The organism is Stenotrophomonas sp. SAM-B (assembly GCF_013387485.1).
Classification (GTDB): Bacteria; Pseudomonadota; Gammaproteobacteria; order Xanthomonadales; family Xanthomonadaceae; genus Stenotrophomonas; species Stenotrophomonas maltophilia_AA.
This window is the reverse complement of record NZ_JABBXB010000007.1, coordinates 1-112,193: the sequence shown is the minus strand read 5'-3', so window position 1 is coordinate 112,193 and position 112,193 is coordinate 1. Positions and strand designations below refer to the sequence as shown.

Annotated in this window: 109 protein-coding genes, 1 other RNA gene and 1 riboswitch (1 of these 111 running past the window's edge); of the genes, 60 read left to right on the top strand and 50 right to left on the bottom strand. The window is 68.0% G+C overall.

The genetic code is table 11. The features are described 5' to 3' along the window. Nucleotides 1-83 carry the beginning of a penicillin-binding protein activator gene (locus HH110_RS15010; protein ID WP_176990407.1) on the bottom strand. It extends 1,639 nt beyond the left edge of the window, so the window shows 83 of its 1,722 coding nt (coding positions 1-83); the start codon lies at nt 81-83; its stop codon lies off the left edge, out of view. 79 nt (nt 84-162) lie between these two features. Between HH110_RS15010 and rsmI the strand changes: the two genes are divergently transcribed. After that, nucleotides 163-984 carry a 16S rRNA (cytidine(1402)-2'-O)-methyltransferase gene (rsmI, locus tag HH110_RS15005; protein WP_176990406.1) on the top strand — a complete coding sequence of 274 codons (822 nt, stop codon included), beginning with the start codon at nt 163-165 and terminating at the stop codon, nt 982-984. A 221-nt stretch (nt 985-1,205) separates the two neighbouring features. Here the strand turns inward: rsmI and rnpB are convergent. Both rnpB and HH110_RS14995 read right to left on the bottom strand, forming a co-directional pair. Next, an RNA gene (gene rnpB / locus HH110_RS15000) (RNase P RNA component class A) lies at nt 1,206-1,556 on the bottom strand. A 26-nt stretch (nt 1,557-1,582) separates the two neighbouring features. Further along, nucleotides 1,583-2,359: an NRDE family protein gene (locus HH110_RS14995; protein ID WP_176990405.1), complete on the bottom strand. Its 777-nt coding sequence runs from the start codon at nt 2,357-2,359 to the stop codon at nt 1,583-1,585. Between the two features lie 324 nt (nt 2,360-2,683). Between HH110_RS14995 and mraZ the strand changes: the two genes are divergently transcribed. The 15 genes from mraZ (at nt 2,684) to lpxC (ending at nt 19,641) form a co-directional block, all read left to right on the top strand. After that, nucleotides 2,684-3,130, top strand: a complete 447-nt coding sequence (gene mraZ, locus HH110_RS14990) for a division/cell wall cluster transcriptional repressor MraZ (protein ID WP_176990404.1) — start codon at nt 2,684-2,686, stop codon at nt 3,128-3,130. Nucleotides 3,131-3,144: 14 nt separating this feature from the next. Next, on the top strand, nt 3,145-4,113 hold the full coding sequence (rsmH, locus tag HH110_RS14985; RefSeq protein WP_176990403.1) for a 16S rRNA (cytosine(1402)-N(4))-methyltransferase RsmH: 969 nt from the start codon (nt 3,145-3,147) through the stop codon (nt 4,111-4,113). Then, on the top strand, nt 4,110-4,373 hold the full coding sequence (gene ftsL, locus HH110_RS14980; RefSeq protein ID WP_123728341.1) for a cell division protein FtsL: 264 nt from the start codon (nt 4,110-4,112) through the stop codon (nt 4,371-4,373). The genes rsmH and ftsL overlap by 4 nt, the downstream gene beginning before the upstream one ends. Beyond that, nucleotides 4,370-6,214 (top strand): penicillin-binding protein 2, encoded by a 1,845-nt coding sequence (locus tag HH110_RS14975; protein WP_176990402.1) that lies wholly within the window; start codon nt 4,370-4,372, stop codon nt 6,212-6,214. The genes ftsL and HH110_RS14975 overlap by 4 nt, the downstream gene beginning before the upstream one ends. Beyond that, nucleotides 6,211-7,692, top strand: a complete 1,482-nt coding sequence (locus HH110_RS14970; protein WP_176990401.1) for a UDP-N-acetylmuramoyl-L-alanyl-D-glutamate--2,6-diaminopimelate ligase — start codon at nt 6,211-6,213, stop codon at nt 7,690-7,692. Before HH110_RS14975 ends, HH110_RS14970 begins: the two co-directional genes overlap by 4 nt. Further along, nucleotides 7,689-9,083 carry a UDP-N-acetylmuramoyl-tripeptide--D-alanyl-D-alanine ligase gene (gene murF / locus HH110_RS14965; RefSeq protein ID WP_176990400.1) on the top strand — a complete coding sequence of 465 codons (1,395 nt, stop codon included), beginning with the start codon at nt 7,689-7,691 and terminating at the stop codon, nt 9,081-9,083. Before HH110_RS14970 ends, murF begins: the two co-directional genes overlap by 4 nt. Next, entirely contained in the window at nt 9,073-10,158 is a 1,086-nt protein-coding gene (gene mraY / locus HH110_RS14960) for a phospho-N-acetylmuramoyl-pentapeptide-transferase (RefSeq protein ID WP_088433957.1), read from the top strand. The genes murF and mraY overlap by 11 nt, the downstream gene beginning before the upstream one ends. After that, nucleotides 10,158-11,486, top strand: coding sequence for a putative lipid II flippase FtsW (gene ftsW, locus HH110_RS14955; protein ID WP_176990399.1), 1,329 nt, complete (start codon nt 10,158-10,160; stop codon nt 11,484-11,486). Before mraY ends, ftsW begins: the two co-directional genes overlap by 1 nt. Continuing rightward, entirely contained in the window at nt 11,483-12,577 is a 1,095-nt protein-coding gene (murG, locus tag HH110_RS14950) for an undecaprenyldiphospho-muramoylpentapeptide beta-N-acetylglucosaminyltransferase (RefSeq protein WP_176990398.1), read from the top strand. The genes ftsW and murG overlap by 4 nt, the downstream gene beginning before the upstream one ends. Before the next feature lie 37 nt (nt 12,578-12,614). Next, nucleotides 12,615-14,051: a UDP-N-acetylmuramate--L-alanine ligase gene (gene murC / locus HH110_RS14945; RefSeq protein WP_176990397.1), complete on the top strand. Its 1,437-nt coding sequence runs from the start codon at nt 12,615-12,617 to the stop codon at nt 14,049-14,051. After that, nucleotides 14,048-15,031: a D-alanine--D-alanine ligase gene (locus HH110_RS14940; protein WP_176990396.1), complete on the top strand. Its 984-nt coding sequence runs from the start codon at nt 14,048-14,050 to the stop codon at nt 15,029-15,031. The genes murC and HH110_RS14940 overlap by 4 nt, the downstream gene beginning before the upstream one ends. After that, nucleotides 15,028-15,780 (top strand): cell division protein FtsQ/DivIB, encoded by a 753-nt coding sequence (locus HH110_RS14935; protein WP_176990395.1) that lies wholly within the window; start codon nt 15,028-15,030, stop codon nt 15,778-15,780. The genes HH110_RS14940 and HH110_RS14935 overlap by 4 nt, the downstream gene beginning before the upstream one ends. Continuing rightward, on the top strand, nt 15,777-17,012 hold the full coding sequence (gene ftsA / locus HH110_RS14930; RefSeq protein ID WP_017355446.1) for a cell division protein FtsA: 1,236 nt from the start codon (nt 15,777-15,779) through the stop codon (nt 17,010-17,012). Before HH110_RS14935 ends, ftsA begins: the two co-directional genes overlap by 4 nt. 268 nt (nt 17,013-17,280) lie before the next feature. Further along, complete coding sequence (ftsZ, locus tag HH110_RS14925) at nt 17,281-18,513, top strand: cell division protein FtsZ (RefSeq protein WP_176990394.1); 1,233 nt, start codon at nt 17,281-17,283, stop codon at nt 18,511-18,513. Between the two features lie 216 nt (nt 18,514-18,729). Continuing rightward, nucleotides 18,730-19,641 carry a UDP-3-O-acyl-N-acetylglucosamine deacetylase gene (lpxC, locus tag HH110_RS14920; protein WP_176990393.1) on the top strand — a complete coding sequence of 304 codons (912 nt, stop codon included), beginning with the start codon at nt 18,730-18,732 and terminating at the stop codon, nt 19,639-19,641. A 297-nt stretch (nt 19,642-19,938) separates the two neighbouring features. On the opposite strand, the gene HH110_RS14915 is transcribed toward lpxC, so the two are convergent. After that, a complete protein-coding gene (locus HH110_RS14915) occupies nt 19,939-20,379 on the bottom strand; it encodes a DUF721 domain-containing protein (RefSeq protein WP_176990392.1) in 441 nt (146 codons plus the stop codon). A gap of 12 nt (nt 20,380-20,391) precedes the next feature. Here HH110_RS14915 and HH110_RS14910 point away from each other — a divergent pair, with 12 nt between their 5' ends. From HH110_RS14910 to HH110_RS14900, 3 genes are all read left to right on the top strand, one after another. Next, nucleotides 20,392-21,342 (top strand): M23 family metallopeptidase, encoded by a 951-nt coding sequence (locus HH110_RS14910; RefSeq protein ID WP_019182479.1) that lies wholly within the window; start codon nt 20,392-20,394, stop codon nt 21,340-21,342. Nucleotides 21,343-21,510: 168 nt separating this feature from the next. Then, nucleotides 21,511-24,243 carry a preprotein translocase subunit SecA gene (gene secA / locus HH110_RS14905; protein ID WP_176990391.1) on the top strand — a complete coding sequence of 911 codons (2,733 nt, stop codon included), beginning with the start codon at nt 21,511-21,513 and terminating at the stop codon, nt 24,241-24,243. A gap of 509 nt (nt 24,244-24,752) precedes the next feature. Further along, nucleotides 24,753-25,712, top strand: a complete 960-nt coding sequence (locus tag HH110_RS14900; protein WP_176990390.1) for a Nudix family hydrolase — start codon at nt 24,753-24,755, stop codon at nt 25,710-25,712. On the opposite strand, the gene HH110_RS14895 is transcribed toward HH110_RS14900, so the two are convergent. Both HH110_RS14895 and metF read right to left on the bottom strand, forming a co-directional pair. Then, nucleotides 25,702-26,268 (bottom strand): hypothetical protein, encoded by a 567-nt coding sequence (locus tag HH110_RS14895; RefSeq protein ID WP_176990389.1) that lies wholly within the window; start codon nt 26,266-26,268, stop codon nt 25,702-25,704. The genes HH110_RS14900 and HH110_RS14895 overlap by 11 nt on opposite strands. A 50-nt stretch (nt 26,269-26,318) precedes the next feature. Then, on the bottom strand, nt 26,319-27,146 hold the full coding sequence (gene metF / locus HH110_RS14890) for a methylenetetrahydrofolate reductase [NAD(P)H] (RefSeq protein WP_088433967.1): 828 nt from the start codon (nt 27,144-27,146) through the stop codon (nt 26,319-26,321). 125 nt (nt 27,147-27,271) lie between these two features. Between metF and HH110_RS14885 the strand changes: the two genes are divergently transcribed. The 5 genes from HH110_RS14885 (at nt 27,272) to HH110_RS14865 (ending at nt 31,644) form a co-directional block, all read left to right on the top strand. Beyond that, complete coding sequence (locus HH110_RS14885; RefSeq protein WP_176990388.1) at nt 27,272-28,162, top strand: TIGR01777 family oxidoreductase; 891 nt, start codon at nt 27,272-27,274, stop codon at nt 28,160-28,162. Nucleotides 28,163-28,283: 121 nt separating this feature from the next. Further along, a complete protein-coding gene (locus HH110_RS14880) occupies nt 28,284-29,204 on the top strand; it encodes an alpha/beta fold hydrolase (protein ID WP_176990387.1) in 921 nt (306 codons plus the stop codon). Between the two features lie 20 nt (nt 29,205-29,224). Further along, complete coding sequence (locus tag HH110_RS14875; RefSeq protein ID WP_176990386.1) at nt 29,225-30,295, top strand: sensor histidine kinase; 1,071 nt, start codon at nt 29,225-29,227, stop codon at nt 30,293-30,295. Beyond that, nucleotides 30,292-31,032: a LytTR family DNA-binding domain-containing protein gene (locus HH110_RS14870; RefSeq protein WP_176990385.1), complete on the top strand. Its 741-nt coding sequence runs from the start codon at nt 30,292-30,294 to the stop codon at nt 31,030-31,032. Before HH110_RS14875 ends, HH110_RS14870 begins: the two co-directional genes overlap by 4 nt. A 54-nt stretch (nt 31,033-31,086) precedes the next feature. After that, nucleotides 31,087-31,644 (top strand): DUF3228 family protein, encoded by a 558-nt coding sequence (locus tag HH110_RS14865; RefSeq protein ID WP_176990384.1) that lies wholly within the window; start codon nt 31,087-31,089, stop codon nt 31,642-31,644. A 187-nt stretch (nt 31,645-31,831) separates the two neighbouring features. Here HH110_RS14865 and HH110_RS14860 read toward each other — a convergent pair whose 3' ends face one another. Together HH110_RS14860 and ybaK are read right to left on the bottom strand one after the other, a co-directional pair. Continuing rightward, nucleotides 31,832-32,347 (bottom strand): hypothetical protein, encoded by a 516-nt coding sequence (locus tag HH110_RS14860; RefSeq protein WP_176990383.1) that lies wholly within the window; start codon nt 32,345-32,347, stop codon nt 31,832-31,834. Continuing rightward, a complete protein-coding gene (ybaK, locus tag HH110_RS14855; RefSeq protein ID WP_176990382.1) occupies nt 32,347-32,820 on the bottom strand; it encodes a Cys-tRNA(Pro) deacylase in 474 nt (157 codons plus the stop codon). The genes HH110_RS14860 and ybaK overlap by 1 nt, the downstream gene beginning before the upstream one ends. A 17-nt stretch (nt 32,821-32,837) precedes the next feature. On the opposite strand from ybaK, the gene HH110_RS14850 reads away from it, so the two are divergent. Next, on the top strand, nt 32,838-33,740 hold the full coding sequence (locus HH110_RS14850) for a hypothetical protein (RefSeq protein WP_176990381.1): 903 nt from the start codon (nt 32,838-32,840) through the stop codon (nt 33,738-33,740). Nucleotides 33,741-33,813: 73 nt separating this feature from the next. Here HH110_RS14850 and ahcY read toward each other — a convergent pair whose 3' ends face one another. Then, the gene (gene ahcY, locus HH110_RS14845) at nt 33,814-35,259 is read right to left on the bottom strand and encodes an adenosylhomocysteinase (RefSeq protein ID WP_176990380.1); all 1,446 of its coding nucleotides are present in this window, start codon (nt 35,257-35,259) and stop codon (nt 33,814-33,816) included. A 35-nt stretch (nt 35,260-35,294) separates the two neighbouring features. Continuing rightward, nucleotides 35,295-35,384: riboswitch (S-adenosyl-L-homocysteine riboswitch) on the bottom strand. A 126-nt stretch (nt 35,385-35,510) separates the two neighbouring features. On the opposite strand from ahcY, the gene HH110_RS14840 reads away from it, so the two are divergent. Further along, complete coding sequence (locus tag HH110_RS14840) at nt 35,511-38,042, top strand: prolyl oligopeptidase family serine peptidase (protein WP_176990379.1); 2,532 nt, start codon at nt 35,511-35,513, stop codon at nt 38,040-38,042. 249 nt (nt 38,043-38,291) lie between these two features. Then, complete coding sequence (ppc, locus tag HH110_RS14835; protein ID WP_176990378.1) at nt 38,292-41,003, top strand: phosphoenolpyruvate carboxylase; 2,712 nt, start codon at nt 38,292-38,294, stop codon at nt 41,001-41,003. A 66-nt stretch (nt 41,004-41,069) separates the two neighbouring features. Here ppc and HH110_RS14830 read toward each other — a convergent pair whose 3' ends face one another. Further along, the gene (locus HH110_RS14830) at nt 41,070-41,579 is read right to left on the bottom strand and encodes an acyl-CoA thioesterase (RefSeq protein WP_176990377.1); all 510 of its coding nucleotides are present in this window, start codon (nt 41,577-41,579) and stop codon (nt 41,070-41,072) included. 235 nt (nt 41,580-41,814) lie between these two features. After that, on the bottom strand, nt 41,815-43,026 hold the full coding sequence (gene metK, locus HH110_RS14825) for a methionine adenosyltransferase (RefSeq protein WP_019182462.1): 1,212 nt from the start codon (nt 43,024-43,026) through the stop codon (nt 41,815-41,817). Between the two features lie 345 nt (nt 43,027-43,371). Between metK and HH110_RS14820 the strand changes: the two genes are divergently transcribed. From HH110_RS14820 to HH110_RS14810, 3 genes are read left to right on the top strand one after another with little or no spacing between them, the layout of a single operon-like run. Beyond that, complete coding sequence (locus HH110_RS14820; protein ID WP_176990376.1) at nt 43,372-44,214, top strand: UDP-2,3-diacylglucosamine diphosphatase; 843 nt, start codon at nt 43,372-43,374, stop codon at nt 44,212-44,214. Between the two features lie 48 nt (nt 44,215-44,262). Then, the gene (locus HH110_RS14815; protein ID WP_176990375.1) at nt 44,263-45,339 is read left to right on the top strand and encodes a metal-dependent hydrolase; all 1,077 of its coding nucleotides are present in this window, start codon (nt 44,263-44,265) and stop codon (nt 45,337-45,339) included. Further along, nucleotides 45,336-45,776, top strand: a complete 441-nt coding sequence (locus HH110_RS14810; RefSeq protein ID WP_176990374.1) for a hypothetical protein — start codon at nt 45,336-45,338, stop codon at nt 45,774-45,776. The genes HH110_RS14815 and HH110_RS14810 overlap by 4 nt, the downstream gene beginning before the upstream one ends. Nucleotides 45,777-45,789: 13 nt before the next feature. On the opposite strand, the gene HH110_RS14805 is transcribed toward HH110_RS14810, so the two are convergent. The 7 genes from HH110_RS14805 to HH110_RS14775 form a co-directional block, all read right to left on the bottom strand. Continuing rightward, the gene (locus HH110_RS14805) at nt 45,790-46,617 is read right to left on the bottom strand and encodes a methyltransferase domain-containing protein (protein ID WP_176990373.1); all 828 of its coding nucleotides are present in this window, start codon (nt 46,615-46,617) and stop codon (nt 45,790-45,792) included. A gap of 10 nt (nt 46,618-46,627) precedes the next feature. After that, nucleotides 46,628-47,620 (bottom strand): tRNA dihydrouridine synthase DusB, encoded by a 993-nt coding sequence (dusB, locus tag HH110_RS14800; RefSeq protein WP_176990372.1) that lies wholly within the window; start codon nt 47,618-47,620, stop codon nt 46,628-46,630. Between the two features lie 206 nt (nt 47,621-47,826). After that, on the bottom strand, nt 47,827-48,246 hold the full coding sequence (locus HH110_RS14795; protein WP_176990371.1) for a hypothetical protein: 420 nt from the start codon (nt 48,244-48,246) through the stop codon (nt 47,827-47,829). Between the two features lie 97 nt (nt 48,247-48,343). Next, nucleotides 48,344-49,090: a SagB/ThcOx family dehydrogenase gene (locus HH110_RS14790; protein ID WP_176990370.1), complete on the bottom strand. Its 747-nt coding sequence runs from the start codon at nt 49,088-49,090 to the stop codon at nt 48,344-48,346. Between the two features lie 14 nt (nt 49,091-49,104). Continuing rightward, nucleotides 49,105-50,442 (bottom strand): YcaO-like family protein, encoded by a 1,338-nt coding sequence (locus tag HH110_RS14785; RefSeq protein ID WP_176990369.1) that lies wholly within the window; start codon nt 50,440-50,442, stop codon nt 49,105-49,107. Beyond that, on the bottom strand, nt 50,439-51,029 hold the full coding sequence (locus tag HH110_RS14780) for a hypothetical protein (protein WP_176990368.1): 591 nt from the start codon (nt 51,027-51,029) through the stop codon (nt 50,439-50,441). Before HH110_RS14780 ends, HH110_RS14785 begins: the two co-directional genes overlap by 4 nt. Before the next feature lie 51 nt (nt 51,030-51,080). Continuing rightward, nucleotides 51,081-51,938 (bottom strand): hypothetical protein, encoded by an 858-nt coding sequence (locus tag HH110_RS14775; RefSeq protein WP_176990367.1) that lies wholly within the window; start codon nt 51,936-51,938, stop codon nt 51,081-51,083. Between the two features lie 133 nt (nt 51,939-52,071). On the opposite strand from HH110_RS14775, the gene HH110_RS14770 reads away from it, so the two are divergent. Next, entirely contained in the window at nt 52,072-52,686 is a 615-nt protein-coding gene (locus HH110_RS14770; protein WP_176990366.1) for a phosphatase PAP2 family protein, read from the top strand. Between the two features lie 385 nt (nt 52,687-53,071). Here HH110_RS14770 and HH110_RS14765 read toward each other — a convergent pair whose 3' ends face one another. Next, complete coding sequence (locus tag HH110_RS14765) at nt 53,072-54,037, bottom strand: ribokinase (protein WP_176990365.1); 966 nt, start codon at nt 54,035-54,037, stop codon at nt 53,072-53,074. Nucleotides 54,038-54,063: 26 nt separating this feature from the next. Further along, entirely contained in the window at nt 54,064-55,362 is a 1,299-nt protein-coding gene (locus HH110_RS14760) for a NupC/NupG family nucleoside CNT transporter (protein ID WP_176990364.1), read from the bottom strand. A gap of 248 nt (nt 55,363-55,610) precedes the next feature. Between HH110_RS14760 and HH110_RS14755 the strand changes: the two genes are divergently transcribed. From HH110_RS14755 to HH110_RS14740, 4 genes are all read left to right on the top strand, one after another. Continuing rightward, entirely contained in the window at nt 55,611-56,579 is a 969-nt protein-coding gene (locus HH110_RS14755; protein ID WP_176990363.1) for an aldo/keto reductase, read from the top strand. A gap of 273 nt (nt 56,580-56,852) precedes the next feature. Next, nucleotides 56,853-57,050, top strand: coding sequence for a hemin uptake protein HemP (gene hemP, locus HH110_RS14750; RefSeq protein WP_019182448.1), 198 nt, complete (start codon nt 56,853-56,855; stop codon nt 57,048-57,050). 237 nt (nt 57,051-57,287) lie between these two features. Further along, on the top strand, nt 57,288-57,878 hold the full coding sequence (locus tag HH110_RS14745; RefSeq protein WP_176990362.1) for a Hemin transport protein: 591 nt from the start codon (nt 57,288-57,290) through the stop codon (nt 57,876-57,878). After that, nucleotides 57,878-58,819: a DUF6607 family protein gene (locus HH110_RS14740; protein ID WP_176990361.1), complete on the top strand. Its 942-nt coding sequence runs from the start codon at nt 57,878-57,880 to the stop codon at nt 58,817-58,819. Before HH110_RS14745 ends, HH110_RS14740 begins: the two co-directional genes overlap by 1 nt. A gap of 310 nt (nt 58,820-59,129) precedes the next feature. On the opposite strand, the gene HH110_RS14735 is transcribed toward HH110_RS14740, so the two are convergent. Together HH110_RS14735 and HH110_RS14730 are read right to left on the bottom strand one after the other, a co-directional pair. Beyond that, nucleotides 59,130-61,616 carry an ABC transporter permease gene (locus tag HH110_RS14735; protein ID WP_176990360.1) on the bottom strand — a complete coding sequence of 829 codons (2,487 nt, stop codon included), beginning with the start codon at nt 61,614-61,616 and terminating at the stop codon, nt 59,130-59,132. After that, the gene (locus tag HH110_RS14730) at nt 61,613-62,215 is read right to left on the bottom strand and encodes an ABC transporter ATP-binding protein (protein WP_176990359.1); all 603 of its coding nucleotides are present in this window, start codon (nt 62,213-62,215) and stop codon (nt 61,613-61,615) included. Before HH110_RS14730 ends, HH110_RS14735 begins: the two co-directional genes overlap by 4 nt. Nucleotides 62,216-62,335: 120 nt before the next feature. Here HH110_RS14730 and HH110_RS14725 point away from each other — a divergent pair, with 120 nt between their 5' ends. The 3 genes from HH110_RS14725 (at nt 62,336) to HH110_RS14715 (ending at nt 65,217) form a co-directional block, all read left to right on the top strand. Then, complete coding sequence (locus HH110_RS14725) at nt 62,336-62,986, top strand: arylesterase (RefSeq protein WP_176990358.1); 651 nt, start codon at nt 62,336-62,338, stop codon at nt 62,984-62,986. A gap of 77 nt (nt 62,987-63,063) precedes the next feature. Beyond that, nucleotides 63,064-63,777, top strand: a complete 714-nt coding sequence (locus HH110_RS14720) for a response regulator transcription factor (RefSeq protein WP_019182442.1) — start codon at nt 63,064-63,066, stop codon at nt 63,775-63,777. Nucleotides 63,778-63,945: 168 nt separating this feature from the next. Next, complete coding sequence (locus tag HH110_RS14715) at nt 63,946-65,217, top strand: HAMP domain-containing sensor histidine kinase (protein ID WP_176990357.1); 1,272 nt, start codon at nt 63,946-63,948, stop codon at nt 65,215-65,217. A gap of 7 nt (nt 65,218-65,224) precedes the next feature. Here the strand turns inward: HH110_RS14715 and HH110_RS14710 are convergent, their stop codons facing one another. Next, complete coding sequence (locus HH110_RS14710; RefSeq protein WP_176990356.1) at nt 65,225-65,932, bottom strand: SGNH/GDSL hydrolase family protein; 708 nt, start codon at nt 65,930-65,932, stop codon at nt 65,225-65,227. Nucleotides 65,933-66,163: 231 nt separating this feature from the next. Between HH110_RS14710 and HH110_RS14705 the strand changes: the two genes are divergently transcribed. The 8 genes from HH110_RS14705 (at nt 66,164) to HH110_RS14670 (ending at nt 71,778) form a co-directional block, all read left to right on the top strand. Then, complete coding sequence (locus tag HH110_RS14705) at nt 66,164-66,544, top strand: diacylglycerol kinase (RefSeq protein ID WP_176990355.1); 381 nt, start codon at nt 66,164-66,166, stop codon at nt 66,542-66,544. A gap of 54 nt (nt 66,545-66,598) precedes the next feature. Next, on the top strand, nt 66,599-67,348 hold the full coding sequence (locus HH110_RS14700) for a TerC family protein (RefSeq protein WP_123728386.1): 750 nt from the start codon (nt 66,599-66,601) through the stop codon (nt 67,346-67,348). Nucleotides 67,349-67,469: 121 nt separating this feature from the next. Then, entirely contained in the window at nt 67,470-68,120 is a 651-nt protein-coding gene (locus tag HH110_RS14695) for a LemA family protein (protein ID WP_176990354.1), read from the top strand. Between the two features lie 4 nt (nt 68,121-68,124). Then, a complete protein-coding gene (locus tag HH110_RS14690; protein ID WP_176990353.1) occupies nt 68,125-69,021 on the top strand; it encodes a TPM domain-containing protein in 897 nt (298 codons plus the stop codon). Further along, the gene (locus HH110_RS14685) at nt 69,021-69,509 is read left to right on the top strand and encodes a TPM domain-containing protein (RefSeq protein WP_176990352.1); all 489 of its coding nucleotides are present in this window, start codon (nt 69,021-69,023) and stop codon (nt 69,507-69,509) included. The genes HH110_RS14690 and HH110_RS14685 overlap by 1 nt, the downstream gene beginning before the upstream one ends. Nucleotides 69,510-69,593: 84 nt before the next feature. Then, a complete protein-coding gene (lgt, locus tag HH110_RS14680; protein ID WP_176990351.1) occupies nt 69,594-70,484 on the top strand; it encodes a prolipoprotein diacylglyceryl transferase in 891 nt (296 codons plus the stop codon). Further along, nucleotides 70,481-71,275: a thymidylate synthase gene (locus HH110_RS14675; RefSeq protein ID WP_176990350.1), complete on the top strand. Its 795-nt coding sequence runs from the start codon at nt 70,481-70,483 to the stop codon at nt 71,273-71,275. Before lgt ends, HH110_RS14675 begins: the two co-directional genes overlap by 4 nt. An 11-nt stretch (nt 71,276-71,286) precedes the next feature. Next, entirely contained in the window at nt 71,287-71,778 is a 492-nt protein-coding gene (locus HH110_RS14670; RefSeq protein WP_176990453.1) for a dihydrofolate reductase, read from the top strand. 43 nt (nt 71,779-71,821) lie between these two features. On the opposite strand, the gene HH110_RS14665 is transcribed toward HH110_RS14670, so the two are convergent. The 9 genes from HH110_RS14665 to HH110_RS14625 all read right to left on the bottom strand — a co-directional run bounded on the left by HH110_RS14665 (nt 71,822) and on the right by HH110_RS14625 (nt 81,215). Then, on the bottom strand, nt 71,822-72,865 hold the full coding sequence (locus HH110_RS14665; protein ID WP_176990349.1) for a symmetrical bis(5'-nucleosyl)-tetraphosphatase: 1,044 nt from the start codon (nt 72,863-72,865) through the stop codon (nt 71,822-71,824). Between the two features lie 13 nt (nt 72,866-72,878). Continuing rightward, a complete protein-coding gene (gene apaG / locus HH110_RS14660) occupies nt 72,879-73,262 on the bottom strand; it encodes a Co2+/Mg2+ efflux protein ApaG (RefSeq protein WP_176990348.1) in 384 nt (127 codons plus the stop codon). 122 nt (nt 73,263-73,384) lie between these two features. After that, nucleotides 73,385-74,221, bottom strand: a complete 837-nt coding sequence (gene rsmA / locus HH110_RS14655; RefSeq protein WP_176990347.1) for a 16S rRNA (adenine(1518)-N(6)/adenine(1519)-N(6))-dimethyltransferase RsmA — start codon at nt 74,219-74,221, stop codon at nt 73,385-73,387. Beyond that, nucleotides 74,218-75,198 (bottom strand): 4-hydroxythreonine-4-phosphate dehydrogenase PdxA, encoded by a 981-nt coding sequence (gene pdxA / locus HH110_RS14650; protein ID WP_176990346.1) that lies wholly within the window; start codon nt 75,196-75,198, stop codon nt 74,218-74,220. Before pdxA ends, rsmA begins: the two co-directional genes overlap by 4 nt. A gap of 3 nt (nt 75,199-75,201) precedes the next feature. Next, nucleotides 75,202-76,551, bottom strand: a complete 1,350-nt coding sequence (locus HH110_RS14645; RefSeq protein ID WP_176990345.1) for a peptidylprolyl isomerase — start codon at nt 76,549-76,551, stop codon at nt 75,202-75,204. Then, nucleotides 76,548-78,995 carry an LPS-assembly protein LptD gene (gene lptD / locus HH110_RS14640; protein ID WP_176990344.1) on the bottom strand — a complete coding sequence of 816 codons (2,448 nt, stop codon included), beginning with the start codon at nt 78,993-78,995 and terminating at the stop codon, nt 76,548-76,550. Before lptD ends, HH110_RS14645 begins: the two co-directional genes overlap by 4 nt. A 116-nt stretch (nt 78,996-79,111) precedes the next feature. Further along, nucleotides 79,112-80,023, bottom strand: a complete 912-nt coding sequence (locus HH110_RS14635) for a histone deacetylase family protein (protein WP_176990343.1) — start codon at nt 80,021-80,023, stop codon at nt 79,112-79,114. Between the two features lie 34 nt (nt 80,024-80,057). Beyond that, nucleotides 80,058-80,612, bottom strand: a complete 555-nt coding sequence (locus HH110_RS14630) for a cob(I)yrinic acid a,c-diamide adenosyltransferase (protein WP_176990342.1) — start codon at nt 80,610-80,612, stop codon at nt 80,058-80,060. An 18-nt stretch (nt 80,613-80,630) separates the two neighbouring features. Then, nucleotides 80,631-81,215 carry a hypothetical protein gene (locus HH110_RS14625; protein WP_176990341.1) on the bottom strand — a complete coding sequence of 195 codons (585 nt, stop codon included), beginning with the start codon at nt 81,213-81,215 and terminating at the stop codon, nt 80,631-80,633. 94 nt (nt 81,216-81,309) lie between these two features. Between HH110_RS14625 and ubiH the strand changes: the two genes are divergently transcribed. Together ubiH and HH110_RS14615 are read left to right on the top strand one after the other, a co-directional pair. Beyond that, nucleotides 81,310-82,515 carry a 2-octaprenyl-6-methoxyphenyl hydroxylase gene (gene ubiH / locus HH110_RS14620; RefSeq protein WP_176990340.1) on the top strand — a complete coding sequence of 402 codons (1,206 nt, stop codon included), beginning with the start codon at nt 81,310-81,312 and terminating at the stop codon, nt 82,513-82,515. Beyond that, nucleotides 82,512-83,687, top strand: coding sequence for a UbiH/UbiF family hydroxylase (locus HH110_RS14615; RefSeq protein ID WP_176990339.1), 1,176 nt, complete (start codon nt 82,512-82,514; stop codon nt 83,685-83,687). Before ubiH ends, HH110_RS14615 begins: the two co-directional genes overlap by 4 nt. 9 nt (nt 83,688-83,696) lie before the next feature. Here the strand turns inward: HH110_RS14615 and HH110_RS14610 are convergent, their stop codons facing one another. The 4 genes from HH110_RS14610 to HH110_RS14595 all read right to left on the bottom strand — a co-directional run bounded on the left by HH110_RS14610 (nt 83,697) and on the right by HH110_RS14595 (nt 87,789). Beyond that, a complete protein-coding gene (locus HH110_RS14610; protein ID WP_176990338.1) occupies nt 83,697-84,092 on the bottom strand; it encodes an EF-hand domain-containing protein in 396 nt (131 codons plus the stop codon). Nucleotides 84,093-84,206: 114 nt separating this feature from the next. After that, entirely contained in the window at nt 84,207-85,253 is a 1,047-nt protein-coding gene (gene rlmM, locus HH110_RS14605; protein ID WP_176990337.1) for a 23S rRNA (cytidine(2498)-2'-O)-methyltransferase RlmM, read from the bottom strand. A 24-nt stretch (nt 85,254-85,277) separates the two neighbouring features. Then, nucleotides 85,278-85,838, bottom strand: coding sequence for a nucleoside deaminase (locus tag HH110_RS14600; protein ID WP_176990336.1), 561 nt, complete (start codon nt 85,836-85,838; stop codon nt 85,278-85,280). A 202-nt stretch (nt 85,839-86,040) separates the two neighbouring features. Then, nucleotides 86,041-87,789, bottom strand: a complete 1,749-nt coding sequence (locus HH110_RS14595; protein ID WP_176990335.1) for a glutamine--tRNA ligase/YqeY domain fusion protein — start codon at nt 87,787-87,789, stop codon at nt 86,041-86,043. A gap of 212 nt (nt 87,790-88,001) precedes the next feature. Here HH110_RS14595 and HH110_RS14590 point away from each other — a divergent pair, with 212 nt between their 5' ends. Beyond that, the gene (locus HH110_RS14590; protein WP_176990334.1) at nt 88,002-88,268 is read left to right on the top strand and encodes a DUF2007 domain-containing protein; all 267 of its coding nucleotides are present in this window, start codon (nt 88,002-88,004) and stop codon (nt 88,266-88,268) included. Between the two features lie 30 nt (nt 88,269-88,298). Beyond that, nucleotides 88,299-88,952 carry a peptide-methionine (S)-S-oxide reductase MsrA gene (gene msrA / locus HH110_RS14585; RefSeq protein WP_176990452.1) on the top strand — a complete coding sequence of 218 codons (654 nt, stop codon included), beginning with the start codon at nt 88,299-88,301 and terminating at the stop codon, nt 88,950-88,952. Between the two features lie 182 nt (nt 88,953-89,134). On the opposite strand, the gene HH110_RS14580 is transcribed toward msrA, so the two are convergent. The 5 genes from HH110_RS14580 to ahpC all read right to left on the bottom strand — a co-directional run bounded on the left by HH110_RS14580 (nt 89,135) and on the right by ahpC (nt 94,050). Beyond that, nucleotides 89,135-90,097 (bottom strand): transaldolase, encoded by a 963-nt coding sequence (locus HH110_RS14580; protein ID WP_176990333.1) that lies wholly within the window; start codon nt 90,095-90,097, stop codon nt 89,135-89,137. Nucleotides 90,098-90,149: 52 nt separating this feature from the next. Further along, the gene (rnk, locus tag HH110_RS14575; RefSeq protein ID WP_019182413.1) at nt 90,150-90,557 is read right to left on the bottom strand and encodes a nucleoside diphosphate kinase regulator; all 408 of its coding nucleotides are present in this window, start codon (nt 90,555-90,557) and stop codon (nt 90,150-90,152) included. Nucleotides 90,558-90,695: 138 nt separating this feature from the next. After that, nucleotides 90,696-91,652: a DNA-binding transcriptional regulator OxyR gene (gene oxyR / locus HH110_RS14570; RefSeq protein WP_176990332.1), complete on the bottom strand. Its 957-nt coding sequence runs from the start codon at nt 91,650-91,652 to the stop codon at nt 90,696-90,698. Nucleotides 91,653-91,742: 90 nt separating this feature from the next. Then, nucleotides 91,743-93,335 (bottom strand): alkyl hydroperoxide reductase subunit F, encoded by a 1,593-nt coding sequence (gene ahpF, locus HH110_RS14565; protein ID WP_176990331.1) that lies wholly within the window; start codon nt 93,333-93,335, stop codon nt 91,743-91,745. A gap of 151 nt (nt 93,336-93,486) precedes the next feature. Beyond that, complete coding sequence (gene ahpC, locus HH110_RS14560; RefSeq protein WP_176990330.1) at nt 93,487-94,050, bottom strand: alkyl hydroperoxide reductase subunit C; 564 nt, start codon at nt 94,048-94,050, stop codon at nt 93,487-93,489. Nucleotides 94,051-94,477: 427 nt separating this feature from the next. On the opposite strand from ahpC, the gene prmC reads away from it, so the two are divergent. Then, nucleotides 94,478-95,323, top strand: coding sequence for a peptide chain release factor N(5)-glutamine methyltransferase (gene prmC / locus HH110_RS14555; protein WP_176990329.1), 846 nt, complete (start codon nt 94,478-94,480; stop codon nt 95,321-95,323). Between the two features lie 102 nt (nt 95,324-95,425). Continuing rightward, entirely contained in the window at nt 95,426-96,370 is a 945-nt protein-coding gene (gene pip, locus HH110_RS14550) for a prolyl aminopeptidase (protein ID WP_176990328.1), read from the top strand. Between the two features lie 89 nt (nt 96,371-96,459). Here the strand turns inward: pip and HH110_RS14545 are convergent, their stop codons facing one another. Further along, nucleotides 96,460-97,347, bottom strand: coding sequence for a LysR family transcriptional regulator (locus HH110_RS14545; RefSeq protein WP_176990327.1), 888 nt, complete (start codon nt 97,345-97,347; stop codon nt 96,460-96,462). Nucleotides 97,348-97,456: 109 nt separating this feature from the next. On the opposite strand from HH110_RS14545, the gene HH110_RS14540 reads away from it, so the two are divergent. Both HH110_RS14540 and HH110_RS14535 read left to right on the top strand, forming a co-directional pair. Continuing rightward, nucleotides 97,457-98,902: an MFS transporter gene (locus tag HH110_RS14540; protein WP_176990326.1), complete on the top strand. Its 1,446-nt coding sequence runs from the start codon at nt 97,457-97,459 to the stop codon at nt 98,900-98,902. 4 nt (nt 98,903-98,906) lie between these two features. Further along, on the top strand, nt 98,907-99,572 hold the full coding sequence (locus HH110_RS14535) for a hypothetical protein (protein WP_176990325.1): 666 nt from the start codon (nt 98,907-98,909) through the stop codon (nt 99,570-99,572). A gap of 53 nt (nt 99,573-99,625) precedes the next feature. On the opposite strand, the gene HH110_RS14530 is transcribed toward HH110_RS14535, so the two are convergent. The 4 genes from HH110_RS14530 to HH110_RS14515 are packed head-to-tail and all read right to left on the bottom strand — an operon-like array spanning nt 99,626 to nt 102,518. Then, the gene (locus HH110_RS14530) at nt 99,626-100,435 is read right to left on the bottom strand and encodes an N-formylglutamate amidohydrolase (protein WP_176990324.1); all 810 of its coding nucleotides are present in this window, start codon (nt 100,433-100,435) and stop codon (nt 99,626-99,628) included. Continuing rightward, nucleotides 100,428-100,979 (bottom strand): NUDIX hydrolase, encoded by a 552-nt coding sequence (locus HH110_RS14525; RefSeq protein WP_176990323.1) that lies wholly within the window; start codon nt 100,977-100,979, stop codon nt 100,428-100,430. The genes HH110_RS14530 and HH110_RS14525 overlap by 8 nt, the downstream gene beginning before the upstream one ends. Then, nucleotides 100,976-101,914 (bottom strand): 5'-3' exonuclease H3TH domain-containing protein, encoded by a 939-nt coding sequence (locus tag HH110_RS14520; protein WP_176990451.1) that lies wholly within the window; start codon nt 101,912-101,914, stop codon nt 100,976-100,978. The genes HH110_RS14525 and HH110_RS14520 overlap by 4 nt, the downstream gene beginning before the upstream one ends. Nucleotides 101,915-101,942: 28 nt before the next feature. Further along, a complete protein-coding gene (locus HH110_RS14515) occupies nt 101,943-102,518 on the bottom strand; it encodes a nitroreductase (protein WP_176990322.1) in 576 nt (191 codons plus the stop codon). Nucleotides 102,519-102,848: 330 nt separating this feature from the next. Here HH110_RS14515 and HH110_RS14510 point away from each other — a divergent pair, with 330 nt between their 5' ends. Beyond that, nucleotides 102,849-105,185: a DUF1631 domain-containing protein gene (locus tag HH110_RS14510; RefSeq protein ID WP_176990321.1), complete on the top strand. Its 2,337-nt coding sequence runs from the start codon at nt 102,849-102,851 to the stop codon at nt 105,183-105,185. Nucleotides 105,186-105,256: 71 nt separating this feature from the next. Then, the gene (locus HH110_RS14505) at nt 105,257-106,339 is read left to right on the top strand and encodes an NAD(P) transhydrogenase subunit alpha (protein ID WP_176990320.1); all 1,083 of its coding nucleotides are present in this window, start codon (nt 105,257-105,259) and stop codon (nt 106,337-106,339) included. Nucleotides 106,340-106,389: 50 nt separating this feature from the next. Here the strand turns inward: HH110_RS14505 and HH110_RS14500 are convergent, their stop codons facing one another. The 3 genes from HH110_RS14500 to HH110_RS14490 are packed head-to-tail and all read right to left on the bottom strand — an operon-like array spanning nt 106,390 to nt 107,719. Next, complete coding sequence (locus HH110_RS14500) at nt 106,390-106,812, bottom strand: DUF3106 domain-containing protein (protein WP_176990319.1); 423 nt, start codon at nt 106,810-106,812, stop codon at nt 106,390-106,392. Then, nucleotides 106,812-107,123, bottom strand: a complete 312-nt coding sequence (locus HH110_RS14495) for a hypothetical protein (protein ID WP_176990450.1) — start codon at nt 107,121-107,123, stop codon at nt 106,812-106,814. The genes HH110_RS14500 and HH110_RS14495 overlap by 1 nt, the downstream gene beginning before the upstream one ends. A 20-nt stretch (nt 107,124-107,143) precedes the next feature. Then, nucleotides 107,144-107,719 (bottom strand): RNA polymerase sigma factor, encoded by a 576-nt coding sequence (locus tag HH110_RS14490; protein ID WP_176990318.1) that lies wholly within the window; start codon nt 107,717-107,719, stop codon nt 107,144-107,146. Between the two features lie 130 nt (nt 107,720-107,849). Between HH110_RS14490 and HH110_RS14485 the strand changes: the two genes are divergently transcribed. Together HH110_RS14485 and HH110_RS14480 are read left to right on the top strand one after the other, a co-directional pair. Next, nucleotides 107,850-108,158, top strand: coding sequence for an NAD(P) transhydrogenase subunit alpha (locus HH110_RS14485; protein ID WP_121044596.1), 309 nt, complete (start codon nt 107,850-107,852; stop codon nt 108,156-108,158). After that, complete coding sequence (locus HH110_RS14480) at nt 108,155-109,609, top strand: NAD(P)(+) transhydrogenase (Re/Si-specific) subunit beta (protein ID WP_176990317.1); 1,455 nt, start codon at nt 108,155-108,157, stop codon at nt 109,607-109,609. Before HH110_RS14485 ends, HH110_RS14480 begins: the two co-directional genes overlap by 4 nt. A gap of 202 nt (nt 109,610-109,811) precedes the next feature. Here the strand turns inward: HH110_RS14480 and HH110_RS14475 are convergent, their stop codons facing one another. Next, nucleotides 109,812-110,231, bottom strand: a complete 420-nt coding sequence (locus HH110_RS14475; RefSeq protein ID WP_176990316.1) for a hypothetical protein — start codon at nt 110,229-110,231, stop codon at nt 109,812-109,814. Nucleotides 110,232-110,349: 118 nt separating this feature from the next. Here HH110_RS14475 and sufT point away from each other — a divergent pair, with 118 nt between their 5' ends. Beyond that, complete coding sequence (gene sufT / locus HH110_RS14470; RefSeq protein ID WP_019182393.1) at nt 110,350-110,901, top strand: putative Fe-S cluster assembly protein SufT; 552 nt, start codon at nt 110,350-110,352, stop codon at nt 110,899-110,901. A gap of 57 nt (nt 110,902-110,958) precedes the next feature. Then, nucleotides 110,959-112,056, top strand: coding sequence for a branched-chain amino acid aminotransferase (locus tag HH110_RS14465; RefSeq protein ID WP_176990315.1), 1,098 nt, complete (start codon nt 110,959-110,961; stop codon nt 112,054-112,056). Nucleotides 112,057-112,193: the final 137 nt, after the last annotated feature.

Genomic DNA, 112,193 nt, shown 5'->3' with positions numbered 1-112,193 from the left:
CTGGTGAAGCTGGTCGTGGCGCAGCCGGCAAGCAGCATCAGCGACAACGAAAGGGCGGAGATCCGTACGACGGGCTTGTTCATGATCAGGTCCATTCGATGGGGGCAGCGGCCGTGGCCGGGGAACGGTACGATTCTACCCTTGACCACGGAAGAGCCGCTGATGAGTGCTGTCCCCACGCTGTATGTCGTTGCCACCCCGATCGGCAACCTCGCCGATCTGACCCCGCGGGCACAGGACGTGCTGCGTTCGGTGGCCGCGATCTGCGCCGAGGACACCCGCCGCTCCGGCCAGCTGCTGGCCCACTTCGGCATCCAGCAGCCGCTGGTGGCGCTGCATGACCACAATGAAGAAGCGTTGTCGCAGCGGATCGTGGCGCGCCTGCTGGCCGGCGAGTCGCTGGCGCTGGTCAGTGATGCCGGCACGCCGCTGGTCAGCGATCCGGGCTATCGCCTGGTCCGCGCGGCGCGCGAAGCCGGGATCAAGGTCAGCCCGATTCCCGGCGCCTGCGCGGCGATCGCCGCGCTCAGCGTAGCCGGTCTGCCGAGCGACCGCTTCACCTTCGAAGGCTTCCTGCCGGCCAAGGCCTCCGGCCGTCGCGAGCGCCTGCATGCGCTGGCCGGTGAAACCCGCACCCTGGTGTTCTACGAATCCTCGCACCGGATCACCGAATCGCTGGCGGACATGGTCGCTGCGTTCGGGCCCGAGCGGCCGGCGGTGCTGGCGCGCGAGCTGACCAAGCTGTTCGAGACCGTGCTGGACGGTGACCTGGCCTCGCTGCTGCAGCAGGTCGAGGCGGACGACAACCAGCGCAAGGGCGAGTTCGTGGTGATGGTGCAGGGCGCGGCCGACGACGATGAGGCCCAGCTGGTCCAGGGACGGCGCCTGTACGCCAAGCTGAGCGAGCACCTGCCGCCCTCGACCGCGGCCAAGCTGGCGGCGGAAATCACCGGCGCCCCGCGCAAGGCGTTGTACGGCAGTTGAGCCGCCGGCCGGTGGGCAACAGCGCTTGGGGATGCCGTGCCGATGCCGGAACGTAGAGCAGCCGACCAACGGTCGGCTCTACCGGAGCGCTATCCGAAGCAACAGCCCCCTTTAGTAAAGGGGGCGCGGCGACAGCCGCGGGGAATTGGACGCTGGTGGCGCCCGGGGCCCACGGTTTGCATCGCAAACCGTGGGGCTTCTTCGCGGCATCGCGAAGAAAGCGGCGGAGCCGGCCGATAAGCCGGGTTTTGTCGTGGACAGTCATTCTTCTAGGCGCTGCGTCACCGCAGCGCTCAAGCAACCTACCCGGACCCGACGCGGGCCACGCCATTAGGTCCCTATTTGGTCTTGCTCCAGGTGGGGTTTGCCGTGCCGGTCTGTTACCAGACTCGCGGTGCGCTCTTACCGCACCATTTCACCCTTACCGGCTTCCCGAAGGAAACGTAGGCGGTATCTTTCTGTTGCACTTTCCGTCGGCTCGCGCCGCCCAGGCGTTACCTGGCACCTTGCCCTGTGGAGCCCGGACTTTCCTCGGCATCCGCAAGGGATGACGCGACTGTCTGGCCGACTCCGCCGCGCGCATTGTCCCACATTCACGTCACCTCGGCGCAGACAGCGGTGTGGTCGTCAGCCGGATCTCGCCGATGCAGTCACCCTGCGCATCGAACCGCCGCTCGGCGATGAAGCCCTGGCCGTCGGCGTCCAGCGCGATGATCGTGCTGGCGCGGGTGCCGTACTCGGGGCTGCGGATGAAGGCGGACGACAGCCAGCGCTCGCGCTCCAGGCCGATGCCGGTATCCGGCAGGGCGCTGTCGTCAGCGCGGGTTTCATCACGCAGGGCCTCCCACAGCGGGGCCAGATCGTCATTGCCGTGGTCCACCCATGCGCGCAGGGCGGCGTTCAATGTCACGGTTTTCGGCCACGGCGCGTCCAGCGGGCCGTTGGACATGCCGTGGATGCCCGGGGCCAGCGATTGCCGGTGCAGCGCGTGGTTGCCGAGGAACTGGCAGCTGCCGCGGTCGGCCAGCAGGAGATTGAAGGGAGCGAACTCGACCGCCCGCCGGGCAAGCTGGTCGGCGAACAGGGCGGCGGGCGCGTCGTCGCGCAGGTAATCAGCCACCAGCGCTCCCCGGGACGGGCCGGTCTGCCGGGCGAGCGGGTCACGCACGTTGGTCACCACCGCCATGCGGCCGCCGGGTCCGACCCCGGCCCAGGTGCCGCCCGAGCGCAGGTCGCGTCCGGCGGCGATGCCGTCGTCCGGCGAGGCCCAGTGGTGCAGGGCGGCGGTAGGCCGCGCGTGGAATTCATCGCGGTTGCCGGCCATCACCAGCTGCCAGCGGGGGTGCGTTTTCCAGGCAAGGGCGAGCAGACACATGCCTCACATTGTGCCGGTTCTGCGCAGCACCGAGGCGATGACGACCCGGCCAGGACTGAATACGGGCCGATGTTTCACGCGGTCTCCACAGGCCTGAACTTCGGCGAAATCTCAAAAAATGAGACGAAACAGCAACTTGTGGATAAGCCTTGAACAAGTCTCTAAACATTGCTGCAAGCCCTTGATGTTCAAAGTGATTTCCCCTTCGCAAAGTTGTTGACAACCCAATCGGCACTGCTAAGGTGGGCATCAGAGGGGAAACCGGGTTTTTTGTGGTTTTTCGTGGTTCAATGTTTCACCGGGCGAAGGAAAGGTGAAAACGTCGTGTTTCAAGGCGAGACGGCCATCACTGTTGACGACAAAGGGCGCATGGCGGTTCCGACCGCGCATCGCGACCTTGTCGCGCGTGTGAGCAACAACCGTCTGGTCCTGACCTACAACCCGTTCGAGTCCGGCTGTCTGTGGCTGTACGCCGAACAGGAATGGGAACGCGTCCGTGACGACGTCATGTCCAAGCCCAACACACAGCGCGTCGTGCGTCTGCTGCAACAGAAGCTGGTCGGTTCGGCCGCGCATCTGGAGCTGGACGCCAACGGCCGCATCAGTATTCCCGCCAGCCACCGTGGTGCCGTTGGCATTGAAAAGAAGGCGGTGCTGCTCGGTATGGGCGACAAATTCGAATTGTGGAGCGAGCAGGCTCATCGCGCGTTGATCCAGCAGACGTTGTCTGACGAGGATCTCGGCGATGGGTTGCTCGACCTGAAGTTGTGAGCCGGGGTGCCCGGATGCGCGGAGCAGCGCAGACCGGTCACCTTCCGGTGTCGCAGTCGCCGGCGGGCCACCTGCCGGTCCTGTACACGCAGGTCCTGGATGGCCTGAAGGTGATCGAAAACGGAGTGTATCTCGATGGCACGTTTGGTCGTGGCGGTCACGCCCGCGGCGTGCTCGAGCAACTCGGTCCTGGAGGCCGGCTGCTGGTCATGGACAAGGATCCCGAGGCGATTGCGGTAGCCGAGCGTGATTTCGCGCCGGACCCGCGCGTCTCGATCTTCCGTGGCAGCTTCGCCGATCTGCTGCACTGGGACGCCACCGCCGGGGGACTGGACGGCGTGCTGTTCGACCTGGGCGTGTCCTCGCCCCAGCTGGATGTCGCCGAGCGCGGTTTCAGCTTCGGCAAGGACGGCCCGCTGGACATGCGCATGGACCCGGACAGCGGCGAAAGCGCGGCGCAGTGGCTCAACCGCGTTGAAGAGCGCGAGTTGATGGACGTGCTGTGGACCTACGGCGAAGAGCGCCAGGGCCGCCGCATCGCCAAGGCCATTGTCGCCCGCCGCGACAAGCAACCCTTCACCCGCACCGCCGAGCTGGCGGAGTTGATCGCCTCGGTGATGCCGCGTGGCAAGGACAAGATCCACCCGGCCACGCGCAGCTTCCAGGCGATCCGCATCCATATCAACCGCGAACTGGCCGACCTTGAGGCGGGCCTGGACGCGGCGATGGCGCGGCTCAAGCCCGGTGGCCGGCTGGCGGTGATCAGCTTCCATTCGCTGGAAGACCGCATCGTCAAGCAGTTCATGAACCGCCACGCCAAAGCCCCGCCGAGCAATCGCCGGCTGCCCGAGTTGGCCGCGTTCGTGCCGACGCTGGACCTGCACGGTGGCGCCATCAAGGCCGAAGACGACGAGCTGGCGGTCAATCCGCGCTCACGCAGCGCCGTGCTGCGCGTCGCCGAAAAGCGCGGGGTGGCCGGATGAGCCGCCTGCTGTTGATCGTGCTGCTGGCCTGCACCATCGCTTCGGCGATCGGTGTGGTGTTCATGCGCCATCGCCACCGCCAGACCTTCGTGGAGTTGTCCCGGGTCGAGCGTGCGCGCGATGAGATCAACATCGAGTTCGGTCGCCTGCAGCTCGAGCAGGCCACGCTGGCCGAGGCGACCCGGGTCGACCGCGTTGCCCGCGAGCGCCTGGGCATGAAGTTCCCCGAAGCGGCCGATGTCGTGGTGATCCGGCCATGAACAAGTCGGGTCGCAATCGTGCGCGCAACAGCTTCAACCTCCGCCAGCGCCTGAAGTGGGTGGGGCTGGCGCTCGGCCTGTGTTCGGTCTCGCTGGTCGGCCGTGCCGCTTACGTGCAGATCATCAACAGCGAGTTCTACCAGCGCCAGGGCGAAGCCCGTTACCTGCGCGAACTGCCGATCAACACCTCGCGCGGCATGATCACCGATCGCAATGGCGAGCCGGTGGCGGTGTCCACTCCGGTCGCCTCGATCTGGGTCAACCCGCAGGAACTGCTGCGCTCGCCGGACCGCATCCCCGAGCTGGCGACCGCGCTGGGCATGCCGCTGGACGAGCTGACCTCCAAGCTCTCGCAGAAGGCCGATAAAGAATTCATGTACCTGCGCCGCCGGATCAATCCGGACGACGCGGAAAAAGTGGTCGCGCTGAAGATCCCGGGCGTGGCCTCGCAGCGCGAGTTCCGCCGCTTCTACCCGCAGGGTGAGGCGATGGCGCACGTGCTCGGCTTCACCAACATCGACGACCGCGGCCAGGAAGGGCTGGAGCTGGCCTTCGACGAATGGCTGCGCGGCAAGGCCGGCGCCAAGCGCGTGATCCGCAACCGCAAGGGCGATACGGTGGAGAGCGATCTGCTGCGCGCCGCCGAGCCGGGCAAGGACCTCACCCTCAGCATCGACCGCCGCATCCAGTTCCTGGCCTTCAAGGAGCTGCGCAACGCGCTGATCGCCAACAAGGCGGCCGGCGGTTCGATGGTGATCATGGACGTGGCCACCGGCGAAGTGCTGGCCATGGTCAATCTGCCGACCTACAACCCGAACGCCGTCGGCGGCGCCGCGCCGGATACCCGCCGCAACCGCGCGGTGACCGACCTGGTCGAGCCGGGTTCGACCATGAAGCCGCTGACCATCGCCTCGGCGCTGCAGTCCGGCGTGGTCACCAAGGACACCACGGTGGACACCAACCCCGGCTACATGGCGGTGGGGCGCTTCACCATCAAGGACGTGCCGCGCAACAACGGCGTGCTCAACGTCACCGGCGTGATCACCCGCAGTTCGAACATCGGCGCGGCCAAGATCGCGGCCAAGATGCCGGACCAGGTCTTCTACGACCACGTCCACAGCTTCGGCTACGGCGTCGCCCCGCACAGCGGCTTCCCCGGCGAATCGGCCGGCGTGCTGCCGCGCCCGGCGCGCTGGAGTGGTTCGTCCAAGACCACCATGTCCTACGGCTACGGCCTGAATGTCAGCCCGCTGCAGATCGCGACCGCCTATTCGGCGCTGGGCAACGGCGGCAAGCTGATCGCGCCGACCTTCGTCAAGGGCCAGCGCAACGAAGGCAAGCAGATCATCGACGAGAACATCGCCAAGGACGTGGTGGCGATGATGGAAACCGTGGTCACCCAGGGCGGCGCCAAGCAGGCGGCGGTGCTGGGTTACCACGTGGCCGGCAAGACCGGTACCGCCCGCAAGGCCGGGCCGGGCGGGTACGAGCGCGGGCATTACAACGCGCTGTTCGCCGGCGTGGTGCCGGCCACCAATCCGCGCTTCGCCACGGTGATCGTGATCAACGACCCGCAGGGCGGCAAGTACTACGGCGGCCTGGTGTCCGCGCCGGTGTTCCACAACGTCATGGAGGGCGCGCTGCGCCTGATGGACGTGCCGCCGGATGACATCGAGTCGTGGCTGGCCGCGCAGCAGTCCGGAAAGCTGGGGCATACCGCCTCGTCGTTGCCGACGCCGCCACCGGAAACGGTGATCGCGCCCGACGCCGCCGCAGAATTCGATGCCGCGCTGCCCAGCGCGCACGCCACAGTGCCGCCCGCGCAGGGAGGCACGCAATGAGCCAGATGATGTTGCTGTCGCAGTTGCTTCCCGATGTGGCGCTGAGCCACGACCCGACCATCACCGGCCTGGTGCTGGACAGCCGCGCGGTGCGCCCGGGCAATGCCTTCGTGGCGATCGCCGGTTTCGGCGCGCACGGGCTGGGCTTTGTCGACCAGGCCCGCGCCAATGGCGCCGGGGCGATCCTGTTCGACCCGCCGGCACCGGCCGAGCTGCCTGCGCCGGTCGATGCGATTGCCGTGCCGGGCCTGCGCCACCGCATGGGGGCGATGGCCGACCAGTTCCACGGCCATCCCTCGCGCGCGATGACGATGGTTGGCGTGACCGGCACCAACGGCAAGACCTCCACCGTACAGCTGCTGGCCCAGGCCTGGCACCTGCTCGGCACCCGCAGTGGCAGCATCGGCACGCTGGGCGTCGGTCTGTATGGCGATGTCGTGCCGACCGGTTTCACCACGCCGCTGGTGCTGCAGATGCATGACGTTCTGGCCCAGCTGCGCGATGGCGGGGCACAGGCCGTGGCGATGGAAGTCAGTTCGCACGCGCTCGACCAGGGCCGCGTGGATGCCGTCCATTACGACGTGGCGGTGTTCACCAATCTCACCCGCGACCATCTGGACTATCACGGCGACATGGCGCAGTACGGCGCGGCCAAGGCCAAGCTGTTCCACCGCGACGGACTCAAGGCCGCCGTGGTCAATCTGGATGACAGCTTCGGCAGCGAACTGCTGCGCACCGTCGGCGACAGCGTGCGCCCGATCGGCGTGAGCTCGCGCGGTGCCGCGCAGGCCACTCTGCGCGCTGATTCGCTCACCCTGGACGGCCGCGGCATCGCCTTCGACCTGATGGTCGACGGCCAGCGGCATCCGGTGCAGTCGCCGCTGCTGGGGCGTTTCAATGTCGACAACCTGCTGGCGGTCGCCGGTGCGCTGTATGCGCTGGACCACGCCCCGGCCGCGATCGCCGGGCTGCTCTCACAGCTGCAGCCGATCGCCGGCCGCATGAACCGCCTGGGCGGTGAGGGCGGCCTGCCCACCGTCGTGGTCGATTACGCCCACACCCCGGATGCACTGGAACAGGCCTTGACCAGCGTGCAGGGCCATCTGGCCGGGCGGCTGGTCTGCGTGTTCGGCTGCGGCGGCGAACGCGATACCGGCAAGCGTCCACAGATGGCCGCCATCGCGGAACGGCATGCCGACGTGGTCATCGTCACCGACGACAACCCGCGCGGCGAAGACGGCGACGTAATCGTGGCCGACATCCTCAAGGGATTTGATGCACCCGCTGCCGTCACCGTGCAGCGCGACCGCGCCGCCGCGATCGCCACCGCGATCGGCCAGGCCGGCGCGGGCGACATCGTGTTGATCGCTGGCAAGGGCCACGAGCCCTACCAGGAGATCCACGGGGTCAAGCACGCCTTCGATGACACCGAAGTCGCCGGCCGTGTGCTGGCCGCGCGCGCGGGGGTGAACGCATGAAGCGCACCCCGCTGTCGCTGATCGCCCACTGGGCCGGTGGCGAGATCCATGGCGAAGACACCGCCATCGATGCCATCAGCAATGACACCCGCACGCTCGCCCCGGGCAGCCTGTACGTGGCCCTGCGTGGCGAGCGCTTCGATGGCCATGACTTCGCGGCCGACGCGTTGGCGCGCGGTGCCTCGGCGATGCTGGTCGAGCGCCTGCTGGATGTGGCGCTGCCGCAGATCGTGGTCGTCGACAGCGAGCATGCCCTGGGGCGCATCGCCGCCGGCATGCAGCGCGACCGCGACACCGCGGTGTTCGCGATCACCGGCAGCAACGGCAAGACCAGCGTCAAAAGCCTGCTGCTGGCGATCCTGGAACAGGTCGCGCATGACGACCGCAAGGTGGTCTACGCCAACCCGGGCAACCGCAACAACGAGATCGGCCTGCCGCTGGCCGTGCTCGATGCGCCCGAAGACGCCGATTTCGCCGTCTACGAGATGGGCGCCGGCAAGCCGGGCGACATCGCCTACCTGACCGAGATCGTGCGCCCGCACTACGCGCTGGTGAACAACATCGCCCCGGCGCATCTGGAGCGCATGGGCAGCCTGCAGGGCGTGGCCACCACCAAGGGCGCGATCTATGCGGCGCTGCCCTCCGATGGCGTGGCCGTGATCAATGCCGATGACGCCTTCGGGATCTGGTTCGAACAGCACATCGTCGGCCAGCCACCGCGCTGCCGCGTGCTGCGCTACGGCCTGGACCACAGCGCCGATGTCAGCGCGCGTGCGATCCGTCCGGCCGCGCAGGGCAGCCAGTTCGTGCTGTCCACGCCGCAGGGCGATGCAGAGATCACGCTGGGCCTGCCGGGCCGGCACAACATCAGCAATGCGCTGGCCGCCGCCTCGCTGGCGCTGGCCGCAGGCATCACGCTGGCGCAGATCGCCGCCGGGCTGGCCCGCGCCGAGCCGGTCCCGGGCCGCCAGATCGCGCACCAGCTGCCGAGCGGTGCGGTGCTGGTCGATGACAGTTACAACGCCAACCCGGGCTCGCTGGCGGCCGCCATCGATGCCCTGGCCGGCGCGAAGGAAGAAGGCTGGCTGGTGCTGGGCGACATGCGCGAACTCGGCCCGGACGGCGAGGCGCTGCATGCCCAGGCCGGCCGCCGTGCCCGCGAGGCCGGCCTGAAGCGGCTGTACACGCTCGGCCCGCTGAGCGCCGCCGCTTCGACCGCCTTCGGTGAAGGCGGCCAGCATTTCCAGAGCCACCAGGCCCTGGCCGCCGCGCTCGCCAGCGAACTGCATGCCGGCGTGCGCTGCCTGGTCAAGGGCTCGCGTGGCAGCGCCATGGACACGATCGTCAAAGCGCTGCTCGCGCAAGGAGAGGAAACCCCCAATGTTGCTTGAACTGGCCCGATGGCTGCAGCAGTTGGAGAGCCTGTTCGGGCTGTTCGGCTACCTGACCCTGCGCGGCATCCTCGCGGCGCTGACCGCCCTGTTCCTGTCGCTGTGGCTTGGCCCGGCGATGATCCGCAAGCTCGCCCAGTTCAAGGGTGGCCAGCCGATCCGTACGGATGGTCCGCAGACCCATTTCGCCAAGGCCGGCACGCCGACCATGGGTGGCTCGCTGATCCTGCTGACGATCACGTTGTCGGTGCTGCTGTGGGCCGACCTGCGCAACCGTTATGTTTGGCTGGTGCTGGCCGTGATGCTGTGCTTCGGCGCGATCGGCTGGTACGACGACTGGATCAAGATCGTCCGCCGCGACCCGAACGGCCTGAAGTCGCGCTGGAAGTACCTGCTGCAGTCGATCTTCGGCCTGGCTGCGGGTCTGTTCCTGTTCTACACCGCCGATGTCCCGGCGGCGATGACGTTCTACATCCCGATGTTCAAGTCGATCGCGCTGCCGCTGGCCGGCATCAGCTTCGTGGCCATCGCGTATTTCTGGATCGTCGGCTTCTCCAACGCGGTCAACCTGACCGACGGCCTGGACGGGCTGGCGATCATGCCGACGGTGCTGGTCGCGTGCGCACTGGGCGTGTTCGCCTATGCCTCGGGCAACGTGGTGTTCTCCAGCTACCTGCAGATCCCGCAGATCCCGGGTGCCGGTGAGCTGGTCATCATCTGCGCGGCGATCGCCGGTGCGGGCCTGGGCTTCCTGTGGTTCAACACCTATCCGGCCATGGTCTTCATGGGCGACATCGGCGCGCTGGCGCTGGGTGCGGTGTTGGGCACGATCGCGGTGATCACCCGTCAGGAACTGGTGCTGGTGGTGATGGGCGGCGTGTTCGTGATCGAGACCCTGTCGGTGATGATCCAGGTCGCCTCGTTCAAGCTGACCGGCAAGCGCGTGTTCCGCATGGCGCCGATCCACCACCACTTCGAACTGAAGGGCTGGCCGGAGCCGCGCGTGATCGTGCGCTTCTGGATCATCTCGGTCGTGCTGGTCCTGATCGGCCTGGCCACGTTGAAGGTCCGCTGATGAACGACCTGTCGCGCCAAGCAACCCGCCTGGAAGCCATCGGAGGCCACTTCGACAAGTGGCTGCTGGGCGCGATCATCACGCTCACCGGGCTGGGTGTGGTGATGGTCGCGTCGAGCTCGATCGCGCTGATGAGCAGCCCGTTCTACTACCTCAACCGCCACCTGATCTTCCTGGCGGTGGGTATCGGCCTGGCGATCATCGCCATGCGCACCGAGCTCAAGAGCATCGAGCAGTACAACCAGATCCTGCTGCTGGGCTGCTTCGCGCTGCTGGTGGTGGTGTTCATCCCGGGCCTGGGCAGCAGCGTCAACGGTGCCCGCCGCTGGATCAACCTGGGCATCTCCAAGTTCCAGACCGTCGAAGCGGTCAAGGTGCTCTACATCGTGTGGCTGTCCAGCTATCTCGTCCGCTTCCGCGACGAGGTCAATGCCACCTGGCCGGCGATGCTCAAGCCGCTCGGCGTGGCCGGCGCGCTGGTCGTGCTGCTGCTGCTGCAGCCGGACTTCGGCTCCTCCACCCTGCTGCTGGCGATCACCGCCGGCATGCTGGTGCTGGGTGGGGTCAACATGCCGCGCATGTCCATGCCGGTGATCATCGGCATGGTCGGCATGAGCGCACTGGCGATCATCGAGCCGTACCGCATGCGCCGCATCACCTCCTTCCTGGACCCGTGGGCCGATCAGCAGGGTGACGGCTACCAGCTGTCCAATGCGTTGATGGCCGTAGGCCGTGGCGAGTGGACCGGCGTGGGCCTGGGCAACTCGGTGCAGAAGCTCTATTACCTGCCCGAAGCGCATACCGACTTCATCTTCTCGGTGACCGCCGAGGAGCTGGGCTTCCTCGGCACCTGCCTGATCATCTCGCTGTATGCGCTGCTGGTCGGCCGCACCTTCTGGCTGGGCATGCGCTGCGTGGAAATGAAGCGCCACTTCTCCGGCTACATCGCCTTCGGCATCGGCCTGTGGATCAGCATGCAGAGCTTCGTCTCGATCGGGGTCAACCTCGGCATCCTGCCGACCAAGGGCCTGACCCTGCCGCTGATCTCCTCCGGCGGCTCGAGCGTGCTGATGACCTGCGTGGCGATGGGCCTGCTGCTGCGCGTGTCCTATGAACTGGATCGCGCCGAGCGCCGCCAGGCCGTGCGCATGGGCGCCGACCAGGATGGCCCGCTGCCGGGCGACGTGCCCAAGGCCGACAGCGCCAGCGCGATCGCCGCGGCGATGCAGGACAGCGCCGCGCGCGATGCCGCACCGCGTGACAGCGCGCCCCGTGGCACCAGCCGCATGCAGCAGCGCATCGAACCGACCCTGGGGAGGATGGGATGAGCACGCCTCGCCTCGATCCCTCCCAGCGCCCGGTCATGATCATGGCCGGCGGCACCGGTGGGCACATCTTCCCCGGCCTGGCCGTGGCCAAGGTGCTGCGCGAACGCGGCGTGCCGGTCACCTGGCTCGGTGCCGATGGCGCGATGGAAACGCGCCTGGTGCCGCAGCAGGGCATCCACATCGATACGCTGGCCATCGGTGGCCTGCGCGGCAAGGGCAGGCTGTCCCTGCTCGGCGCGCCGTTCCGCCTGCTGCGCGCGGTCCGCGCGGCCGGCTTCCTCATCCGTGATCGTCAGCCGCGTGCCGTGATTGCGTTCGGTGGTTACGCCTCCGGCCCCGGCGGCATCGCCGCGCACCTGCACGGCCTGCCGCTGCTGGTGCACGAACAGAACCGCGCCCCGGGGTTGACCAACCGCGTGCTGTCGCGCGTCGCGCGTCGCGTGTTGGCCGGCTTCCCGGGCAGCTTCGCGAAGCGGGAGGAGGCGGTCGGCAATCCGGTCCGCGCCGAGATCGCCGCGATCACCCCGCCGGAGCTGCGCCTGGCCAACCGGCAGGGTCCGTTGCGCCTGCTGGTGCTGGGTGGCAGCCAGGGGGCACGCGTGCTCAACAACGCGGTACCCAAGGCACTGGCCGCGCTGGGCACCGGCATGCCGGTGCAGGTACGCCACCAGAGCGGCGAAAAGCTGCACGCCGAAGCGCTGCAGGCGTACGCCGATGCCGGCGTGCAGGCCAGCGTGGAACCGTTCATTGCCGATATGGCCGAGGCATTCGCCTGGGCCGATCTGGTCGTGTGCCGCTCCGGCGCCTCCACCCTGGCCGAGCTGTGCGCGGTCGGCGTGGGCAGCGTGCTGGTGCCGTTCGCGGCGGCCGTCGACGATCACCAGACCCGCAATGCGGAGTATCTGGTCGAGCGCGGCGCTGCCGTGTTGCTGAAGCAGGATGAAACGCTGGCGACACAGCTGGAAGGCGTGTTGCGCGAATTGTCCGAAAATTCCGCCAGACGCATGCAGATGGCCAACGCCGCGCGTGCCCTGGCCAAGGTCGATGCCGCTGAGCGCATCGCCGACATCATTCTCGAGGAATCCAAATGAACACCGCTACGCGCGCCAGCCTGGCGCGAGGCCGCGCATGATCCGCCGCCTCCACGACACCAACGACCTGGTACGCGCGTTCCCGCGCGTGCACTTCGTCGGCATCGGCGGCACCGGCATGAGCGGCATCGCCGAAGTGATGCTGACGCTGGGCTATGAAGTGTCCGGCTCGGACAACGCCGACAACGCCGCGACCCGCCGCCTGGCCGGCCTGGGCGCGCGCGTGATGCGCGGCCACTCCGCGGCCAACGTGCTCGGCACCGACTGCGTGGTCGTCTCCAGCGCGATCCGCGATGACAATCCGGAACTGATGGAAGCGCGCAGCCAGCGCATTCCGATCATGCCGCGCGCGGCGATGCTGGCCGAACTGATGCGCTTCCGCCGCGGCATCGCGGTGGCCGGTACGCATGGCAAGACCACCACCACCAGCCTCACCGCCGCGGTGTTGAGCGAAGGCGGGCTGGACCCGACCTTCGTGATCGGCGGCCAGCTGCTCGCCGCGGGTGCCAACGCCAAGCTCGGCGGTGGCCAGTGGCTGGTGGCTGAAGCCGACGAAAGCGATGGCAGCTTCCTGCGCCTGAACCCGCTGGTGTCGGTGATCACCAACATCGATTCGGACCACCTGGAAAACTACGGCAACGATTTCGCCCGGGTCCAGGCTGCGTTCGCCGAATTCCTGCAGCGCCTGCCGTTCTACGGGCTGGCGGTGCTGTGCATCGACGATCCGGAAGTGGCCGCATTGGCCGCGCAGACGCCGCGCCATGTCATGAGCTATGGCATGAGCAGCAACGCCGATGTGCGTGCCGAAGACGTGGTCCAGGACGGCCCACGCATGCATTTCACCCTGCGCCTGCCGGAAGGCAGCAGCCACCCGGTGACGCTGGCCCTGCCGGGCGCGCACAACGTGCTCAATGCCCTGGCCGCCGCAGCCGTGGGCTGGCAGCTCGGCGTGGCGCCGGAAGCGATCGCGCGTGCGCTGGAGAGCTTCGCCGGCATCGGCCGTCGCTTCAATGACCTGGGCATCGTCACCACGCACACCGGCGCCAAGGTCCGCGTGATCGACGACTACGGCCACCATCCGCGTGAGCTGGCCGCCGTGTTCGCCGCCGCCCGTGGAGGCTGGCCGAGCCAGCGCCTGGTCGTGGCGTTCCAGCCGCACCGTTACAGCCGTACCCGCGATCAGTTCGATGCCTTCGCCGCGGTGCTGTCCGAAGTGGACGCGCTGGTGCTGAGCGAGGTCTACCCGGCCGGCGAAGCGCCGATCCCGGGCGCCGATTCGCGTTCGCTGGCCCGCGCCATCCGCGCGCGCGGCCGCAGCGAGCCGGTCGTGGTCGGCAATGCCGCCGAACTGGCGCACGTGCTGCCCGACGTCCTGCAGGACGGTGACCTGCTGCTGATGATGGGGGCGGGTGACATCGGCTACATCGCCCAGCAGATCGCCGGCGAAGGCTTCCAGGAGACCCCGGCGGCATGAACGCGCTGACCTTCCCGCCGCTGCGCATCACCGACCCGGCCCTGTTCGGCCGCGTCGCCGTGCTGCTGGGCGGTACCTCCAGCGAGCGCAACGTCTCGCTGGATTCCGGCCGCAACGTGATCGAAGCGCTGCGCGCGCGCGGCGTCGATGCGATCGCCGTCGACGGCATCCCGGCCCTGGCGCTCGCGCTGGTCGAGAAGCGCTTCGACCGCGTGTTCAACATCCTCCACGGCCACAACGGCGGTGGCGAGGACGGCATCGTGCAGGGCTTGATGGAAGCCTTCGGCGTGCCGTACACCGGCTCGGACGTGCTCGGCTCGGCGCTGAGCATGGACAAGATCCGCACCAAGCAGGTGTGGTTGTCGCATGGGCTGCCGACCCCGCGCTTCATCGCGCTGGACGAGGCCGCCGATGTCCACGCCGCCGCCGCCGAACTCGGCCTGCCGGTCGTGATGAAGCCGGCCAACGAAGGGTCCAGCGTCGGCATCAGCCGGGTCACCGAAGACGCCGGGCTGGATGAGGCGGTCGCGTTGGCGGTGCGTTACGACGGCCAGCTGCTGATGGAGCAGATGGTGGTCGGCGACGAGCTGACCGTGGCGATCCTGGGCGACCAGGCGCTGCCGTCGATCCGCATCGTGCCCAAGGGCCAGTGGTACGACTACAACGCCAAGTACATCGCCGAGGACACCCAGTACCTGTGCCCGGGCCTGGATGGTGAAGACGAAATCGAGATCCGCCGCCTCGCACTGGCCGCGTTCCGCGCCGCCGGCTGCCGTGGCTGGGGCCGGGTGGACGTGATGCGCGACCGCGCCACGGGTCGCTTCTACCTGCTGGAAGTGAACACCGCACCGGGCATGACCAGCCATTCGCTGGTGCCCAAGTCGGCCAGCCAGGCCGGGATCGGCTTTGAAGAGCTGGTCTGGCGCGTGCTTGAGCAGACCCTGCCGGGTCACGCAGCGCAGGAGCACCGCCACGCATGAACGCGGCGCTGCGCATCTTCGTCTGGTTGCTGGCCCTGTCGGTCGTGGCACTGCCCGTGGTGGCGGTGCTCAACGGCTGGGTCGGTGCCGAGCGGTGGCCGTTGGCCAAGCTGCGCGTGCACGGTGAGTTCAAGCGGGTGCCGGCCGAGCAGCTGCAGCAGGTCGTGCTGCCGTATGCGAAGTCCGGTTTCTTCGCGGTCAAGCTGCAGGATGCGCAGGACGCGATCGAAACCCTGCCGTGGGTCGAGAGCGCACAGGTCCGCAAGCAGTGGCCCGACGTGCTGGAAATCACCCTGGTCGAGCACAAGCCGTTCGCGCGCTGGGGCAATGACCGCCTGCTCTCCGAGCAGGGCAAGCTGTTCGCCACGCCGAAGAAGCTGCAGGACCTGGAGCTGCCCGACCTCGATGGTCCGGACAGCCAGACCGAAGAAGTGGTGTCGCTCTACAACGATGCGCGCGCGCTGTTCGCGCCGGCCGGGGTGGACGTCAAGCGGGTCACCATGGACGCACGCGGCAGCTGGTCGCTGGTGCTGAGCAACGGCACCGAAGTGGTCGTCGGCCGCGACGATGCCCGTTCGCGCCTGCAGCGCTTCGTGCGCGTGCTGCCGCAGCTGGCCAACCAGGCGGCGCCGATCGAGCGCGCCGACCTCCGATACACCAATGGTTTCACGCTGAGCTGGGGTACCCCGGCTCCGGCCGCACCGGCCGCGCCGGCCAATGTGGCGCACAGGACGCAGGACAGGACATGAATCGCAAGGGTGACAAATCACTGATCGTCGGTCTGGATATCGGCACCTCCAAGGTGGTGGCGCTGGTCGGCGAGTATTCGCCGGGCAATCCGATCGAGGTCATCGGCATCGGCTCGCACGAATCGCGCGGTCTCAAGCGCGGCGTGGTGGTCGATATCGAATCGACCGTGCAGTCCATCCAGCGTGCGGTCGAAGAGGCCGAGCTGATGGCCGGCTGCGAGATCCGCTCGGTGTACGCATCGATCTCCGGCAACCACGTGCAATGCAAGAACTCGCCCGGCATCGTGCCGATCCGCGACGGCGAAGTGACCTGGGGCGACCTGGATCGCGTGCTGGACGCGGCCAAGGCCGTGGCGATCCCGGCCGACCAGAAGATCCTGCATGCGATCCCGCGCGAGTACGTGCTGGACGATTCGCAGGAAGGCATCCGCAACCCGGTCGGCATGACCGGCGTCCGCCTGGAAGTGCACGCCCACCTGGTGGTGTGCGCACAGTCGGCCGCGGCCAACATCTCCAAGTGCGTGCAGCGCTGCGGCCTGCAGGTCGATGACCTGGTGCTGTCCTCGCTGGCCTCCAGCGTGGCCGTGCTGACCGCCGACGAGCGCGAGCTCGGCGTGGTGCTGGTCGACATGGGCGCCGGCACCACCGACCTGGCCGTGTTCGTACAGGGCGCGATCTGCCACACCGCGTCGTTGCCGATCGCCGGCGACCACGTCACCAACGACATCGCGCACATGCTGCGCACGCCGACCCCGGAAGCCGAGCAGATCAAGGTGCGCTATGCCTGCGCCCTGGCCCAGCTGGCTACCGCCGAGGAGAGCATCCAGGTGCCCAGCGTCGGCGATCGTCCGCCGCGCCGGATGCCGCGCCACGCACTCGCCCAGGCGGTGCAGGGCCGTTACGAGGAAATCTTCGAGATGGTGCAGGCCGAACTGCGCCGCTCCGGCTTCGAGGAACTGGTGCGCGCCGGCATGGTGCTCACCGGTGGCGCCTCGAAGATGGAAGGCGTGGTCGAACTGGCCGAGGAAATGCTGCAGATGCCGGTGCGCGTGGGCATCCCGCAGCACGTCACCGGGCTGGGCGAAGTGGTCGGCAACCCGGTGCATGCCACCGGCGTCGGCCTGCTGCTGATGGGCAGCCAGATCGAACACCCGCGTCGCCCGTCGCTGCCCACGGGCCGCGCCGGCAGCATGTTCAAGAAACTCAAAACCTGGTTCCGCGGCGAATTCTGATCGCGGTCGCAACACGCAGTACACATGCAATACGCGATAAGCAGTTCCCGAAAAATCCACACCGTCCACCCAAGACCGCAACACGACGTACACAGCAAGCGCGTTACCCGGCCACCTGGCCGACCATTGAAGCAGGCACCACCGTCGCGGTTGGCTCTATCCAGCCCGGCATACCAACTACAACTCGCCGGCACGATGGGTGGGGAGGACAGGAGAAGGATTCTCCGAAGCCCCCGTCCCGCGTAAACGGCAACACGAGGACACGGACATGGCGCATTTCGAACTGATTGAAAAGATGGCACCCAATGCGGTGATCAAGGTGATCGGCGTGGGCGGCGGCGGCGGCAACGCCGTGGCGCACATGGTCAGCACCAGTGTGGACGGCGTGGAATTCATCACTGCCAACACCGACTCGCAGGCCATCAAGAACTGTGGTGCCAAGCTGCAGCTGCAGCTGGGTACCAACGTCACCAAGGGCCTGGGCGCAGGCGCGAACCCGGAAGTCGGCCGCCAGGCCGCGCTGGAAGACCGTGAGCGCATCATGGACGCCCTGCAGGGTGCGGACATGGTGTTCATCACCGCCGGCATGGGCGGCGGCACCGGTACCGGCGCAGCCCCGGTCGTGGCGCAGCTGGCCAAGGAGATGGGCATCCTGACCGTCGCCGTGGTCACCAAGCCGTTCCCGTTCGAAGGCCGTCGCCGCATGCAGGTCGCGCTGAAGGGCATCGAAGAGCTGAGCCAGCATTGCGATTCGCTGATCACCATCCCGAACGAAAAGCTGATCACCGTGCTGGGCCGCAACGCCACCATGATCCAGGCCTTCCGTGCCGCCAACGACGTCCTCCAGGGCGCCGTGCAGGGCATCGCCGACCTGATCGTGCGTCCGGGCCTGATCAACGTCGACTTCGCCGACGTCCGCACCGTCATGTCCGAAATGGGCCTGGCGATGATGGGCACCGGCACCGCACGCGGCGATGACCGCGCCCAGGCCGCGGCCGAAGCCGCCATCCAGAACCCGCTGTTGGACGATGTGAACCTGGCCGGTGCCAACGGCATCCTGGTCAACATCACCGCCGGCGCCGACTTCACGATGGCCGAGTTCGACGAGATCGGCCGCACCATCGACGGCTTCGCCTCCGAAGATGCCACCGTGGTCGTGGGTACCGTGCTGGATCCGGACATGCAGGACGAAGTCCGCGTGACCGTGGTCGCCACCGGCCTGAACCGTGCCGTCACCGCCAAGACCCAGCGTCCGGGCGAGCGCGCACCGATCAAGCTGGTCCGCAACGCCACCACCGGCCAGCCGGAGTTCGGCGAGTTCGACAACGGCGGCGATGCGGTCTCCAAGGCCGTGGGCGGGATGGGCATGGGCATGGGCCTGCGTCGTCCCAGCGCCGACACCGTGGCGCCGACCGCCCCGAGTGCGTCGGGTCCGGCCGCTGCTGAACTGCCCAACGATTACCTGGACATCCCGGCGTTCCTGCGCCGCCAGGCGGACTGAGCCACGCATGCCGGGGCCTTGTCCTCCCCGGTAAGCGCCTCCATGTCCCATGCTGCCGGGCCAGGATCGGCCCGGCAGTCTGACCGCCGTCGTGCATCACGCACGTCCGGGCAGTGCTGTCGACGCACCACGGTTCACGGAAGGGACAGCGGTAGTGCGTGTTATTCTTGTTTGTCACAGCCGCGCTGACCGCGCGCTTTCTGGTCCTGCCCCCCGATGATTCCGCAACGCACCCTCAAGAACACGATCCGCGCCACCGGCGTTGGCCTTCACAGCGGTGACAAGGTCTACATGACCCTGCGCCCGGCCCCGGTCAACCATGGCATCGTGTTCCGTCGCGTCGATCTGGACCCGGTGGTGGAAGTGCCCGCACGCGCGGACCTGGTCACCGAAGTCACGCTGTGCACCGGCCTGACCTATCACGAGGCCAAGATCCAGACCGTCGAACACCTGATGTCGGCCCTGGCCGGCCTGGGTGTGGACAACATCATCGTGGAGCTGTCCTCGGCCGAGTTGCCGATCATGGACGGTTCCTCCGGCCCGTTCGTCTTCCTGCTGCAGTCGGCGGGCATCGCCGAACAGGACGCGCCGAAACGTTTCCTGCGCATTCTCAAGACGGTGGAAGTCACCGATGGCGACAAGGTCGCCCGCTTCGAGCCGTACGAAGGCTACAAGCTCGGTTTCACCATCCAGTTCAACCACCCGATGATCCCGGCCAAGCAGTCGCGGGCGGAAATCGAGTTCTCGACCTTGGCCTACACCAAGGAAATCTCGCGCGCCCGGACCTTCGGCTTCATGCGGGATCTGGAATACATGCGCGAGCGCAACCTGGGCCTGGGCGGTTCGATGGACAACGCCATCGTGCTCGACGAGTTCCGGGTGCTCAACGACGACGGCCTGCGCTACGCCGATGAGTTCGTGCGCCACAAGATCCTCGACGCGATCGGCGATCTGTACCTGGCCGGCGGCCAGGTGCTGGGTGCCTACGAAGGCTTCAAGTCGGGCCATGCGCTCAACAACAAGCTGGTGCGTGCCCTGCTGGCCGATGCCAGCGCCTGGGAGTGGGTCAGCTACGAGTCTCCGGCTGCTGCGGCGCCGGTGGTCTACGGCCTGCCGGCGTACGCCTGAGCGCGGTTTCGCTGCAACCCATTGATTTGAAACAAAAACAAGACGGCGCCCAGGGCGCCGTTTCTGTTTCCAGCGGTCACGGCGGGCTGAAACCGGCGTGATCTTGACGTCAATGAACCGTAGGGGTGCACAGCGCACAGATTTGTGAACCTCATCAAGGTTCTTGCCAGATTTAACGCTAATTTAATAAAACACTAACGACTGGCGGCGGTTCGGCCGCTACAGTGCAGACCGGCTCCCAGCCAAAGTTCACGTGATCGTGACGCGGCCGGGAAGGGGCGGGATGCCCCGATGGCTTCACGATTTGGAGGAATCCACATCGCGCAGACAAGCCAACGCGTCGCGTAGCCCTTTGTGCGTGGCGGCTGAAACAGCGTGGGGGCCATTCCTGTTGTCGATCGCTGGGGAGCGTGGGGGAGGGGCAGATGCTGTTTTGACGGTCACCTTGGTGACCTTCAGCCCGATGGACCGGGCCGCGTCGATCAACTGTGCTTCGGCAAGCCGGACCTTGGCGTGCCACACGGGAGATTCGACGAGAAGAACGAGGTGCTCGCCGTTTACATTCGCCAGCCGGCAACGGGTGGCCAGTGCAGGCGGCAAATGGGGGCGCAATTGACGGTCCAGCGCGTCGAGCCACAGGGCACGACGCAGCGGGTTACCGGCTTTGTCCGCCATGACCGCATCCAGCGCCGGCTTCGGCGTGGATGGGGAACGGGCACTGGATTTCGGCTCAGACATGAAAACTCACTGATGGCATTCAAAAAGATCGTAATCAAAACGCGTGAAGGACAGGCCAAGACGCCGCTGGCGCGTTTGCGTTTCTACTTCGAAGATTCCCCCCGTGCCCTGCTGGGCAGTGTGCTGGGGGTGGGCTGCCTGATCGGCTTCGGTGCCGGTATCGGTGGCAGCATGTTCAACGATTCCCGGCTCCACGCCAAGGTCGCACAGCAGGAACGCGAACTGGCGCAGGCCCAGAAGGACGCTCAGACCCAGGTCAACGCGCTGGCTGCGCGGATGGGCGAGCTGCAGGCGCAGGCCACCCGTCTCAATGCCCTGGGCGAACGACTCACCCAGATGGGCAAACTGGAGGACGGCGAATTCGACTTCAACGAGACCCCCGGCCTCGGTGAAGGCGAGCCCGGGCCGACCCAGGACATCCCGGTCAGCGCGGTCAACGCCGACTTACAGGTGCTGGAGCAGCGCTTCGCTGCTTCAGGCCGCCAGCTGTCGGTGATGGAATCGCTGATGTTCGACCACCAGCTCGAACAGAACGCCGTGCCCTCGCGCATGCCGATCCGCAATACCTACATCACCTCCAACTTCGGCACCCGCAGCGATCCGTTCGGTCGCGGTGCGGCCACCCACAAGGGCATGGATTTCCACGCCAAGGTCGGTGACCCGGTGATGTCGGTGGCCGACGGCGTGGTCAGCTTCGCCGGCGTGAAGGGCGGGTACGGCAACGTGGTCGATGTGGACCATGGCAACGGCTACGTGACCCGCTATGCGCACAATTCGCGCCTGGTGGTGAAGCCGGGCGACCTGGTCCGGGCCGGCCAGGAAGTGGCCAAGGCCGGTTCCACGGGCCGTTCCACCGGTGCCCACGTGCACTTCGAGGTCTGGGAACGCGGCCAGGTGGTCAATCCGCGCAAGTTCCTCGGTGATGGCGGCAACACCCCGGTCGGCCGCGTTTCGCGGGGCTGATCACGGTAACGAACTTGAACGGGGGTGCTTGAAACGCCGGACCCCCGTCCCAAGCTACAATGGGTGTTGCCATAGACAGGGCGCAGTGCGCCCTGTTTCGTTTGCGGCGTGCGCATCCCCCGGGGAAAGCGCCGCCGTTGGGGCGTCTCATTCCAACCGGTTCCTTCAATGATCAACAGCCTGCTTACCCGCGTCTTCGGCAGTCGTAATGAACGACAGCTGCGCCAGCTCAACCGCATCGTCGCCAAGATCAATGCGTTGGAGCCGGAAATCGAAAAGCTCTCCGACGAGCAGCTCAAGGCCAAGACCCCGGAGTTCAAGCAGCGCATCGCTGACGGTGAGGCCCTGGACAAGGTGCTGCCCGAAGCGTTCGCGGTCTGCCGTGAAGCCAGCCGCCGCGTGCTGGGCATGCGCCATTACGACGTGCAGCTGATCGGCGGCATGGTCCTGCACCTGGGCAAGATCGCCGAAATGCGGACCGGTGAAGGCAAGACCCTGGTCGCCACGCTGCCGGTGTACCTCAATGCGCTGGAAGGCAAGGGCGTCCACGTGGTCACCGTGAACGACTACCTGGCCCGCCGTGACTCGGCGCAGATGGGCAAGCTCTACAACTGGCTGGGCATGAGCGTGGGCGTGGTCTACCCGGGCATGCCGCACGGTGACAAGCGCGAGGCCTATGCCAGCGACATCACCTACGGCACCAACAACGAATTCGGCTTCGATTACCTGCGCGACAACATGGCGCTGTCCCGTGCGGACCGCTACCAGCGCGGCCTGCACTACGCGATCGTCGATGAGGTCGACTCGATCCTGATCGATGAAGCCCGTACCCCGCTGATCATTTCCGGCCCGGCCGATGATTCCCCGGAGCTGTACATCCGCGTCAACCGCGTCGTCCCGCACCTGATCAAGCAGGAGGCCGAGGAAGGCGAGGGCGATTTCTGGGTCGACGAGAAGGGCAAGCAGGTCCATCTGTCCGAAGCGGGCATGGAGCATGCCGAGGCGCTGCTGGTCGAAGCCGGCATCCTCAATGCCGAGACCGAAGGCCTGTACGCCGCGCAGAACCTGACCGTGGTGCATCACCTCAATGCCGCACTGCGCGCGCATGCCATCTACCAGCGCGACGTGGATTACATCGTGCGCGATGGCGAAGTGGTGATCGTCGATGAATTCACCGGCCGTACCCTGGCCGGCCGCCGCTGGTCCGATGGCCTGCACCAGGCGGTGGAAGCGAAGGAAGGCGTGCCGGTCCAGCGCGAGAACCAGACCCTGGCGAGCATCACCTTCCAGAACCTGTTCCGCATGTACAAGAAGCTGTCCGGCATGACCGGTACGGCCGATACGGAAGCCTACGAATTCCAGAGCATCTACAACCTGGAAGTGGTGGTGATCCCGACCAACCGCCCGACCATCCGCAAGGACGGTTCGGACCAGGTGTTCCTCAACCGCAACGGCAAGTTCAACGCGGTGCTGGCCGATATCCAGGCCTGCAACGAGCGTGGCCAGCCGGTGCTGGTGGGCACGACCTCGATCGAGACCTCGGAAATGCTGTCCGAGCATCTGCGCAAGGCCGGCGTGCACCACGAAGTGCTCAACGCCAAGCAGCATGACCGCGAAGCGACCATCATCGCCAACGCCGGCATGCCGGGCGCGGTGACCATCGCGACCAACATGGCCGGCCGTGGTACCGACATCGTGCTGGGTGGTTCGCTGGAAGCGCAGCTGCATGAGCTGGGCGAAGACGCGACGCCGGAACAGCGTGCCCAGGTCAAGGCCGAGTGGCAGGTCCGCCACGACGCGGTCAAGGCCGCCGGTGGCCTGCACATCGTCGGCACCGAGCGCCATGAATCGCGCCGTATCGACAACCAGCTGCGTGGCCGTTCGGGCCGCCAGGGCGATCCGGGTTCGTCCCGCTTCTACCTGTCGCTGGAAGACAACCTGATGCGCATCTTCGCCTCGGACTGGGTCCAGAAGGCGATGCGCATGATGGGCATGAAGGAAGACGACGTCATCGAGGATCGCCTGGTCAGCCGGCAGATCGAGAAGGCGCAGCGCAAGGTCGAAGCGCACAACTTCGACATCCGCAAGAACCTGCTGGACTTCGACGACGTCAACAACGATCAGCGCAAGGTGATCTACAGCCAGCGCGATGAGCTGCTGGATGCGGAGTCGGTGAAGGACAACGTGGATGGCATCCGCGGCGACGTGATCTTCGACGTGGTGGCGCGTTTCGTGCCGCCGAACTCGATCGACGAGCAGTGGGACTTGCAGGGCCTGGAAGCGACGCTGGCCTCGGACTTCGGCATCGACATGTCGCTGACCGAACTGGTCAAGGCACACGAGGAGCTGGACGCCGAGGGCATCGCCGAGAAGGTGCAGGCCAAGGTCGACGAGCATTTCGCGGCGAAGGAAGCCGGCGTGGGCGACGAGACCATGCGCGCGCTGGAGAAGCACGTGATGCTGACCGTGCTGGACCAGAGCTGGAAGGAGCACCTGGCGCGCATGGATTACCTGCGCCAGGGCATCTACCTGCGCGGTTACGCGCAGAAGCAGCCGAAGCAGGAATACAAGAAGGAAGCGTTCGAGCTGTTCTCGGAGATGCTGGAGAACGTGAAGCGCGAAGTGGTGACGTTGCTGGCACGCGTGCGCATCCGCAGCGAAGAGGAAGTGGCGGCGCTGGAGCAGGCCGAGCGCCAGCAGGCGGAGGCGCGTCTGCTGCAGTCGCAGTTCCAGCACCAGGACGCCGGCAGCTACAGTGCGGACGAAGAGGCGGCAGAGGTGGAGGCGGCGCAGCATGGCGTGCCGCAGGTCACCCGCGACGAGCCGAAGGTCGGCCGCAATGATCCGTGCCCGTGCGGCAGCGGCAAGAAGTACAAGCATTGCCATGGTCAGCTGAGCTGATCGGTTGATCGGCTGATTGGACGTGCTGAAGAAGCCCCGCCTTGTGCGGGGCTTTTTTTGGTTCTTCTTCCCTCTGCATGGAAGACATGTGGGGCGTTCTGACCTTCTCCAGGGGCGGCGGTCGATGGGTCGGGCGCTGGGGCGCGATGCCGTTGTCGGCGACGCCCCCGGTGCCGGCCTGCGGCCGTCCCCTCCTCCTTGATTTCGCCCACAAGGGCATCGCGCCCCACGTATCGAGACTACTGGCGCCCAATAGCAAGGTCCGCTTTTCCGCACTCCTACCGCGCGCGAGCCCCGCAGCGGCCGGCAGGCTCCTGGGCAAAATCAAGGAGGAGGCCGTCGCCATCAGGCGGCGGCCGGGGGACATTTGCCGAGGGGCCTGCGGGTCGCTGCGGGGCCCTTACGCTCGCGGCAGCCCCAAGCGGAGACGCCACCCGATCCACACCGCGCCTGGACGACCAACCGGCGGGGCATTGCGTCACGTGCCCCGGTTTGGGCATCCTCCGGGTATGTCATCTCCCCTTCGTTCGATCCATGTCGTGGCCGGCGTCATCACCGACGCCCGCGGCCGCATCCTGCTCAACCGTCGTACCGAGAACCGCGATATGGCTGGCCTGTGGGAGTTCCCGGGTGGCAAGCGGGAGCCCGGCGAGACCTCGGAGGAGGCGCTGGTGCGGGAGCTGCGCGAGGAGCTGGGGATCGAGGCCGAGGTCGGTGAGTGGATCATGGACGTGCCGCAGATCTATCCGGACAAGCGACTCCGGCTGGAGGTGCGTCGCATCCAGGGCTGGAAAGGGTCGCCGCGCGGCCGTGAGGGCCAGGCGATCACCTGGGTGGCGCCGGACAAGCTGCACCGGTATTCGATGCCGCCGGCGGACCTGCCGGTGGTCGCGGCGTTGCGGCAGCCGGACCGGTACCTGATCACCCCCGAGCTGGAGGGCGAGGAGGACAGCGTCCACCAGGCCTGGCTGGGGCGGCTGGCGCAGGCGCTGGAAAGTGGCGTGCGCCGGGTACAGCTGCGCACGCCGTCCAGCCCGGCGCGGGTGGCGCTGGCCGAGCGCGTGATCCAGCAGCATGGACCGCGCACCCAGTGGCTGCTGAACCGGGACATCGACCTGGCCGGACGGCTGGGCGTCGGGGTGCATCTGGGCAGTGAGCAGCTGCTGGCGCTGGATGAGCGGCCGCTCCCGGCCGGTCAGCTGGTGGCGGCGTCGTGCCACGATCTGGCGCAGCTACAGGCGGCGCAGCGGCTGGGCTGTGATTTCGCGGTGCTGGGGCCGGTGCAGGCGACGGCCAGCCACCCGGACGCCACGCCGCTGGGCTGGGAGGCCTTCGAGTCGCTGCGTGAACAGGTGTCGTTGCCGCTGTACGCGCTGGGCGGAATGGCCCCCGGCGATATCGGCGAGGCGCGCCGGCATGGCGCGCAGGGCATCGCGGCGATCCGGTCGCTGTGGCCGGCTACAGCGTGATCCAGAAGCAGCCGTACTGACGGCGCAGGCCGAATACCGTGCGGGCCGGGGTGGCCGTGTTGCCGAGGGTCTGTTCAATGCGCAGGCCGATCGGCCGCGGTCGTGCCGGTGCCTCCGTCGTGCCCACGGCGAAGAGCCCGGGGTCGAGCGGCACCGGGGCGGCATCCGGGTAGACCGGGGCGATGTCGACCAAGGGGCGCTGCACGACGGATTCCAGCCGCCCGATGATCTGGTTCGCGGTGGCGTTGGAGACGTTGCTCCAGAGGTAGATCGAGGACAGCCGGTTGACGTCCTGTGCCCTGACCGCATCGCGGATCTGCCCGGTCAGTTCACTGAGCCGGCGCGCGCAGCCGGCGCGGTAGATGCCGGTGTTGCCCACGCTGGCCGTGCGCGCGGGAAGCCGCGAGGTCGCGCCCAGTGCATCGCAGCGGCGGTCGGTGAAGACGGTCTCGCCCTGTGCGGTGGTGCAGCGGTTCACGCGCTGCGCTGCCTGCGCCAGCGCAGGCGGCGAGGGCAGGCACAGCGCACACAGCAGGAGCCACACGAGCGGTTTCATCGCAGCAGCGTAGCGGCGCGCGCGTTATCTGCAAGCGATGCGTCGCAGGCTCAGCTGCGCAGGAGTTTCAGCACCTGGGTGGTCGGTTTGGCCAGGTTGAGGGTGTAGAAGTGCAGGCCGGGCGCGCCGCCGGCGACCAGCCGTTCGCACAGGCTGGCCACCACCTCGGCACCGAATGCGCGCACCGATTCGGCATCGTCACCGTAGGCCTGCATGCGTTTGCCGATCCAGCGCGGAATCTCTGCGCCGCACTGCTCGGAGAAGCGCCGCAGCTGGCTGAAATTGGAGATCGGCATGATGCCCGGCACGATCGGCACGGTGACGCCCAGCTTGCGCACCGCGTCGACGAAGTGGAAGTAGGCGTCGGCGTTGAAGAAGTACTGGGTGATCGCCGCATCGGCGCCGGCGTCGATCTTGGTCTTGAAGTGCTTCAGGTCCAGCAGCGCGTCGTTGGCCTGCGGATGGGTCTCCGGATACGCGCCCACTTCGATCCGGAACGCATCGCCGTGCTCGGCACGGATGAAGCTGATCAGTTCGGAGGCATAGCGCAGGTCGCCGGGATGGCCCATGCCGGAGGGCAGGTCACCGCGCAGGGCGACGATGCGGCGGCACCCGATCGCGCGGTACAGTTTGAGCAGTTCGCGGATCTCCTCGCGGCTGCCACCGACGCAGGACAGGTGCGGAGCCGCATCGAAGCCATGGTGCTGCTTGAGGTGACGGACGGTCTCGGAGGTGTAGCTGAGCGTCGAGCCGCCGGCACCGAACGTACAGGACACATATTCCGGCGCGAACACCTTGAGCTTGGCCGCGGTCCGGTCCAGCTGGGCACGCTGCTCGTCGGTCTTGGGCGGATAGAACTCGAAGCTGATGGCGGTCATGGGCGGGGCGCGTCGGCGGGTGTGGGTGAATCATATCTCTTCATCGCGATGAATGTGAAGTGCGTGGCATGTCGTCTGCACATGGCGCCGGGTACAGTGACCGTGAACTTCAACGGAGCACGGCCATGCAGATTCTCGTCACCGGTGGCACCGGCTTCATCGGACGCCGGCTGTGCACGCGCCTGCTGGCCGACGGCCACGATCCGATCGTCCTGACCCGCCGCCCTGGCCATGACCCGCAGCCGGGCGTACGCAGCGTTGCGGCGCTGGAGGAGGTCGGCCCCGTCCAGGCCGTGGTCAATCTGGCGGGCGAACCATTGATGGACGGCCGTTGGACCGATGCGCGCAAGCAGGCGCTGCGCGAGTCCCGGATCGGCACCACACAGGCGCTGCTGGCGTGGATGGCCGCGCTGCCCGAGCGCCCCAGGGTGCTGGTGTCCGGCTCGGCGATCGGCTGGTACGGTCCGCGCGACAGCGCACCGCTGGACGAGACCGCCTCGCCCGGCCATGACTTCGCGGCGATGCTGTGCCGGCAGTGGGAAGCCGAGGCGCTCAAGGCCGAGGATCTGGGCGTGCGCACCTGCGTGCTGCGGACCGGGATCGTGCTCGAACGCGAGGGCGGCGCGCTGCTGAAGATGCTGCCACCGTTCCGCATGGGGCTCGGCGGGCCGATGGGCGATGGCCGGCAGTGGATGAGCTGGATCCATCGCGAGGACCTGGTCGGGATGATCCTGTGGCTGCTCACCCGCGAGCAGTCGCGCGGCGCCTATAACGGTACCGCGCCGGGCACGGTCACCAACCGCACCTTCGCCACCACGCTGGGCGAGGTGCTGCACCGCCCCGCGCGGCTGACCACCCCGGCGTTCGCCTTGAAGCTGGGCTTCGGGGAAATGGCCGGGTTGCTGCTGACCGGACAGAACGTACAGCCGGCGCACGCCTTGGCAGAGGGCTTTGCGTTCCAGTATCCGACGCTGCCGGAGGCGCTGCAGGCGATCATGGGCGCGCCGGAACGCTGAGGCGCGGATGTTCATCCGCCTCACTCGACCGCTCATCGCCTGTCCACGGCCGCTGCTCATCTAATTACCCCCGCCGACTCGACCCGCGCCAGTCTCCCTGCTCACCCAGCAGGAGCCTGCCATGTCGACCGTCCGCCACCGCCGTATCCACTCCCTCGCGCCGTTGGCCGCGCTTGCCCTCACCGCATGGGCCACGCTGGTCAGCCCGGCTCACGCGGCGACCGAGCGCTTTCAGGATCTGCAGGTCGAGGTGATCGGCAGCGGCCGGCCGGTGCTGATGATCCCGGGCCTGAACAGCGGTGCCGAGGTCTGGCGCGAGACCTGCGCCGCGCTGCAGCCGCAGGTGCAATGCCATCTGATCCAGCTCCCGGGCTTTGCCGGCGCGCCCGCCGTGGCCAGCGATGATTTCCTGAGCGCCATGCGTGACCGCCTGCTGGCCTACAGCGCGGACCGCAAGCTCGATCATCCGGCCGTGATCGGCCACAGCCTCGGGGGTGTGCTGGCGCTGCAGATGGCGATCGCGGCGCCACGGAAGATCGGGCCACTGGTGATCGTCGATGCCCTGCCGTACTTCGGCGCGGTCCAGAATCCGGCGGCAACGCCTGCCACGCTCACCCCGATCGCCGAGCAGATGCGGGCCGGCATGCTCGCTGCCGACGCCACGCAGTACGCGGCGCAGACCGATGCCGCGGTCGCCAACATGGCGCACGCCCCCGGGCACGTCGCGACCTTGAAGCAATGGGGACGCGACAGTGACCGCGCCACCACCGCCAACGCGATGTACTCGATGACCATGACCGACCTGCGCCAGCCGATCGCCGGCATCACCACGCCGGTGCTGGTGCTGGGCGCGTGGGCCGCCTATCAGCCGTTCGGTGCGACCGAAGCCAGCACGCGGCAGGTGTTTGCGACCCAGTACGCCGCGCTGCCCGGCGTGCGGATCGAGATGAGTCGGGCCGGCTACCATTTCCTGATGTGGGATGATCCCCGCTGGCTGCAGACGCAGATCCGGGGCTTCCTTGATCTGCCTGCAGCGCCCTGACCGGTAGCAGCGTGGAGACGATGAGCGAGAAGCGGACAGCACGCGATACCGGTTTCTGGTGGGCGAATGCGGGTCTATGGTCCGGCTACCTGGGCTGGAGCCTCGGCATGGGCATCGCTTACCTCGGCAACTGGTCCGGCGGGACGCTGATCTACGTGATGGTCGCGCTGGGTCTGTTCGCCGGCAGTGCGCTGATCCGCGCCTTGGCACTTCGTCATGCGTGGCTGCAGCGCGATCTGCTCGGGCTGACGTGGCGGATGACGCTGGCCGTGGTGATCGTCGCGGCCGCCATCCAGCTCGCTACCGCAGCTGTCCTGTTACCCGCGGTGGCCTGGGATTGGGTGAAGCTGCCGGGGCAACGCGCTCTTTACAGCCCGATCGACACGTTCAACTATTGGCTTAGAACCGCCATCGTGCTGGGCGTGTGGTGCGCGCTGTGGACCGGCCGCCGCGCGCTGCAGCGTGCGCGGCACAGCGAGATGGCGCAGCTGCGCGCCGAAGCGCAGCGGGCGACGCTGGAGCATCAGGCGCTGCGTGCGCGGCTCAATCCCCACTTCGTGTTCAATGCGCTCAACAACCTGCGTGCGCTGATCAACGAAGATCCGGCACGGGCACGTGACATGGTCACCCATCTGTCCAGCACGCTGCGCCATGCTCTGGTGCATACCGATGGCGGCTGGGTCACCTTGGCCGAGGAGTGGCGCGTGGTGCAGGACTACCTGGCGGTGGAGTCGATCCATTACGAAGACCGCCTGCGGGTGCACACCGACATCGAGCCGGCCGCGCTGTCCGCACGGCTGCCACCGATGGCGCTGCAGCTGCTGGTGGAGAACGCGATCAAGCACGGCATCGCGGTCCATCCCGGCGGTGGCGAGCTGCATCTCCGCGCGTACCTCGAGGGCGGCCGGCTGCGGGTGGAGGTGGACAATCCCGCCGCGCACGACGCCGGCAGCGAAGGGCACGGCATCGGGCTGGCCTACCTGCGCGCGCAGATAGGCATCGATGCGGTGCCATCACCCTCCGGTCGGGGCACGTTCCTGCTGGAGCGTCAGGGCGAGCGCATGCTGGCCCGGTTGGAGGTGCAGCAATGAGTGCTTCACTGCGCGTGTTGATCGTGGACGATGCGCGGCTGGCGCGCCGCGAGCTGCGCACCCTGCTGGCGGCGATCCCGTGGGTGGAGTGTGTCGGCGAGGCCGACGACGTGCCCGCGGCACGCGAGGCCATCCTGCGCGAGCAGCCCGACCTGGTCCTGCTCGATGTGCAGATGCCCTCGGGCGAAGGCTTCGACGTGCTCGACGGACTGGAGACGGTGCCGATGGTGGTGTTCGTCACGGCCTACGACCAGTACGCGGTGCGCGCCTTCGAAACCAACGCGCTCGACTACCTGGTCAAGCCGGTGGAAGCAGGCCGCCTGCAGGCGGCGCTGGAACGCGGTCGGGAGCGCCTCACGGCGCCGGCCGCCCCCGCTGCGACGGACAGTGTTCGCGATGCGCTGGGCGCCGACGATCAGGTGTTCCTGCGCGATGGCGAGCGTTGCTGGTTCGTCGCACTGGGCGAAATCCGCAAGGTCCTGGTCGATGGCAACTACGCGCGGCTGTGGTTCCGCGACCAGAACGCGGTGCTGGCGCGCAGCCTCAGTACGCTGGAAGCGCGGCTGTCGCCGGCGCTGTTCTTCCGCGCCAACCGCAACACGCTGGTCAACCTGCGTCGCGTGCGGGCGATCGAGCCGTCCCTGGGCGATGGCTACGACCTGACCCTGGATGACGGCAGCCAGGTCGAGGTGTCGCGGCGGCAGGCGCGCGAGCTGCGTGAGCGGCTCGCGCTGTAGGGCCCGCGCCGCACGCGTTACCCTGTGCGGGATTTCCATCGCCTGACCGTGCCCATGTCCATCGTCCTTACCGCGTTCGCCCGTCCCCGCCTGTTCCCGCGTGTCCCGCGCGGCAACACCATCCAGGACTGCAGCGCCGAGCAGTTCGAACAGCACCTCAATACGCATGCGCCATTCAAGGTGCTCGATGGCTACGCGCCGTTCTGCAAGCTGCATGTGTATGAGAACTGGACCTCCACGCGTTGCCTGACCGTGCCGATCACCGAGGCCAACCGCCACCAGCTGCGCAGCGGGTATGAGGCGCGCAACCGCGAGGAACTGCCGGTGCTGGTGCGCTGGTTTGAAGGCGTGGAATCGCCGCGTGCGAACTACCTGGTCGTCATCCTGTACAGCGCCGGGCAGTTGGCCAAAGAGGGCTCACCCATCGATGCGGACTGGGGCATCGTCGGCTGCATCTACACCGCCGAACCGGAAGAAGTGCCGATGGCGCCGATCACCATGATGCGCAATGCGCTGGGCGTGGAAGAGGGCGGCTCGGGTGTGCCGCTGGATCGCGAGGCGTATCAGCGCGCGGTGACATTCTGGGACCGCAACGCCAACTGGCGTCCCTAACGCACGCCTCCCCTGTAGAGCCACCCCATGGGTGGCTGCACGCGGACCGGGGCGAACGCAGCCACGCATGGCGTGGCTCTACAGGTCTATGAAGCGTCCGGCTGGATGCCCATGCGCCGGAGCATCGCGGCGAATGCGGCCACGTCCTCCGGCGGAGACGCCGGGGCGATATGCAGCGGCGATGAAATCACGCATGCGTTGGGGTTCCCTCCACGGTGGGAAGCGCCAGTTTCCACTCCCACCACGGGTAGTGGTACTCGCGGTCGGTGGCCAGCCAGTGCGTTGCACAGTCCACGCAGGCGACGGCATGCGCCTCACCCCAGCCATCCTCGGCTTCACCCACGGCATCGATGACCACATGCCCGCGCGTGGCTTCCCGACGCGGATCGAAGAACGGGTAGTGTGGGTAAAGCGCACACAGGCAGCCGGCCCGGTCCCGCCAGAAGCGCAGCCGGCGCAGCGCGAACTGCAGGTGGTGGTTGTTGGCGAACAGGGCGCCACCCAACGCGATGTGCGCGGTGGCGCGCTCGATCCGTTCGATCCACGGCACCAGCGCATCCAGTTCGGCGGGATCCCGAAGTTGGGCGATGGCGCAGGCCGCGCTGTAGATGCGGTCAGGCTCGGACGACAGCAGCGCCTGCAGGTGCTGCGCGCCAGGTCCCTCGGTGGGGGCGACTGAGTCCCGGTTGAAAGGCCAGCGCATCACCGGGCCTTGCCGATGGCGGCACAGCATCCGCCGGTGAGCTGCAGCAGATCGGCCGGTGCCAGCGCCACCTCCAGCCCACGCCTACCCGCACTGACATGCACGGTCGGCAAGGCCTGAGCGCTGGCATCAAGAAAGGTGCGGTGCTTTTTCTTCTGCCCCAGTGGGCTGATCCCCCCGACCAGGTAACCGGTCGCGCGCTGCGCCGCTTCGGCGTTGGCCATCCCGCACTTCCGGCAGCCGGCCGCTGCGGCGAGTGCCTTGAGGTCCAGGGTGCCGCTCACCGGTACGATCGCCACCAGCAGCTCGTGCGTCTCGGTGCTTGCCAGCAGCGTCTTGAACACCTGCGCCGGATCCAGCCCAAGCTGCTGCACTGCCTCGCCACCGTAGGATTCGGCGGCGGCGTCATGGTGATAGGACAGCACGCTGTGCGCGATGCCGGATCTCTTCAGCAGGTTGATGGCCGGGGTCATGGCGGCATCGTAGCGCGGTGCGGACCGGCTGCCTTGACCGAGGCTACTGCGGTCGCTGCGATAATGGCGGCGTTCCCGTCTGGAAAGATTCCATGCGCCTCTCTGGCCAATTCAACGCGCTCAGCTTCGACAGTGATGTGGCGCGCGGACCGTATCCCCCTCAGGGGTTTGTATCGATCGCGGAAGGCGCGCTCGGCAATGGCGATTGTTTCGGGCTGTATTGGCCGTTGGGGCGTGAGGGAGATGCGCCCTTCGTCTGCGAGATGTTCCATGACGAATGGCGTATGGAACTGCGCCATTCCTCGATCCAGGTGTTTTCGCGCTGGCTGGAGCTGAACGAAGGCGAGTATGGCGAGCATGAGGTCGAAGATCCCGGTTCGCCAACCGGGCAGTTGGAGCAGGCGCGCGCGCAGGTGCTGGCAGGGCAGGTCGAGCAGGCGATTGAACTGCTGCGCGCAGCCTGCACCGCGTTCCCGGAGCTTCAGCAGGGCTGGGCGCTGCTGGCAAGCCAGCACATGCGGCAGGGGCAGCGCGATGCGGCGATCGATGCGGCACGTTCGGCCATGCTTGCCAACTGGGCGTTTGGCATTCCCGAGGCCGGCGTGCTGCGCATCCTGCGCGCTGCCCCGGCCAGCACTGACCCGGTGATCGCGTTGGTGCAGCGGATGGGCTTCGCCTTTGGCGGCGCCAAGACCAATCCGGATTACGCGCTGATGCAGGCCTGCATCGATGACTGCTGGGCCGCCGGTGACGCCCTGACGGCGCTGCGACTGTCGCAGAACCGCTGCTACGTGCTTGCTGGCGAAACGGTGTCTTTCCAGGAACGGGAAGGGTTCACGCTGTCGCGCTGGCAAGCCGAATTCGCCGGGCAGTGCCAAGCCGTCCTGAACGACGACCGCAGGTGTTTCGGCCAGGACTGAAGGGCCTTCCGCCACGAAAACGGGCGCCTTTCGGCGCCCGTCTGTTTTCAACGCAACTGGACCGGCATGCCGATCAGTAGCGGTAATGCTCCGGCTTGAACGGACCATCCACCGGCACGCCGATGTAATCGGCCTGTTCCTGGCTCAGGGTGGTCAGCTTCACGCCGATCTTTTCCAGGTGCAGACGCGCGACTTCCTCGTCCAGCTTCTTCGGCAGCAGGTACACCTTCTTCTCGTAGCTGTCCTTGTTCGCCCACAGGTCGATCTGCGCGAGCGTCTGGTTGGCGAACGAGTTGGACATCACGAAGCTCGGGTGGCCGGTGGCGCAGCCCAGGTTGACCAGGCGGCCTTCGGCCAGCAGGAAGATCGCGTTGCCGTTCGGGAAGACGTACTTGTCCACCTGCGGCTTGATGTTGACGTGCTGCACGCCCGGGAAGCCGACCAGCGCATCGACCTGGATCTCGTTGTCGAAGTGGCCGATGTTGCAGACGATGGCCTGGTCCTTCATCGCGCTCAGGTGCTCGATGCGGATGATGTCCTTGTTGCCCGTGGTGGTGACGTACAGGTCGGCACGGCCCAGGGTGGATTCGATCGTGTTGACTTCGAAGCCTTCCATCGCGGCCTGCAGGGCACAGATCGGATCGATCTCGGTGACCACGACGCGCGCGCCGTAAGCACGCAGCGAAGCGGCGCAGCCCTTGCCCACGTCACCGTAGCCGCAGACCACGGCGACCTTGCCGGCGAGCATCACGTCCATCGCGCGCTTCAGGCCATCGGCCAGCGACTCGCGGCAGCCGTACAGGTTGTCGAACTTGCTCTTGGTGACCGAGTCGTTGACGTTGATCGCCGGAATCAGCAGGGTGCCGGCCTGGGCCAGCTGGTACAGGCGGTGCACGCCGGTGGTGGTCTCTTCGGAGACGCCCTTCCAGTCCTTGACCACGCGGCCCCAGTAACCCGGGCGCTCCTTGGCCACGCGCTTGAGCAGGTTCTTGATGACCTGTTCTTCGTGCGAGGCGGCCTTTTCATCGACCCAGGTGCTGCCGTTTTCGAGCTCGTAGCCCTTGTGGATCAGCAGGGTCACGTCGCCGCCATCGTCCACCACCAGTTCCGGACCGGTCAGGGTGCCGTCGGGCAGGGTGAAGGTCAGCGCGTCCAGCGTGCAGTCCCAGTATTCCTCCAGCGACTCGCCCTTCCAGGCGAACACGGGGGTACCGGACGCGGCGATCGCCGCAGCGGCGTGGTCCTGGGTCGAGAAGATGTTGCACGAGGCCCAGCGCACGTCGGCGCCGATGTCCTTCAGGGTCTCGATCAGCACCGCGGTCTGGATGGTCATGTGCAGCGAGCCGGTCACGCGCACGCCCTTCAGCGGCAGGGTGGCGGCGTGCTTGCGGCGGATCGACATCAGGCCCGGCATTTCATGCTCGGCGATGTCCAGCTCCTTGCGGCCCCAATCGGCCAGGGAGATATCGGCAATCTTGTAATCGCCTTCGGTGGAGAAGGTCTTGGCAACAGCGTTCATTCAAAGCTCCGGTGTAATGACGAGTCGGTACTCGTGTTCGCCGGGCGCCGTTGGAACCAATCCTGGCCACCGAGCCTGGCCGCCCCCGGACAAGGTCCGGAACGGTCGCAGCGCCCCTCGGTGGAGGGTCGCCCATTATATCGCGGCCCGCTGCATTGGCATGAATCGGTCCCCGCCCCCAACCATCGGCAGGGGGGCGATCGGCGCCCGGCTGTTAAGGTCGGGAGTTTGTATCAGCATAGGGACGGAACATGACACGCAACCATGGTCGACGCGCACCGCAATGGCGCCATACCTTGATCCTCGGCCTGGCCCTGCTGGCGGTGCCGCCGCTGGCGCTGGCCGCCGCCCCGACCGCCAGGACCCCTGCGCAGGCCGTGGCCGCCCAGGGCGATCAGGGCGGCTACCAGCTGCCGTCGCCGGCCCTGCAGGCCGTGGTCGATGCGCCGCGTGCCCCGACCCTGAGCCTGTCCCCGCGCCGTGACCTGGCCGCGCTGCTGCAGACCCCGCCGCTGCCGTCGATCAACGACGTCGCCCAGCCCGAGCTGAAGCTGGCCGGCCTGCGCATCAACCCGGCCACGCATTCGGCCAGCCGCTTCAGCTTCGCCGACAAGCTGTGGCTGATGAGCGTGGCCGACGGCAAGGAGCGTCAGATCACCGGACTGCCGCAGCCGTTGTCGATCGCCACCTTCGCCTGGTCGCCGGACCAGAAGTACATCGCCTTCAACCAGGTGCACGCCGCCACCGGGACCAATGAGCTGTGGATCGTCGATGTCGACGCCGGTTCGGCGCGCCGCCTGGTCGGTGATCTGAACACGGTGATGGGCGATGGCTACAGCTGGCAGCCCGACAGCCGCGGCCTGCTGGTGATGCAGCAGCTCAAGGGCCAGGGTCCGGCGCCGGCCGCCGGCGGCATTCCGACCGGCCCGGCGATCCAGCAGACCGAGGCCGACGCCGGCGTCCGCACGATCCGCACCTACCAGGACATGCTCAAGAACGAGGCAGACGCGCGCCTGTTCGATTACTACGCCAGCGCGCAGCCGGCCAAGGTCGCGCTCAACGGCGTGACCACGCCGCTGTCCACCGGTGGGGTCTACTGGGATGTCACCCTTTCCCCGGATGGCCGCTACCTGCTGAGCGAGCGCGTCGTGCGCCCGTACTCCTACCTGGTGCCGGCGAGTGCGTTCGCGCGTCGCATCGAAGTGCTGTCAGCCGTGGACGGCAAGCTCGAACACACCGTGGCCAACCTGCCGTTGAAGGAAGGCCTGCCGACCGGCAACGATGCGGTGGCCACCGGCGTGCGCCGGATCGACTGGCGCGCCGATGCGCCGGCGACCCTGGTCTGGGCCGAAGCGCAGGACGGCGGCGACCCGAACCGCGAGGCCAAGGTGCGCGATGCGGTGCTGATGCAGGCCGCCCCCTTCGACACGCCGCCGGTGACGCTGGCGCAGCTGGGCAGCCGCTATGCGGGCATCCAGTGGGGCCGTGGCGATCTGGCCCTGCTCAACGAGTCGTGGTGGAAGAACCGCGAGGTCAAGCAGTGGCGGATCGCACCGGATCAGCCGGAGAAGGCGGCCGAGCTGCTGTCGGCGCGTTCCTCGCAGGACCGCTACAACGACCCGGGCCGCCCCGGCCTGGTGCGCGACGTCAACGGTCGCTCGCGCCTGCAGGTCAGTGCCGATGGCCGCAGCATCTTCCTGTACGGGCTGGGGGCCTCGCCGGAAGGCGACCGTCCGTTCGTGGATCGCTTCGATCTGGACAGCAAGCAGACCACGCGCCTGTTCCACTCCCAGGCCCCGTCCTATGCCGCGCCGGTGGCACTGCTCGACCAGGAAGGCACCTCGCTGCTGTTGACGCGTGAATCGCCCGATGAGCCGGCCAACTTCTACGTGCAGTCGCTGGCCGATGCCACCGCGGCGCCGACGGCGTTGACCCACTTCCAGCACCCGCTGCCGCAGCTGCGTGGGGTGAGCAAGGAGCAGATCCGCTACAAGCGCAACGATGGCGTCGACCTGACCGCCACGCTGATGCTGCCGCCGGGCTACAACGCGAAGAAGGACGGTCCGCTGCCGTTGCTGATGTGGGCTTACCCGGGCGAGTTCAAGACCGCCGAAGCCGCCAGCCAGGTGACTGACTCGCCGTACCGTTTCAACGCGATCAGCTACTGGGGCCCGCAGGCGTTCCTGGCCAAGGGCTACGCGGTGCTGGTCAGCCCGTCGATGCCGATCATCGGCGAGGGCGACAAGGAACCGAACGACACCTACCTGCCGCAGCTGATCGCCAACGCCGAGGCGGCCGTGAACGAAGTGGTGCGGCGTGGCGTGACCGATCGTGAGCACATCGCGATCGGCGGCCATTCCTATGGGGCGTTCATGACCGCCAACCTGCTCGCGCACACCCGCCTGTTCAAGGCCGGCATCGCCCGCAGCGGCGCGTACAACCGCACGCTGACCCCGTTCGGCTTCCAGGCCGAAGAGCGCAACTACTGGCAGGCGCAGGACGTCTACCAGAAGATGTCGCCGTTCAACTACGCCGACAGGATCAAGGACCCGATCCTCTTCATCCACGGCGTGGACGACAACAACTCCGGCACGTTCCCGATCCAGAGCGAGCGCATGTTCGCCGCGGTGAAGGGGCTGGGCGGCACCTCGCGGCTGGTGATGCTACCGAACGAATCGCATGCCTACCGCGCGCGCGAATCGATCATGACCATGCTGGCGGAAAGCGAGCGCTGGCTGGAGCAGACCGTGGGCGAGGGCAAGCCGGTCAAGAAGAAACGCTGACCACACCCGGCCGGTCCCGCCGCGGCGGGACCGGCTACGAGCCGATGCAGATCATGATCGTGGATGCCGACCGGTTGGCATCCACGGAAAATGACGGATGGGTACCGGCCGTTGGCCGGTACCAGAAATGATCGGCACCTGCCGGCCAGCGGCCGGCACTACCAGATGTAACTATTTGCGCGACGCAGCAACGACCCCAATGTGGGGTAGGCTTGAGCGGATTCCGTTCCCGAGGCCAGTGCGTCGCAGATGAACGAGTACCGTAGCAGCATCGTTTTTGCCACTCCCGATATTCCCCTGCGTGACGATGTACGCCGACTCGGCGCACTGGTCGGCGACCTGCTCGCCGAGCAGGTCTCCACGCAGTTTTTCGATGATGTGGAACAGGTGCGCACGCGCGCCATTGCCCGCCGCGAAAGCGACGCCCCCCTGTCCGATCTCAACGATGCACTGACCGGCCTGCCGCCGGCGCGCGCCGAAGCGATGGTGCGTGCGTTCAGTACCTATTTCCAGGTGGTGAACATCGCCGAGCGCGTGCATCGCATCCGGCGCCGACGCGACTACCAGCGCGCCGGTACCGCCACGCCGCAGCCGGATGGCCTGCAGGATGCACTGGTCAATCTCAAGGCGCAGGGCGTGACCCTGGCCGAGCTTGCCGAGTGGCTGCCGCGCATCGACATCGAGCCGGTGTTCACCGCGCATCCGACCGAAGCGGTCCGCCGTGCGCTGCTGGAAAAAGAGCAGTTGATGGTGGCCAGCCTGGTCGACAACCTCGACGGCCAGCGCACGCCGGGTGAAGCCGCCGCCGATGCCGCGCGCTTCCGCATGGCGCTGACCGCCTCGTGGCAGACCACCGATTCTTCGCCGGTGCGCCCGACCGTGGAAGACGAGCGCGAACACGTCGGCTTCTATCTGGTGCAGGTGCTGTACCGGGTGATCCCGGTGCTCTACGAATCGCTGCAGCAGGCGCTGCTGGATACGTATGGCGAAGAACTGCCGCTGCCACGCCTGCTGCGCTTCGGCACGTGGGTGGGCGGCGACATGGACGGCAATCCGAACGTGGATGCCGGCACCATCCGCAACACGCTCGATGCCCAGCGCCAGGCCGTGCTCGGCCGCTACCAGAAAGACCTGCTGCAGCTGGCCAGCCTGCTCAGCCAGTCCACCGAACGGGTGGCGGTCAGCGATGAACTGCAGGCCCGCGTCGACCATTACAAGGCATTGCTGCCCAAGGTCACCTCGCGGCCGCGGCATGCCGACATGCCCTATCGCCTGCTCAACGACCGCATGCGTGCACGTGTGCAGGCGACGATGGAGGATGCGGACGGTGCGTATGCATCGCCCCAGGAACTGACCGACGACATCGAGCTGATCCTGCGCAGCCTGCACGACAACAAGGGTGACCACGCCGGCGGCTTCGCGGTGCGCCGCCTGCTGTGGCGGGTACGCACCTTCGGTTTCCACCTGGCGCGGTTGGATGTGCGCCAGGAATCCAGCGTGCATGGCCGCGCGCTGGCCAGTGTGCTGGATGGGCAGGACGCCTGGGACGCCGCCGATGCGGTTACCCGCGCGGCGCGCCTGGCCCCGTTCGCCAGTGGCGAGCAGGCACTGCCGGCGAGCAGCGAAGAGGGCGGGCAACGCCTGGATGCGGTGTTCGCGGCATTGGCCGATGCACGCCACCGGCACGGTGCCGACGCGCTGGGCAGCTACATCATCTCGATGGCGCATGACCGCAGCGATGTGCTCGCCGTGCTCGCGCTGGCGCGCCGCGGTGGCCTGGTGGATGACGCCGGCGCGGTGCCGCTCGACATCGCCCCGCTGTTTGAGACGGTGGACGATCTCAAGCGCGGCACCGATACCCTGCGTGATCTGCTCGCCGATCCGGTCTACCGCACGCACCTGGCGTCACGTGGCGATGTGCAGATGGTGATGCTCGGCTATTCGGACAGTGGCAAGGATGGTGGTATCGCGGCCTCGCGCTGGGGCCTGCAGCGCGCCCAGGTGGAACTGCTGGACGTCGCCGCCGAGAACGACATCCGGCTGACCTTCTTCCACGGCCGTGGCGGCTCGATCAGCCGCGGTGGCGGCAAGACCACGCACGCCGTGGATGCCTCGCCGCGCGGCAGCATCGATGGCCGCCTGCGCGTGACCGAACAGGGCGAAGTGATCCACCGCAAGTACGGCATCCGCGCGCTGGCGCTGCGTTCGCTGGAGCAGTCCACCGGTGCGGTGCTGCGCTCGAGCCTGCGCCCGCGCGCAGCGGAACCGCGCGAGGACCAGTGGCGCCCGGTGATGGACCTGATCGCGCAGAAGAGTGCGGAGGCGTACCGCGCCTTCGTCGGCCAGAAAGACTTCATGCAGTACTTCCGCCTGGCCACGCCGATCGACGTGATCGAGCGGATGACCTTGGGCTCACGCCCCTCGCGCCGTCTGGGCGAGGATGCCGCACTGACCAACCTGCGCGCGATTCCGTGGGTGTTCGCCTGGAGCCAGGCGCGTGCCGTGATCCCGGGTTGGTATGGGGTCGGCAGTGGCCTGCAGGCGGCGATCGACGCTGGCCACGAAGACATCCTGAAAGAGATGGCGCGCGACTGGCCGTTCTTCAGCACCTTCCTGGACGACATCGCGATGGTGCTGTCCAAGGGCGACCTGACCATCGCCGAGCAGTTCTCGCAGCTGTCTGGTGCGTTGCATGGCCGCTTCTTCCCGCAGATCCGGGGTGAACTCGACCTGACCTCGCAGTGGATCCTCGCGCTGACCGGGCAGGACGAGCTGCTCCAGCACGATCAGCGCCTGGCGCTGTCGATCCGGCTGCGCAACCCCTACATCGATCCGATCAGCGTGCTGCAGGTGGACCTGCTGCGGCGCTGGCGCGACAGCGGGGGCGAAGACGATGACGTGCTGCGTGCGCTGGTGGCCTGCGTGAATGGTGTCTCGCAGGGCGTACAGAACACCGGGTAACCCATGACCGGTAGGCCATGACCGTTGGTTATGGCACATCGCTACCGGGTAGGCCATGACCGTTGGTCATGGCACATCGCCCGGCGCAGGCGGATTGGACGCCAGCAGCTCCAGGTGGCGCTGCTCCATCTCCTCGCGCAGCTGGCGGCGGATCAACGCGGCGGCATGCCGGCGGCGTTCGTCGCTGGTGTCCGGTTGCAGCGGCGGTACCGGCGTGGGCTTGCCGTCCTCGTCCACCGCGACCATGGTGAAGAAGCAGCTGTTGGCATGGCGCACGCTGCGCTTGAGGATGTCTTCGGCCACCACCTTGACCCCGATCTCCATCGAGGAGGTGCCGGTGTAGTTCACCGAGGCCAGGAAGGTGACCAGCTCGCCGACCGCGATCGGCTGGCGGAACATCACCTGGTCCACCGAGAGGGTGACCACGTAGCTGCCGGCATAGCGGCTCGCACAGGCGTAGGCGACCTGGTCGAGCAGGCGCAGCACCGCACCGCCGTGCACCTTGCCGGAGAAATTGGCCATGTCCGGCGACATCAGCACGGTCATGGACAGCTGGTTGGATTTGAATTCGGGCATGGGCCGATTGTAGCGGCCGATCGGAGGCCCGGTAGTGCCGGCCGCTGGCCGACAGCCAGGCAGATCCTGCCGGACGTCACGAGGTTGCCGGCCAGAGGCCGGCACGACCCACAACGTGAAAGGGCCGCTTTCGCGGCCCGTCGGCTTTCTCATCATTGCCGCGCTGCGCGCGGCCAGCCGGGCATGGCCCGGCTCTACCCATAAGAAAATGGGCCGCTTGCGCGGCCCATTTGTCTTACTTCAGCTTCGCATCCGCGCGCAGGGCGGCGGCGCGATCGGTCTTCTCCCAGGAGAAGGCGGTCGCGTTGACCTGTTCGCCAGCACCGTTGGTGTAGCTGAACTCCTTGGCCTTGCGGCCGAAGTGGCCGTAGGCGGCGGTCTGCTGGTACATCGGGTGGATCAGGTCCAGCATCTGGATGATGCCGTACGGGCGCAGGTCGAAATGCTTGCGGATCAGCTTTTCGATCTTGTCATCGCTGATCTTGCCGGTGCCGAAGGTGGTGACCGAGATCGAGGTCGGCTCGGCCACGCCGATGGCGTAGGAGACCTGCACTTCGCAACGGTCGGCCAGGCCGGCGGCAACGACGTTCTTGGCGACGTAACGGGCAGCGTAGGCGGCCGAACGGTCGACCTTGGACGGATCCTTGCCCGAGAACGCACCACCACCGTGACGGGCCCAGCCGCCGTAGGTGTCGACGATGATCTTGCGGCCGGTCAGGCCACAGTCGCCCACCGGGCCGCCGATCTCGAACTTGCCGGTTGGGTTGATGTGGAACTTGGTGCCCTTGTGCAGCCACTTGGCCGGCAGCACCGGCTTGATGATCTCTTCGCGGACGGCCTCGATGAGGTCCTTCTGCTTCACGCCCGGGGCGTGCTGGGTCGACAGCACCACCGCGTCGATGGCCGAGACGGCGCCGTTTTCATAGCGCAGGGTGACCTGGCTCTTGGCGTCCGGGCGCAGCCAGGACAGCGGCGAGTTCTTCTTCTTGCGGATCTTGGCCTGCTGCTCGACCAGGCGGTGCGACAGGTGGATCGCGGCCGGCATGTAGCTGTCGGTCTCGTTGGTGGCATAGCCGAACATCAGGCCCTGGTCGCCAGCGCCCATTTCTTCGGGCTTCTTGCGGTCCACGCCCTGGGCGATGTGCGGCGACTGCTTGCCGATCAGGTTCAGCACGCCGCAGGTCGCGCCGTCGAAACCGACGTCGGAGCTGTCGTAGCCGATGTCCAGGATCACCTTGCGGGTCAAGGCTTCCAGGTCGATCCAGGCGCTGGTGGTGATTTCACCGGCGACGATCGCCACGCCAGTCTTGACCATGGTTTCGCAGGCCACGCGCGCACGCTTGTCCTGGGTCAGGATCGCGTCCAGCACCGCATCGGAGATCTGGTCGGCAATCTTGTCCGGATGGCCTTCGGAGACCGATTCGGAGGTGAACAGGTAGCTGGACATCAGGCGTAATATCCTTTGATTCGGATGGAAAGATGGGCGCGAATGATACACGGCAAGTCGCGCGCTTGCATTGTGCGCCAGCGCGGGTTGCCCGTGGTTAAGCCCGTGTGCCCGTCGCAGGGCCCGGTGTGACGGGATTGAGGGCCAGCGTCACCGCCCAGTGTTCCACCAGCGTGACAGTGGGCAGCAGCGGTCCGCCGCCCGGACCTCCGGGGCCCAAGGGCCGCGCAGCCGGCGCACAAGCCGCGGCCGATCGTCATCCCGCTGTCGTTGAACCGCCATCGGCTTGTCGTGCGTCTGGCGCAGGCTTCGGCGCATCCGGCCGCCGGGCATGAGGAGTACGCCATGCAGGATTTCGAGCAGCGCGACGTGCGGGAGGCCGCCAAGCGGCCCGTGACGACCCTGGCGCCCCATCGGCGGGCCGTCTTCCTTTCCGACGTGCACCTGGGCTCACGCCACTGCCACGCCGCCGAACTGGCCCGGTTCCTGGCCGACCTGCGCTGCGAGCGCCTCTATCTGGTGGGCGACATCATCGACCTGTGGTGGATGGCACACCGCCGGGCCAGTTGGCGGCCGGCCCACAGCGACGTGATCCAGGCCCTGCACGCGCTGCAGCGGGCGGGCACCGAGATCATCTACATCCCCGGCAACCACGATGCCTCGCTGCGCAAGGTCTGCGGGCTGATGCTGCCGGCCATGCAGGTGCGCGGGCGGGCAATCCATGTGGCCGCGGACGGGCGGCGGCTGCTGGTCGTGCACGGCGATGACTACGACGGCATCACCCACTTCGGCGGCCTGCAGGAAAAGTTCGGCGACTGGCTGTATTACCGCATCCTCACCGGCAACAACCTGCTCAATGCGGCGCGGCGACGGCTCGGCCAGCGCTACTGGTCCCTGTCCGAATTCCTCAAGAAGCGCAGCGGCGCGGCCGAGCGCTACATCGAGCGCTTCGTCCAGGCCGGGCTGGACGACGTGCGCCGGCGCGGCCTGGATGGCATCGTCTGCGGGCACATCCACCGCGCGGCGCTGGTGGAGCGCGACGGACTGATCTATGCCAACGACGGCGACTGGGTCGAAAGCCTGACCGTGCTCGCCGAGGATCCGGACGGCACCCTGCGACTGCTGGATCACACCGGGCGGACCCTGGTGGCGCTGCCCGGCAACGCCGCATGGGCCAGAGCCGCCTGAGCGCAACGCCCCCGGCGCACGCACGCTCGCGGCTGCTAGCATCGGCCGATGGACTCCTTTACCCAGATCGTACTCGGCGGCGCAGTGGCCGCCGCCATCGCCCCGGCCGGCCATCGCCGCGCTGCTCTGTTGGCCGGTGCCGCACTCGGCACCCTGCCGGACCTGGACGCGCTGGTGCTGGCCTTCACTGCGGCCGATCCGGTGGCGCTGATGGTCGAGCACCGCAGTTACAGCCACTCGCTGCTGGTGCTGCCGTGGGTCGCCGCGCTGATCTGGTGGCTGTTCAAACGCTTTGGTCACGGCCGCGTGGCGCAGGCGCCGGGCCGCTGGTTCTGGGCGATCCTGCTGGCGCTGATCACCCATCCGCTGCTGGATGCCTTCACCGTCTACGGTACCCAGCTGTGGTGGCCGTTCACCCCGCACCCCACGATGTGGGCCAGCGTCTTCATCATCGACCCGCTGTACACGGGGTGGCTGCTGATCGCCTGCGCGGTGGCGTGGTTCGCGCGGGCGCGGCCGTTGGCGCAGAAGGCGCTGGTGGCCGGCCTGGTGCTCAGCAGTGGCTACCTGGGCTGGTCGCTGCTGGCCAAGCACACCGTTGATCGTGAAGCTGATCGTGCGCTGGCCGCGATGGGGCTGGGCGATGCGCCGCGCTTCTCGGTGGCGATGCCGTTCAACACGCTGCTCTGGCAGGTCGTCGCGATGACGCCCAACGGCTACGTGATCGGCGAGCGCTCGCTGATCGCCGACCGTGGCCCGATGACCTTCGAGGGCCATCCCTCCAACGTGCAGGCCCTGCGCCAGGCGGCCACGCTGCCGGCCGTGCAACGACTGAACTGGTTCAACCGCGGCTTCATGCGTGCGCAGGTGGTCGATGGCGAGCTGCGGCTCAGCGACCTGCGCATGGGCCTGGAGCCGGACTACACCTTCACCTTCGCGGTGGCGCGGGCCGATGGCGAAGGCTGGGCGGCGATCACGCCGCGACAGCTGCGTCCGGCGTATGAAGGGGAGCAGGGCAGGGCGATGGTGAAACGCCGGTTCGCGGCGATGTGGCAACGCATCTGGCACGCACCGACGAACGCCGAGGTCATCGCACCCAAGGCAGGATGGACGGAGGCACCGTGACCGAGCGGTTCGACATGGAAATCAATGGCACGCGCTACACCCGGCTGGCCGATGTGCCGCCGGAGTATCGCGCCCTGTTGCTGGAGCTCACCCCGGGCCGGTCCGCCGAGCAGCCGGCGGTGCCGTTGCGCGAGATCATGCGCAAGGCCAAGGCGCAGCCGGACCGCGAACGCCAGCAGCAGGTGCTGCTGGACGAGCTGCGCAAGGTCGATCCCGAACGCGCGCGACGCATGCAGAACAAGATCACCGAGCGCAGCCAGCGGCCGGCCACCGGTACGCTGGAAGTGGGCAGCACGCCGACCGCGCGGCCGCGCGAAGGCGCCCGCAACACCGCCGGTGGCAGCACGGTGGCCCCGGGGGACCGGGGCGGACTCGGTATCTGGTTGCTGCTGGCCGCTGCGGTCGTGGTGACCGTGATCGCCTGGGCGACGCGGTAGGTCCGCGACGCGATCAGTACACGGTCGCGCGGGCCTGCACGAAGGAGAAGAAGAACACCGCGTTCGGGTCGTTCTGGACCAGACTGAACTCGCGGCGCATGCCGTCCACCGTCTCCTGGTCGACCAGACCGGCTTCCAGCAGCGGATCGGCGGCCGACAACAGCAGCTGCTCCCAGAACGCGATCATGGTCTTGCGACGCGCCGGTTCGCGGTTGTCCAGGTGGATGGTCTTGATCTCGGTGTGCACATCGCGGAAGCCGCCGGCCAGCAGCAGGTTGCCGAGCTTGGCGCCGACGAACGGATCGCCCCCGTGGTCGTACTGGAAATCATTGAAGGCCATCCAGTAGCGCCAGATGTGCGGCGAATACGGATCGAGCAGGAACGAGGCGTTCATCACTTCGGTGACATACACCGGCGAGCCGGGCACCAGCACGCGGCGCACTTCGTTGAGTACCCGCGCCGGTGACGGCACATGCTCCAGCACCCAGCACAGGAACGCCGAGTCGAACTCGCGGGCGCCGAACGGCAGGTTGCCGGCATCGGCCTGCAGCAGCGTGTAACGCTCGCGGCACCACGGCGTCTTGGCCAGGTTGGTGGCGGCGGTGGCGAGCTGCGTCTCGCTCAGGTCCACGCCGGTGACATGCAGCTCCGGGAAGCGCCGCAGCAGGATGTCCGTCTGCGCCCCGACGCCGCTGCCGACTTCCAGCAGACGCTGCGCGCCGCTGTAATCGATGCCGCTGAAGATGCTCGATTCGAACAGGCGCGACTGGGTGACCAGGCGGTGCTGCTCGGTATCGGAGAAGCCGTGGAGGTAGGTCGGTGCAGTGATCGGCGGGGTCATGGCGGAATGCTCAGGCAGCGGACGACAACGGCTCGCCGGCAGCGAGGGCATCGAAATAGTGGGTGGTCAGGGCGACCTGGCTGGCGGCGTCTTCGGCGCGGTTGACCACTGCACGGAAGGCGGCGTTCTCCGGCCGGTCCTTGGCGTACCAGCCCAGGTGCTTGCGCGCGATGCGCACGCCCTGCTGCTCGCCGTAGAAATCGTGCAGTGCGTGCAGGTGCCCCAGCAGCAGGTCGCGCACCTCGGCGATCGAGGGCGGCGCCAGCAGCGCGCCGGTGGCCAGGTAGTGCGCCACCTCGCGGAAGATCCACGGGCGCCCCTGGGCGGCACGCCCGATCATCACCGCGTCCACGCCGGTCTGCTTCAGCACCTGCGCGGCTTTCTGCGGTGAATCGATGTCGCCGTTGGCGATCACCGGAATGCGCAGCGCGGCCTTGATCGCAGCGATGGTCTCGTACTCGGCGGTGCCGGTGTAGTGCTGGTCGCGGGTACGGCCATGCACGGCCAGCGCGGCGATGCCGCTGTCTTCGGCGATGCGCGCGATCAGCGGGCCATTGCGGTGATCGCAATCCCAGCCGGTGCGGATCTTCAGCGTGACCGGCACGTCCACCGCGTTGACCACGGCGGTGAGGATGCGCGCGACCAGGTCTTCATCGCGCATCAGGGCCGAGCCGGCCCAGGCGTTGCAGACCTTCTTGGCCGGGCAGCCCATGTTGATGTCGATGATCTGCGCGCCGTGGTCCACGTTGTAGCGCGCCGCCTCGGCCAGCTGCTGCGGCTCGGTACCGGCGATCTGCACGCTGATCGGGTCCGGCTCGCCGGCATGGTCCATGCGGTGGAGCGATTTGCGGGTGTTCCAGAAGCGCGGATCGGAGATGGTCATCTCCGAGGCGGCCAGACCTGCGCCCAGCCGTTTGCACAGCAGGCGGAAGGGCTTGTCGGTGACACCGGCCATCGGCGCCAGCACCACGTTGGGCTGGATGTTGTAGGGGCCAATCTGCATGTGCGCATTGTAGTGCCGGCCGCTGGCCGGCAACCAAGCAGACACCGACGCGCGTTCAGGCCGATCCGGAAGGGCCTGATGCGCTCCAGTCATGAGCATATGCTTGACGATTGCTTCCACCGCCCCCAGCGGCGGCTGATGCTGGCGGGTTACCGGTCGTGCCGACCGCTGGCCGGCAATCACGCGATGAAGGGCGGCGGCCGGCGCTATCGGGTCAGGCTGCCGGCGATGTACAGGCCAGCGAGCGCCAGGCAGGTCAGCGAACTGGCATACCAGAAGCGCGCACCGTTGTAGCCCGGGCGGACCCGGCCGATGATCAGCCCGGCCAGGCCCCGGCCGCCGAGGATGCCGATGATCCCGAGCAGCACCCAGCGGGTGCCGGGCAGCGGGCGTACCCAGCCGGCCGCCGACAAGGCATACAGCGTCCAGATGCCCAGCACGAGGGTGATCGCGGCAGTGATCAAGGCGGGTTCGGCACGCCCGGCACGGGCCAGGCGCACCATGCGTTGGCCGGCCCTGAAGAATTCATACCACGGGGCACCGAAGGCGATGCAGCCGATGTGCAGCAGCACCGCAAGCGCGGTGCCGGTGGCGGCCAGCAGCATCCAGAAGGGGGTGTCGGTCATCTCGTGCGTCGTCCGTGAGCGGGCAGCTCATGGTCGAGTGACGACAGCATCGGGGCAATCCAGGCAGCGGCCATTCGCTGGCGAATTCCGGTCGCGCTCAGGGCGCCGGACCACAGGCATAGGCCAGCACGGCCAGATGCCGCTGCGGGTCCAGCCCGAGCAGGGCCAGCACGGCGGCGTCCTCGAACGAGCCGATCGCGCAGCCGGCGGCATGCATCGCCGCCACTTCCTGCCCCAGTGCGCCCAGCCAGACCCCGGCCTCGATCAACACGAAGCGGCCACCGCGCTCGCCGTACTTGGTCAGCGTGCCGGCCGGTTCGGCGATCAGGAACAGCACGGCCGCAGGCCGCTCCGGCCAGTCCACGCCGAGCAGCCTGGACAGCGCCGGCCATGCCGGGCAGGGCGCCACCGGCACCAGCGCATGCCCGATCGGGTCGTACCAATGGATGCCCGGTTCTGCGGCGATCGCATCGTCAGTGCCGTACAGCGCGGCATACGCCTGGATCGGGTATTTGGCACCGCCGGACGGCAGGCGCCGCGTGTCACTGTCGCCGGGCCGGGCCCGCAGCGGGGCCAGCACGCGCCCCAGTTCCTGCACGCCCCAGCGTGCGTCACCGAAACGACGGCCACTGTGGCGCTGCGCCAGGGCATCGCCGGGGTGTACCGGGTCCGGCAGGGCGACGCCGGCCGCTGCATGCAAGGGCCGTGGCGGCGACCAGGCGCGTGCGGCATCCTCGGCGATGCGCGCGCGCATCACTTCAGCGCGCGCGGGATTGAGCTCGCCGTTGTGCCAGAACAGATGGAACAGCGGGGCATCCTGCCAGGGGGAAGGCGGTGACGGCATGCGGTTCTCGGGGATCAGCCCAATGGATGCGGGAAGGGGTTCGGAAACGCGCCGCTGTGCGGCACGCCGGGGTACCGCCAGGCCACGTCCTGGCAACGGCCGCCGAGGAACGGCGCACGCTCGTCGGCATGCAGGCCGCTGAGCTGCGGCGACAGCACCCGCATCACCCGCAGGCCGGCCGCGGCCACATCGGCGGTGGTCAACTCGCGGTAGTACAGCGCGATGCCGGCATGGCCCAGCCGGCGCCGCAGCAGATCGAGCTCGGCGATGGCGCGCGGCGCAGCGGGACGCATCACCTCGCCTGGTGGCGGCAGCTGCAACGTGCTGTCGCCCGCCTCCCGCAGCAGCGGCAGCTGCGGCCACAGATCCGGGCGCAGGGTGTAGAACGCGGCATGTTCGTCGAAGCTGCGCAGTGCCGCCGGTTCACGCGGAAGCCGCGCGCTTTCGCGGCCACACAGATGCGCGGCGAAGGTCAGCGCCTGCTGCCATTCCAGCAGCGCCTTGTGCAGCGCCTCACCCGGATCGGCGCGGCAGGCGATGCCGAGGACGTGCCGGGCGCGGCCTTCGAACGGGATGCCGCCCGCGACCGCGATCACCGGGTGTGGGTTCCAGTGCTGGGTCAGGTCGAAGGCCCGCAGTTCGCTCCCGCGCGCGTCTGCGAATGCCTGCCATTGGGCGGGCAGCGCGATTCTCCGGCCGGCCACGCCGTTGAGCCAGGTCACCGCCAGCGCATCGCGCTCCAGCAGCTCCTGGGCCGCGCGCAGCAGCGCCAGCCAGGCGCCATCGCGGCCATCCCGCCAGGCCGCAAGGCCACTGGACGTCGACGGCAATCGCGCCTGGCCGCTGCGCGGCCCCAGTCCGACCAGTTCCTGCGGCACCCAGGCCACCCGGTTGTCATCCAGCGCATGCACCGCCGCGAACAGATCGTGGTCGCGTTCGGGCATCGGCCATGGGAAGCCCGGCGTTGCACGTTGGCGGGCCGAGAACAGCGCGAAGGCCGATTCGTCCAGGCGTTGTGCGGGCGTCAGCGCATCGCGGCGCCGCACTTCCAGGCTCGCCTGCGCCGCCGCCAGTCGCTCCAGGGCTTCGGCGACCGCGCCATCGGCGGCCGCATCGGCCTCCAGCGCGACCGCGCCCGAGACGCCCTGCCAGGGATTGGCCGGGTCGGCCGGGGTGGCGGCATTGTGTACGCGCCGTCCCTCGAACAAGGGGCCGGTGGCATCGCAGGGGTTGGCCTCGATCGGCTGGGCCGGGCGCACCAGACCGCAGCGCGGACGCGCCGCGCCATGCAGCAGGTGCGACGACAACGTGGGCGTGTCCAGCGCCGCCGCCTGCTCGGCGGCGCGGCTCATTTCAACACGCTCAGCCAGAGCATCATCTCGAGCGCGCCGACCGCGAACAGGCCCAGCAGCAGCCCGATGGCGATGCCGATGCCGCGCCCGAGCGAACGCCCCGCGCGTTCGTAGACGAGGGCATAGATGCCCAGATACAGCCCGACGGCGACGAACAGCCCGAAGATCGGGTTCGAGGTGCTCATGAAAATACCACCGCCGATCGCGGCCAGCGGCAAGGCAAACAGGCCCAGCAGCACCCGGCTCGTGCGGCTCAGACCGGCGGTCGGCACTGTAGGCGTGGCTGACGCTGATGCCGTCTCCGGACGGCCCGGCTCCGCAGCAAGCGGCGGCTCCGGGAGCGGGGGAGGCTGCGGGGCGTGAACACCGGTGCCGGTATCGACGGAAACTGCCGTGGCGTGCGCATCGCGGCTGTTGGCGGCGGGCGCAACGGGGTCCAGCCTGCCGAGCACCACCGCGGACAGCACCGAGGTGCCGAGCAGGGTGACGACGCAGGAACTGCAGGTGGTCGAGGTCGAGCCGCCGCCTGCGGCGGCAAGGTCCTGGCGCGAAGCACTGGCATCGAACTGGGTCGGCAGGCGATACATGGGGTCACTCCCTTGACCGAGGCGGAAACGCCCGGCGCGGGAGGCACATTATCACGGGCGCGCGGCGTCCCAAGGCAGCGGCAGCGGTGCCGGCAGCGCCGCCTCGCCGCCCTGGCAGGCGGGGCACCACGGCAGTCGCAGCACCCGGTCGCGCTCCCCGTGCAGGCGATGCAGGTCGAGCCAGACGCTGCGTTCGAGATAGCCCAGCAACAGCTGGGGCTGATCCAGCAAGGGGGCGACCAGCGCCGCGATCCGCGCCGGCTGCGCCGCGACGGCGGGCAGCGCCGGCACCACGGCGTCGCCCCAGCGGCGCAGCACCCGGTTGCCCAGGCAATACACGCAGGCGCTCTGGCCCGACACCACATAGGGCCCGAGCGCGAGCGTGTGGTGATAACTGAGGTCGAGCAGCAGATGCGGCTGTGCCGGCATCCGTGCGCGGTAACGGGTGAGGGCCTGTTCCCAGCCGAGCCCATGCCGGACCAGGACCAGCAGATCGGCGTCCGCAACGGCATCCACGCGCTGCAGATCCGCGCTCGCGTGCTGGTCGAAGGCGTCGGCCAATCCGGGCAGGGGTTCGCCGAGCCAATCGATCGCATAGCGGCGCACGCTGCGCACCGCCTGCAGCGGCACCAGTACGCCGAGGCGTATCAACTGGCGGACCGCCGGGCCACAGTCGGGATCCTGCTCGAGCATCGCCAGCGTGTCGTCCTGCCAGTGGCCTAGGATCCGTTCGACGACCGTCGGGGTATCCGCCTCGTCGACCACGTAGAGCTCGTCGGCGCCACCGGAGACCAGCAGCAGCGAGCGCTGCGCATGGGTCTGCGAGAACACGGCCCAGGCCGGATTGCGCGTCCAGCGCGGTGCGTCCGCGTGCGCGCCTGTGTGTTGCTGACTGCCTGCTGCTGCCACTGCGTACAGTCCCTGTATCCGCGAAAGCGCAAGGATAGCGGCAAACAGGCGTGCCACGTTCTGCTAGGGTGCGCGCGTGCCCCTACCGCCTCATGCCAACCCTTCGGTCCCCCAGCCGCCCTGGCGCGAGGCCATGCTGTGGATGCTGGTGCTCGGCGCGATGTTCATCCACGGCTACAGCTTGACCAACCACTGGGCCGCCAGCCAGGCGCAGACGTACAGCCTGCACGGTCGCTGGGACGAGGTGATGCCGTTCTGGGCGTGGACGATCTGGCCGTACCTGGCGCTGAACCTGCTGTACCCGCTGACGTTCTTCCTCTGCCCGACCCGATCCGCCCTGCGCCGCCATGCGCTGGCCATCGCGCTGGTGCAGGCCGCCTGCATGCTCGCCTTCGTGTGCTGGCCGACCGGCAACGTGCGTGTTTTGCCGCAGCCGGATGGCGTGAGCGGGCTGTTGTTCGCACAGCTGCGCGCGTTCGAGGCGCCGTTCAACATGGCGCCGTCGCTGCATGCCGCGGTATTGGTGGTGGTCTGGCAGGCATGGCGGCAGTGGCTGCAGGCCGATGCGGCGGTACTGCGCTGGCTGTGGCACGGCGCCTGTGGGCTGATCCTGCTCTCGACGCTCACCACCTGGCAGCACGATCTGCTGGACGTGCTTGCCGGACTCCTGGTGGGCGCGCTGGCGCTGTGGATCACGCGCTGCATGCCGACGTCGCTGGGGCGTACCGCGAGCTCAGGGGCCCCGTAGCGACCGGTAGGCCCCTCGGCAAATGTCCCCCGGCCGCCGCCTGGCGACGACGGCCTCCTCCTTGATTTTGCTCAGGGGCCTACCGGCCGCTACGGGGCTCCGGCTCGCGGCAGGCAGAAGGAAAACCGGCGCTTTCCATGCAGCGCCAGTGGTCTGGATACGTGGGGCGCGATGCCCTTGTGGGCGAAATAAAGGAGGAGGGGTCGGCCGCAGGCCGACGCCGGGGGACATTCGCCGGCAAGGGCATCGCGCCCCAGCGCTCGACCCACTCGACGCCGCGCCTGGAAAGGCTCAGAGGGCGCTTCTTGCTTTCATGCAGATGGGAGAAAAACCAAAAAAAAGGCCAGCGCGAACGCTGGCCTCTCGGTATCCACAGTGGTGACGCTTACTTGTTTTCGGCGTCGGCCGGGGTGAAGTGCGGCATCGCCGCGGCGGCGCCTTCCTTCTCGGTCGAACGGCCCGCGAACTGATTGGCGAAACGCACATGGCGGGCAAACGCCGCCTCCGGATCCTGGGCGATCGAAGCGACCAGGGCGCCGTTGAACGCATCGCCCGCACCGGTGGTGTCCAGCACCTGCACCTGCTCGGCGCCCACGCGGTAGTACGGCTGGGTGTCGCCACGCAGGTTCTCTTCGGCGTGCGAAACGAACACGCCGACCGAACCCAGCGTCACCACCACGGTGCCGTTGCCGACCAGCTTGCGGCACAGCGCATGCAGGCTCGCGCCATCCAGCGCGGCGACGTCGTTGGCCTCCACGCGCTCGCCGACATGACGGCCGAGCAGGGCGGCGAATTCGGTCTCGTTCGGGGTCAGCACGTCGGCCAGCTTGAGCAGGCCGATGCTGGACGGCGCATCCGCGGGGGCCACGTTGAGCACGGTGGTGGCACCGGCCTCACGCGCGATCGCCAGGGCGGCCTCGATGGTTTCCACCGGCGATTCCAGCTGTGCCAGCACCACCTTGGCGCCGGCCAGCAGCGCGCGCTGCTGTTCGACGAAGTCCAGGCTCAGCGCTGCGTTGGCACCCGGGCCGATCACGATGGTGTTACGGCCACGGCTGTCGACATAGATGCCGCCGGTGCCGGTCGGCTCGCTGCTGGCCTCGGCGGTCAGCGCGAAGCCGTCCTGCTCGGCCAGCCCACGGGCCATCGCACCGCCGGCGTCATCGCCCAGCGCGCACAGGAACGTGGTCGGCGCGCCGGCACGGCGGGCGGCCACGGCCTGGTTGAAGCCCTTGCCGCCGGGACCGGTGCTGTAGCGGCCGGCAATGGTCGCACCCGGGGCCGGGAGCGACTCACAACGCCAGACATGATCCACATTGAAGGAACCGATTACGACGACACTGCTACTCATAAAGACTGTTTCTCAAGGAACGGATATCAGCTGAAATGCGTCAGCACGCCGGCGATGGTCGCCGTCATGAAGGTGGCAATGGTACCGCCGAGCACTGCACGCAGGCCGAACTTGGCCAGATCGTGGCGACGCTCCGGCGCCAGGCCACCAATACCACCGATCTGGATCGCGATGGAGCTGAAGTTGGCGAAACCGCACAGCGCGTAGGTCGCGATCAGGCGGCCCTCGTCGGAAAGCACCATCCCCGGCACCTGGCCGTTGACGATCTTGGACAGCTCCGAGTACGCCACGAACTCATTGATCACGACCTTCTGGCCGATCAGCGACCCCACGGTGGTGGCATCGGCCCACGGCGTACCGATCACCCAGGCGATCGGGGCCAGCAGGTAGCCGAACAGGGTCGACAGGTCGGTCGGGCGGCCGATGATCGCGGCCAGGCCGGTCACGTCACCCAGCCAGGTCAGCGGGGCGTTCAGCAGTGCGATCAACGCGATGAAGGCCAGCAGCATCGCGCCGATGTTCAGCGCCAGCTTCAGGCCGTCACCGGCACCGGCCGCGGCGGCGTCGATGATGTTGCTGGAGGTCTTCTCCACTTCCATCTTGACCGTGCCGCGGGTGAGCGGGGTGCCGGTCTCGGGTACGAGCAGCTTGGCGACCACCAGGGTCGCCGGGGCGGCCATGATGCTCGCGGCCAGCAGATGCTTGGCGTAGAACGCCTGCTGCACCGGGTCGTTGCCGCCGAGCATGCCCACGTACGCCGCCAGCACGCCGCCGGCGATGTGCGCCATGCCGCCGATCATCATCGTGATCAGCTCGGACTGGGTCATCTTGGCGATGTACGGGCGCACGGTCAGCGGCGCCTCGGTCTGGCCGATGAAAACGCTGGCGCAGACGCTGGTGGTTTCCGCACCGGACACGCGCATGATCTTGGTGATCGCCCAGGCCATGCCGCGCACGATCATCTGCATCACGTTGAGGTGGTACATGACCCCCATCAGCGCCGAGAAGAAGATGATGGTCGGCAGCACCTGGAAGGCGAAGATGAAACCGAACTGGCTGGTGTCCATCAGGCTGCCGAAGATGAAGCCGGAGCCTTCATTGACGAAGCTCAGGATCTTGACGAAGCCCTTGCCCAGCGCGTCGAACACGTCACGGCCACCCGGGACCAGCAGCACCACCGCCGCGAAGGCGATCTGCAGTGCGATACCGGTGACGACCAAGCGCCAGTCGACAGCCCGCTTGTTGTTCGAGAACAACCAGGCAATGCCGATCAGCACTGCCAACCCGAACAGGCCGAAGCCAATCCTGCCCAAACCTTCGACCATGAGACTTCCCTTGGGGCGCCGCGAAAAACGGGAAGCCTAGAGCAGCGGCAAGGGCGGGGCAAGGAAAAGCAGCGTCCGCGAGCCGATCGGTCGTGATCGGGCCTGTATCGGCAAGGCAGAGCCCGGTTTTCGTGCGCCGTGTCATGGGCCGTGAGATCAGGGTGTCCGGCCTGCGCGCGCTGCGCGCCACCCTCTACACTTACCGGTATCGATCCGGCCCGGTCGCGGGCCCGCAGCAGGAGAACCACATGCTCTATCGTCGTCTTGGCTCCACCGGCCTGAAGCTCTCGGCCCTGTCCTTCGGGGCCTGGGTGACCTTCGGCGATCAGATCGGCCGCGACGAAGCCCGCAAACTGATCGCCACCGCCTGGGATGCCGGGGTCAACTTCTTCGACAACGCCGAGGGCTATGCCCGCGGCCGCGCCGAGCAGGTGATGGGGGATGTGATCGCCGACCTGCGCCTGCCACGCGACGGCTTCTGCGTCTCCAGCAAGGTGTTCTTCGGTGCCGTCGACGATCCGCGCCCGACCCAGCACGGCCTGTCGCGCAAGCACGTGACCGACGCCTGCCATGCCGCGCTCAAGCGCCTGCGGGTGGAGTACCTGGACCTTTATTACTGCCATCGCCCGGATCCGGACACCCCGATCGCCGAGACCGTGCAGGCGATGGATACCCTGATCCGCCAGGGCAAGGTGCTGTACTGGGGCACCTCGGAGTGGTCGGCCGCGCAGATCCAGGAGGCGGTCGACATCGCCCGCGATCGCCACCTGCACGCGCCCTCGATGGAGCAGCCGCAGTACAACCTGCTGCACCGTGAGCGGGTCGAGCGCGAATACGCCCCGCTGTACGCGGAGGCCGGCCTGGGCACCACGATCTGGTCGCCGCTGGCCTCCGGCCTGCTGACCGGCAAGTACAACGCGGGGGTCGACCCGCAGTCCCGACTGGGCCAGGAACAGCTGGGCTGGTTGAGGACACAGGTGCTCGACGACGGCACCGACCGCATGGAACGGGTGCGCCGCTATACGGCACTGGCCGCGCAGCTCGGTCTTTCGCCGGCGCAGCTGGCGATCGCCTGGTGCCTGCGCAACCCCAATGTGTCCAGCGTGATCCTCGGCGCGAGCCGGGTCAGCCAGCTGGAAGAGAACCTGGGGGCGCTGGCCCTGTTCGAACAGCTGGATGAGAGCGTGTGGCAGCAGGTGGACGCGGTGTTTGGTTGATCGGTCGGCTTGGGTGCGGGGGAGCCGGCCAGCGGCCAGCACTACCGGTCCGGGTGCGGCGGGACATCGAGGCCCCTGCATGTGGGAGGGTAGTGCCGGCCGCTGGCCGGCTCCCCAACCCTCTGACACAGCACGCCTCCCTCAGTGCGATTGACAAAACCTATTGATAGCTGGCGTTCGATCATTAATGCCATCTATCAAAGTGAGAATGGTTGTTGATTGTCAACTGAGAATCATTATCATTTGACTCGCCCCTCGCAACGAGTCCAGACGATGAACACTCAAGCTGCTGTACTGCTGCGCCCCGAAACGCTGACCCTCCGCGACCGTCCGGTCCGCGTGGTCCCACCGGAAGAAGTGATCGACAGCGAAGCCCTGCTCAAGGGACGTCGCGAAATCCTGATCCAGCACGGCGACCGGTTCTATCGCCTGCGCCATACCAGCAACGACAAGCTCATTCTGACCAAGTAATGCCGGCCCGCTGGCCGACTGCAGTACTGCCGTCCGTTGGCTGACTCCGGTAGTGCCGGCCACTGGCCGGCTGCTTCAGCGGTCAGCGACCGTGGTCCACCTCCATGCGGGTCCCGCACCTCCCCCCGCGACTCGGCATGGTCCCAGCTCTCTCCCCCTCGACACTCCGCCGTCGACTCCGGTCTCCGGCGTTGGTCGAGGGTCTCCCCCGCAACTGCCGATTGCAGGTAGATCGCCATGAGCCGCGCCCTCTCCGTCGGCCGCCCACCGGGCCGCCATCCCATCGCCGGTCTACCCTCGGCCACGCAATTGGCCTCGCTGGGTACCGTGCTGTGCCTGTACCGTCCCGACAGCAGTGAACTCGGTGGCTGGAAACACGCCGTCTCCGCGCATGCCTGCCAGGGCATGGACAGCGAAGGCATCCGCGAAAGCCTGTGCTTCGTCGATGCCCGCGGACGCTGCTGCTGGCGCCTGTATCTGCTGCCGGACAGCGACTTCCTCGCCTGGGACCGCCTGGTCTCCGCGTTCCCCGCACGGCCCGAACCGGTCAACGACGCTGGTGTCGCCGAACGTCTCTGGCGTCGCCTCGCGGTGCGCCTGGGCAACGACGCCTGGCGCATGTGCGCGCTGCGCCTGCAGGTGGGGGAAGGCCGCGAACTCGCCGCCAGCCTGGCCTCGTTGTCGTCCTTGGGCGCCACCACCGCGCGCCGGATCGGCAACGTGGAAGGCGCCGAAGGCGAGCTGTGGGTCGATGACTGCTGCTGCGCCACCGCCGCCCGCCGCGGCGGACCGTGGACTGCCGATGGCATGCCGGTGATCCAGCTGTAATGACGCACTCACTCGCCCTCGCAGGGCTGCTGCTCGCGCTCACCGCCAGTGCGCACGCCGTACCGGCCGCCCCTGCGCGCGACCACGCCAGCATCCTGGCGATGCAGGGCGAATACACCGTCGACTTCGCCTTCGACGAAACCGTCCTGCTCGCACCCGGCTACGAACGCGCGCCGGCCGTGCGAACCGGCGGCAACGAGGTGGTGATCGTGGTCGAAGACACTCCGACGCGGGTGGTGCTGCAGCACCTGCTGGTCGAACCCAAGAGTGGCCACGTCACCAAGCACTGGCGCCAGGACTGGGTGTACCAGGCACCGCACCGGTTCGAGTTCAGCGCCGAACAGACCTGGCAGGTGCGCCCGATTCCCGCAGCGCTCACCCGCGGCGCCTGGACCCAATGCGTCTATGAAGTCAGCGACGCACCGCGCTACTGCGGCACCGGCCGCTGGACCTACGACAACGGCATCACCGCGTGGACCAGCGACCTCAGCTGGCGCCCCCTGCCGCGCCGCGAATACACCCGCCGCAGCGACTACAACGCGCTCGCGGTGATCAACCGGCACACGCGCACCCCGAACGGTTGGACCCACGAGCAGTTCAACACCAAGATCCTGCGGCGCCCCGACGGCACGCAGACACCGATCGCGCGTGAGTTCGGCTTCAACGATTACAACAAGACCACCGAGGTGGATTTCAAGCCGGCCTACGATTACTGGATGACCACCGCGGGTTACTGGGCGAAGGTGCGCCAGCGCTGGGACGGCTTCCTCGGGCAGGCACCGGGCGTGCACCTGAAAACCACACCCGACGGCATGGCCATGATCATCCCGCTGTTCACCCAGGCCCAGGACATCCAGGACGGCAAGACAGTGGCGGACACCGAGATCGACGCCATCTTCCAGCAGTGGGTGGAAAAAGCACCACCAGAAAGCGCGCGCTGACACAGCCGCAACCGGTGGCGCTCGCTTCCATCGCCGAACGTCGAAGTAGCACACTGCCCGATCGACTGTCGTGCCAACTGCGGACCAAACGCTTGCCTATCCGCCCAAAGCCATCCATCGAGAAGGATGGCGGGTAGCCCTGCCCAGGACCGTCGGGGCGCCAAGGATGGCGCCCACGAGCCCCCAAGGATGGGTTTACGGCGCGTCCTGGGCAGGGCTGCCCGCCAGCCTTCAGGCCATGAACGCCAAGACGCCGTCGCTTTCGCTTTGACGCCATCGCTTTCGCTTTCAGTGCAACGGCGCCCCAAACTCACGCCTCCCGAAGCGCCAACGCCGGCGGCGTATGCAGGATCCGCCGCGTGCCCCACCAGCCGGCCAGCATGCTCAACACAACCCCCAGCGCGCCGCCCACCAGCAACGGCACCCACGGCGGGCTCAGCGTCAACTCGAACACCTGCCGCGCCACCACGCTGCCCAGCAGCGCCGCCGTGCCCACGGCCAACAACGCCGACAACAGGCCGAGCGCACCAAACTCCACCAGCACCGCACCGCGCAGCTGACGGCGCGTCGCCCCCAGCGTACGCAGCACCGCACTGTCGTAGCGCCGCTCGCCGGCCGTGGCCTGCAACGCCGCCAGCAACACCAGCAGACCGGCCAACAGACTGAAGCCCATCACCAGCTGCACCGCCTGCGTCACCCGGTTGATCACTTCGCGCACCCGCTCCAGGATGCCGTCGATATCCAGCAGCGAAATGTTCGGGTACTCCCGCGTCAGCCCGGCCAGTGCCGGCGCCTGCGCGCGCGGCAGATGGAACGCGGTGATCAGGTTGTAGGGCGCATCGGCCACCGCGCCTTCGTTGAGCAGCAGGAAGAAATTGACCCGGAACGAATCCCAGTCCGCCTTGCGGATGCTGGTGACCGTGAAGCTGCGCTCCTGGTCGCCCATCTGCAGCGTCACCGTATCGCCCAGCTTCATCCCGTAGCGCTCGGCCCAGCCCTGCTCGATCGAGGCCTCGGCGGCCGTGCTTCCGGCCTTCCAGAACGTTCCGCTGAGCAGCGTATTGGCCGGCGGGAAATCGTGCCGCCACGAGAAGTTGACCGGCCGGTTGGCATCGTCATTCTCGTTGCTGTTGTCCTCGCGCGACTGCCGCTGCGGCGGCCGGTCGTTGACCGCCAGCAAGCGGCCGGTACTGAACGGCTCGATGCCCGGCGCGACCACCCCGAGCCCACCCAACGTGGCCAGCGCCGCACCGCGCTGCTCGGGCTGGATGTTCATCAGGAAGTAGTTCGGCGTATCGGTCGGCAGGCGGTCGCGCCACTGCGCCAGCAGCCCCGGGCCGATCACCGACAGCAACAACAATGCACACAGCGACAGCGACAGGCCGACCAGCTGCATCACCGCCAGCCCGCGCCGGCGCGTCAGCGAGGCCAGGCCCAGCTTCCAGCGCCCACGCAGGCGCGGCTGCAGCCCACGCAGCAGCCACAGCAGCAGTGCGCCGAGCGCACCGGCGAGGGCCGCCAGCGCCGCCAGCCCACCCAGCACCCACGTCGCCAGCTTCACATCGCCGGTGGCCTGCACGGTCAGTGCCACGGTCGCGGCCAGCGCGGCGGCATAGACCAGCATGGAGCTCGGCGGCAGCGCGGCGAAGCTGCGGTTGAGCACGCGCATCGGCGGCACGCTGCGCAGGCGCAGCAGCGGCGGCAGGCCGAAGCCCAGCAGCAGCACCAGTCCGATGCCCGCTCCACTCAGCGCCGGTGTGGCCTGTGGCAGCGGCAGGCGGTTCGGAATCAATCCACCCAGCGCCTGCACCAGCCCGGCCTGTGCGGCCATGCCCAGGCCGATGCCGACCAGGCAGGCCGGCACCGCCAGCATCACCAGCTGCAGCGCCATCGCCGAAAGGATGTCGCGCTGGCGCGCGCCCAGGCAGCGCAGGATCGCGACCTGGTCGATGCGTCGCATCGCGAAGCGGTTGGCCGCAAGTGCGGTGGCGACACCGGCCAGCAACACCGCCAGCAATGCGGCCAGCGAGAGGAAGCGCCCGGCCAGATCGAACGCGCCGCGTACACCGCGCTGGGCGTCGGCGATGCCGACGATCCGGTAGCCCTTGGCCTGCGGTGTGAGCCATTCGCGGAAGGCCTCGATCTGCGCCTGGTCACCCGCGAACATCATGCGATAGGACGCGCGGCTGCCCGGCCCGAGCAGGCCGGCGCGATCGACATCGATGCGGTTCACCAGCAGCGGCGGCGACAGCTGCATCAGCTCACCGGAGGTGTCAGGCTCGGCCTGCAGCACCCGGGTCACGGTCAGCGCGCCCGCACCGAACTCCAGCGCATCGCCCACCTGCAGGCCAAGCGCCTGCATCAGTCGTGGATCGGCATACGCTTCGCCCGGCGGCGGCGTTCCCGCGGTTTCACTGGCGCTGTCGTGCAGGGTGCGGCTGACCCGCAGTTCGCCACGCAGCGGATAGCCGTCGGCGACCGCCTTGATGTTGGCCATCTGGCTGTCATCGCCATGGAACAGCACGCTGGGGAAACTGACCATGCGCGTCGTGGCCAGGCCGCGCTCGCGCGCTGCATCGGCGAAGGTCTGTGGAACATCCTCGCGCCCGCTCAGGCCGAGGTCACCGCCGAGCATTTCCGCCGCGCTGCTGGTCAATGCCAGCGTGACCCGGTTGACCAGCGTCCCGACCGCGGTCATCACCGCCACGCCCAGCACCAGCGCGGCGAACACGGTCAGCAGGTCCCCAGCCAGGAACTCACGGCGCAGCGCACGCGCCGCGTGGCGCACGACGTTCATGCGCCCGCGCCGGCAACGGTATCGGCCAGGCGGCCACCGTCGAGCTGGTAGATGCGCTCGCAGCGCTGGGCCAGGCGCAGGTCATGGGTGACCAGCACCAGGGTGGTATCGCTGGTGGCGTTGAGCGCGAACAGCAGGTCGCTGATCTGCTGCCCGGTGGCCTGGTCCAGGCTGCCGGTCGGCTCATCGGCGAACAGGATGCGCGGCCGCGCAACGAACGCGCGGGCCAGCGCCACACGCTGCTGCTCGCCGCCGGAGAGCTGGCGCGGGTAATGGCGTGCACGGTGGCCCAGGCCGACCTGCTCCAGCACCTCGCGCACGCGTGCGGCATCTTCGCGGCCGGCCAGTTCCAGCGGCAGCGCGATGTTCTCTTCGGCGGTCAAGGCCGGCAGCAGATGGAAGCTCTGGAACACGAAGCCGACCTCGCGGGCGCGCAGCTGCGCGCGGGCTTCCTCATCGAGCGCGTTGAGCTCGGCACCGGCCAGCGCGATCGTGCCGTGGCTGGGCAGGTCCAATCCAGCGAGCAGACCGAGCAGGGTGGTCTTGCCCGAACCTGAAGCGCCGACGATCGCCACGCTCTCGCCTTCATGGACGGTCATGTCAATGTTGTCCAGTATGTGGACTTCACCCTCCGGGCCACGTACGGACTTGCCCACGTTGTGGGCGGCGATGGCGACGGGCGCGCTGCGGGGGGACAGGCTGTCGATGAGGATTCTCCAATGAACCAAGCAAACGGAAGGGGCCGCGCGGCCTCGATGGGCTGGCTGCTGGCATGGTTGCTGCTGATGCCGATGCTGGCCTGTGCCAAAGGTCCGGACACCCGTGCGGCGGTGCTGGTGGTCGGCGACAGCCTCAGTGCCGCCCACAATATCCCGGCCGCGTCGGGCTGGGTAAACCTGCTTCAGCAGCGGGTCAAACAACAGATCACGCCCCCGCCGGCGATCATCAATGCCAGCATCAGCGGCGAAACCACCGCCGGCGCGCTGACCCGCCTGCCCGGGCTGCTGGAGAAGCACCGGCCGTCCGTGGTGGTGATCGAGCTGGGTGGCAACGATGCGCTGCGCGGGCTGACCCCGGCCCAGCTGCGCGGCAACCTGGAAAAGATGATCGTCGCCAGCCAGAAGGCCGGGGCCAAGGTGCTGCTGCTGGGTATCGACGTGCCGCCCAACTACGGCCCGGCCTACCGCCAGCGCCTGCGCCAGACCTATGCGGAGCTGGCCAAGGCGTACAAGGTGCCGCTGCTGCCGTTCCTGCTGGAAGGCGTGGCGTTGAAGCCGAACCTGATGCAGGCCGACGGGTTGCACCCCACTGCGGCTGCGCAGCCGCAGGTGCTGGAGAACGTCTGGCCGCTGCTCAAACCCCTGCTGTGATCGGTGTGCGGTGAACTTCACGCCGCGTCCACCGGCGATGCGGCATGTTTCACAAAGCTGAAGAAAGAGGGAATCCCATGCGTCAGACAAAGGAGACCTCCGGCCTGGTGCTGGTGGTCGAAGACAACCGTAATATTTCCGAGATGATCGGCGAGTACCTGGAAGGGCGCGGCTTCGAAGTCGACTACGCCCAGGATGGGCTGGACGGTTATCGTCTGGCGGCCGAGAACAGCTACGACGTGGTCGTGCTGGACCTGATGCTGCCGCGTCTGGACGGCATCGAAGTCTGTCGCCGGCTGCGCAATGACGCCCGCAAGTCGACGCCGGTGCTGATGCTGACCGCGCGCGACACGCTGGACGACAAGCTCACCGGCCTGGGGTTCGGCGCCGATGACTACCTGACCAAGCCGTTCGCGATCCAGGAACTGGAAGCCCGCCTGCGCGCGCTGATCCGCCGCGAGCGTCGCCAGGTCGGCTCGGAAGTGCTCAAGGTCGCCGACCTCGTGCTCGATCCGGTCAGCATGCGCGCCACCCGTGCCGGGACCGAACTGCAGCTCTCGCCGATCGGCCTGCGCCTGCTGACGATCCTCATGCGCGAATCGCCGCGCGTAGTGACCCGCCAGGAAATCGAACGCGAGATCTGGGGCAATGGCCTGCCCGACTCGGACACCCTGCGCAGCCATCTGTACAACCTGCGCAAGATCATCGACAAGCCGTTCGACCGCCCGCTGCTGCACACCGTGCAGAGTGCCGGTTACCGTATTGCCGATATCGCCCAGCCGATGAGCTGATGGGCGGTCGATCGCCGCTCGGCCGCCTGCGGGCGGCATGAGCGATCCGATCCTCCGGGACCCTCTGGAGCATGACGGCCCGGCGTTTGCCGGGCCGTTGTCATGGTTTGCACGATGGACTCACGGCAAGCTTTCCTATAATCGCCGCGAACCGCCCTGGACCCCGTAATGCCGCACGGTCTGCCGCGCAAGATCCGCATCGTCTTCATCCTGCAAGCCGTGCTGGCCAGCCTGGGCATCCTGCTGGGTGCCTGGCTGGTATCGCTGGTGATCAAGCACAGCCTGGTCAGCAGCGCACTGAAGGAAGAGGCCGGCTACTACTGGCAACTGCACGAGGCCTCGCCGGTGCAGCCGCCGCCCAATACCCAGAACATCCGCGGCTACCTGCTCGAGACAGGTCAGTCGCCGCTGAGCCTGCCGGCCAACCTGCGCACGCTCACGCCCGGCTTCCATGAGCTCAAGGACGACGACCAGCTGGTGCTGGTCGATGCGGGCCCGGAAGGCCGGCTGTACCTGGTGTTCCTGCGCTCGCGCGCGGAGATGCTGGCGTTCTGGTTCGGCATCGTGCCGGTGCTGCTGACGCTGTTGGCCGTCTATGGCGCCTCGTGGATCACCTACCGCGCGTCCAAACGCCTGGTGTCACCGGTCAACTGGCTGGCCCGGCGCGTCTCGCGCTGGGATCCGGGGCACCCGGAAGCGGCCGACCTGGCCCCGGCCAAGCTGCCCGCCGACATGCAGGGCGAGACCCGCCAGCTCGCGGCCGCGCTGCACTCGCTGGCAACCAAGGTCACCGCGCATGTCGCGCGCGAGCGCAACTTCACCCGCGATGCCAGTCACGAACTGCGCACGCCGCTCACCGTGATCCGCGTGGCCAGCGACATGGCGCTGGGCGACCAGGACATGACGCCGCGGCTGCGTCGCGGCCTGCAGCGCATCCAGCGCGCCGGACGCGACATGGAGGCGGTGATCGATGCCTTCCTGATCCTCGCCCGCGAGGCCGATGTCGAGCCGCAGGTCGAGCTGTTCGACGTCAACGAGATCGTCCGCTACGAGGTGGACAACGCCCGCGAGCTGATCGCCGGGCGGCCCGTGGAAATCCATCTGCACAGCAGCGGCCCGGTGATGCTGCACGCACCGCCGCGGGTGCTGCAGGTGGTGGTCAGCAACCTGCTGCGCAACGCCTGCAGCTATACCGACGAAGGCCGCATCGACGTCGACGTCGAAGCCGACCGCGTGGTCGTGCGCGACACGGGGATCGGCATGTCCGCCGAAGCGCTGGGCCGTGCCTTCGAGCCGTTCTATCGCGCCGAGCCCAGCCGCCCGCAGGGCACCGGGCTGGGGCTGTCGATCGTGCGCCGGCTGTGCGACCGCTTCGGCTGGAAGATCGGCCTGGCCAGCGAGCCCGGGCAGGGCACGCAGGCCACGATCCACTACCGCTGAGCCGCGCTCAGTCGCACTGCACCTTGGGCGCCAGCGCAGCCCGCCAGATCGCATAGCCTTCGGGCGTCATGTGCAGCATGTCCTCGCGGAACAGCGCCGCACGCGGCTGGCCGTCGGCGCCGAGCATCGGCGTGTAGACATCGGTGTAGCCGGTGTTGGGCAGGGTGGCCAGCGCCTTCCTGATCAGCCCGTTGGCTTCCACCACCGCCGGCAGCAGCTGCGCGCGCGAGGGGCTGGGCTTGATCGAGATGATCTCCACCGTGGTCTTCGGCAGGTCGCGGTGCACGCGGTTGACGAAGGCCACCACGTCGTCGCGGACCTGCGCCGGGCTGCGGCCGCTGTTGAGGTCGTTGTCGCCGGCGTAGAAGAACACCTTGCACGGCGCATACGGGATTACGATGCGGTCGGCATACCAGGTGCTGTCCCGCACTTCCGAACCGCCAAAGCCGCGGTTGAACACCGGCTGGCCCGGGAAATCGGCGGCCAGGCTCTCCCACATCCGGATCGACGAGCTGCCGATGAACTCGATGCCGCCGCGCGGTGGAGGACTGGCCGCGTCCTGTTCCGCGAACTGCGCCATGTCGCCGGCCCACGCCACGTTGGAGACCTGGGTCGGCACCTGCGGCGCGGCAGGGGCCGGCGTGCGCGCCAGTGCGGGCAGGGCGGCGCCCAGGGCAAGGGCGAGCAGAAGGGGGCGGGCAGGGCGGTGCAGCATGGACGACTCCTGTGGTGGGGCACCGAAGGCGCCCGGACGGGTAGGCGTTCATCATAGAAGCTGCCGCCGGGCCGCGCTTTACCACGGACGGGCGTTGGCCGCCTTCGACAATGCCCCGACCGGCTTATGGCAAAATGAGGGATTGCCTGCCCCATTCAGCGATGCCCATGACCGTCTGCCGTGTGCTGTTCCTGCCGTTCCGGCCCGCGTTGTCGACCGGGGTGCCTGCCCATGGCGGATGAAATCGGGCACCTGCCGCGCGGCCCCCGGCGCATCTTCAAGGCGGCGGTCTGGTCCTGGCAGGGGCTGCGTGCGGCCTGGCTGCACGAGTCCTCGTTCCGGCTGGAGGTGTACCTGCTGATCGTGCTCGCCCCGTTGGCGCTCTGGCTCGGCCAGACCCCGGTGGAGCGCGCGCTGATGATCGGTTCGTTGCTGCTGGTGCTGGCCATGGAACTGGCCAACTCGGCGATCGAGGCGGTGATCGAACGCTACGGCGCCGAGTTCCACGAGCTCGCCGGGCGCGCCAAGGACATGGGCTCGGCCGCCGTGTTCGTGCTGATGGTGAACGTACTGGTGTGCTGGACCCTGATCCTGCTGCCGCAGATTTTCTGACCTAAAACTTCTGACGCGTCACCCGCGTCATCCCCCCTGTAAGGATGGAAGTCCATGTTTCTTGAGCTGTTGTCCGACCCCAATGTCTGGTTGACCCTGCTGACCCTGAGCGCACTGGAAATCGTGCTGGGCATCGACAACCTGGTGTTCATCTCGATCGCGGTGAGCAAGCTGCCCGAAGCGCGTCGTCCGTTCGCGCGCAAGCTCGGCATCGCCGTGGCCTGCATCACCCGCATCCTGCTGCTGGTGTCGCTGGCGTACCTGGCGCACATGCAGGCCAACCTGTTCACGGTAGCCGGGATGGGCATCTCGATCCGCGACCTGGTGCTGATCGTCGGTGGCCTGTTCCTGATCATCAAGGGCGGCATGGAAATCCGCGAGCTGATCACCGGCGGTGAGGATGAGGATCCGACCACCACCAAGGCGTCGGCCGTGTTCGGCATGGTCATCGCGCAGATCGCCATCATCGACATCGTGTTCTCGCTGGACTCGGTCATCACCGCGGTCGGCATCGCCGAACATGTGCCGGTGATGGTCGCCGCGATCCTGCTGTCGGTCGCCGTCATGCTGCTGGCCGCCAATCCGCTGGGCCGCTTCATCGACGCCAACCCGACCGTGAAGATGCTGGCGCTGGCCTTCATCCTGCTGATCGGCGCGGTACTGATCCTGGATGGCCTGGACGTCCATGTGCCCAAGCCCTACATCTACGCCGCGATGGGCTTCTCGGTGCTGGTGGAGTGGCTGAACCTGCTGATGCGCCGTCGCGCCGTGGCCCACCACGTGCCGGGTGCCGGCAACTGGTAAGGGGGTAGGTGCCGACCGTTGGTCGGCACTCCCTGGGTACCGACCCACCGCCGTTACCACATCTGCTTTACCCAAGACGTGGCATGCTCCGGATCCCGTTCATCGAGATCCGGAGCCGGCCATGCGATCGTTCTCCCGTTTGTTGTGCCTGGCCGTACTGGCCTCCCTGTTGTCCGGTTGTGGCTACAACGCCATCCAGCAGAAGGATGAGCAGGTCAAGGCCGGTTGGGCCGAGGTGCTCAACCAGTACAAGCGCCGCGCCGATCTGATCCCCAACCTGGTGCAGACCGTGGAAGGCTATGCCAACCAGGAACGCCAGGTCCTGACCGATGTCACCAACGCCCGCGCGCGCGTGGGGCAGGTCAACGTCAACGCCGACGATGCCGACTCCCTCAAGCAGTTCCAGCAGGCCCAGGGCGAGCTGAGCGGTGCGCTGTCACGCCTGCTGGTGGTCACCGAGAACTACCCGAACCTCAAGTCCGACCAGGGCTTCCGCGATCTGCAGGCGCAGCTGGAAGGCACCGAGAACCGCATCACCGTGGCCCGCGGCCGCTATATCCAGATGGTGCAGGACTACAACACCTACATCCGCCAGTTCCCGCAGGTGATCACCGCCAAGCTGTTCGGCTATGCGACCAAGCCGAACTTCACGGTGGAGAACGAAGCGCAGATCTCGCAGCCGCCGGCGGTCAAGTTCGGCTCGCAGGCCCCGGCCCCGGCGCCCGCACCGCAGCCGCCCGCGCCGCAGCCGCAGCCGCAGCCGGCGAACTGAGCCCGTGACCACGCGCCTGCTGCGCTGGCTCCTGCTGCTCTGCCTGGCGCTGGCGTTGCCGGCCTGGGCGCAGCGCCAGGCCGCGATCCCGCCGATGTCCTCGCCCGTGGTGGACACCACCGGCACCCTGGACGCGGCGCAGATCCAGGCGCTGGAGGCGCAGGCGCTGGCCCTGCAGCAGCGCAAGGGCAGCCAGCTGCAAATCCTGATGGTGCCGAGCACCGCGCCGGAAACCATCGAGCAGTACACCCAACGCGTGTTCGAGCAGTGGTCCATCGGCCGCAAGGGCGTGGATGACGGCGTGCTGCTGGTGGTGGCCAAGGACGATCGCCGGGTTCGCATCGAGCCGGGCTACGGCCTGGAAGGCGCGATCCCGGACGCGATCGCCAACCGGGTGATCCAGGAGTACCTGGCCCCGCGGTTCCGCAGCAACGACTACGCCGGTGGCCTCACCGATGCCAGCGCTGCGCTGGTCAAACTGATCGACGGCGAAGCGCTGCCTGCGCCGGTGAGTACGCATCGCGCCCAGGACGCCCCTGCGGGTGGCAACTGGACGATGGCGCTGGGCATCGGCCTGTTCGCCGGTCTGTTCCTGCGCGGCATCCTGGGCTGGCTGCCGCGCCCCCTGCGTGCGCTGGCGAGCGGTGCCGGGGCCGGGGTGGCCGCGTTCCTGTTCACCTCGCTGGTGGTGGCCAGTGGCGCGGCCGCCGTGGTGGGCCTGCTGGTCGGCCTGACGTCGGCCGGTCGCGGCGGCGTGTTCGCGCGCAGTGGCGGCTGGGGTGGGGGTGGCTGGGGCGGTGGCGGGTTCGGTGGCGGCGGGGGGGGCTTCGGCGGCGGTGGAGGCGGCTGGGGCGGGGGTGGTGGACGTTCGGGAGGCGGTGGCGCCTCGGGAGGCTGGTGATGCGCTGGCTCCGGCACGTGTTCTCCCCATCGGTGCGGCGCGCCTTCCCACCCGCACATCTGCAGGCGATCACCGAGGCGATCACGGCGGGCGAGCGCCGTCACGGTGGCCAGGTGATGTTCGCGGTGGAAGCGGATCTGCCGCTGGCCGCGTTGTGGCAGGGCATCACCGCACAGCAGCGCGCCGGGCAGGCCTTCGCCCAGCTGCGGACCTGGGATACCGAACACAACAACGGCGTCCTGATCTACCTGCTGCTGGCCGACCATGCGATCGAGCTGGTCGCCGATCGCGGCCTGCGCGGGCGGATCGATGAGGCGCAGTGGCGGGCCATCTGCGCGCACATGCAGCAGCGGCTGCGCGAGGGCGCCCTGCAGGAGGCCGTGCTGCTGGCGATCGAAGAGGTCTCGGACCTGCTGGCCGGGCACTATCCGCCCGTTCCGGGGTCACAGGATGACGGCCTGCCGGACACGCCGCAGATTATGGGCTGAAGCCCGGCAATCGCGCGATCGCGGCCGCCGCGAGGCCGCTCCCGGGCGGCGCTAGAATATCCGCATCCCTGCAAGGCGCCCTTCATGATCTATTTCCACGATATCGACCCCATCGCCATCTCGCTCGGGCCGATCAAGGTGCACTGGTACGGCATCATGTACCTGCTCGGCTTCACTGCCGCCTGGTGGCTGGGGCGCAAGCGGATCGCGGCCGGGCGCCTGCCCGGGGTCGATGCCAACGGCTTCTCCGACCTGCTGTTCTACGCGATGCTCGGCGTCGTCGTCGGTGGGCGCGTGGGCTACATGCTGTTCTACGCGACCTCGGAATTCCTGCACAACCCGCTGCTGCTGTTCAAGGTCTGGGACGGCGGCATGAGCTTCCATGGCGGCCTGCTCGGCGTGCTGTTCGCCTCGTGGTGGTGGTCGCGCAAGCATCGCCTGCATCTGTTCGACACCCTCGATTTCATGTCGCCGCTGGTACCGCTGGGCCTGGGCTTCGGCCGCATCGGCAACTTCATTGGTGCCGAACTGTGGGGCAAGTACACCGATGGCAGCTGGGGCGTCGTGTTCCCGAGCGGCCTGCCGGCCCCGTTGAACGGGCTGGACCTGGCCACGCTCAAGGCCGAGTTCGCCACCGGCGCGCTCAACCAGTACGCCCGTCATCCCTCGCAGTTGTATGAAGCGCTGCTGGAAGGCCTGGTGATGTTCGTGGTGCTGTGGGCGGTGTCGGCCAAGCCGCGCCATCGCTACGTGATCGCCGGCCTGTTCGCGCTGATGTACGGCCTCTTCCGCTTCGCGGTGGAGTTCGTGCGCATGCCGGACAACGGCGTCTACCTTGCCTTCGACTGGTTCACCCGTGGCCAGCTGCTCAGCCTGCCGCTGGTGGCCTTCGGCCTGGTGCTGCTGGCGCTGTCGCGTCGCGCACCGGTGCTGCAGCCGGTGCTGCCGGCCGCCGCTGCCGGAGCTAAGGCATGAAGGCCTACCTGGACCTGCTCGCGCATGTGCTGGAGCACGGCACGGAAAAGTCGGATCGCACCGGCACCGGCACGCGCAGCGTGTTCGGCTGGCAGATGCGCTTCAACCTCAACGACGGCTTCCCGCTGGTCACCACCAAGAAGCTGCACCTGCGCTCGATCATCCACGAGCTGCTGTGGTTCCTGAAGGGCGATACCAACATCGGGTATCTGAAGGACAACCAGGTGCGGATCTGGGACGAGTGGGCCGATGCCAACGGCGACCTCGGCCCGATCTACGGCAAGCAGTGGCGCAGCTGGGCCACCGCCGATGGCGGCGCGATCGACCAGATGCAGTGGCTGGTGGACGAGATCAAGCGCAACCCCGATTCGCGCCGGCTGGTGGTCAGCGCCTGGAACGTGGGCGAGCTGTCGCAGATGGCGTTGATGCCGTGCCACAACCTGTTCCAGTTCTACGTGGTGGACGGCAAGCTCAGCTGCCAGCTGTACCAGCGCAGCGGCGACATCTTCCTGGGCGTGCCGTTCAACATCGCCAGCTACGCGCTGCTCACCCACATGGTGGCGCAGGCGACCGGGCTGGGCGTCGGCGATTTCGTGCATACCCTCGGCGATGCGCACCTGTACTCGAACCACTTCGAGCAGGCGCGCGAACAGCTCGCGCGTGAACCGCGCGCGCTGCCGAAACTCTGGTTGAACCCCGAGGTGACCGATCTGTTCGGTTTCCAGTTCGATGACATCCGCATTGACGGCTACGACCCGCACCCGGCGATCAAGGCCCCGGTGGCGGTGTGAGCGGCACGCCCCTGAAGCTTTCGCTGATCGCCGCGCTCGACACCGACCACGGCATCGGCCGCGACAACGACCTGCCGTGGAAGCTGCCCGATGATCTCAAGCGCTTCAAAGCGCTGACCGTCGGCAAGCCGATCCTGATGGGGCGCAGGACCGCGCAGTCGCTCGGGCGGGCCTTGCCCGGCCGGTTGAACCTGGTACTGACCCGCAGCGGGCAGGTGCCGTTCGACGGCATGCAGGCGGTGGCCTCGATCGAGCAGGCGCTGCAGGCAGCGGCGGACACCGACGCGGAAGAACTGTGCGTGATCGGCGGCGGCGAAATCTATCGCCTGGCGATGGCCCAGGCCACCGATCTGCACCTGACCTGGGTGCACACCACCGTGCCGGCCGATACCCACTTCCCGCCGGTCGATCCGGCGCTGTGGGTGGAAGTGGCGCGCGAACACCACGCGGCCGACGAGCGGCACGCGTACGCGTTCGATTTCGTGGATTACCGCCGCGCCTGAGCGGGCGGTGCAGGCAGGCCGGTCGCACTGACCGGCCTGCGGCTCATTCGGCGTCGCTGGTGACGTCGTTTTTCTGCGGCTGTTGCTGCGGCTGCTGCTCGGCGTTCTGCGCGGGCTTCGCACCACCGCCCTGGCGGCCCTGGCCACCCCGGCCACGATCGCGGCCCTGGCCTTGGCCTTGACCCTGACGCGGTGGACGCCCGCTCGGCGGCGCACCCTCGGCGGCCGGCCGGCGTGCCGGCGGACGCGGCGCGGAGACCGGCTTGGGCACATCGCGGCCCGGCACCTGCACCACGCGCAGTTCTTCGGTATCCAGCTGCAGCGCGGTGAGCTTGCCTCCCCATACGGCACCGGTGTCGATCGCGTGCACGCCCTGGGTGATGGTGAGGCCCAGCGCGGACCAGTGTCCGCAGACGATCTTCAGATCGCGCTCGGCGCGGCCCGGCACTTCGAACCAGGGATACAGCCCCTGTTCCTGGGTGCCCGGCGTGCCCTTGTCCTCGATCCCGATCCGGCCCCGCGGCGTGCAGTAACGCATGCGCGTGAACAGATTGATGATCGCGCGCGAGCGGTCGTAGCCGGCCAGGCCGGGTGACCAGCTCGGCTTGTCGCCGTACATGTTGCGGAACAGCTTGCGGTAGCCGCTGCCGTGCAGCTGCTGCTCGACCTCGCGGGCGTGCTTCTCGGCCAGCTGGGTGGTCCACTTCGGGGCCAGCCCGGCGTGGATCATCATCCAGCCCAGCTCACGGTCCACGTGGGCCAGCTTCTGCAGGCGCAGCCACTCCAGCAGCTCGTCGCGGTCCTCGGCCTGCACGATCCGCAGCAGGTCCGGGTTGACCTTGCGCTGCTCTTCCTCGGTGCGGGCACCGACGGCAAGCAGGGACAGGTCGTGGTTGCCCAGCACGATCACGCTGCTCTCGCGCAGCGAATGGACCAGGCGCAGGGTTTCCAGCGATTGCCCGCCACGGTTGACCAGGTCGCCGCAGAACCACAGCTTGTCGACCGCGGGGTCGAACTTGATTTTTTCCAGCAACCGCTGGGTGACGTCGTAGCAGCCCTGCAGGTCGCCGATGGCCCAGACACTCATGCGTGCGCCTCCATCAGTGCAGTGTGCGCGGAACGGTCAGGACGAACGGCGCGATGGCGGCGGCGAACTCGGTGCCGTCGTCGGCGACCATGTCGTAGTGCCCCTGCATCGTGCCGTGCTCGGTCTCCAGCATGACACCGGAGGTGTAACGGAAGTCTTCACCGGGGCGCAGCCGCGGCTGCTCGCCGATCACGCCATCCCCGTCGACATGCTCGATGCGGCCGTTGGCATCGGTGATCCGCCAGTGGCGGGCCACCAGCCGTGCCGCGACGCGGCCCCGGTTGAGGATGCGGATCGTGTAGGCGAACGCGTAGCGGCCGTCCTCCGGCGTGGACTGGTCATCGAGGAAGCGGGGGGCGACCTCGACGGAGATCGCGTAGTTTGCAGCGTCGTTCATGCAGGCAGTTTAGTGAATGTTGTGCACGATGAGATGAGTGCCGCCCGGCCGGGTGGCGCTCCCGTCATGAAGGTCGGGCGGTTCCACGTGCGCGCGGCCGGTCAGGGCCGCCGGCGGCGCGCTCACTCTTGCGGAGCGGCATCACCGTCGGCGCAGGGTACGTTCGCCAGCGCGATGAACTGCGCCACGTCCAGCTGCTCGGCGCGCGCATCGCTGCGCACGCCGGCGGCGTCGAACTGCTCGGGCGTGCACACGTTCTGCAGCGCGTTGCGCAGGGTCTTGCGGCGCTGCCCGAAGGCAGCCTTGACCACGTGGGCGAAGCGCTTGCGGTCCAGGATGCCAACCGTGGCCGGATCGCGCGGGACCAGCCGCACCACGGCCGAATCGACCTTCGGCGGCGGCCGGAACGCACCCGGCGGCACCACGAACAGCGAGGTCACCTTGCAGAAGGCCTGCAGCATCACGCTCAGCCGGCCGTAGACCTTGCTGCCCGGATCGGCGGCCATGCGGTCGACCACTTCCTTCTGCAGCATGAAGTGCATGTCGGTGATCACCGCCGCGTGGTCCAGCGCATGGAACAGGATCGGCGAGGAGATGTTGTAGGGGAGATTGCCGACCAGGCGGATCGGGCTGCCCGCGGCCAGTTCGGTGAAATCCACCTGCAGCACGTCGCGGTGGATGATGGTCATCTCGCCCAGCGGTTCGGCGGCGGCGGCCAGCGGCCCGACCAGATCCCGGTCGAACTCGATCACGGTCAGCTTCGGGTGGCGGCGCAGCAGCGGCAGGGTGATGGCGCCCTGGCCCGGGCCGATCTCGACCAGGCGGTCGCCGTCCTTCGGGTTCACCGCCAGGACGATCTTGTCGATGTAGCTGCGGTCGGCGAGGAAGTGCTGGCCGAGCTGCTTCTTGGCGGGGCCGGAGAAACCGGGCGCGCCGGAGGAGGAATACGAAGAAGTCATGGCACCAGTGTACGTTGGCGCGCCAGCCGGGCACACAGCGCGGTGGCAGCGAGGAGGCTGGAGGGGTCGGCGATGCCGCGGCCGGCCAGATCCAGGGCGGTGCCGTGGTCGACCGCGACGCGCGGGTAGGGCAGGCCCAGGGTGATGTTGACGGCCTGCTCGAAGCCGCTGTACTTGAGCACCGGCAGGCCCTGGTCGTGGTACATCGCCAGCACCGTGTCGAAGCCGGCCAGCTTGGCCGGCAGGAACGCGGTATCGGCCGGCAGCGGCCCGACCAGGTCCATGCCCCGGGCGCGCAGGCGCTCCAGCAGCGGGATGATCAGGTCGAGCTCTTCGCGGCCGAGATGGCCGTCTTCGCCGGCGTGCGGGTTGAGGCCGAGCACGGCGATACGCGGCGAAGCAAGGCCGAAGTCGCGCTGCAGAGCATCGTGGATGATCTGCAGGGTCAGCGCCAGGCCATCGGCGGTGATCGCATCGGCCACCGACCGCAGCGGCAGGTGGGTGGTCGCCAAGGCGACCCGCACGATCGCGTTGGCCAGCATCATCACCACCGGGGTGCGGGCTTGGTCGGCCAGCAGTTCGGTGGTGCCGCTGTAGGCGATGCCGCCTTCGTTGATGACCGCCTTGTGCACCGGGCCGGTGACCACACCGGCCAGTTCACCGGACAGGCAGGCCTGGCCGGCCTGGCGCAGGGCACCGATCACCGCGCCGGCATTGGCCGGGTCCGGGGTGCCGAAGCGCGAGGGGGCGGCATTGCGCACCGCGCGCAACGGCAGATCGCCCGGCTGGCGGGCGATGGCGTCTTCAGGCAGGAGCTGCAGCGGCAGCGACAGCGCGGCGGCGGCAGCCTGCAGCGTGTCCGGGTCGGCGAAGGCTAGAAGCCGGCAATCAGTGCGCGGCTGCTGGATCAGTCGAAGGCAGAGCTCCGGGCCGATCCCCGCCGGCTCGCCCGGTACCAGCGCGAGCTGCGGGAGCATGGATCAGGACTGCGGCGGGGTGGCGGCCGCGGCGCCGCCCGGGGCGTAGCCGCGCATGTCCACGTAGGCTTCGCCACGCAGTTCCTGCAGGAAGCGGTTGTACTCTTCTTCCAGCTTGCGGCGGCCGATCGTTTCACGGATCTGGGCGCGCTGGTTGTCGGTGGTGGCATCGGTCTGGCGCGTGGCGACGCGCTGGACGATGTGCCAGCCGGCATCGGTGCGGAACGGCTGGCTCACGCCGCCGTCGGCGACGCCTTCAACCTGCTTGCCGAAGTCCGGGCCGAACGCGTCGGCCGGGAACCAGCCCAGATCGCCGCCCTGGCCCTTGCTGTTGTTGTCTTCCGAGGATTCCTTGGCGACCGCGTCGAACTCGGCGCCGCCGGCGATGCGGGCGCGCAGGGTATCGATCTTGGCCTTGGCCGCGGCATTGTCCTGCTGGTCGGTGATGCGGACCAGGATATGACGGGCGTGGTACTCGGTGATGGTGTGACCACCGCCGGCGGCGGCGCTGGCATCACGCACTTCCACCAGCTTCAACAGCTGGAAGCCACTCGGGCCACGCAGCGGACCGACCACGTCGCCGGACTTCATGTCTTTCATCATCTGCGCGAACGCGTTCGGGATTTCGTCCAGCGAACGCCAGCCGAGGTCGCCGCCTTCCAGCGCGTTCGGGCTGTCCGAATAACGGACGGCGGCCGCGTTGAAGTCGATCTCGCCCTTGTCCAGCAGTGCCTTGACGCCATCGGCCTTCTTCTGGCCGGTGGTGATCTGATCGGCGGTGGCGCCTTCAGGCAGGCCGATCAGGATGTGGGCCAGGTGGTACTGGGTACCGGCGGCCGCCTGCTGCTTGAGCGCGCCATCCACTTCACCTTCGCTGACGCTGATCCGGCTCTGCGCGAAGCTCTGGCGCAGGCGCTGGACGGTGATCTCGTCGCGCACCGAATTGCGGAAATCGTTGAAATCCAGGCCATCGCTGGCCAGGCGCTGGCGCAGGGCGTCCAGCGTGGAGCCGTTCTGCTGGGCGATGGCGTTGATCGCCTGGTTCAGTTCCTGGTCGCTGACCTTGATGCCGCTGCTCTCGGCGCGCGCCACCTGCAGCTTGACCAGGACCAGACGCTCGAGCACCTGGCGGCTGAGCACGTCATCGGGCGGCAGCTGGTTTTCACGACCGGCGTACTGGGCCTTGATGTTCTGGACGGCGCGGTCCAGTTCGCTCTGCAGCACGACGTCCTCATCGACGATCGCCGCGATGCGGTCCAGCGGCTGACTCTGCTGGGCCAGCACCTGCAACGGGGCCGTCGCGGAGGAGACCGCCAGCAGGGAGGCGAGGAGTACGGGAAGGGTCTTGGTCATGGGATCTGATTCGGATCGTAGTCGTCGCGGGCTGCACCGGTGTTGCTGGGCGGCACCAGATAGAGGTCGTCTCGGTAGTACCCGAGAATAGCACGGCGCAAGGTGCGGTCCGTGTTCTGGCCGATGGAGCTCAGGCCCTTGAGCACGAACTCGATCTGGAAGGAGTTGTTGAGTTCACCCTCGCGGTTGCGCACGTAGCGGCGGGCGATCGCGCGGACGGCGAGGCAGCAGCTGTCCCACTGCACGCCACCGATGATTTCCAGCGGGGCGCGGTCCTGGATGGAGTAGTAGTAGCGGCCGACCAGGCTCCAGCGCTCGTTGAGCGGGTAGAGGAAGGACAGGTCGGCCTGCTCCAGCAGCGTCCGGTCGCGGCGGGTCGCCGTGGTCGATGCCTGCGGGTTCAGACGGCTGCGGTAGGTCAGGTTGACGATGCCGTCGTTGGACATCAGGTAGCGCGCACGCACGCTGGCCAGGTCCTCGCGCTTGTACTTGGGATCCCACTGATAGGTGGCGCCCAGCGTCCAGCGGTCGTTGATCATGTAGTTCGTATCGGCGATCCAGGCCGACTTGCCCTGCTCGACCGGGGTTTCAACACTGTTGAGCGTAACCCGGGAATCGTCGAAGTACAGGATCTGGCCGATGCTGCCCGAGAAGCGTTCCTTGCCGGTGTCCTGGTCGATGAAGCGGGTGCTAAGCGCCAAGGTCAGCTGGTTGGCGTCGTTCTGGCGATCGGCGCCGGAGTAGCGCGAATCGCGGAACAGCTGGCCCCAGCTGAAGGTGAAGTCACGGGTATCGAAGACCGGCAGGTCGCTCTGGTCGCGGTACGGCGTACGCAGATAGAACAGGCGCGGTTCCAGCGTATGCAGGAAGCGGGTGTCGCCGATGGTGGTCTCGCGGTCGAAGAACAGCCCGGCGTCGATGGTGCCGATCGGCAGGCTGCGGCTCGGCGAGGTGTTGCCGCGCAGCTGGTCCGGGGTGGCAACCGCCAACTGTTCCGGGGTCAATTGGTTGCGACGGATGCTGTCAGCCAGGCCCCGCTCCAGGTCGTACGCGGTATAGCGGTAGGCCAAGGTCGGGGTGACGTACCAGGCCGCGCCGCTGAAGGGCATCGAGACGTACGGTTTCACGTCCAGGCGCGAACCGCCGTCCATGCTGCGTGACACGCCGGTGCGCTCGTATTCCTGGTCCGCGCCGAACTTCTCATGCACATCCAGATGCGTGAAGTTCACCGCTTCGGCATATACGCCGGTTTCCAGCCACGGCAGCAGCGGCTTGTCCCAGTTGACGAACAGGCGCGGCTGGCGCGCGTACGGCAGGGACGACTCGGTCAGGGTGTAATCGGTGAGCTGCCAGTAGTCGGCCATCAGGCCGCCGGTCCAGTTCTCACCGGTGCCGTAGAGGCCGATCTGGCTCTGCAGGTTGGAGGTGGTCACCCCGAGCAGCCGATTGGAGAAATCCTCCAGATAGCGCTCGTCGCTGACCCAGGCCAGGCTGGCGCGGGCCTGCCAGTTGGCGTTGATGTTGTGGTACCCGCTGAACTCCACGCGGCCGCGATCCTTGTCGCGCAGCTTGTCGTTGGGCAGGTAGGCGGTCAGCAGCTCGCCGCGGCCACCGTCGTACAGATAGCGGAATTCGTTGTCGAGCATGAAACCGCGCTTGCTCATGTAGCGCGGCATCAGGGTGTCGTCGAAGTTCGGCGCCAGGTTCAGGTAGATCGGCTGGGTGTAGTCGAAGCCGTTGCGGCCGGACAGGCCGATCTGCGGGTAGAGCAGGCCGGTCTGGCGGCGATCATCGATCGGGAACTTGAAGTACGGCGCCCACAGCACCGGCACCTTGCCGATCCGCAGCACGGCGTTGCGCGCGGTACCGAAGCCGGCGTCGTTGTCGACCTCGATCTGCGGCGCCGACAGCTTCCACACTGGCTGCGAGGGGTCGCAGGTGGTGTAGGTGGAGCGGTGCATCTGGCCGACCGCACCCTGCAGGTCGATCGACTCGGCACCGCCGTTGCCACGGCGGGACACCAGCTGGTACTGGATGTCGCTGATCTTGTGGGTGTCGCTTTCCTGGTTGCCTTCGGCGCGACGGGCCTTCATCCGGATCGAGGAGTCCTGGTAGCGGACGTTGCCCTCGGCGATGTAGTTGCCGCTTTCGGTATCGAAGCTCAGGTTGTCGGTGCCCAGGAACTGGTCGCCGCGCTTGAGCGCGACATTGCCCTGGTAGTTGGGTACCACGGAGGTCCCGGTCAGTTGGTCGCCTTCGATGTCCGTCGGCTGCTGGTCACGCGTCGCGGCCGCGGCTTTGTCGGCCTTGGGCGCATCGTCGAACACGGGCAGCACGTCGGTCACCGGGCACAGGCCCCAGTTCACCGGCTTGTCGTCGGCCAGGGCCGGCAGGCAGATGGCGATACTGAGGGGGAGGGGCAGCAGGCGGAGGGCTCGGCGCACGCGGTATCGGATTCGGGCGAAAACGGATCGTAGCTTGCCCCATCCCTTGCATAGGGGCAATGAAGGTCTCGCCCACGCAGGGGCCCGGGTTCATTCGTCGGACCGGTCCGCGCGGATCAGCGCAGCTGGCCGACGTGGGCCACGCTGCATTCGGCGAGGGCCTGCAGGTCGTATCCGCCCTCCAGCATCGAGACGATCCGGCCGGCCCCGTGGCGGCGGGCCAGCCCGCGCAGCTCGGCGGTGATCCAGGCGAAATCCTCGGTTTCCAGCATCAGATCGGCCTGCGGGTCGCGCATGTGCGCATCGAAGCCGGCCGAGATCAGCAGCAGCTGGGGCCGGAAATCGTCGATGGCCGGCAGCATCTCGTCGGCCCAGGTGTTGCGGAAACGGAAGCCGCCACTGCCCGGCGGCAGCAGGATGTTCATCAGGTTGCCGGCCCCGCGGTCGCGGCGCAGGCCCGAATTGGGGAACAGCCCGGCCTGGTGGGTGCTGTAGTAGGCCACCCCGGGATCGGCGATGAAGATGTCCTGGGTGCCGTTGCCGTGGTGGACATCGAAATCGACGATGGCGATCCGCTCCAGCCCATAGCGGTCGCGCGCATAGGCGGCGGCGATGGCGATGTTGTTGAACAGGCAGAAGCCCATCGCAGTGCTGGCGCTGGCGTGGTGGCCGGGCGGGCGCACGGCGCAGAAGGCCACCGGGTCCTCGCCCAGCATCACCGCATCGACCGCCGCCACGCCGGCACCGGCCGCGTGCAGGGCCGCGCTGGCCGAGCCGGGCGAGGTCATGGTGTCCATGTCGATCAGGCGCAGCTGCTCGGTCTGGGGCTTGAGCACCAGGTCGATCAGTTCGCTGTCGTGGACCCGTGCCAGCTCACCGAGCTTGGCCGGCGGAGCCTCGCGCCAGTCCAGCTGGTCCGGATAGGCCGCCTTCAGCGCATCGAGCACCCCCTGCAGACGGGCCGGGCATTCGGGATGGCCGCGGCCGGGATCGTGTTGCAGACAGGCGGGGTGGGTGAAAACCAGCATGCGGGCAGGGTATCCGGTGGGGCGGCAGGGCCGCTCAGGCGTGGCGGCGCTCGTGGCGCCAGAGCACCTCGCCGTGGCCATCCGCCCGGGCCAGCACGCGCGCGAGCACGAACAGCAGGTCGGACAGGCGGTTGAGGTAGTGCAGTGCTTCCGGGCGGACCGTCTCCCGCCGCGCCAGCGTGACCGTCTCGCGCTCGGCCCGGCGCACGATGGTGCGGGCCAGGTGGCAGCGCGCGGCGGCCTCGCCCCCGGCCGGCAGGATGAATTCCTTCAGCACCGGCAGGTCGGCGTTGTAGTGGTCCAGCTGCCGTTCCAGCGCCTCGATATCGGCGGCGTGGATGGCGGCATGGCCGGGAATGCACAGCTCGCCGCCCAGATCGAACAACTGGTGCTGGATCACCGTCAGCAGGGCGCGGACATCCTCCGGCAGCGGCACCGCCAGCAGCACGCCGAGCGTCGAGTTGGCCTCGTCGACCGTGCCGTAGGCGGCCACCCGGGCGTCGTCCTTGGCCACGCGGCTGCCATCACCCAGGCCGGTGCTGCCATCGTCACCGGTGCGTGTATAGATGCGGGACAGGCGATTGCCCATGAACGAGGCCGGCCGCGCTCAGCGCAGCACGTCGCGGCGCGCCTGCAGCAGCTTGCCGACCTGTTCGGTCGCCAGCTGCAGCGCGGCCGCCAGGCCGACGTAGACCGCCGCGGTGCGCAGGTAGGGCAGGAACCAGTCGCCGTAGTTCTTCGCCCAGCCGTCGAGGGTGGGGGCGGCCACGTTGTCGCTGGTCCAGTAGAAACCGCCCTGGGCGAACAGATGGCAGACCGCCACCGCCGCGACCAGCAGCAGCGCGCCCTTGCCCAGCGCGGCCCAGGTGGCGCCGTGGTAGCTGCGGCGGAGCAGCAGGCCGCCGCTCCACATCGCGAAATAGGCCGGCAGCAGCATCCAGTAGCCCGGCGAGACGCAGTAGTGCTGCCAGAAATCCAGGCCGCTGCGGCGGATCACGAACCAGTCGACCAGCACCGCCAGCGCCATCAGCAGCGGGAACGCCCAGCGGGTCCACGCGCGCAGGTAGAAGCCGCCGATGAAGAACACCGCCCAGGATGCATCCGGAATCGCCGCGAAATGGTTGACCCGCGTGGCCGCCATCAACAGCACGAGCACGGACAGGACGAAGGCGCGTTGGGCAGTGGAGGTCATGGCGGTGACGGGTGGGGGCAGGCATTCATTCTAGCGCCTGCTGCGGCAGCCCGCCGCACGCCGCCGGAACGGGCGAACCCTTATCATGGCGGGCATGAGTGAACGACATGATGTAGTGATCGTAGGCGGCGGGCTGGTGGGTGCCAGCCTGGCCATCGCCCTGGACCGTGCCGGCCGCGATGTCGGCCTGGTGGAGGCCTCGCCGCTGGGCGCGCTGCCGGCAGTGTTCGACCAGCGCAACCTCAGTTTCGCCGCCGCGACCGTCAACGCGCTGACCGCGCTGGGCGTAATGCAGAAGCTGGCCGGTGCGCCGGGCGCGATCACCCGCATCCACGTCAGCCGCGCCGGCGATTTCGGCCGGGTGCAGATGGAGGCCGCGCAGTACCAGCGCCCGTGGTTCGGACAGGTCGTGGTCGCCCGCGATTTCGGCCAGGCGCTTGAGGCGCGGCTGGAGACGCTCACCCGGCTGACCCGCTATCGTCCGGCGCGCTTCGTGCGCCTGGGCAGCACGGTGGACGGCTACCGTCAGGTCTTCATCGCCGATGACAGCGGCGAGCGCTGTCTGCTGGCGCGTCTGGTGGTCGGCGCCGACGGGACCCGCAGTGGCGTGCGCGAGGCACTCGGCATCGGCGTGGATGAACATGATTTCGAGCAGACGCTGTTCGTGTCGCGGGTCCGCGCCGCGCGTGCGCCGGACGGCACCGCGTACGAGCGCTTCACCGACACCGGGCCGACCGCGCTGCTGCCGCGTGGCGACCGTCATTTCGGCGCGGTGCATGGGGTTGCCCGTGACCAGGCCGAGGCCGTGATGGCGCTGGACGATGCCGCCTGGGTGAACCGCCTGCAGGGCGCCATTGGCTGGCGTGCCGGCCGCCTGCTGGAGAGTGGCCCGCGCAGCGCCTATCCCTTGATCCAGGTGCTGTCGCGCGCGCTGGTCGGCGAACGCACCGTGCTGCTCGGCAATGCCGCGCAGACCATCCACCCGCTGGGCGCACAGGGCTTCAACCTGGGCCTGCGCGATGCATTGACGCTGGCCGAACTGGTGGCCGACACCGATGACGCCGGCAGCGATACGCTGCTGCAGGAACACGTGGCCCGGCGCCTGGAAGACCGAGAGCAGACCATCGCGTTCTCCGGCGGGCTGGCGCGCCTGACCAGCAATCCGGCACCGCTGATGCGCCCGCTGCGTTCGCTCGGCCTGTTGGCCGCGCAGGCCACGCCGATGCAGTCGATGCTGGTCGGGGGCGCGATGGGCTTCCGCGGCCAGGTCCCGGCGCTGTGCCGCGGAGCCGGCCTGTGAGCCGGCGCCCGCAGGACGTGGTGGTGGTCGGTGGTGGCGTGGTCGGCGCGGCCTGCGCACTGGCGCTGGCCGATGCCGGGCTGTCGGTGACGCTGGTCGAAGGCCGCGAGCCGGCGGCCTGGCAACCGCAGCAGCCGGACCTGCGCGTGTACGCGTTCGCGCCGGACAACGCCCAGTTGCTGGCCACGCTCGGCGTGTGGCCGGCGGTGACGGCCGCGCGTGCCTGTGCCTACCGCCGCATGCGGGTCTGGGATGCGGCCGGCGGCGATGAACTGCGCTTCGACGCCGACAGCCTCGGCCGCGAACAACTGGGCTGGATCGTCGAGAACGATCTGCTGGTGGACCGCCTGTGGGCGGCGCTGCCGGCGGCCGGCGTGCAGCTGTGCTGCCCGGCGCGGGTCGAGGCGCTGGAGCAGGACGCCAACGGGGTGCGCCTGCGCCTGGACGACGGCCGTCGCCTTGAAGCATCGCTGGCGATCGCCGCCGACGGTGCCGAATCCACCCTGCGCCGCCTGGCCGGGCTGGAGGTGACCCGCCAGGATTACGGCCAGCGTGGCGTGGTGGCGTATGTCGATACCGAAAAGAACAACGAAGCCACCGCGTGGCAACGCTTCCTGGTGACCGGGCCGCTGGCGGTGCTGCCGATCAGCGCGCAGCGCAGTTCGATCGTGTGGACGCTGCCCGATGCCGACGCCGAGCGCGTGCTGGCACTGGATGACGCGGCATTCGGACGCGAACTCACCAACGCCTTCGCCGGCCGCCTGGGCGCGATGACGCTCGCCTCCAGGCGGGCGGCCTTCCCGCTGCGCCGGCAGCTTGCCACCGGCTACGTGGCCGGCCGCGTGCTCGCACTCGGTGATGCAGCGCACGTGGTGCACCCGCTGGCCGGGCAGGGCGTCAATCTCGGCCTGCGTGATGTCGCTGCCTTGCGGGCGATGGTGCTGGCGGCACAGCAGCGCCGCCAGGACTGGATGTCGCCGCACCGGTTGCAGCGCTGGGCACGCGAACGCCGCAGTGAGAACACCGTCGCTGCGTACAGCTTCGATGCGATCAACACGGTGTTCTCCAATGATGAGATGCACCTGACCCTGGCGCGCGGCCGCGCGCTGGGCTGCGCCGGCAAGCTGCCGCCACTGGTGTCGCTGTTCTGGAAGCGCGCGGCGGGGGTGTGACCCGCGCGCTCAGTCGATCAGCCAGCCGGCCAGATCGGCGCGGTCCAGCTTGCCGCGGCGCTTCACGTCCAGTGCGTTGAATTCATCGGCCAGGGTCGGGTTGGCCTGTGCCTCGGCGCGGCTGATGAAGCCATCGCCGTCGACATCCAGCGCCGCGAATGCGATGCGGTACTGGCCGACCACGCTCACCGGCTGCACCGAACGCACCGTCACCGCCGCCTCCCCGGCCGGGGCGGCCAGCGTCACCTGATGGGTGACCTCGCCCTGCGACAGCGGCTGCGCGCGCACGCTCACCGGCACCTCGCGCAACGGTTCGCTGACCGCCGGCGACGGGGTGCGGACCTGGGCCAGGGCGAGCGTGGGCAGCAGCGTCAGTAACAGGATGAGGCGGGATCGGCGTCGCATGGAAACTCCGTTCTTGACGTAGGGGGCGCCGGGCGACCGGCGCGTGCTTCGATCATTGCCGCGCGTTGCGCGGCCAGCCGGGCATGGCCCGGCGCTACTGGCGGTGCGCTTGGGTCAGCGCAGCGGCGAGGCCAGCACCGTGATCTCTTCGCGGTCGTGGTACAGCTGCTTGGCGCGCAGATGCAGCGGCTTGCCCGCCTGCTCCTGGAACAGCTCCAGGCACATGCGGGTTTCATCCCAGCGCTTTTTCATCGGCAGCTTGAGATTGAAGATCGCGTGCCTGCACCAGCCTTCGCTGAACCAGGTGGCCATGCGTTCGGCCACGCGGCGCGGTTGTTCGACCATGTCGCAGACCATCCAGTCCAGCGGCGTCTCCGGCTGCCAGTGGAAACCATCGGCGCGCAGATGTTCGACCAGGCCGGTCTCCAGCACGTGCTCGCGCAGCGGGCCGTTGTCGACGCTGATCACCCTGACGTGCTGGCGGGTCAGCACCCAGGTCCAGCCTCCCGGGGCGGCGCCCAGATCGGCCGCGCGCATGCCCGGCTTGACCAGCAGTTCGCGCTCTTCCGGTGTCATCAGCGTAAGCAGTGCTTCATCCAGCTTCAGCGCCGAGCGCGAAGGCGCGTCGGGCAGCAGCTTCAGGCGCGGGATGCCCAGCGGCCACGGCGCACTGTCTCGGGTATCGGCCACGCACACGAAGGCATGGCGTCCATCGACGAACACGATGTGCAGGCGCGGCAGGCCGGTGTTCGGCTTGTCGGTCAGTAGGCCGGCCTTGCGCAGCGCCGGGCGCAGCGCATTGCCGAATGCGCGGGCCAGGCCGGCCAGCGGCTTGCCCTCGTCCGAATCGGGATGCTCGACCCACATGTCGCCGAAGCGCTGCTGGCCCTGCAGGGCAGCGATGATCGGGGTGATGCGGTCGGCGGCATCGAGCTGGGGCAGCTCGGCCAGCACCTGCAGCTTCTGCCGGGCGAAGATCAGCGAACGCCAGGACAACGCCTTGGACAGCGCCGCACCTTCCTCGGTGACGAACACCACGTAGCCGTCGTTGCGCTGGGTGCGCGCGTAGCCGGCGACGTTGGCATAGGCCGCGCGCTCGGACAGCTCGGCGGCCAGTTCCGGCTCAAACCCCTGGCGGCAAAGGCACAGCAGGCCGCTCATCGCTTCGCGCCTGAAGCGCGGGAATCAGTAATGTGCACCGTTGGTTTCTCCATACTGGCGCAGGACCGCGCGCGCTGCATCGCGCTCGATGTCGCGCACGACCTCGATGCCACGCTTGTTGAGTTCGCCGATCCAGTCCGCCGGCAGCGGGCCTTCATCGAACGGGGTGAGTTCTTCCACATCCTGGGCGCTGGCACCGATCAGCAGACGATCGATGCCGGCCCAGACGGTCGCGCCGTAGCACTGGCAGCACGGCTGCGAGGAAGTCGCCAACGTGATCGGCGACAGCACATCGTTCAGGCGCGGCGTCTGAAGGCGCTGCTGGGCCAGCATGTAGGCCATATTTTCGGCATGCGCCAGCGAGGTTGTATGCGGGACCACGCGGTTCACGCCAGCGGCGATCACACGATGATCCGGCCCAAACACCACGGCGCCGAACGGGCCGCCGGTCTGCGCCTCGACATTCAGGCGCGACAGCTCGATCGCCAGCGCGACCTTGTCGGCGTCCTCGGGATAGACACGGCTCAGATCGATCTGGTCGTGGATCCAGGCGGGCAGGGTGAGATGGACTTGCGCGTACAGCATCGGGACATGGACCTCGTGGAAGATGGAGCAGCGGCAGTGTATCGGGCCGTGCGTAGGGATGCCGTGCCCGCGCTGAACGCGGCCACGCGGGCGCCGGCGCAGGGCTGCGCCGATCGCGGGAGTGCTGGAGCGCAGGCCCTGCCGTGGCAGGGTCGCGCTGGAAATACACGGTGGCCGGTGCCAGGCACCGGCCGGGGGCCGCTTACGCCGACCAGGTATCGCGCAGGGTCACGCTGCGGTTGAACACCGGCTTGGCCGCGGTGTGGTCGCGGCGATCGGCGACGAAGTAGCCGGTGCGCTCGAACTGGAACGACTGCTCGGGCGTGGCGCTGGCCGCAGCCGGTTCGACATAGCCGGTGACGGTGCGGCGGGAGTCCGCATTGAGGTAATCGCGGTAGGTCTTGCCGTCGGACTCGTCGTCCGGGTTCGGCACCGAGAACAGACGGTCGTACAGGCGGATCTCGGCCGGCACCGCGTGCACGGCGCTGACCCAGTGGATGGTGCCCTTGACCTTGCGGTTGGCACCTTCCATGCCCGGGCGCGATTCCGGATCCAGCCAGCCGCGCAGCTCGGTGATGGTGCCGTCGGCGTCCTTGATCACCTCATCGCAGCGGATGATGCCGGCGCCGCGCAGACGCACTTCGCCGCCCGGCACCAGGCGCTTCCAGCCCTTGGGCGGGACCTCGGCGAAATCCTCGCGCTCGATCCACAGCTCGCGCGCGAACGGCACCTCGCGGGTCCCGAACGCCTCATCCTTGGGATGGTTGGCGAAGGTCAGGGTTTCTGCGTGGCCCTCCGGCAGGTTGGTCAGCACCAGCTTGACCGGATCGACCACCGCCATGCGGCGTGCGGCGGCACTGTCCAGGTCTTCGCGCAGCGCGCCTTCGAGCACGCTGAAGTCGATCAGCGAGTTCTGCTTGCTGATGCCCACGCGCTCGGCGAACAGGCGCATCGCTGCCGGGGTATAGCCACGACGACGCAGGCCCTGCAGGGTCGGCATGCGCGGGTCTTCCCAGCCATCCACCAGCTGCTCGGTGACCAGCGCCATCAGCTTGCGCTTGCTCATCACCGTGTAGTTGATGTTCAAGCGGGAGAATTCGATCTGGCGCGGCTTGGCGGCTTCACGCGGCAGGCCGCGATCGACCAGCGGCTGGGTCAGCGCATCGTCGTGGGCGAAATCGACGTTGTCCACGCACCAGTCGTACAGCGGGCGGTGGTCTTCGAACTCCAGCGTGCACAGCGAGTGGGTGATGCCCTCGATGGAATCGCCCAGCGCATGCGCGAAGTCGTACATCGGGTAGATCGGCCACGCATTGCCGGTGTTCTGGTGTTCGACGTGCTTGATCCGGTACAGCGCCGGGTCGCGCAGGTTGATGTTGCCGCTGGCCATGTCGATCTTGGCGCGCACGGTGCGCGCACCATCCGGGAACTCGCCCGCGCGCATGCGGCGGAACAGATCCAGGTTCTCTTCGACGCTGCGCTCGCGGAACGGCGACGGACGGCCCGGCTCGGTCAGGGTGCCGCGGTAGGCGCGCACTTCCTCGGCCGTCAGGTCGCACACATAGGCCTTGCCATCGCTGATCAGCTTCTGCGCGGCCAGGTAATAGGCATCGAAATAGTCCGAGGCATGGCGCAGCTCGTTCCACTCGAAGCCCAGCCAGCGCACGTCATCCTGGATCGCGGCCACGTACTCCGGATCTTCCTTGGCCGGGTTGGTGTCGTCGAAGCGCAGGTTGCACACACCGTTGAACTCGCCGGCGATGCCGAAGTTCAGGCAGATCGACTTGGCATGGCCGATGTGCAGGTAGCCGTTGGGCTCCGGCGGAAAGCGCGTCTTGATCGCGGCATGCTTGCCGGCAGCCAGGTCCTCGCGGACGATCTGACGGATGAAATCCCGTTTTTCCTGGGCTTCCGGAAGGGCGTCGGTGGGGGCGGCGGTAGACTCGGACATGATGCGCGGTCGCAGTTAAAAGGCAGAAAGACCAACAGTTTAGCCTGTCGCAGCGCGACAGGCTAAACGGGTAGGTGCCGACCGTTGGTCGGCACGCCTTTCGCTGGCCGGCACGACCGGATCCGGTTGCGCCTGGATGATGACCGCCGCGTGGGTCGGCACGCCTTCAGCCCCCGGGCGTATGCTGGCCCCATGCCCTCCGGAGCCCGCCCATGCACGTGATCTACCAGGCCGACAACCTGTTCGACGCCCATCTGGTCAAACACGCCCTGGAGGACGCCGGCATCCCTGCGTTCGTCTTCGGGGAATCGCTGCTGGGCGGGATGGGCGAGCTCCCGCTGTTCGGCGTCCTGCGCGTCTGCGTTCCCGATCTTGCCCGTCCCGAAGCGGAAGACATCGTCGCCCAACTGGACTTGGGCACGGCCCCGGACGACCCCATATTCGACGGAGACGAAAGCGCCGGCCTGTTGCCGGCCTAGGAGAACGCCATGTTGGGTATTGGAAACGGTCTGTTGGGCATCGGCGCCTTCAAGCAGCGCCTGCCGCGTCCGGAAGAAGCGTTGCCGGGCCGCGACCAGCCCCTGCCGCTGCTGCACAACCAGCATTACGTCAACAGCCATCCGCTCAAGGACAGCTTCACCGGCCTGGCGCGCATCCGCTTCGCCATGGGCTGTTTCTGGGGCGCCGAGCGCAAATTCTGGACCATCCCGGGCGTCTACTCGACCTCGGTCGGCTACGCCGGCGGCGTCACCCCGAACCCCACCTACGAAGAGGTCTGCTCCGGCCTCACCGGACACACCGAAATCGTCGAGGTCGTCTACGACCCCGCCGTCGTCCCGCTCGAGCGCCTGCTCCAGGTCTTCTGGGAAAGCCACGACCCCACCCAGGGCATGCGCCAGGGCAACGACACCGGCACCCAGTACCGCTCCGCGATCCACGCCACCACCCAGGCCCAGCTCGACGCTGCCCTGGCCAGCCGCGACGCCTACCAGCAGCGCCTCAACGACAGCGGCTACGGCCCGATCACCACCGACATCGTCTTCCCCGCGCCCGAGTACTACTACGCCGAGGATTACCACCAGCAGTACCTCGCCAAGAACCCCAACGGCTACTGCGGCATCGGCGGCACCGGCGTCAGCTGCCCCATCGGCGTGGACGCCTGATACCCCGGAGCCGACCCACGGTCGGCTCTATCAGGCCCAACGGACAGCAAAGGGTTCGCTGCTCTACTGCCCTCCCCAACGCGCCAACCCCGACGAAAGTGAGCGGTTGCCGTCGCCGTAAGCGCTAAAAACAAAAGGCCCCGCAGAGCGGGGCCTTTCGTCGTCCAGCCAACCGCCAGCGCTTACAGCCGCTCGCGGATCGTCTGGCGCAACGCCTCCAGATCCTTGGCGAACGCATCGATGCCGCTCGCCAGCTTCTCCGTGGCCATCGGGTCGGCTGCCAGATCCGCCGCAAACCGCGCGCCATCGATCGGCGTCACCTGGACGGATTCGGCCGCACCGGCCACCAGCCTGCGCGGCAGTTCGCCGTGATCGGCGTCCAGCTTCTCCAGCAGCTCCGGCGAGATCGTCAGACGATCACAGCCCGCCAGCGCCTCGATCTGCGCCGTCGAACGGAACGACGCGCCCATCACCACCGTCGGCGAGCCGCGGCGCTTGAACTCGGCATACACGCCGCGCACGAACACCACGCCCGGGTCCTCATCGATGCTGGCCGGCGCCTGGCCATTGGCCACATACCAGTCCAGGATGCGGCCGACGAACGGCGAAATCAGGAACGCACCGGCCTCGCTGCAGGCCAGCGCCTGGGTCGGGTTGAAGATCAGCGTCAGGTTGCAGTCGATCCCCTCGGCCTGCAGCTGGCGTGCTGCTTCCACGCCTGCCCAGGTCGCCGCGATCTTGATCAGCACCTTGCTGCGCGGCACGCCGGCCGCTTCGTACATCGCGATGAACTGGCGCGCCTTGGCCACCGTCGCCGCCGTATCGTGTGCCTGGTCCGCATCGACCTCGGTCGAGACCCGGCCCGGCACCAGCGTGCTCAGCAGCGTACCCACGCCCACGGTCAGGCGATCCGCCACCGCGTGCACGATGGTCTCGCGCTCGCCACCCTGCTCGCGGCCCCAGGCCAATGCGCTGTCGATCAGATCGGCATACACCGGCAGATCCAGCGCCTTTTTCACCAGGGTGGGATTGGTCGTGCAGTCGACCGGCTTCAAGCGCTTGATCGCCTCGTAATCGCCGGTATCGGCAACCACCACGGACAGATCACGCAGCTGGGAGAGTTTGGACAGCGAAACGGTGCTCATTGCAACTCCTGGGACGAATCGGTGAACCTGCGCGACGACGCAGCAGGCGGGATCAGGCGTGGGGCTGGTGGTGGACGGCGGTCACCCGCAGGCGCAGCTTGCGCCCACCCGGGGCCACCCAATCCATGGTCTGGCCGATCGACAGGCCCAGCAGGGCGGTGCCCACCGGTGCCAGGATCGAGACCTTGCCCTGTTCAACATCGGCCTCACGCGGATAGACCAGCGTCAGAACATGCTTTTCGTTCTGCAGCTCATCTTCGCACTCCACGCGCGAATGCATCATGACGGTGCCCTCGGGAACCTGGTCCGGCGCCACGACGGTCGCGCGGTTGAGTTCCTCGGCCAGGGCGATCCCGGCGGGCGTCTGGCTGACAGCGGGAGACTCGAGCATGGCGTCCAGGCGGTCCATGTCGTGGCTTGAAACGATGATCGAGGGGGGCAGTCCGCTGGAAGTGGACATGGTGTAGCTCCTTGCGTTTGTGGAAGACCCATGCAAAAAGGCGGCGCCTGCTGGCACCGCCTCGTCCTATTGTGCTGACAATCGTAGACGGATGCGACCCGTCCGGCGTATCGGCCGCGTCGGCCGGTTCAGGCAGGCTCAGCCGGCGCGTGGCAGCGGCGTGGCGGCGGCCACCGGGACATCGGTGGACTCCAGCGCGAACAGGCCCTGCGGCAGCCGTTTGAACTGCTGGGCCAGCTGCTCCAGGAAGCCGGTCATCGCCGAACTGCGGCGCCACGCCATCGCGATGCGGCGGCTGGGGCGGTCATCGCCGCTGAAATCCAGCAGGCGGATGTTGTCCGAGCGCGGCACCGGCGGCTTGACCGAGAGCGTCGGCAGCAGGGTGATGCCCACATCGGCGGCCACCATCTGCCGCAGCGTTTCCAGGCTGGTCGCGCGGAACTCCGATTTCTCGTTGGCCCCGAACAGCCGGCATACCGCCAGCGCCTGGTCGCGCAGGCAGTGCCCGTCCTCGAGCAGCAGCAGCCTCTGCGACGACAGCTCCTGCACGTCCAGGTGCTGGCGGCGCGCCAGCGGGTGCTGCTGCGAGACCGCCAGCAGGAAGGGCTCTTCGAACAGGAATTCGGCATGCAGCTGGTCATCGTCCAGCGGCAGCGCCAGCAGGGCGGCATCCAGCTTGCCCTCGCGCAGGCGGGTCAGCAGCTCGTCGCTTTTTTCCTCGACCAGCAGCAGTTCCAGCTGCGGGAAGCGCTCGCGGATGTTGGGGATCACATGCGGCAACAGGTACGGACCCAGCGTCGGGAAGATGCCGAGCCGGACCGTGCCGGCCTCGGGATCGCGACTGCGCCGCGCGGCTTCTTTCATCTGCTCCACCTCGGCCACGATCGTGCGTGCACGCGCGGCGGCTTCCACCCCGGCGGGGGTCAGCATGACCTTGCGCGGTGCACGCTCCACCAGCGGCAGACCCAGCTCATCCTCGAGCTTGCGGATCTGGGTGGACAGGGTGGGTTGGCTGACGAAGCAGGCGGCGGCCGCCTTGCCGAAATGGCGGTGGTCGGCCAGCGCCACCAGATACTTCAAATCACGTAGGTTCATTTCCTTGGACCTCTCACGGCAATGGACCGGGTGATGGCGTGGCTACCCAGCAGACAGACAAGGTTCCCGGCGAACCGGGAACCGGACGTTTCAGGCAGCTTCGGCGACAGCGCCGCTGCTCTTGGGAACGGAGGTGCGGATCAGGTGATCGAAGGCGCTCAGTGCCGCAGTGGAACCGGCGCCCATCGCGATGACGATCTGCTTGTACGGAACGGTCGTGCAATCGCCTGCGGCGAAGACACCCGGCACGCTGGTCTGGCCGCGGTCGTCGATCAGGATCTCGCCACGCGGTGACAGGGCCACCGTGTCCTTCAACCATTCGGTATTCGGCAGAAGACCGATCTGCACGAAGATGCCTTCCAGTTCCACCCGGTGCGAGTCGCCCCCGACGCGGTCCTGGTAGACCAGGCCCGTCACCTTCTGGCCATCGCCCAGCACTTCCTGGGTGAGGGCGCTGGTGATGATGGTGACGTTGCCCAGACTGCGCAGCTTCTTCTGCAGCACTTCATCGGCCCGCAGTTTGTCATCAAATTCCAGAAGGGTCACATGCGTCACCAGACCCGCCAGATCGATCGCCGCTTCCACGCCGGAGTTGCCCCCGCCGATCACCGCGACACGCTTGCCCTTGAACAACGGACCGTCGCAATGCGGGCAGTACGCCACGCCCTTGTTGCGGTACTGGTCTTCGCCGGGCACGTTCATCTGGCGCCAGCGTGCACCGGTGGACAGGATCACCGAACGCGACTTCAGCGACGCGCCGTTCTCCAGCTTGATCTCCACCAGGCCATCGTCGCCTGCCGGCACCAGTGCGGTGGCGCGCTGCAGGTTCATGATGTCCACCTCGTACTCGCGGACATGCTGTTCCAGCGCCGCGGCCAGCTTCGGACCTTCGGTTTCGGTGACGGAAATGAAGTTCTCGATCGCCATCGTATCCAGCACCTGGCCACCGAAACGTTCGGCCGCCACACCGGTGCGGATGCCCTTGCGCGCGGCATAGATCGCTGCGGCCGCGCCGGCCGGACCGCCGCCCACCACCAGCACGTCGAACGGTGCCTTGGTGCTGAGCTTTTCGGCATCGCGCCTGGACGCGCCGGTGTCCAGCTTGGCGACGATCTGCTCGAGCGTCATGCGGCCCTGGTCGAACACTTCACCGTTGAGGTACACGGTCGGCACGGACATGATCTGGCGCGCTTCGACCTCGGCCGGGAACAGCCCGCCATCGATCGCCACGTGCTGGATGCGCGGGTTGAGCACCGCTGCCAGGTTCAGCGCCTGGACCACGTCCGGGCAGTTCTGGCAGGACAGCGAGAAGTAGGTTTCGAAGCGGTACTCGCCCTCCAGGTTGCGCACCTGCTCGATCAGCTCGGCCGTGGCCTTGGAGGGGTGGCCGCCGACCTGCAGCAGCGCCAGCACCAGCGAGGTGAACTCATGGCCCATCGGCAGGCCCGCGAACACCAGGTGGATGTCCTGGCCCGGCGTGGTCAGCGCGAACGAGGGCGTGCGCTCGCTGCTGTCGCGACGCACGTCCAGGCTGATCTGCGTCGACAGCGAGGTCAGCGTGTTCAGCAGCTCGAGCATCTCCTGCGACTTGGCGCCGTCATCCACGTGCGCCGTGATCTGGATCGGACGGGTGACACGTTCCAGATAGGTCTTCAGCTGGGACTGGAGGTTGGCATCCAACATCGAAAAACTCCTTGATTCAGGCAAGGGAACAGCGTCGACGAACCCCGCGGGTGCATCTGCGCGACATGGGGGTGAACCGAAACCGACGCGTGGGGCACCGGCTTGGGTTCACCCCCACCCCCGGCGTGCGGGGATGGGGATGAGAAGCGGCTTAGATCTTGCCGACCAGGTCCAGCGACGGGGTCAGGGTCTTTTCGCCTTCCTTCCACTTCGCCGGGCACACCTGGTTCGGGTTGGCGGCGGTGAACTGGGCAGCCTTCAGCTTGCGCAGGGTCTCGGAGACGTCACGGGCGATCTCGTTGGAGTGGATCTCCAGGGTCTTGATCACGCCTTCCGGGTTGATGATGAAGGTGCCGCGCAGGGCCAGGCCTTCTTCCGGAATGTGCACGCCGAAGGCGTTGGTCAGCTGGTGGGTCGGATCGCCGACCAGCGGGAACTGGGCCTTGCCGACGGCCGGGGAGGTTTCGTGCCACACCTTGTGCGAGAAGTGCGTGTCGGTGGTGACGATGTAGACCTCGGCACCGGCCTTCTGGAACTCGGCGTAATGATCGGCGGCGTCTTCGATCTCGGTCGGGCAGTTGAAGGTGAACGCGGCCGGCATGAAGATCAGCACGGACCAGTGACCCTTCAGGGTGGCGTCGGAGACCTTGATGAACTCGCCGTTCTGGTAGGCGTTGGCTTCGAACGGCTGGATCTGGGTGTTGATGAGCGACATCGTTGTTCCTCTTGGTGAAGGGGGTGGGTGAAGCGACCAACACAGGTTAGCGGCTCCGTTCCCATAAGGACAATCCATTGATTGCATCTATGCGATAGACATAGACTATCAAAAGCAGCTGATCCTGCGATGAAGGGTGGCGGCGCTATCCGTCAGAACCGTTGCAGCGCAATGACCACGCCCGAACAGGCGGCGGGCGGTGCCATAGCTTCTGCATATCCGGGGGGAGCAGCAACCTGAACGGTTGCGCGGGCCGGGCGGCCGACGGACCCGGATTTCGGACTGAAATCGATAGTGGCCACAGATCCATATATGAGTGTCGATGCGTGGATTCAATCGGTTGCCGGTCGCGGACAGCCCTGGCGCGGGGCCGGCTCCCATGGCCCCGTGGACTACACTGCGCGCCCCACCGCTGTTCCGTCCCGCCATGACCGCCGCCCCTGACATCCGCCAGCTGCTCGCCGATGCCGCCACCCGCCTGCCCGGCGTGGAAGGTCGGCATGAAGCGGAACTGCTGTTGCTGCACGTCCTGGAGCGCGAGCGCAGCTGGCTGTTCGCGCACGCCACCGATCCGGTCGAGCCGGCGCATGCCGCGGCGTTCGAGGCCCTGCTCGCCAAGCGCGTGGCCGGCGCGCCGGTGGCCTACCTGCTGGGCCGCCGCGGTTTCTGGACGCTGGATCTGGAGGTCAGCCCGGCCACCCTGATTCCGCGCCCGGAGACCGAGCTGCTGGTCGAGCTGGCGCTGGCGCGGTTGCCGGAGAACCGCCCGTTGCGGATCGCGGATCTGGGCACCGGCAGCGGCCCGATCGCCTTGGCGCTGGCCAGCGAACGGCCGCAGGCCACTGTCATCGCCACCGACCTCAGCGAGGCCGCATTGGCGGTCGCGGCGCGCAACGCGCAGCGTCACGCGCTGGGCAACGTCAGCGTCCGGCAAGGCGCGTGGTATGCCCCGCTGGCGGGTGAGCGGTTCGATCTGATCGCGACCAACCCGCCGTATATCGCCAGCGCCGACCCGCACCTGGTGCAGGGCGACCTGCGTTTCGAGCCGGCCACCGCGCTGGCCTCCGGCCACGACGGGCTGGATGACATCCGGCTGATCATCGCCGGTGCGGCAGCGCACCTGCTTCCCGGCGGCTGGCTGCTGATCGAACACGGCTGGGACCAGGGCGAGGCGATCCGCGCGCTGCTGCGGAGCGCCGGTTTCCAGTCGGTCGCCACCGAGCACGATCTGGAACAGCGCGACCGGGTGAGCCTGGGCTGTCTGCCGGCCTGACCGCGTGCCGTCCCTGCGGTGACCCCGAGGCTAGAATGACCTGTCCACCGGGCCGCCGCGCAGCGTGATGCGGCGACTGTCATTCCACATGGAGTTCCTGTCATGCGTACGCTGTATCCCGCCATCACCCCTTACGACGTCGGCACCCTGAAGGTCGATGACCGCCACACGCTGTACTTCGAGCAGTGCGGCAATCCCGACGGCAAGCCGGTGGTGCTGCTGCACGGTGGCCCGGGCGGCGGCTGCAGCGACAAAATGCGCCAGTTCCACGACCCGGCCAAGTACCGGATCATCCTGTTCGACCAGCGCGGTGCCGGCCGTTCCACGCCGCATGCGGACCTGGTCGACAACACCACCTGGGACCTGGTCGCCGATATCGAGAAGCTGCGCGAGCACCTCAAGGTGGATCGCTGGCAGGTCTTCGGCGGCAGCTGGGGCTCGACCCTGGCGCTGGCCTATGCCCAGACCCACCCGCAGCGCGTGACCGAACTGGTCCTGCGCGGCATCTTCATGCTGCGCCGCTGGGAGCTGGAATGGTTCTACCAGGAAGGCGCCAACCGCCTGTTCCCGGATGCGTGGGAGCATTACCTCGAGCCGATCCCGGCCGTGGAGCGCCACGACCTGATCTCCGCCTTCCACCGCCGCCTGACCAGCGACGATGAAGCCACCCGCTTGGCCGCGGCCAAGGCGTGGAGCGTGTGGGAAGGCGCGACCAGCTTCCTGCACGTGGACGATGACTTCGTGAACAGCCACCAGGATCCGCAGTTCGCACTGGCCTTCGCCCGCATCGAGAATCATTACTTCGTCAACGGCGGTTTCTTCGAGGTGGAAGAGCAACTGCTGCGTGACGCGCACCGCATCGCCGATATTCCCGGCGTGATCGTGCACGGCCGCTACGACGTGGTCTGCCCGCTGCAGAGTGCGTGGGAACTGCACAAGGCGTGGCCGAAATCGACGCTGGAGATCAGCCCGGCGTCGGGTCACTCCGCGTTCGAAGCCGAGAATGTCGACGCGCTGGTGCGTGCGACGGATCGCTTCGCGGGTTGATGGAGGCGTGCCGACCAACGGTCGGCACCTACCGGGTCACCCCCTGACGTCGCGCGGTAGATCACGACCGTTGGTCGTGATGCGGCGGGTTACCAATCACCGCCCAACAAAGCCTGCGCCAACACCGGCAGCTTCGGCGAAGCCTGCCGCGAGGGCGGGTATACCAGCGACAGCACCCGGCTGCGCCCCTCGAACGGTTGCAGCACCCGCTGCAGCCGGCCGTCGGCGAGCGCATCGGCCACCGCGAAATCCATCACCTGCACGATGCCGATCCCGGCCAGCGCGCCTTCCACCAGCGGGTCGCCGCTGTCGAACACCATCCGCGCCGGCGGGGTGAACTCGCGCAGCTGACCGTCGGTCTCGCGGAACTGCCAGTCCACCAACCGCCCGCTGCGCAGATTGCGCACCGCCAGGCAGGCGTGATCGTGCAGTGCATCGACGCTGGCCGGTTCTCCGTACCGCGCGATATAGGCCGGCGAGGCGACCGTGACCCAGTTCAACGGCCGCAGGGGCCGCGCCACCATGCGCACATCGCTGATCGGCCCGGTGCGCAGCGCCGCATCGAAACCTTCCTCGACCAGATCGACCAGCCGGTCATTCAGCACCAGCTCGAACTGCAGCTGGGGATGCGCGGCCATCAGCTGCCCGGCCAGCGGCACCAGCACCTTGCGCCCGAACATCGACGGCGCGGTCAGCTTCAACACGCCCGAGGGCGTGGACGGCCGATCGCCCAGGCGCCGCTCGGCATCCTCCAGCCCGCTCAGCAGCGGCGCGCAGTGTTCGACGAACTGGCGGCCATCCGGGGTCAGGCTGACGTTGCGGGTATTGCGGTGGAGCAGGCGCACACCGAGCGCGCTTTCCAGCCGCCCGATCGCCCGCGACAGCCCGGACTGGCTGATCCCCAGCTGGCCGGCGGCGACCGTGAAGCTGCGTGCTTCGGCCACCTGCACCAGCATGCGCACGGCGTTGAGGTCCATCGCTCCTCCGATTCATGCAGATATGCATGACAGATATCGAAGTATCCGGGTTTATTTATGCGGCGTCATCAATGAGACTGCCCACCTTCTTACGTCCCACCGAGTCGGCATGACCTCCCCCCTGTCTCCCGCTGGCACCCCGGCGCTGGCGTTCCCCCGCCTGGCCCTGGCCCTGCTCGCCACCGCCCAGCTGATCATCGCGCTGGATTCCACGATCATCTTCGTCGCCCTGCACGAGATGGGCGCGCAGCTGCACATCAATGCCCAGCAGCTGCAGTGGATCGTCAGCGGCTACACGGTGGCGTTCGGCGGCTGCCTGCTGCTCGGCGGCCGCGCGGCCGATCTGCTGGGGCGCCGCCGGATCTATCGGCTGGGCATGGCGCTGTTCGCGCTGGCCTCGCTGGTCGGCGGCTTCAGCAACAGCGCCTGGCTGCTGATCGCCGCCCGCGCGGTTCAGGGCATCGGTGCGGCGTTGCTGTTCCCGGCCACGCTGGCGCTGATCAATACGCTCTACGCCGAAGGCGCGCCGCGCAACCGCGCGCTGGCGATCTGGTCGATGGCCAGCGCCGGCGGCCTGGCCCTGGGCACGTTGCTCGGTGGCGTGCTGACCCAGAGCTTCGGCTGGGCCTCGGTGCTGCTGGTGATCGTGCCGTTCGCCGGCGGCTGCGCGCTGCTCGGTGGCTGGTGGCTGCCGCGCGACGCCGCGCCGCTGGCCGGCCGCTCGTTCGATCTGGCCGGCTGTATGACGGTGACCGTCGGCGGCAGCCTGCTGGTGACCACGCTGGTGCAGGGCCCGGAGTGGGGCTGGCTGGCGCCACGCACGCTGGTCTGCCTGGTCGTGTCGGCCGTGATGCTGGCGGCCTTCGTGCAGATCGAACGCCGCAGCCGCGACCCGCTGATGCAGTTCGCGCTGCTGCGCCTGCGCAGCCTGCGTGCGGCGATGCTGCTGACGATGCTGTTCATGAGCAGCTACGGCGTGCAGTACTACTTCCTCGCGCTGTACTACCAGGACGGCTATGGCTGGAGCGCGCTGCAGGCGGGGCTGGCGTTCCTGCCGCCGACCCTGGTGTGCACGTTCGGCATCCGCATCGCCGAGCGCATGCTCGCCCGGCGTTCCCCGCGCCAGGTGCTGACGGTGGGCATGCTGGCCGGCGCGATCGGCATCGCCGCGGTCGCCGTCGCGCTGCCCTATGGCGCGACCTACTGGGCGCTGCTGCCGGGCATCGTGGTGCTCAGCCTCGGCCAAGGCATCACCTGGACCTCGATGTGGATCGTAGCCGGGCAGGGCGTGCCGGCCGCGCAGCAGGGCGTGGCCTCCGGCATGGCCGCCACGGCGCAGCAGATCGGTGGCGCGCTGGGCCTGGCGCTGCTGGTGATGGTGGCCAATGCCGGTCGTGGCAGCGCGGGCGCCAGCAGTGACGCGGCCCTGCAGGGCATGATCAACGCACAGTACGGCGCGGCGCTGTTCGCGCTGCTGGGCGTGGGCGTCGCGCTGTGGCTGCGGCCGCAGGAAGATGCCGCGACGGCGGCGCCGGTATGCGCGGGTGAAGGATAAGGCGATGACCGACCTTCTTGCCTTGGGCCAGGCGCTTGAGGCCATCGCGGGATGCAGCAACGACCGTGACGTGTGGGACCGGTATGGCTGGGTCTACGCAACCGACGGCGACGAACGTGATGCCCGGTTCTGGTTGTCCGACCATGACGCTGAGCATGACGACCCCAGCGTGGAGGCGTTCGCTGCCGAGCATGCGCTGAGCACGTACCTGGAGGCCGCCACCTTCGCCGATGTGCTGGACGTGCAGAAGCGCCAGCGTCCGTTGTCCACGCTGGACGACTACGCGCAGGCGCTGGCGTACTACAGCGAGTACGACGCGTTCCTGCAGGTGGCGGGCATCGATGAGGCACTGGGCGAGGCGACGGCCGAGGCACGACAGGCCGCGCGTGCGCTGGGCGTGGGGCGCGGGATTTTCGCCGCGTTCGACGTGGCGCTGGTGCAGTGCCCGTCATCGAAGGTGAAGGGCGCTGCCCGCATCGTTGCAGCGGTGCTGGATGTTCCGGTGGGCCGGGCGTTGGCGTTGTGCCGTGACCTGCCGGTGGAACTCGGTCGCGACCTGGAGCGCCCACGTGCCGCTGCGATTGCGGCGGGCTTCCAGGCGGCCGGCATTACGCTGGAAATGCGCGGATACCGTGCGTTTCCGTGGATGGAGGCGCCTGCGCTGGGGTGATGTTGGGTTGCCGGCCAGCGGCCGGCACTACCGGCGCTGGTCGACAGTACGCCTTATGCCGCTGGCACTGCGACCAGCTGCGGCTGCAGGGCGGTGAAGATGCGCGCCAATCGCTGCGCCCAGGCCTGCTGGCCGGCGGCATCGGCAATCAGGTCCTGTCGGATTTCCAGCTCCACGTGCAGCAGCCCACGGCCTTCGCCATGCACCGGCACGGCATAGTCGCTGGTGCTGCTCACCGCGTAGGGCTGGTTGTCGCCCACCACCAGGTCGCCTTCATCGCGCAGCGCATCCAGCAGGCGATGTGCGAACCGCGTGTCGCGGTGGTACAGCACGCCGGCATGCCACGGCCGCTCGGCGTCATTCATCACCGGGGTGAAGCTGTGCATCATCACCAGCAACGTCGGCCGCGCCTGCGCCTGGCGCGTGTCCAGCTCGGCATCGATGCGCGCATGGTAGGGCGCATGGATCGCCTCGACGCGCTGTTGCCGCTGCAGCGCCGACAGGCCCTGGTTGCCGGGCACCACGGTGAGGTCGCTGACCGCCGGCATCAGCGTGGGGGAGGCCAACGGCCGGTTGCAGTCGATCACCAGCCGCGAGTACGTCTGGGTGATCGCCCACGCATCCAGCAGGCGCGCCAGTTCCACGGTGACCCCGGCGATACCAATGTCCCAGCCGATGTGGCGGTCCAGTTCGGCCTGCGGCAGGCCGAGCCCGGCCAGTGACGCCGGCACCTGCTGCCCGGCATGGTCGGCGATCAGCAGGAACGGTGAGCGGCCCTGCGCCTGGTGCACGGTGAACGGCGCCGGGTCGGCCGGCCCCAGCAGGGCCGTGGCGGTGTCCGGATGGGCCAACGAATCAGCCACGCGGGGTGCCGTCCAGGTGATGTTCGATCATCCACAGGCCGGCCCACAGCTTGGCATCCAGCTCGTAACCCTGGCCCATCTTCTCGACCAGCCATGCCGCGGCGCGGGCGCGCGGAATCTCGTGCACGGTGATGTCTTCGCTGGCATCGCCACCGCCCTCACCCACCTTGCGCAGGCTGGTGGCGCGCACGAAGGCGATCTTCTCGCTGCTCGCACCGGAGGAGGTCGGGCCGATCATCAGCACCTCGGCGTGCTCGGCGGTCCAGCCGGTTTCTTCCTCCAGCTCGCGCACGGCGGAAACCTCGATCGACTCGCCGGCATCGATGTCGCCGACCAGCCCGGCCGGCATCTCGATGGTCCTGGCCTGCAGCGGGATGCGGAACTGTTCGACGAACAGCACGGTGTCTGCCGGGGTAACCGCGATGATGATCGCGGCCAGGCCGCCGGCGTGGGTGCGCTCGCTGTACTCCCAGGTGCCGCGCACGACCATGCGCTGGTACTTGCCTTCAAACACAACTTTCGGGTCTTGCGTAGTAGGGCTCATGCGAACTCGCTGGCAACGGAAGAGGAATCGGACAGGCCGGCGGCGGTGAACAGGCGGCGACGGGTCAACGGCCCGAACCGCAGCGCATCGCACAGGCCCTGCAGCATCTGCGCGTCGGCCACGCCACGGCTGAAATCGACGGCGGCGCCCTCCAGCGGGGCATCCAGCGCAATCGTGGTCAGCTGGCGCCACAGCAGCGCATGCTCGCGCTGTTCGCGCAGCCGCACCGCCATCTGCGCCGCACCGCGCAGGCGCAGGAACGGCACTTCGTCCAGGCGCTCATACAACACGTCCAGGCTGCCGAAATGCGCCAACAGAACGGCGGCCGATTTGGCGCCCACGCCGGTCACGCCGGGGATGTTGTCGACCGCATCGCCGCACAGCGCCAGGTAGTCGGCGATCTGGTGCGCATGCACGCCGTGGCGGGCTTTGACACCGGCCATGCCCCAGCGTTGGTTGCGCGCGTAATCCCACTGCTCGTCATGCTCGAACAGCAGCTGCGAGAGGTCCTTGTCGGCGGAGATGATCACCCCGCGCATGCCGGCGTCGCGGCGCGCGTGCAAGGCGCTGCCGATCAGGTCGTCGGCTTCGTATTCGTGGTGGGCCAGCACCGCCAGGCCGAGCGCGGTGCACAGCGCCTTGCAGTGCGCGAACTGGCGGCGCAGCGCATCCGGCGCGGGATCGCGGTTGGCCTTGTAGGCGGCATAGATGCGGTGGCGGAAGCAGCTGTCCAGCGCTTCATCGAACGCGATGGCGATGTTCGCCGGCCGCTCGCGCTCGAGCAGGTCGAGCAGGAAGCGCGCGAAGCCGTGCACGGCATTGGTCGGCCAGCCCTGCTGGTCCTGGAACTCATCCGGCATCGAATGCCAGGCGCGGAACACGTACAGGCTGGCATCGACCAGGTACAACGGCGCACGCAGCGGCGGCGGGGCCATGCCGGGGCCGGCAGCAAGGGCGGACATCTCAGCCCTCCCAGTCCTGCAGCAGCGCGGCGGGATCCGGGCGCTCGCGCTCGGGAACCGCGGTCTTCGGCGTGCCGATGTGGATGAAGCCGGCGATCTGCTCGCCCTCGGCCAGCCCGAGGTGGGCGTGCACGGCGGGGTCGAAGGCCATCCAGGCGGTCAGCCACTGGGCGCCGAAGCCCAGCGCCTGCGCGGCCTGCAGCAGGGCGAAGCAGACGCAGCCGGCGGTCATCAGCTGTTCGGCCTCGGGCACCTTGGGGTTCGGGCGCGGGCTGGCGATGACGGTGATGACCAGCGGGGCATGGGAGAAACGCTGGCGGTCCTTGTCCAGCTGGGCCGGCGACACCTGGGGGTCGCGCTGGACGGCGCGCTCGGCGAGGAACGCGCCCAGACTGTGACGCGCATCGCCGGTGATCCGCAGGAAGCGGTAGGGCACCAGCTTGCCGTGGTCGGGCACGCGCACGGCCGAGGCCAGCATCCGCAGCAGGGTCGCCGGGTCGGGGCCGGGCTCGCCGAGTTGCTTGGCGGGGACCGAACGGCGGGCGTCCAGGGCATGCAGCGCGGGGGGAACGGACATGGTCTCTCGATCTGGCTTCACGGTGCCCCGATTATAGTCGCGACCGTTTGTGACACGGTCCTGGGTATCTCGGTGCAATTTGCGACAAAGCGTGATGAACATCACCTAATCAGCGGACTTCCTTCACGTGGCTGTACTCGCTTCCGGGGCCTGCTGCGCTTACGATACAAAGCCTGCCGGGCCACCGGTAACGAGGTTTAAAGTGTCGACTGTTTCACTGTCTCTGACCGGTCGGCCGGCCTACCATCCGAACGTGGGCGCATGGGGTGCGCCGGCGATCGTTGTTTCCATGCTGTACTCAGTGCCTGCGAGGGTGGGGAGCCTTTTCGCATGATTGCCACGCCCAATGTAGGGGGGCACCCGGGCCGTGACCCGGCGTTGTTGAAGATGGCCCGCGAGGCCGTGCTGCCGGGGCTGGTCGAGTCGTTCTCGACGGTGCTGGCGCGCTTCGATGATGTGCTGTTCGACCGTGCCGGTACCGCCGGCGCGTCGCAGTTGCTGTTCCTGGACGGCATGCGCGAGCTGCGCCGCCGCCGGGAGGACATCGTGTCCGGCTTCCGCGCCCACCTGGCCCAGGCCTGGGACGCGCTGGAGCGGGGCGAGCCGCTGTCGGCCGAGGCCACCCTGGCCGGCCAGATCGAGGACGGGCTGAGCCTGGTGCCCGAACACGTGCTGGAATCCCGGCTGGCGGTGCGCAACTTCGCCACCGTTCTGCTGCGCGACTTCAAGCCGGTGCTGTCGCGGCTGGACCGCCGCCTGGGCGTGATCGCCGGCGGCCTGGAACTGCAGGCCGATACCAATCCGATCAGCCCCGAGCACCTCGGCGTGGCCATCCATGAGGCCTTCGCCGACTGTGAACTGGCCCCGGAAGTGCGGCTGGTGCTGATCAAACTGTGCGAGCGCGACCTGCAGCAGCCGATCGGCAAGCGGTACGAGTATCTGGACGAACAACTGGCCGCGGCTGGCGTGATGCCGCAGATGGCCGCGCGCCGGCCTGCGCCGCGCGCACCGTCGCCGCCACAGCGCGATGACCGCGACGCCTTCGATGGGTTCGAGACCGAGGCCGGGCTGGGCGCGGCGGGCGACGAGGGGCAGGCACCCGCCTGGGCCCGTCGTTTCGCCGACCGCTGGGCCGAGAGCCGTGGCCGCCTCCAGGGTAGCGGTGGCGCGCAGGCCGCGCAGGCCGCGCAGGACGGGTATGGCGAGGGCGGTGAGAGCCTTGGCGGCAACCAGGGCATGCTGCTCGATGCTCTGCATGAACTCCTGCAGCAGACCCGCCACGTACGCGAGGACGCCACGTCGGCGGCCAGCGTCGCGGTGGGCCAGCAGCGTCCGTTGAGCCAGCGCGAGATGATGTCGGTGCTCTCGCTGCTGCAGGCCACGCCGAGCGCGACCCTGCGTGCGGCGATCGGCGAGGACGGCGAATCGCTGGCGCAACGCCTGAAGAGTGAAGTACTGTCCGGCGCGACCCGGCTCGGCGTCGATCCCGCGCAGGCGCGGCTGGACCCGCAGGACGAGGATGCGATCGACCTGGTCGGCATGCTGTTCGACGTGATGCTCGACGAGCGCGACCTGGAGGGCCGCTCGCGCGAGCTGATCGGCCGGCTGGTGGTGCCCTTCGTCAAGGTCGCCATGCTCGATCGCCGCATGTTCGTGCAGAAGACCCACCCGGCGCGCAAGCTGCTCAACTCGCTGGCCGAGGCCTGCGAAGGCAACACCGGCGAGAGCCAGGCCGAGCGCGTGCTGATGGGCAAGGTCGAGGAAATCATCGAGCGCCTGGTCGCCGAGTTCAACGAGAACCTGGCGATCTTCCTGACCCTGGAAGAAGAATTCCGCGATTTCCTGACCCAGCACCGGCGCCGGATCGAGATCGCCGAGCGGCGTGCCGCCGAAACCCAGCGCGGCCAGGAAAAGCTCGAAATGGCCCGCCAGCGCGCCAGTGCCGAACTGGACCGCCGGATCGGCGATACCACCTTGCCGCAGGCGATCGGCGAGTTCCTGCGCCAGCCCTGGCAGCACCATCTGACCCTGACCGTGCTGCGCGAAGGCGAAGACGGGGCGTCGGTCGGCGAGGCACTGAGCCTGGCCGATGGCATGCTGGAGGAAGTGGCCGAGGCGCGCCGCCATATCGTCGGCAAGCCCTGGCTGCAGGCCTGGCATCCGGCGCTGCGCAAGGTGTTTGCCAGCGTCGGCGTGCATGCCGATGCGGCGAACAGTGCGATCGATGCGCTGCACGACACCCTGCAGGGCATCGCCGAATCGCGCCCCGAGCTGGAACGCGCGCTGCCCGAACTGCCGCAGGTGGCGCTGCCGTCGCCGCCGACGCAGGAATCGGCGGCGGTGGAGCTGGGCAGCAAGGTCGATGTCAGCGATTTCGACAATGCCGATGCCGACCGCTTCCGCGGCCTGGAGATCGGCACCTGGCTGGATTTCGTCGACAAGGACGGCAAGGTCCAGGCCGGCAAGCTGTCCTGGGTGAGCCCGATTTCCCAGCGCCTGCTGTTCGTCAACCGGCGCGGGGTGCGCTTCTGCGTGGCTTCGCCGGAAGAACTGGCGGTGATGGTGCGTCTGGGTCGCCTGCGGGCGCATATCGACGATGGCGCGTTCGACAGCGCCATGCAGGGCGTGATCGATCGGCTGGATACCAGGAACGCCACCGTGCATTGAGCCGCCGGGCCACGCTGGCCCGGCGATCAGGTTACGATCAGCCCACAATCCGCTGATCGTCGGGGACAGGCATGGCTGTCGAGGTGTTGGTGGTAAAGGAACATGCGCCGGGGGAACGGCGCGTGGCGATGACGCCGGAAACGGCGCGCAAGCTGATCGCGCTCGGCGCGGGCGTGTCGTTCGAGCCAAACGCCGGGTTGGCTGCCGGCTTCCCCGATGCGTTGTATCAGGACGTGGGTGCGCAGCCCGCCGATGACACCCGCCTGGGCCAGGCCGACATCGTGCTGTGCGTGCAGCCACCGTCCAACGACCGCCTTGCGCGGTTGAAATCCGGCGCCAGCCTGATCGGCATGCTGCACCCGCAGGCCGACGCCGAGCGGGCGGGCCTGATCCAGTCGCGCGGCCTGCAGGCGTTTCCGCTGGAGCGCTTGCCGCGCACCACGCGGGCGCAATCGATGGACGTGCTCAGTTCGCAGGCCGGCATGGCCGGTTACAAAGCCACGTTGATCGCCGCCCAGCGCGCACCGCGCTTCTTCCCGATGCTCACCACCGCCGCCGGCACGATCCGTCCCTCCAAGGTGCTGGTGGTCGGCGCCGGCGTGGCGGGCCTGCAGGCGATCGCCACGGCGCGTCGCTTGGGCGCGCAGGTGGAAGGCTTCGATGTGCGCCCGGAAACCCGCGAGCAGATCGAATCGCTGGGCGGCAAGTTCCTCGACCTGGGTGTCAGCGCGGTCGGCGAAGGTGGCTATGCACGGCCGTTGACCGATGAGGAACGCGCCGAGCAGCAGCGTCGCCTTGGCGAGCATCTGCGTACGGTGGATGTGGTCATCTGTACCGCCGCCGTGCCGGGGCGGCCGGCGCCGAAGATCGTCAGCACCGCGATGGCGCGTGGCATGAAGCCGGGCAGCGTGATCGTCGATCTCGCCGCGGAAACCGGCGGCAATTGCGAGGCCACGCAACCGGGTGAGGTGGTGGACCTGGACGGCGTGCTCATCGATGGCCCGCTCAACCTGGCCAGCCAGGGCGCGGTGCATGCCAGCGAGATGTATGCCCGCAACCTCTACAACTTCGTCGCCCTGTTCCTGAAAGAGGGGGCCGTCACCTTCGACTGGGACGACGAACTGCTCGCGAAAACCCGCTGGGTCGCCGCCTGAAAAAACGGGGACGGAGGTAGTTAATAATCCCCTCCGTCCCCGTTAATTGCTCAGCGCTTCGGCGGCGGCGGGGCGGGGTTCGCCTTGAGCCAGGCTTTGCGTTCGTCCGGGGTCATCCGTGCCCAGCGGTCGCGCAGGTCCTGGCGCTGTTCCGGGGTCATGCTGCGCATCTGGCCGAACAGCGCACGTGCCTGCTCGCGCTGTTCCGGCGTCATGTTCTCGAAACGGTGCCGGCCCCGGTGCGCCTGCGCGCGCTGTTCCGGGGTCATGGTCAGCCAGCGCTCGCCATGCTGCAGCATGCGCTCGCGCTGCGGCGCCAGGGCGTCGTTCCAGCGGTCGCGCACGGGCGCGATCAACGCCTCGCGCTGCTGCGGGCTGAGTTTGTCCCAGTCCGGCAGCGGGGCGGTCTGGGCCCACGCGGCCGCACTCAGCGTCAGCAACACCAGCCCCAGGGACAGTCGCGGTTTCATCATCACTCCATTGCCAGGTCGGTGCCGCCCAGCCACAAATACAGATCGGGATTCTCGTCGAGGACATCGCTGCCGTCATCGGCCGCGCTCGCCACGACCGTTGCCGGCGGGGCGGTCGATTCGCCGAGGAGGAAACTGTAGCCCAACGCGAGCGCGACCACTGCCGAACAGGCCGTGGCCATCCACCAGGACGGGGCGTGCCGCCTGGCCGGCGAGGCGGCATGACGCGCGCTGCGCAGCCGCGCCAGCGTAACCGGCGAGAGGGTATCCAGCGCCTGCGCATGCAGCTGCCGCAGGGCGGCATCGTCATGCATCGAAGGGGGCAGGGGGCGGTTCACAGGGCGATCTCCAGAGACTGCTGCAGCGCGTGGCGGGCGCGCGAAAGATGGGTTTTGACCGCGCCTTCGCTACAGCCCATGGCCTTGGCCGTGGTGGCGCCGTCCAGGTCCTGCAGCACGCGCAGGGTGAAGGCCTCGCGCTGGCGGGCGGGCAGCTCCCGCAGCGCCTGCACCAGCTGCGCGTACTGGTCGCGCTGCTCGTGGGCCTGGGCCGGGCCGGGCGCGCTGTCGGCCCAGTCGATGTCATGTTCGCCGCCGGCCTCGTCGCTGCTGCGCCAGAATTTCAGGCGGAATCCGCGGCGGCGCTGCAGGTCGACCACGCGGCGGCGCAGGATGCTCCAGAACAGTGGCGCCCACTCGGCGGCGGGTTTGTCGCGGTAGCCGAGCATCTTCAACATGCTGTCCTGCACCGCATCCAGCGCGTCGTCGCGCTGGCGCAGGCCGGCCTCGGCGAAGCGGAACGCGCGCGGGCCGATCCCGGCCAGGAACGCATCCAGCGACACCGGCAGCGCCACCTCGGGCGTGGCAGGCAGGTCGGCATCCGTCGACGGTAGGGGAGAGCTCACCAGCACAGGGTAGCGTTCCGGCAGGGGGATACCGTGAGAACGCGCCAGGACGGCTGCGGTTGACCGGCCCGCCCGATTGGTTCAGCGCATGGTTATGATGCAGGGGACGGGATGACCGCTTGGGAGAGTGACTGCAATGAGCGACGGGTTCGTGGCGTTGTACATCTTCATGCTGGCCGCCATTGCCGGCCACGTGATCATTTCACGGGTGCCGGTGATCCTGCATACCCCTTTGATGTCCGGGTCCAACTTCATCCACGGCATCGTGCTGATCGGCGCGATGGTGGTGTTGGGGCACGCGCAGACCCCGCTGGAGAAGATCATCGGCTTCATCGCGGTGGTGCTCGGCGCGGGCAACGCGGCCGGCGGTTACGTGGTGACCGAACGCATGCTCGACATGTTCAAGCCCAGCGCCAAGCGCGACGCCGGGGAGAAGACGCCTTGAACGTGACCACCGCGCAACTGCTGCAGTGGCTGGTCCAGGTGAGCTATCTGGTGGCCGCGACCCTGTTCCTGCTTGGCCTGCAGCGCATGGCCTCGCCGATGACCGCGCGCAGCGGCATCCGCTGGGCCGGCCTGGGCATGCTGATCGCCACGGTGGCGACGTTCTTCCTGCCCGAGCTGCACAACATCCCGCTGATCCTAGCTGCGGTGGCGATCGGCACCGGCGTGGCGTGGTGGTCGGCCAAGCGCGTGGCGATCACCGACATGCCGCAGATGGTGGCGCTCTACAACGGCATGGGCGGCGGTTCCGCGGCGGCGATCGGCGCGGTCGAACTGCTGCGCTTCTCGTTCCTGGCCAACCGCGATACCACCCATTGGAGCGAGCAGGCGCTGGCCGATCTCGCCGCGCGCCAGCCGTCCGCGACGGTGCTGGCGCTGGCCGTGATCGGTTCGGCGATCGGCGCGGTCTCGCTGTCCGGCTCGATCATCGCCTGGGCCAAACTCGATGGTCGGCTCGACCGACGCGTCACCTTCCCGGGGCAGCAGGCGTTCAACCTGCTGGTCGCGCTGGCGATGGTGGTGCTGGGCATCTGGGCGGCGGTGACGCTGAGCCCGGTGGCGATCATCAGCTTCTTCGTGGTCGCGCTCGCACTCGGCGTGCTGATGACGCTGCCGATCGGTGGCGCCGACATGCCGGTGGTGATCTCGCTGTACAACGCGTTCACCGGCTTGGCCGTGGCCTTCGAGGGCTACGTGCTCGGCAACGAGGCGCTGATCATCGCCGGCATGATGGTCGGCGCGGCCGGCATCCTGCTGACCCGCCTGATGGCCAAGGCGATGAACCGGCCGATCAGCGGCGTGCTGTTCTCCAACTTCGGCGGCGGCGGGGTCGCGCAGGAAATCAGCGGCGCGCAGAAGCCGATCGAGGCCAGCGATGTCGCCGCGATGCTGGCCTTCGCCGAGCGCGTGGTGATCGTGCCCGGCTACGGCATGGCCGTGGCCCAGGCGCAGCACAAGGTGTGGGAGCTGGCGCAGCGCCTGATCGATCGCGGCATCAAGGTGAAGTTCGCGATCCACCCGGTTGCCGGGCGCATGCCGGGGCACATGAACGTGCTGCTGGCCGAAGCGGGCGTGCCCTACGACCTGATCGCCGACATGGACGACATCAACCCGGAGTTCCCGAACACCGACGTGGTGCTGGTGATCGGTGCCAACGACGTGGTCAATCCGGTCGCGCGCACGGATCCGGCCAGTCCGATCTACGGGATGCCGATCCTGGACGTGGTCAACGCCCGCAACGTGGTGGTGATCAAGCGCGGCAAGGGTACCGGCTTTGCCGGCATCGAGAATGCGCTGTTCTATGCCGACAACGCCCGGATGCTGTACGGCGATGGTGCCGGTGCGGCGAGTGCGCTGGTGAGCGAACTGAAGGCGCTCGACGGCGGGCATTGAGGCGCGGATGCAAGGGTCACGACCAACGGTCGTGACCTACAGGGGGCACCGGACCTACGGCGAAACCGGACCTGCGGTAGTGCCGGCCGCTGGCCGGCTCAATGCCATGCGTGAATGCCAGCGCGTTGCCGTTCCGACGTCATGAGGAGCCGGCCAGCGGCCGGCACTACCGATGGCATGCGGCGGCGGGGTGCAGGGGGCGTTACCTCGCCACCCACCAGCCCACGACCAGCGCCACACCCAGCCACAGCCATTCGACCGCGCCGTTGGCCAGGCCGCTCAGGGTCCAGGCCAGATAGGGCCCCATGCGCAACGCTGATTCCCATGGAGTGAGTCCCATCGAGCCGCCGAGGTAGGCCGAGGCGATGCCCCAGTTGGCGGCCAGCGCTACCAGCGCGGTAGCCAGCAGGGTCAGTACCACCCGGGCGGCGCCTGCGCGCAGGGTCCCCAGGCGCAGCATGAACGCGATCTCCAACGCCGCAATAACCGCCATCCAGCCGGCCTGGCGGCCGGTGAGCAGGGCGATGAACAACCAGGCCAGCGTGGCCGTGACAACACCAAGCAGAAACAGCGGGGGCCAGAGCCAGTGGCGGCTCCGGACAGGCACGGACGTGGGCGACATGCAATCTTCCTGTAAGTCCGGACAGGATACCGGCTTGCGGGGTGACCGGCGCATGGGCGGCCACTGGGCTAAAATGGTCGCCTTGCGGGAATTGGCCGCGACCCCCATATCGATCCACATGTATTCCCGTAGCAGTGAACCTGTCCACTTCGAACGCGACTGCGAGGCCGTCATGGTCCCGCAGGGCGAAACGGTCACGCTGCCGGCTGGCAGCTATGGCTATATCACCCAGGCCCTGGGTGGCAGCTATACCGTCTTTGTCGAAGGCAATCTGTTCCGCATCGCCGGCAAGGATGGCGATGCCATCGGCAAGGAAGCGCCCCCGGCGCTGGAACTGCCCGCCGATGCCTCCGACGAGGAGGTCGAAAAACTGGTGTGGCAGCAGCTGCGCACCTGCTTCGACCCGGAAATCCCCTTCAACATCGTCGATCTGGGTCTGGTCTATGAAGTGGACCTCAAGCACCTGGACGACGGCCAGCGCGAGGTCGACATCAAGATGACCCTGACCGCGCCCGGCTGCGGCATGGGCGAGATCCTGGTCGATGACGTGCGCAGCAAGCTGGAAATGATCCCGACGGTGGCCGAGGCCGACGTCGAGCTGGTGTTCGACCCGCCGTGGGGCCGCCACATGATGTCCGAGGCCGCCCGGCTCGAAACCGGCATGCTGTAACCGCCCATCGCCAGCCGGCGTCACGGCGTTCCCCGTAACCAGAACAGGAAATATCCGGTGTCCCAGTCTTCCGTGAGCTTCAACACCACCCGTTCCGCCCAGCCGCGCAGCAGCGAGGAGCGTGAGCGCATCCTGGCCGCCCCCGGTTTTGGTCTGCACTTCACCGATCACATGGTGGAAGTGCGCTGGGACAAGGACACCGGCTGGCACGATGCGGTGGTGCGCCCGTATGGCCCGCTGCAGCTGGATCCGGCCGCCGCGGTGCTGCATTACGGCCAGGAAATCTTCGAAGGCATCAAGGCCTACCGCCACGCCGACGGTTCGATCTGGACCTTCCGCCCGGAGGCCAACGGCCGCCGCCTGCAGCGTTCGGCGCAGCGTCTGGCGCTGCCGGAACTGCCGGTCGAGATCTTCGTCGAATCGCTCAAGCAGATGATTGCGGTGGACGCCAGCTGGGTGCCGTCGGCCGACGAATCCAGCCTGTATTTCCGTCCGTTCATGATCGGCGATGAAGCCTTCCTCGGCGTGCGCGGCGCACACAAGGCCGGCTACTACGTGATCGCCAGCCCGGCCGGCCCGTACTTCGCCAAGGGTGTGGCCCCGGTGTCGATCTGGCTGTCCACCGAATATGCACGCGCGGGCAAGGGCGGCACCGGCGCTGCCAAGTGCGGTGGCAACTACGCCGCCTCGCTGCTGCCACAGCAGAAGGCGCAGGCGCAGGGCTGCTCGCAGGTGCTGTTCCTGGATCCGGTCGAGGGCAAGTACCTGGAAGAACTGGGTGGCATGAACGTGTTCCTGGTCTACAAGGACGGCACCCTGGTGACCCCGTCGCTGTCGGGCAGCATCCTGGAAGGCATCACCCGCGAGAGCATCCTGCAGCTGGCGCGCGACCGCAGCATGAAGGTCGAAGAGCGCAAGGTCACCCTCGATGAGTGGAAGGACGGCGTGACCTCCGGCGAGATCGTGGAAGCGTTCGCCTGCGGCACTGCTGCGGTGGTCACCCCGATCGGCCAGCTCAAGGGCGAGGGCTTCTCGGTGGGCGACATCAACGCCCCGGCCGGCGAAGTGACCATGTCGCTGCGCAAGGAACTGACCGACATCCAGTACGGCCGCCTGCCGGACCGTCATGGCTGGCTGGTCCGCCTGGACGCCTGAGTCCTCGGGGTCTGAGCTGAAGCATCGAAACCCGCCTGGCAACAGGCGGGTTTTTTGTTGCCGGTTCGCCGACCGCGCCGGTGGTGCGGCCGCCGAAGGGCGGTGCAGCGTTCGCAATCGGTAGTGCCGGCCGCTGG

Coding starts and splice junctions, on each gene's coding strand:
- rsmI (WP_176990406.1), top strand. CDS start 163: ATGAGTGCTGTCCCCACGCTGTATGTCGTTGCCACCCCGATCGGCAAC.
- HH110_RS14995 (WP_176990405.1), bottom strand. CDS start 2,359: ATGTGTCTGCTCGCCCTTGCCTGGAAAACGCACCCCCGCTGGCAGCTG.
- rsmH (WP_176990403.1), top strand. CDS start 3,145: ATGCGCGGAGCAGCGCAGACCGGTCACCTTCCGGTGTCGCAGTCGCCG.
- ftsL (WP_123728341.1), top strand. CDS start 4,110: ATGAGCCGCCTGCTGTTGATCGTGCTGCTGGCCTGCACCATCGCTTCG.
- HH110_RS14975 (WP_176990402.1), top strand. CDS start 4,370: ATGAACAAGTCGGGTCGCAATCGTGCGCGCAACAGCTTCAACCTCCGC.
- HH110_RS14970 (WP_176990401.1), top strand. CDS start 6,211: ATGAGCCAGATGATGTTGCTGTCGCAGTTGCTTCCCGATGTGGCGCTG.
- murF (WP_176990400.1), top strand. CDS start 7,689: ATGAAGCGCACCCCGCTGTCGCTGATCGCCCACTGGGCCGGTGGCGAG.
- mraY (WP_088433957.1), top strand. CDS start 9,073: ATGTTGCTTGAACTGGCCCGATGGCTGCAGCAGTTGGAGAGCCTGTTC.
- ftsW (WP_176990399.1), top strand. CDS start 10,158: ATGAACGACCTGTCGCGCCAAGCAACCCGCCTGGAAGCCATCGGAGGC.
- murG (WP_176990398.1), top strand. CDS start 11,483: ATGAGCACGCCTCGCCTCGATCCCTCCCAGCGCCCGGTCATGATCATG.
- murC (WP_176990397.1), top strand. CDS start 12,615: ATGATCCGCCGCCTCCACGACACCAACGACCTGGTACGCGCGTTCCCG.
- HH110_RS14940 (WP_176990396.1), top strand. CDS start 14,048: ATGAACGCGCTGACCTTCCCGCCGCTGCGCATCACCGACCCGGCCCTG.
- HH110_RS14935 (WP_176990395.1), top strand. CDS start 15,028: ATGAACGCGGCGCTGCGCATCTTCGTCTGGTTGCTGGCCCTGTCGGTC.
- ftsA (WP_017355446.1), top strand. CDS start 15,777: ATGAATCGCAAGGGTGACAAATCACTGATCGTCGGTCTGGATATCGGC.
- ftsZ (WP_176990394.1), top strand. CDS start 17,281: ATGGCGCATTTCGAACTGATTGAAAAGATGGCACCCAATGCGGTGATC.
- lpxC (WP_176990393.1), top strand. CDS start 18,730: ATGATTCCGCAACGCACCCTCAAGAACACGATCCGCGCCACCGGCGTT.
- HH110_RS14915 (WP_176990392.1), bottom strand. CDS start 20,379: ATGTCTGAGCCGAAATCCAGTGCCCGTTCCCCATCCACGCCGAAGCCG.
- HH110_RS14910 (WP_019182479.1), top strand. CDS start 20,392: ATGGCATTCAAAAAGATCGTAATCAAAACGCGTGAAGGACAGGCCAAG.
- secA (WP_176990391.1), top strand. CDS start 21,511: ATGATCAACAGCCTGCTTACCCGCGTCTTCGGCAGTCGTAATGAACGA.
- HH110_RS14900 (WP_176990390.1), top strand. CDS start 24,753: ATGTCATCTCCCCTTCGTTCGATCCATGTCGTGGCCGGCGTCATCACC.
- HH110_RS14895 (WP_176990389.1), bottom strand. CDS start 26,268: ATGAAACCGCTCGTGTGGCTCCTGCTGTGTGCGCTGTGCCTGCCCTCG.
- metF (WP_088433967.1), bottom strand. CDS start 27,146: ATGACCGCCATCAGCTTCGAGTTCTATCCGCCCAAGACCGACGAGCAG.
- HH110_RS14885 (WP_176990388.1), top strand. CDS start 27,272: ATGCAGATTCTCGTCACCGGTGGCACCGGCTTCATCGGACGCCGGCTG.
- HH110_RS14880 (WP_176990387.1), top strand. CDS start 28,284: ATGTCGACCGTCCGCCACCGCCGTATCCACTCCCTCGCGCCGTTGGCC.
- HH110_RS14875 (WP_176990386.1), top strand. CDS start 29,225: ATGAGCGAGAAGCGGACAGCACGCGATACCGGTTTCTGGTGGGCGAAT.
- HH110_RS14870 (WP_176990385.1), top strand. CDS start 30,292: ATGAGTGCTTCACTGCGCGTGTTGATCGTGGACGATGCGCGGCTGGCG.
- HH110_RS14865 (WP_176990384.1), top strand. CDS start 31,087: ATGTCCATCGTCCTTACCGCGTTCGCCCGTCCCCGCCTGTTCCCGCGT.
- HH110_RS14860 (WP_176990383.1), bottom strand. CDS start 32,347: ATGCGCTGGCCTTTCAACCGGGACTCAGTCGCCCCCACCGAGGGACCT.
- ybaK (WP_176990382.1), bottom strand. CDS start 32,820: ATGACCCCGGCCATCAACCTGCTGAAGAGATCCGGCATCGCGCACAGC.
- ahcY (WP_176990380.1), bottom strand. CDS start 35,259: ATGAACGCTGTTGCCAAGACCTTCTCCACCGAAGGCGATTACAAGATT.
- HH110_RS14840 (WP_176990379.1), top strand. CDS start 35,511: ATGACACGCAACCATGGTCGACGCGCACCGCAATGGCGCCATACCTTG.
- ppc (WP_176990378.1), top strand. CDS start 38,292: ATGAACGAGTACCGTAGCAGCATCGTTTTTGCCACTCCCGATATTCCC.
- HH110_RS14830 (WP_176990377.1), bottom strand. CDS start 41,579: ATGCCCGAATTCAAATCCAACCAGCTGTCCATGACCGTGCTGATGTCG.
- metK (WP_019182462.1), bottom strand. CDS start 43,026: ATGTCCAGCTACCTGTTCACCTCCGAATCGGTCTCCGAAGGCCATCCG.
- HH110_RS14820 (WP_176990376.1), top strand. CDS start 43,372: ATGCAGGATTTCGAGCAGCGCGACGTGCGGGAGGCCGCCAAGCGGCCC.
- HH110_RS14815 (WP_176990375.1), top strand. CDS start 44,263: ATGGACTCCTTTACCCAGATCGTACTCGGCGGCGCAGTGGCCGCCGCC.
- HH110_RS14805 (WP_176990373.1), bottom strand. CDS start 46,617: ATGACCCCGCCGATCACTGCACCGACCTACCTCCACGGCTTCTCCGAT.
- dusB (WP_176990372.1), bottom strand. CDS start 47,620: ATGCAGATTGGCCCCTACAACATCCAGCCCAACGTGGTGCTGGCGCCG.
- HH110_RS14795 (WP_176990371.1), bottom strand. CDS start 48,246: ATGACCGACACCCCCTTCTGGATGCTGCTGGCCGCCACCGGCACCGCG.
- HH110_RS14790 (WP_176990370.1), bottom strand. CDS start 49,090: ATGCCGTCACCGCCTTCCCCCTGGCAGGATGCCCCGCTGTTCCATCTG.
- HH110_RS14785 (WP_176990369.1), bottom strand. CDS start 50,442: ATGAGCCGCGCCGCCGAGCAGGCGGCGGCGCTGGACACGCCCACGTTG.
- HH110_RS14780 (WP_176990368.1), bottom strand. CDS start 51,029: ATGTATCGCCTGCCGACCCAGTTCGATGCCAGTGCTTCGCGCCAGGAC.
- HH110_RS14770 (WP_176990366.1), top strand. CDS start 52,072: ATGCTGTGGATGCTGGTGCTCGGCGCGATGTTCATCCACGGCTACAGC.
- HH110_RS14765 (WP_176990365.1), bottom strand. CDS start 54,037: ATGAGTAGCAGTGTCGTCGTAATCGGTTCCTTCAATGTGGATCATGTC.
- HH110_RS14760 (WP_176990364.1), bottom strand. CDS start 55,362: ATGGTCGAAGGTTTGGGCAGGATTGGCTTCGGCCTGTTCGGGTTGGCA.
- HH110_RS14755 (WP_176990363.1), top strand. CDS start 55,611: ATGCTCTATCGTCGTCTTGGCTCCACCGGCCTGAAGCTCTCGGCCCTG.
- hemP (WP_019182448.1), top strand. CDS start 56,853: ATGAACACTCAAGCTGCTGTACTGCTGCGCCCCGAAACGCTGACCCTC.
- HH110_RS14745 (WP_176990362.1), top strand. CDS start 57,288: ATGAGCCGCGCCCTCTCCGTCGGCCGCCCACCGGGCCGCCATCCCATC.
- HH110_RS14740 (WP_176990361.1), top strand. CDS start 57,878: ATGACGCACTCACTCGCCCTCGCAGGGCTGCTGCTCGCGCTCACCGCC.
- HH110_RS14735 (WP_176990360.1), bottom strand. CDS start 61,616: ATGAACGTCGTGCGCCACGCGGCGCGTGCGCTGCGCCGTGAGTTCCTG.
- HH110_RS14730 (WP_176990359.1), bottom strand. CDS start 62,215: ATGACCGTCCATGAAGGCGAGAGCGTGGCGATCGTCGGCGCTTCAGGT.
- HH110_RS14725 (WP_176990358.1), top strand. CDS start 62,336: ATGAACCAAGCAAACGGAAGGGGCCGCGCGGCCTCGATGGGCTGGCTG.
- HH110_RS14720 (WP_019182442.1), top strand. CDS start 63,064: ATGCGTCAGACAAAGGAGACCTCCGGCCTGGTGCTGGTGGTCGAAGAC.
- HH110_RS14715 (WP_176990357.1), top strand. CDS start 63,946: ATGCCGCACGGTCTGCCGCGCAAGATCCGCATCGTCTTCATCCTGCAA.
- HH110_RS14710 (WP_176990356.1), bottom strand. CDS start 65,932: ATGCTGCACCGCCCTGCCCGCCCCCTTCTGCTCGCCCTTGCCCTGGGC.
- HH110_RS14705 (WP_176990355.1), top strand. CDS start 66,164: ATGGCGGATGAAATCGGGCACCTGCCGCGCGGCCCCCGGCGCATCTTC.
- HH110_RS14700 (WP_123728386.1), top strand. CDS start 66,599: ATGTTTCTTGAGCTGTTGTCCGACCCCAATGTCTGGTTGACCCTGCTG.
- HH110_RS14695 (WP_176990354.1), top strand. CDS start 67,470: ATGCGATCGTTCTCCCGTTTGTTGTGCCTGGCCGTACTGGCCTCCCTG.
- HH110_RS14685 (WP_176990352.1), top strand. CDS start 69,021: ATGCGCTGGCTCCGGCACGTGTTCTCCCCATCGGTGCGGCGCGCCTTC.
- lgt (WP_176990351.1), top strand. CDS start 69,594: ATGATCTATTTCCACGATATCGACCCCATCGCCATCTCGCTCGGGCCG.
- HH110_RS14675 (WP_176990350.1), top strand. CDS start 70,481: ATGAAGGCCTACCTGGACCTGCTCGCGCATGTGCTGGAGCACGGCACG.
- HH110_RS14665 (WP_176990349.1), bottom strand. CDS start 72,865: ATGAGTGTCTGGGCCATCGGCGACCTGCAGGGCTGCTACGACGTCACC.
- apaG (WP_176990348.1), bottom strand. CDS start 73,262: ATGAACGACGCTGCAAACTACGCGATCTCCGTCGAGGTCGCCCCCCGC.
- rsmA (WP_176990347.1), bottom strand. CDS start 74,221: ATGACTTCTTCGTATTCCTCCTCCGGCGCGCCCGGTTTCTCCGGCCCC.
- pdxA (WP_176990346.1), bottom strand. CDS start 75,198: ATGCTCCCGCAGCTCGCGCTGGTACCGGGCGAGCCGGCGGGGATCGGC.
- HH110_RS14645 (WP_176990345.1), bottom strand. CDS start 76,551: ATGACCAAGACCCTTCCCGTACTCCTCGCCTCCCTGCTGGCGGTCTCC.
- HH110_RS14635 (WP_176990343.1), bottom strand. CDS start 80,023: ATGCTGGTTTTCACCCACCCCGCCTGTCTGCAACACGATCCCGGCCGC.
- HH110_RS14630 (WP_176990342.1), bottom strand. CDS start 80,612: ATGGGCAATCGCCTGTCCCGCATCTATACACGCACCGGTGACGATGGC.
- HH110_RS14625 (WP_176990341.1), bottom strand. CDS start 81,215: ATGACCTCCACTGCCCAACGCGCCTTCGTCCTGTCCGTGCTCGTGCTG.
- ubiH (WP_176990340.1), top strand. CDS start 81,310: ATGAGTGAACGACATGATGTAGTGATCGTAGGCGGCGGGCTGGTGGGT.
- HH110_RS14610 (WP_176990338.1), bottom strand. CDS start 84,092: ATGCGACGCCGATCCCGCCTCATCCTGTTACTGACGCTGCTGCCCACG.
- rlmM (WP_176990337.1), bottom strand. CDS start 85,253: ATGAGCGGCCTGCTGTGCCTTTGCCGCCAGGGGTTTGAGCCGGAACTG.
- HH110_RS14600 (WP_176990336.1), bottom strand. CDS start 85,838: ATGCTGTACGCGCAAGTCCATCTCACCCTGCCCGCCTGGATCCACGAC.
- HH110_RS14595 (WP_176990335.1), bottom strand. CDS start 87,789: ATGTCCGAGTCTACCGCCGCCCCCACCGACGCCCTTCCGGAAGCCCAG.
- HH110_RS14590 (WP_176990334.1), top strand. CDS start 88,002: ATGCACGTGATCTACCAGGCCGACAACCTGTTCGACGCCCATCTGGTC.
- HH110_RS14580 (WP_176990333.1), bottom strand. CDS start 90,097: ATGAGCACCGTTTCGCTGTCCAAACTCTCCCAGCTGCGTGATCTGTCC.
- rnk (WP_019182413.1), bottom strand. CDS start 90,557: ATGTCCACTTCCAGCGGACTGCCCCCCTCGATCATCGTTTCAAGCCAC.
- oxyR (WP_176990332.1), bottom strand. CDS start 91,652: ATGAACCTACGTGATTTGAAGTATCTGGTGGCGCTGGCCGACCACCGC.
- ahpF (WP_176990331.1), bottom strand. CDS start 93,335: ATGTTGGATGCCAACCTCCAGTCCCAGCTGAAGACCTATCTGGAACGT.
- ahpC (WP_176990330.1), bottom strand. CDS start 94,050: ATGTCGCTCATCAACACCCAGATCCAGCCGTTCGAAGCCAACGCCTAC.
- prmC (WP_176990329.1), top strand. CDS start 94,478: ATGACCGCCGCCCCTGACATCCGCCAGCTGCTCGCCGATGCCGCCACC.
- pip (WP_176990328.1), top strand. CDS start 95,426: ATGCGTACGCTGTATCCCGCCATCACCCCTTACGACGTCGGCACCCTG.
- HH110_RS14545 (WP_176990327.1), bottom strand. CDS start 97,347: ATGGACCTCAACGCCGTGCGCATGCTGGTGCAGGTGGCCGAAGCACGC.
- HH110_RS14540 (WP_176990326.1), top strand. CDS start 97,457: ATGACCTCCCCCCTGTCTCCCGCTGGCACCCCGGCGCTGGCGTTCCCC.
- HH110_RS14535 (WP_176990325.1), top strand. CDS start 98,907: ATGACCGACCTTCTTGCCTTGGGCCAGGCGCTTGAGGCCATCGCGGGA.
- HH110_RS14525 (WP_176990323.1), bottom strand. CDS start 100,979: ATGAGCCCTACTACGCAAGACCCGAAAGTTGTGTTTGAAGGCAAGTAC.
- HH110_RS14520 (WP_176990451.1), bottom strand. CDS start 101,914: ATGGCCCCGCCGCCGCTGCGTGCGCCGTTGTACCTGGTCGATGCCAGC.
- HH110_RS14515 (WP_176990322.1), bottom strand. CDS start 102,518: ATGTCCGTTCCCCCCGCGCTGCATGCCCTGGACGCCCGCCGTTCGGTC.
- HH110_RS14510 (WP_176990321.1), top strand. CDS start 102,849: ATGATTGCCACGCCCAATGTAGGGGGGCACCCGGGCCGTGACCCGGCG.
- HH110_RS14505 (WP_176990320.1), top strand. CDS start 105,257: ATGGCTGTCGAGGTGTTGGTGGTAAAGGAACATGCGCCGGGGGAACGG.
- HH110_RS14500 (WP_176990319.1), bottom strand. CDS start 106,812: ATGATGAAACCGCGACTGTCCCTGGGGCTGGTGTTGCTGACGCTGAGT.
- HH110_RS14495 (WP_176990450.1), bottom strand. CDS start 107,123: ATGCATGACGATGCCGCCCTGCGGCAGCTGCATGCGCAGGCGCTGGAT.
- HH110_RS14485 (WP_121044596.1), top strand. CDS start 107,850: ATGAGCGACGGGTTCGTGGCGTTGTACATCTTCATGCTGGCCGCCATT.
- HH110_RS14475 (WP_176990316.1), bottom strand. CDS start 110,231: ATGTCGCCCACGTCCGTGCCTGTCCGGAGCCGCCACTGGCTCTGGCCC.
- sufT (WP_019182393.1), top strand. CDS start 110,350: ATGTATTCCCGTAGCAGTGAACCTGTCCACTTCGAACGCGACTGCGAG.